This window comes from Paucibacter soli (assembly GCF_037482845.1).
GTDB classification, from domain to species: Bacteria; Pseudomonadota; Gammaproteobacteria; order Burkholderiales; family Burkholderiaceae_C; genus Paucibacter_B; species Paucibacter_B soli.
This window is the reverse complement of record NZ_JBBHJW010000011.1, coordinates 1-109152: the sequence shown is the minus strand read 5'-3', so window position 1 is coordinate 109152 and position 109152 is coordinate 1. Positions and strand designations below refer to the sequence as shown.

Annotated in this window: 108 protein-coding genes and 1 tRNA gene (1 of these 109 only partly in view); 51 read left to right on the top strand and 58 right to left on the bottom strand. The window is 68.5% G+C overall.

Annotated elements, in window-relative coordinates; translation table 11 throughout:
- Both WG898_RS21290 and WG898_RS21285 read right to left on the bottom strand, forming a co-directional pair.
- A protein-coding gene (locus tag WG898_RS21290; protein WP_339604789.1) for a tyrosine phenol-lyase crosses the window boundary here: on the bottom strand, positions 1–365 show its 5' portion. 1042 nt of this gene lie to the left of the window's left edge; the window shows 365 of its 1407 coding nt (coding positions 1–365); it begins with the start codon at positions 363–365; the stop codon falls past the left edge of the window.
- Between the two features lie 198 nt (positions 366–563).
- The gene (locus WG898_RS21285; RefSeq protein ID WP_339604788.1) at positions 564–1520 is read right to left on the bottom strand and encodes a helix-turn-helix transcriptional regulator; all 957 of its coding nucleotides are present in this window, start codon (positions 1518–1520) and stop codon (positions 564–566) included.
- Positions 1521–1607: 87 nt separating this feature from the next.
- Between WG898_RS21285 and WG898_RS21280 the strand changes: the two genes are divergently transcribed.
- A complete protein-coding gene (locus WG898_RS21280) occupies positions 1608–2252 on the top strand; it encodes a LysE family translocator (protein ID WP_339604787.1) in 645 nt (214 codons plus the stop codon).
- On the opposite strand, the gene WG898_RS21275 is transcribed toward WG898_RS21280, so the two are convergent.
- Both WG898_RS21275 and WG898_RS21270 read right to left on the bottom strand, forming a co-directional pair.
- The gene (locus WG898_RS21275) at positions 2249–3103 is read right to left on the bottom strand and encodes a methylated-DNA--[protein]-cysteine S-methyltransferase (RefSeq protein ID WP_339604786.1); all 855 of its coding nucleotides are present in this window, start codon (positions 3101–3103) and stop codon (positions 2249–2251) included. The two genes, WG898_RS21280 and WG898_RS21275, sit on opposite strands and share 4 nt — an antisense overlap.
- 46 nt (positions 3104–3149) lie before the next feature.
- The gene (locus WG898_RS21270) at positions 3150–4070 is read right to left on the bottom strand and encodes a LysR substrate-binding domain-containing protein (RefSeq protein ID WP_339604785.1); all 921 of its coding nucleotides are present in this window, start codon (positions 4068–4070) and stop codon (positions 3150–3152) included.
- A gap of 110 nt (positions 4071–4180) precedes the next feature.
- Here WG898_RS21270 and panB point away from each other — a divergent pair, with 110 nt between their 5' ends.
- The 3 genes from panB (at position 4181) to WG898_RS21255 (ending at position 6593) form a co-directional block, all read left to right on the top strand.
- Positions 4181–4990, top strand: a complete 810-nt coding sequence (gene panB / locus WG898_RS21265; RefSeq protein WP_339604784.1) for a 3-methyl-2-oxobutanoate hydroxymethyltransferase — start codon at positions 4181–4183, stop codon at positions 4988–4990.
- A gap of 7 nt (positions 4991–4997) precedes the next feature.
- The gene (panC, locus tag WG898_RS21260) at positions 4998–5831 is read left to right on the top strand and encodes a pantoate--beta-alanine ligase (RefSeq protein ID WP_339604897.1); all 834 of its coding nucleotides are present in this window, start codon (positions 4998–5000) and stop codon (positions 5829–5831) included.
- Between the two features lie 84 nt (positions 5832–5915).
- Positions 5916–6593 carry a peptidylprolyl isomerase gene (locus WG898_RS21255; RefSeq protein WP_339604783.1) on the top strand — a complete coding sequence of 226 codons (678 nt, stop codon included), beginning with the start codon at positions 5916–5918 and terminating at the stop codon, positions 6591–6593.
- Between the two features lie 12 nt (positions 6594–6605).
- On the opposite strand, the gene WG898_RS21250 is transcribed toward WG898_RS21255, so the two are convergent.
- From WG898_RS21250 to WG898_RS21240, 3 genes are read right to left on the bottom strand one after another with little or no spacing between them, the layout of a single operon-like run.
- Complete coding sequence (locus WG898_RS21250; RefSeq protein ID WP_339604782.1) at positions 6606–7076, bottom strand: FKBP-type peptidyl-prolyl cis-trans isomerase; 471 nt, start codon at positions 7074–7076, stop codon at positions 6606–6608.
- A 51-nt stretch (positions 7077–7127) separates the two neighbouring features.
- Positions 7128–9179, bottom strand: a complete 2052-nt coding sequence (gene recG, locus WG898_RS21245) for an ATP-dependent DNA helicase RecG (protein WP_339604781.1) — start codon at positions 9177–9179, stop codon at positions 7128–7130.
- A 35-nt stretch (positions 9180–9214) separates the two neighbouring features.
- Positions 9215–9943: a substrate-binding periplasmic protein gene (locus tag WG898_RS21240; protein ID WP_339604780.1), complete on the bottom strand. Its 729-nt coding sequence runs from the start codon at positions 9941–9943 to the stop codon at positions 9215–9217.
- A gap of 168 nt (positions 9944–10111) precedes the next feature.
- On the opposite strand from WG898_RS21240, the gene WG898_RS21235 reads away from it, so the two are divergent.
- From WG898_RS21235 to sigJ, 7 genes are all read left to right on the top strand, one after another.
- Positions 10112–10870 (top strand): substrate-binding periplasmic protein, encoded by a 759-nt coding sequence (locus tag WG898_RS21235; RefSeq protein ID WP_339604779.1) that lies wholly within the window; start codon positions 10112–10114, stop codon positions 10868–10870.
- A gap of 59 nt (positions 10871–10929) precedes the next feature.
- Positions 10930–11976: a tRNA preQ1(34) S-adenosylmethionine ribosyltransferase-isomerase QueA gene (queA, locus tag WG898_RS21230; RefSeq protein WP_339604778.1), complete on the top strand. Its 1047-nt coding sequence runs from the start codon at positions 10930–10932 to the stop codon at positions 11974–11976.
- 69 nt (positions 11977–12045) lie between these two features.
- The gene (locus tag WG898_RS21225) at positions 12046–14325 is read left to right on the top strand and encodes a PKD domain-containing protein (RefSeq protein ID WP_339604777.1); all 2280 of its coding nucleotides are present in this window, start codon (positions 12046–12048) and stop codon (positions 14323–14325) included.
- Positions 14326–14398: 73 nt separating this feature from the next.
- Positions 14399–14803: a hypothetical protein gene (locus WG898_RS21220; RefSeq protein ID WP_339604776.1), complete on the top strand. Its 405-nt coding sequence runs from the start codon at positions 14399–14401 to the stop codon at positions 14801–14803.
- Positions 14793–15344, top strand: coding sequence for a hypothetical protein (locus WG898_RS21215; protein WP_339604775.1), 552 nt, complete (start codon positions 14793–14795; stop codon positions 15342–15344). The genes WG898_RS21220 and WG898_RS21215 overlap by 11 nt, the downstream gene beginning before the upstream one ends.
- Before the next feature lie 55 nt (positions 15345–15399).
- Complete coding sequence (locus tag WG898_RS21210; RefSeq protein ID WP_339604774.1) at positions 15400–15861, top strand: GyrI-like domain-containing protein; 462 nt, start codon at positions 15400–15402, stop codon at positions 15859–15861.
- Positions 15861–16808 carry an RNA polymerase sigma factor SigJ gene (gene sigJ, locus WG898_RS21205; protein WP_339604773.1) on the top strand — a complete coding sequence of 316 codons (948 nt, stop codon included), beginning with the start codon at positions 15861–15863 and terminating at the stop codon, positions 16806–16808. Before WG898_RS21210 ends, sigJ begins: the two co-directional genes overlap by 1 nt.
- Here sigJ and WG898_RS21200 read toward each other — a convergent pair.
- On the bottom strand, positions 16759–17352 hold the full coding sequence (locus WG898_RS21200) for an IMPACT family protein (RefSeq protein ID WP_339604772.1): 594 nt from the start codon (positions 17350–17352) through the stop codon (positions 16759–16761). The genes sigJ and WG898_RS21200 overlap by 50 nt on opposite strands.
- On the bottom strand, positions 17321–18085 hold the full coding sequence (locus WG898_RS21195; RefSeq protein WP_339604771.1) for a substrate-binding periplasmic protein: 765 nt from the start codon (positions 18083–18085) through the stop codon (positions 17321–17323). The genes WG898_RS21200 and WG898_RS21195 overlap by 32 nt, the downstream gene beginning before the upstream one ends.
- Positions 18086–18250: 165 nt before the next feature.
- On the opposite strand from WG898_RS21195, the gene tgt reads away from it, so the two are divergent.
- Entirely contained in the window at positions 18251–19378 is a 1128-nt protein-coding gene (gene tgt, locus WG898_RS21190) for a tRNA guanosine(34) transglycosylase Tgt (protein ID WP_339604770.1), read from the top strand.
- Positions 19379–19422: 44 nt separating this feature from the next.
- Positions 19423–19929 carry a hypothetical protein gene (locus WG898_RS21185; RefSeq protein WP_339604769.1) on the top strand — a complete coding sequence of 169 codons (507 nt, stop codon included), beginning with the start codon at positions 19423–19425 and terminating at the stop codon, positions 19927–19929.
- 3 nt (positions 19930–19932) lie between these two features.
- On the opposite strand, the gene WG898_RS21180 is transcribed toward WG898_RS21185, so the two are convergent.
- From WG898_RS21180 to WG898_RS21165, 4 genes are read right to left on the bottom strand one after another with little or no spacing between them, the layout of a single operon-like run.
- The gene (locus WG898_RS21180; RefSeq protein WP_339604768.1) at positions 19933–21831 is read right to left on the bottom strand and encodes an MFS transporter; all 1899 of its coding nucleotides are present in this window, start codon (positions 21829–21831) and stop codon (positions 19933–19935) included.
- Between the two features lie 13 nt (positions 21832–21844).
- Positions 21845–22621: a DUF2145 domain-containing protein gene (locus tag WG898_RS21175; protein WP_339604767.1), complete on the bottom strand. Its 777-nt coding sequence runs from the start codon at positions 22619–22621 to the stop codon at positions 21845–21847.
- Positions 22618–23028: a hypothetical protein gene (locus tag WG898_RS21170; protein WP_339604766.1), complete on the bottom strand. Its 411-nt coding sequence runs from the start codon at positions 23026–23028 to the stop codon at positions 22618–22620. The genes WG898_RS21175 and WG898_RS21170 overlap by 4 nt, the downstream gene beginning before the upstream one ends.
- Before the next feature lie 9 nt (positions 23029–23037).
- On the bottom strand, positions 23038–23505 hold the full coding sequence (locus tag WG898_RS21165) for a YiaA/YiaB family inner membrane protein (RefSeq protein WP_339604765.1): 468 nt from the start codon (positions 23503–23505) through the stop codon (positions 23038–23040).
- Between the two features lie 219 nt (positions 23506–23724).
- Here WG898_RS21165 and WG898_RS21160 point away from each other — a divergent pair, with 219 nt between their 5' ends.
- Positions 23725–24531, top strand: a complete 807-nt coding sequence (locus tag WG898_RS21160) for a helix-turn-helix domain-containing protein (protein WP_339604764.1) — start codon at positions 23725–23727, stop codon at positions 24529–24531.
- Here the strand turns inward: WG898_RS21160 and WG898_RS21155 are convergent.
- Genes WG898_RS21155 through WG898_RS21140 form a run of 4 tightly spaced genes read right to left on the bottom strand, consistent with a single transcriptional unit; the run spans position 24473 to position 28327 of the window.
- Positions 24473–25141 carry a CAAX prenyl protease-related protein gene (locus tag WG898_RS21155; protein ID WP_339604763.1) on the bottom strand — a complete coding sequence of 223 codons (669 nt, stop codon included), beginning with the start codon at positions 25139–25141 and terminating at the stop codon, positions 24473–24475. The two genes, WG898_RS21160 and WG898_RS21155, sit on opposite strands and share 59 nt — an antisense overlap.
- Before the next feature lie 23 nt (positions 25142–25164).
- Complete coding sequence (locus WG898_RS21150) at positions 25165–26322, bottom strand: CaiB/BaiF CoA transferase family protein (protein WP_339604762.1); 1158 nt, start codon at positions 26320–26322, stop codon at positions 25165–25167.
- 14 nt (positions 26323–26336) lie between these two features.
- Complete coding sequence (locus tag WG898_RS21145; RefSeq protein ID WP_339604761.1) at positions 26337–27191, bottom strand: 23S rRNA (adenine(2030)-N(6))-methyltransferase RlmJ; 855 nt, start codon at positions 27189–27191, stop codon at positions 26337–26339.
- Positions 27192–27208: 17 nt separating this feature from the next.
- On the bottom strand, positions 27209–28327 hold the full coding sequence (locus tag WG898_RS21140; protein ID WP_339604760.1) for a right-handed parallel beta-helix repeat-containing protein: 1119 nt from the start codon (positions 28325–28327) through the stop codon (positions 27209–27211).
- A 145-nt stretch (positions 28328–28472) separates the two neighbouring features.
- On the opposite strand from WG898_RS21140, the gene WG898_RS21135 reads away from it, so the two are divergent.
- The gene (locus tag WG898_RS21135) at positions 28473–29549 is read left to right on the top strand and encodes an alkene reductase (RefSeq protein ID WP_339604759.1); all 1077 of its coding nucleotides are present in this window, start codon (positions 28473–28475) and stop codon (positions 29547–29549) included.
- A 47-nt stretch (positions 29550–29596) separates the two neighbouring features.
- Positions 29597–30931 carry an aminopeptidase P N-terminal domain-containing protein gene (locus tag WG898_RS21130; protein ID WP_339604758.1) on the top strand — a complete coding sequence of 445 codons (1335 nt, stop codon included), beginning with the start codon at positions 29597–29599 and terminating at the stop codon, positions 30929–30931.
- On the opposite strand, the gene WG898_RS21125 is transcribed toward WG898_RS21130, so the two are convergent.
- From WG898_RS21125 to gstA, 6 genes are read right to left on the bottom strand one after another with little or no spacing between them, the layout of a single operon-like run.
- Positions 30928–31497, bottom strand: coding sequence for an MOSC domain-containing protein (locus WG898_RS21125; protein ID WP_339604757.1), 570 nt, complete (start codon positions 31495–31497; stop codon positions 30928–30930). The genes WG898_RS21130 and WG898_RS21125 overlap by 4 nt on opposite strands.
- Positions 31498–31555: 58 nt before the next feature.
- On the bottom strand, positions 31556–31954 hold the full coding sequence (locus tag WG898_RS21120; protein ID WP_339604756.1) for a nuclear transport factor 2 family protein: 399 nt from the start codon (positions 31952–31954) through the stop codon (positions 31556–31558).
- Positions 31951–32166: a tautomerase family protein gene (locus WG898_RS21115; RefSeq protein ID WP_339604755.1), complete on the bottom strand. Its 216-nt coding sequence runs from the start codon at positions 32164–32166 to the stop codon at positions 31951–31953. The genes WG898_RS21120 and WG898_RS21115 overlap by 4 nt, the downstream gene beginning before the upstream one ends.
- Positions 32167–32188: 22 nt before the next feature.
- Positions 32189–33262 carry an NAD(P)H-dependent flavin oxidoreductase gene (locus tag WG898_RS21110; protein ID WP_339604754.1) on the bottom strand — a complete coding sequence of 358 codons (1074 nt, stop codon included), beginning with the start codon at positions 33260–33262 and terminating at the stop codon, positions 32189–32191.
- A 16-nt stretch (positions 33263–33278) separates the two neighbouring features.
- Positions 33279–33929, bottom strand: a complete 651-nt coding sequence (locus WG898_RS21105; protein WP_339604753.1) for a DsbA family protein — start codon at positions 33927–33929, stop codon at positions 33279–33281.
- An 18-nt stretch (positions 33930–33947) separates the two neighbouring features.
- Entirely contained in the window at positions 33948–34556 is a 609-nt protein-coding gene (gene gstA, locus WG898_RS21100; RefSeq protein WP_339604752.1) for a glutathione transferase GstA, read from the bottom strand.
- Between the two features lie 110 nt (positions 34557–34666).
- Here gstA and WG898_RS21095 point away from each other — a divergent pair, with 110 nt between their 5' ends.
- On the top strand, positions 34667–35581 hold the full coding sequence (locus tag WG898_RS21095) for a LysR family transcriptional regulator (RefSeq protein ID WP_339604751.1): 915 nt from the start codon (positions 34667–34669) through the stop codon (positions 35579–35581).
- Between the two features lie 320 nt (positions 35582–35901).
- The gene (locus WG898_RS21090; protein ID WP_339604750.1) at positions 35902–37770 is read left to right on the top strand and encodes a phosphoenolpyruvate carboxykinase (GTP); all 1869 of its coding nucleotides are present in this window, start codon (positions 35902–35904) and stop codon (positions 37768–37770) included.
- A 171-nt stretch (positions 37771–37941) separates the two neighbouring features.
- Here WG898_RS21090 and WG898_RS21085 read toward each other — a convergent pair whose 3' ends face one another.
- The gene (locus WG898_RS21085; RefSeq protein ID WP_339604749.1) at positions 37942–38181 is read right to left on the bottom strand and encodes a hypothetical protein; all 240 of its coding nucleotides are present in this window, start codon (positions 38179–38181) and stop codon (positions 37942–37944) included.
- Between the two features lie 112 nt (positions 38182–38293).
- On the opposite strand from WG898_RS21085, the gene WG898_RS21080 reads away from it, so the two are divergent.
- The 4 genes from WG898_RS21080 (at position 38294) to WG898_RS21065 (ending at position 41319) form a co-directional block, all read left to right on the top strand.
- Positions 38294–39250, top strand: a complete 957-nt coding sequence (locus tag WG898_RS21080; RefSeq protein ID WP_339604748.1) for a LysR family transcriptional regulator — start codon at positions 38294–38296, stop codon at positions 39248–39250.
- Positions 39247–40020, top strand: a complete 774-nt coding sequence (locus WG898_RS21075; RefSeq protein WP_339604747.1) for a YecA/YgfB family protein — start codon at positions 39247–39249, stop codon at positions 40018–40020. The genes WG898_RS21080 and WG898_RS21075 overlap by 4 nt, the downstream gene beginning before the upstream one ends.
- A gap of 10 nt (positions 40021–40030) precedes the next feature.
- Positions 40031–40801 (top strand): metallophosphoesterase, encoded by a 771-nt coding sequence (locus WG898_RS21070; protein ID WP_339604746.1) that lies wholly within the window; start codon positions 40031–40033, stop codon positions 40799–40801.
- A gap of 95 nt (positions 40802–40896) precedes the next feature.
- Complete coding sequence (locus WG898_RS21065; protein WP_339604745.1) at positions 40897–41319, top strand: universal stress protein; 423 nt, start codon at positions 40897–40899, stop codon at positions 41317–41319.
- Positions 41320–41350: 31 nt separating this feature from the next.
- On the opposite strand, the gene WG898_RS21060 is transcribed toward WG898_RS21065, so the two are convergent.
- Positions 41351–41572: a hypothetical protein gene (locus WG898_RS21060; RefSeq protein WP_339604744.1), complete on the bottom strand. Its 222-nt coding sequence runs from the start codon at positions 41570–41572 to the stop codon at positions 41351–41353.
- Between the two features lie 264 nt (positions 41573–41836).
- Here WG898_RS21060 and WG898_RS21055 point away from each other — a divergent pair, with 264 nt between their 5' ends.
- Complete coding sequence (locus WG898_RS21055) at positions 41837–42040, top strand: hypothetical protein (RefSeq protein WP_339604743.1); 204 nt, start codon at positions 41837–41839, stop codon at positions 42038–42040.
- Here WG898_RS21055 and WG898_RS21050 read toward each other — a convergent pair.
- A complete protein-coding gene (locus WG898_RS21050; protein ID WP_339604742.1) occupies positions 41965–42948 on the bottom strand; it encodes a LysR family transcriptional regulator ArgP in 984 nt (327 codons plus the stop codon). The genes WG898_RS21055 and WG898_RS21050 overlap by 76 nt on opposite strands.
- Before the next feature lie 155 nt (positions 42949–43103).
- On the opposite strand from WG898_RS21050, the gene WG898_RS21045 reads away from it, so the two are divergent.
- Positions 43104–44417, top strand: a complete 1314-nt coding sequence (locus WG898_RS21045; RefSeq protein ID WP_339604741.1) for a D-amino acid dehydrogenase — start codon at positions 43104–43106, stop codon at positions 44415–44417.
- Between the two features lie 69 nt (positions 44418–44486).
- Positions 44487–45794, top strand: a complete 1308-nt coding sequence (locus WG898_RS21040; RefSeq protein WP_339604740.1) for an Hsp70 family protein — start codon at positions 44487–44489, stop codon at positions 45792–45794.
- Positions 45795–45797: 3 nt separating this feature from the next.
- Here WG898_RS21040 and WG898_RS21035 read toward each other — a convergent pair whose 3' ends face one another.
- The gene (locus tag WG898_RS21035) at positions 45798–46532 is read right to left on the bottom strand and encodes a YecA/YgfB family protein (RefSeq protein ID WP_339604739.1); all 735 of its coding nucleotides are present in this window, start codon (positions 46530–46532) and stop codon (positions 45798–45800) included.
- A gap of 176 nt (positions 46533–46708) precedes the next feature.
- On the bottom strand, positions 46709–47653 hold the full coding sequence (locus WG898_RS21030) for a LysR family transcriptional regulator (RefSeq protein ID WP_339604738.1): 945 nt from the start codon (positions 47651–47653) through the stop codon (positions 46709–46711).
- A gap of 101 nt (positions 47654–47754) precedes the next feature.
- On the opposite strand from WG898_RS21030, the gene WG898_RS21025 reads away from it, so the two are divergent.
- Together WG898_RS21025 and WG898_RS21020 are read left to right on the top strand one after the other, a co-directional pair.
- Positions 47755–49272 (top strand): CoA-acylating methylmalonate-semialdehyde dehydrogenase, encoded by a 1518-nt coding sequence (locus WG898_RS21025; RefSeq protein WP_339604737.1) that lies wholly within the window; start codon positions 47755–47757, stop codon positions 49270–49272.
- Between the two features lie 86 nt (positions 49273–49358).
- Entirely contained in the window at positions 49359–51011 is a 1653-nt protein-coding gene (locus tag WG898_RS21020; RefSeq protein ID WP_339604736.1) for a GGDEF domain-containing protein, read from the top strand.
- 8 nt (positions 51012–51019) lie between these two features.
- Here the strand turns inward: WG898_RS21020 and WG898_RS21015 are convergent, their stop codons facing one another.
- Positions 51020–52195, bottom strand: a complete 1176-nt coding sequence (locus WG898_RS21015) for a GGDEF domain-containing protein (protein ID WP_339604735.1) — start codon at positions 52193–52195, stop codon at positions 51020–51022.
- A complete protein-coding gene (locus WG898_RS21010) occupies positions 52192–53340 on the bottom strand; it encodes a GGDEF domain-containing protein (protein WP_339604734.1) in 1149 nt (382 codons plus the stop codon). Before WG898_RS21010 ends, WG898_RS21015 begins: the two co-directional genes overlap by 4 nt.
- Before the next feature lie 144 nt (positions 53341–53484).
- Between WG898_RS21010 and WG898_RS21005 the strand changes: the two genes are divergently transcribed.
- Positions 53485–53961 (top strand): arsenate-mycothiol transferase ArsC, encoded by a 477-nt coding sequence (locus WG898_RS21005; protein WP_339604733.1) that lies wholly within the window; start codon positions 53485–53487, stop codon positions 53959–53961.
- On the opposite strand, the gene WG898_RS21000 is transcribed toward WG898_RS21005, so the two are convergent.
- The gene (locus tag WG898_RS21000; RefSeq protein ID WP_339604732.1) at positions 53962–54876 is read right to left on the bottom strand and encodes a septal ring lytic transglycosylase RlpA family protein; all 915 of its coding nucleotides are present in this window, start codon (positions 54874–54876) and stop codon (positions 53962–53964) included.
- 98 nt (positions 54877–54974) lie between these two features.
- Between WG898_RS21000 and WG898_RS20995 the strand changes: the two genes are divergently transcribed.
- The 4 genes from WG898_RS20995 (at position 54975) to WG898_RS20980 (ending at position 58246) form a co-directional block, all read left to right on the top strand.
- Positions 54975–55673, top strand: coding sequence for a fumarylacetoacetate hydrolase family protein (locus WG898_RS20995; protein WP_339604731.1), 699 nt, complete (start codon positions 54975–54977; stop codon positions 55671–55673).
- A 13-nt stretch (positions 55674–55686) separates the two neighbouring features.
- Entirely contained in the window at positions 55687–56559 is an 873-nt protein-coding gene (gene nadC / locus WG898_RS20990) for a carboxylating nicotinate-nucleotide diphosphorylase (protein WP_339604730.1), read from the top strand.
- 104 nt (positions 56560–56663) lie between these two features.
- Positions 56664–57095: a type 2 periplasmic-binding domain-containing protein gene (locus tag WG898_RS20985; RefSeq protein WP_339604729.1), complete on the top strand. Its 432-nt coding sequence runs from the start codon at positions 56664–56666 to the stop codon at positions 57093–57095.
- A 14-nt stretch (positions 57096–57109) separates the two neighbouring features.
- Positions 57110–58246, top strand: a complete 1137-nt coding sequence (locus WG898_RS20980; protein WP_339604728.1) for a porin — start codon at positions 57110–57112, stop codon at positions 58244–58246.
- 16 nt (positions 58247–58262) lie between these two features.
- Here WG898_RS20980 and WG898_RS20975 read toward each other — a convergent pair whose 3' ends face one another.
- The gene (locus WG898_RS20975; protein ID WP_339604727.1) at positions 58263–59027 is read right to left on the bottom strand and encodes a ParA family protein; all 765 of its coding nucleotides are present in this window, start codon (positions 59025–59027) and stop codon (positions 58263–58265) included.
- A 160-nt stretch (positions 59028–59187) separates the two neighbouring features.
- Between WG898_RS20975 and WG898_RS20970 the strand changes: the two genes are divergently transcribed.
- The 3 genes from WG898_RS20970 (at position 59188) to WG898_RS20960 (ending at position 61997) form a co-directional block, all read left to right on the top strand.
- Positions 59188–60162, top strand: coding sequence for a substrate-binding domain-containing protein (locus tag WG898_RS20970; protein ID WP_339604726.1), 975 nt, complete (start codon positions 59188–59190; stop codon positions 60160–60162).
- 9 nt (positions 60163–60171) lie between these two features.
- Positions 60172–61779, top strand: coding sequence for an ATP-binding protein (locus tag WG898_RS20965; RefSeq protein ID WP_339604725.1), 1608 nt, complete (start codon positions 60172–60174; stop codon positions 61777–61779).
- A gap of 68 nt (positions 61780–61847) precedes the next feature.
- Positions 61848–61997, top strand: a complete 150-nt coding sequence (locus tag WG898_RS20960) for a hypothetical protein (RefSeq protein WP_339604724.1) — start codon at positions 61848–61850, stop codon at positions 61995–61997.
- Positions 61998–62000: 3 nt separating this feature from the next.
- On the opposite strand, the gene WG898_RS20955 is transcribed toward WG898_RS20960, so the two are convergent.
- Together WG898_RS20955 and WG898_RS20950 are read right to left on the bottom strand one after the other, a co-directional pair.
- Complete coding sequence (locus tag WG898_RS20955; protein ID WP_339604723.1) at positions 62001–64175, bottom strand: putative bifunctional diguanylate cyclase/phosphodiesterase; 2175 nt, start codon at positions 64173–64175, stop codon at positions 62001–62003.
- A complete protein-coding gene (locus WG898_RS20950) occupies positions 64156–65757 on the bottom strand; it encodes an ATP-binding protein (protein ID WP_339604722.1) in 1602 nt (533 codons plus the stop codon). Before WG898_RS20950 ends, WG898_RS20955 begins: the two co-directional genes overlap by 20 nt.
- A 127-nt stretch (positions 65758–65884) precedes the next feature.
- On the opposite strand from WG898_RS20950, the gene WG898_RS20945 reads away from it, so the two are divergent.
- The 3 genes from WG898_RS20945 to WG898_RS20935 all read left to right on the top strand — a co-directional run bounded on the left by WG898_RS20945 (position 65885) and on the right by WG898_RS20935 (position 71106).
- A complete protein-coding gene (locus WG898_RS20945; protein WP_339604721.1) occupies positions 65885–66529 on the top strand; it encodes a TetR/AcrR family transcriptional regulator in 645 nt (214 codons plus the stop codon).
- Positions 66530–66660: 131 nt separating this feature from the next.
- The gene (locus WG898_RS20940) at positions 66661–68229 is read left to right on the top strand and encodes a methyl-accepting chemotaxis protein (protein WP_339604720.1); all 1569 of its coding nucleotides are present in this window, start codon (positions 66661–66663) and stop codon (positions 68227–68229) included.
- Positions 68230–71106, top strand: a complete 2877-nt coding sequence (locus WG898_RS20935; protein WP_339604719.1) for an EAL domain-containing protein — start codon at positions 68230–68232, stop codon at positions 71104–71106.
- A 7-nt stretch (positions 71107–71113) separates the two neighbouring features.
- On the opposite strand, the gene mdeB is transcribed toward WG898_RS20935, so the two are convergent.
- Together mdeB and WG898_RS20925 are read right to left on the bottom strand one after the other, a co-directional pair.
- On the bottom strand, positions 71114–73801 hold the full coding sequence (gene mdeB, locus WG898_RS20930) for an alpha-ketoglutarate dehydrogenase (RefSeq protein WP_339604718.1): 2688 nt from the start codon (positions 73799–73801) through the stop codon (positions 71114–71116).
- Between the two features lie 27 nt (positions 73802–73828).
- Positions 73829–75055: a methionine gamma-lyase gene (locus WG898_RS20925; protein ID WP_339604717.1), complete on the bottom strand. Its 1227-nt coding sequence runs from the start codon at positions 75053–75055 to the stop codon at positions 73829–73831.
- A gap of 140 nt (positions 75056–75195) precedes the next feature.
- On the opposite strand from WG898_RS20925, the gene WG898_RS20920 reads away from it, so the two are divergent.
- On the top strand, positions 75196–75681 hold the full coding sequence (locus tag WG898_RS20920) for an Lrp/AsnC family transcriptional regulator (protein ID WP_339604716.1): 486 nt from the start codon (positions 75196–75198) through the stop codon (positions 75679–75681).
- Here WG898_RS20920 and WG898_RS20915 read toward each other — a convergent pair.
- The 4 genes from WG898_RS20915 to WG898_RS20900 are packed head-to-tail and all read right to left on the bottom strand — an operon-like array spanning position 75668 to position 81337.
- Positions 75668–76207, bottom strand: coding sequence for an OsmC family protein (locus WG898_RS20915; RefSeq protein ID WP_339604715.1), 540 nt, complete (start codon positions 76205–76207; stop codon positions 75668–75670). The two genes, WG898_RS20920 and WG898_RS20915, sit on opposite strands and share 14 nt — an antisense overlap.
- Before the next feature lie 43 nt (positions 76208–76250).
- Positions 76251–77588 carry a trans-sulfuration enzyme family protein gene (locus WG898_RS20910; protein WP_339604714.1) on the bottom strand — a complete coding sequence of 446 codons (1338 nt, stop codon included), beginning with the start codon at positions 77586–77588 and terminating at the stop codon, positions 76251–76253.
- A gap of 17 nt (positions 77589–77605) precedes the next feature.
- The gene (locus WG898_RS20905; RefSeq protein ID WP_339604713.1) at positions 77606–80155 is read right to left on the bottom strand and encodes a TonB-dependent receptor; all 2550 of its coding nucleotides are present in this window, start codon (positions 80153–80155) and stop codon (positions 77606–77608) included.
- A gap of 36 nt (positions 80156–80191) precedes the next feature.
- On the bottom strand, positions 80192–81337 hold the full coding sequence (locus WG898_RS20900) for a branched-chain amino acid ABC transporter substrate-binding protein (RefSeq protein WP_339604712.1): 1146 nt from the start codon (positions 81335–81337) through the stop codon (positions 80192–80194).
- 213 nt (positions 81338–81550) lie between these two features.
- On the opposite strand from WG898_RS20900, the gene WG898_RS20895 reads away from it, so the two are divergent.
- On the top strand, positions 81551–83122 hold the full coding sequence (locus tag WG898_RS20895) for a sigma 54-interacting transcriptional regulator (RefSeq protein WP_339604711.1): 1572 nt from the start codon (positions 81551–81553) through the stop codon (positions 83120–83122).
- Between the two features lie 7 nt (positions 83123–83129).
- Here WG898_RS20895 and WG898_RS20890 read toward each other — a convergent pair.
- The 3 genes from WG898_RS20890 to WG898_RS20880 form a co-directional block, all read right to left on the bottom strand.
- Positions 83130–83204, bottom strand: a tRNA-Arg gene (locus WG898_RS20890).
- Positions 83205–83230: 26 nt separating this feature from the next.
- Entirely contained in the window at positions 83231–84472 is a 1242-nt protein-coding gene (locus WG898_RS20885; RefSeq protein WP_339604710.1) for a DUF1501 domain-containing protein, read from the bottom strand.
- A gap of 26 nt (positions 84473–84498) precedes the next feature.
- A complete protein-coding gene (locus tag WG898_RS20880; protein WP_339604709.1) occupies positions 84499–85992 on the bottom strand; it encodes a DUF1800 domain-containing protein in 1494 nt (497 codons plus the stop codon).
- A gap of 163 nt (positions 85993–86155) precedes the next feature.
- Between WG898_RS20880 and WG898_RS20875 the strand changes: the two genes are divergently transcribed.
- Positions 86156–86692, top strand: coding sequence for a c-type cytochrome (locus WG898_RS20875; RefSeq protein WP_339604708.1), 537 nt, complete (start codon positions 86156–86158; stop codon positions 86690–86692).
- A gap of 55 nt (positions 86693–86747) precedes the next feature.
- Here WG898_RS20875 and WG898_RS20870 read toward each other — a convergent pair whose 3' ends face one another.
- Genes WG898_RS20870 through WG898_RS20850 form a run of 5 tightly spaced genes read right to left on the bottom strand, consistent with a single transcriptional unit; the run spans position 86748 to position 89948 of the window.
- Positions 86748–87275, bottom strand: a complete 528-nt coding sequence (locus WG898_RS20870; protein ID WP_339604707.1) for a DUF2946 family protein — start codon at positions 87273–87275, stop codon at positions 86748–86750.
- Positions 87276–87295: 20 nt separating this feature from the next.
- On the bottom strand, positions 87296–88342 hold the full coding sequence (locus WG898_RS20865; RefSeq protein WP_339604706.1) for a YheT family hydrolase: 1047 nt from the start codon (positions 88340–88342) through the stop codon (positions 87296–87298).
- A gap of 10 nt (positions 88343–88352) precedes the next feature.
- Positions 88353–88802 carry a YybH family protein gene (locus WG898_RS20860; protein ID WP_285234698.1) on the bottom strand — a complete coding sequence of 150 codons (450 nt, stop codon included), beginning with the start codon at positions 88800–88802 and terminating at the stop codon, positions 88353–88355.
- 7 nt (positions 88803–88809) lie between these two features.
- Positions 88810–89013 (bottom strand): zinc-finger domain-containing protein, encoded by a 204-nt coding sequence (locus WG898_RS20855; protein ID WP_339604705.1) that lies wholly within the window; start codon positions 89011–89013, stop codon positions 88810–88812.
- An 11-nt stretch (positions 89014–89024) separates the two neighbouring features.
- Positions 89025–89948, bottom strand: coding sequence for a branched-chain amino acid transaminase (locus WG898_RS20850; protein WP_339604704.1), 924 nt, complete (start codon positions 89946–89948; stop codon positions 89025–89027).
- A 208-nt stretch (positions 89949–90156) separates the two neighbouring features.
- On the opposite strand from WG898_RS20850, the gene WG898_RS20845 reads away from it, so the two are divergent.
- Positions 90157–90741, top strand: coding sequence for an FxDxF family PEP-CTERM protein (locus WG898_RS20845; protein WP_339604703.1), 585 nt, complete (start codon positions 90157–90159; stop codon positions 90739–90741).
- A 3-nt stretch (positions 90742–90744) separates the two neighbouring features.
- Here WG898_RS20845 and WG898_RS20840 read toward each other — a convergent pair whose 3' ends face one another.
- Positions 90745–91125 (bottom strand): hypothetical protein, encoded by a 381-nt coding sequence (locus tag WG898_RS20840; protein WP_339604702.1) that lies wholly within the window; start codon positions 91123–91125, stop codon positions 90745–90747.
- A gap of 94 nt (positions 91126–91219) precedes the next feature.
- Here WG898_RS20840 and WG898_RS20835 point away from each other — a divergent pair, with 94 nt between their 5' ends.
- Complete coding sequence (locus WG898_RS20835) at positions 91220–91996, top strand: substrate-binding periplasmic protein (protein WP_339604701.1); 777 nt, start codon at positions 91220–91222, stop codon at positions 91994–91996.
- Positions 91997–92004: 8 nt separating this feature from the next.
- Entirely contained in the window at positions 92005–93876 is a 1872-nt protein-coding gene (locus tag WG898_RS20830; protein WP_339604700.1) for a sensor domain-containing diguanylate cyclase, read from the top strand.
- Here the strand turns inward: WG898_RS20830 and radA are convergent.
- From radA to WG898_RS20815, 3 genes are read right to left on the bottom strand one after another with little or no spacing between them, the layout of a single operon-like run.
- The gene (radA, locus tag WG898_RS20825; RefSeq protein WP_339604699.1) at positions 93863–95233 is read right to left on the bottom strand and encodes a DNA repair protein RadA; all 1371 of its coding nucleotides are present in this window, start codon (positions 95231–95233) and stop codon (positions 93863–93865) included. The genes WG898_RS20830 and radA overlap by 14 nt on opposite strands.
- A 25-nt stretch (positions 95234–95258) precedes the next feature.
- A complete protein-coding gene (locus tag WG898_RS20820; protein ID WP_339604698.1) occupies positions 95259–95840 on the bottom strand; it encodes a TMEM175 family protein in 582 nt (193 codons plus the stop codon).
- 15 nt (positions 95841–95855) lie between these two features.
- The gene (locus WG898_RS20815) at positions 95856–96203 is read right to left on the bottom strand and encodes a hypothetical protein (protein WP_339604697.1); all 348 of its coding nucleotides are present in this window, start codon (positions 96201–96203) and stop codon (positions 95856–95858) included.
- A gap of 143 nt (positions 96204–96346) precedes the next feature.
- Here WG898_RS20815 and WG898_RS20810 point away from each other — a divergent pair, with 143 nt between their 5' ends.
- The 3 genes from WG898_RS20810 (at position 96347) to WG898_RS20800 (ending at position 99400) form a co-directional block, all read left to right on the top strand.
- Positions 96347–96976 carry a LysE family transporter gene (locus WG898_RS20810; protein ID WP_339604696.1) on the top strand — a complete coding sequence of 210 codons (630 nt, stop codon included), beginning with the start codon at positions 96347–96349 and terminating at the stop codon, positions 96974–96976.
- 67 nt (positions 96977–97043) lie between these two features.
- Positions 97044–97928, top strand: coding sequence for a DMT family transporter (locus tag WG898_RS20805; protein ID WP_339604695.1), 885 nt, complete (start codon positions 97044–97046; stop codon positions 97926–97928).
- 158 nt (positions 97929–98086) lie between these two features.
- Positions 98087–99400 (top strand): TolB family protein, encoded by a 1314-nt coding sequence (locus tag WG898_RS20800; RefSeq protein ID WP_339604694.1) that lies wholly within the window; start codon positions 98087–98089, stop codon positions 99398–99400.
- A gap of 3 nt (positions 99401–99403) precedes the next feature.
- Here the strand turns inward: WG898_RS20800 and pepF are convergent, their stop codons facing one another.
- Both pepF and WG898_RS20790 read right to left on the bottom strand, forming a co-directional pair.
- Entirely contained in the window at positions 99404–101293 is a 1890-nt protein-coding gene (gene pepF / locus WG898_RS20795; protein WP_339604693.1) for an oligoendopeptidase F, read from the bottom strand.
- Between the two features lie 317 nt (positions 101294–101610).
- Positions 101611–102111, bottom strand: a complete 501-nt coding sequence (locus WG898_RS20790) for a DUF4902 domain-containing protein (protein ID WP_339604692.1) — start codon at positions 102109–102111, stop codon at positions 101611–101613.
- Between the two features lie 117 nt (positions 102112–102228).
- On the opposite strand from WG898_RS20790, the gene WG898_RS20785 reads away from it, so the two are divergent.
- Positions 102229–102945 carry a helix-turn-helix transcriptional regulator gene (locus WG898_RS20785; RefSeq protein ID WP_339604691.1) on the top strand — a complete coding sequence of 239 codons (717 nt, stop codon included), beginning with the start codon at positions 102229–102231 and terminating at the stop codon, positions 102943–102945.
- 197 nt (positions 102946–103142) lie between these two features.
- Here WG898_RS20785 and WG898_RS20780 read toward each other — a convergent pair whose 3' ends face one another.
- The 3 genes from WG898_RS20780 to alr all read right to left on the bottom strand — a co-directional run bounded on the left by WG898_RS20780 (position 103143) and on the right by alr (position 105154).
- Positions 103143–103478, bottom strand: coding sequence for a PspC domain-containing protein (locus WG898_RS20780; RefSeq protein WP_339604690.1), 336 nt, complete (start codon positions 103476–103478; stop codon positions 103143–103145).
- Between the two features lie 156 nt (positions 103479–103634).
- On the bottom strand, positions 103635–104039 hold the full coding sequence (gene arfB, locus WG898_RS20775; protein ID WP_339604689.1) for an alternative ribosome rescue aminoacyl-tRNA hydrolase ArfB: 405 nt from the start codon (positions 104037–104039) through the stop codon (positions 103635–103637).
- Entirely contained in the window at positions 104036–105154 is a 1119-nt protein-coding gene (alr, locus tag WG898_RS20770) for an alanine racemase (protein WP_339604688.1), read from the bottom strand. Before alr ends, arfB begins: the two co-directional genes overlap by 4 nt.
- 161 nt (positions 105155–105315) lie before the next feature.
- On the opposite strand from alr, the gene lplT reads away from it, so the two are divergent.
- Entirely contained in the window at positions 105316–106593 is a 1278-nt protein-coding gene (gene lplT, locus WG898_RS20765; protein ID WP_339604687.1) for a lysophospholipid transporter LplT, read from the top strand.
- A gap of 40 nt (positions 106594–106633) precedes the next feature.
- Here the strand turns inward: lplT and WG898_RS20760 are convergent, their stop codons facing one another.
- A complete protein-coding gene (locus WG898_RS20760) occupies positions 106634–107527 on the bottom strand; it encodes a hypothetical protein (RefSeq protein WP_339604686.1) in 894 nt (297 codons plus the stop codon).
- A gap of 246 nt (positions 107528–107773) precedes the next feature.
- Between WG898_RS20760 and WG898_RS20755 the strand changes: the two genes are divergently transcribed.
- Positions 107774–108634 (top strand): DMT family transporter, encoded by an 861-nt coding sequence (locus WG898_RS20755; protein ID WP_444718982.1) that lies wholly within the window; start codon positions 107774–107776, stop codon positions 108632–108634.
- 31 nt (positions 108635–108665) lie between these two features.
- The coding region (locus WG898_RS20750) for a glutathione peroxidase (protein WP_339604684.1) at positions 108666–109152 on the top strand (487 nt) is incomplete at its 3' end.

The window sequence follows — 109152 nt, the reverse complement described above, 5'->3', positions numbered from 1 at the left end:
TTGATCAGCAGGCGCGAGAGGATGTGCTCGGCGCCGCGCCCCTGGTGCGTGGGCACGGTGTGGCGGTAGCTATAGCACTCGCGCACCGTGGCTTCAAGGTGGTAGAAGTTGGCGCTGCCGGCGTAGGCCTCGTCGCCCAGCATCATGCCGGCCCATTGGCGATCGCTCATCGCGGAGACGCCGGAGTCGGTCAGCAGATCGATATAGACATCTTCCGAGCGCAGCAAAAAGGTGTTGTAGCCCGCCTCGACGATGGCGCGCTGGCGCTCCTCGAAGGTGGTGGTCTTGAGTAGCTCCACCATCTTGATCTTGAAGGGCTCGGCCCAGGAACGGCGGCCGGGGGTCTTGAGAGAGTCAGCAGACATAGTGCACATGCCTCCATATGAATGGCTCAAACGACTTGAACCCGGGTGGAAGCGTGGATGTGCCGATGAACACGCGCGCAGCCACCGAGGTGCTGCGGCGTTTCATCCCTTGCGCCGGGCATGCTTATCGCCCGATGCAAGTGGCCGTGCAAGCAATTTATGCGGCGCGCCGGGTCGCTGTATTGATGTGCCGCAAAATCAATCGGCGTCGCCCGCTTGGCTCAGCAAGGCGCGTGCATGGGCCGCGATGGCGCGCCGCAGCGCCGCCGGTTTGACGATGGTGAAGCCGAAGGGCAGTTGCGCAAGGTCGCGCGCCATTGAGGGTAGATCGTCGGCCTGGGCCGCCAGCCTGACGCCTTGCCTACACGGCTCCAGGGTGCCCATCTCGGCATAGACGGCGCGCCGGGCAGAGGCCATGTCCGTATGCAGGATCGCCGCCACCGTGTAACGGCGCGGCAAGGTGGCGATGGCGTGCGTCAGGTACTGCAGCACATCAAAATCGGCCGGCCTGCCGAAGCTCACCGGCAGGGCCTCGACGGCCTGCACCCGGTCCAGCCGGAAGGAGCGCACATCGTGGCGCAGATGGCAGTGGCCCACGGCATACCAGGCGCCGCCGCGGTAGGCCAGGCCGTAGACGTCGACCTCGCGCGTGCTGGCGGCCTGGTGCAGATCCAGATAGTCCAGGCGTACGCGCTGCTGGGCGCGCGCGGCGGCACTCAGCGCCAGCAGCTCGGGGCTGGCGGCGCGCTGTTTGGGCGCCCGGAGGTCCATTGCCACCACCTCGTCGAGACCCTCGATGCGCTTGCGCAGCGCCGACGGCATGACCCGCTCCAGCTTGGCCTGGCTGCTGCTGATGGCCGGCAGGATGCCGTGCAGGCCCAGCTCGCGCGCCGCACGCAAGCCCATCGTGAGCGCGAGCGCCTCGTCAGCGCTGAACATCATGGGCGGCAGCTTGTGGCCGGCCGCCAGCGCATAGCCGCCGTCGCGGCCACGCTCGGCCTGGATCGGCAGGCCCAATTCAGTCAACTGGGCGATGTAGCGGCGCACGGTGCGCCGGTCCACACCGAGCCGCTCGGCCAGCTCGCTGCCGGCCAGGCGCGCGCGCGACTGCAGCAGCTCCAGCAGGGCAAGCACGCGGCCGGTGGGTTTGGTCATCGGAGTTCCCCGTTCGATACAGGGCCGATTCTGTCCTATTTGCTTCCTAGACTGCGAACCTTGAAATCAAGCACAAGGGAGCCGGCCATGGATGCCAGCCACAGTCTCTGGATGTTCTTTCTGCTCACCCTGGGCATCATCGTGCTGCCCGGCATGGACATGGCCTATGTGGCCGGCCATGCCCTGCAATCGGGCTGGCGCGGCGGCCTGCTGGCGCTGGCCGGCATCGTGGCGGGCGGGCTGGTGCATGTGCTGCTCAACCTCAGCGGCCTCGCAGCCCTGCTGATGCTGCTACCCGGCGCCTTCCGGCTCATGCTGGTGGCGGGTTCGCTCTATCTGGGCTGGATAGGCTGGCAGATGCTGCGCGCCGCCTGGCAGCCGGCAGCGGCCGCCAGCGGGTCCGTGGCCGGCCCGGTGCGGCGCCAGGCACCGGCCCAGGTCTTCCTTAGTGGCATGGCCAACTGCCTGCTCAACCCCAAGGCTTACGCCTTCATGCTGGCGGTGTTTCCGGCCTTTCTGCGCAGCCCGGAGCGTGCACCGCTGATGCAGGCGCTGTGGCTCGCGCTGATCATTGCGGCCAACCAGATCGTCGTCTACGGCACGGTGCTGCTGGCCAGCAGCGGGGCACGGCAATGGAGCCGGCCCGGCGGCGGCGCACAGCGCTGGCTGGCGGGCGGGGTAGGGGGGCTGCTGCTGGGTATGGCCGCAGCTACCTTGCTGCAGCTGGGCTAACCGGCCCGCGCCAGTTCCAAGCCCAAGAGCGCGCGCTTGGTCTCCGGCCCCCAGCGGTACTCGCCGAAATCGGCATTCGCGCGTATCACCCGGTGGCAGGGGACCAGGTAGGCGATCGGGTTGGCGGCCACGCAGCTGGCCACCGCCCGCACCGCCTGCGGCGCACCGGCCAGCCGCGCCAGCTGCGTGTAGGACAAGACCTGGCCCTCGGGAATGCGCAGCAGCGCCTCCCAGACCTTGAGCCGCAGCGGCGTGCCGCTGAGCAGCAGGCCGATCGGCTGCTGCGGCTTGAGGCCGGCGAGGCGGCGCTGCACCTCGGTGGCCAGCGGCCGCAGGGCCGCGCCGGCCTCCTGCCAATGCGCCTCGGGCAGCAGGGCGCGTGCCTGGTCCAACTCGGCCCGGACCTCGCCCTTGCGCACAAAGGCCATGCGCAGCACGCCGCGCGCGGTGCTGGCCAGCCAGACCGGGCCCAGCAGCGAGTCCAGCAGCGTCCATTGCACCTCCAGGCCGCGCCCGCTTTGCTTGAACTCGCCCGGGGTCAGGCCCTCCAGGCTCAGAAACAGATCGTGCAGGCGCGAGGGCCCCGACAGCCCGGCGGCCAGCGCCGCCTCCAGCACCGATTCGGCCCGCAGCAGGCTCTGCTTGGCGCGCGCCAGCGCCAGCGCCTGGGCGAACTCCTTGGGCGTGACCCCGGCCAGGCTGACGAAGCTGCGCTGGAAGTGAAAAGGGCTGAGCCCGGCGGCATCGGCCAATTCCTGCAGCGACATCGCCTCGGGCGCGGCGGCCAGTTGCCGGATGGCCTGGCGCACGCGCTCGAAGCGGAGATCGGAGGGGGGGACGTCTTGCATCATGGCGACAGTCTGAAGGCACGCGGCGCCAGCGGCCACCCGCTTCTTGCTACGAAAGCCTGGTCACCCCATCCAGCTTGCAGGCATAGACGGCGTTGCGCAGCGCCGCGATCGCCTCGTAGCGCGTGAAGGTGCGGCGCCAGGCCAGCACCACGCGGCGCGTGGGCACCGGGTCATCGAAGGGCACAAAGCGCAGGTGCGGCGTGGGGTCACGCGGCACGCTTAAGCTCGGCAGCACCGTCACGCCCATGCCCGAGGCCACCATATGCTTGATGGTTTCCAGCGAGCTGCCCTCGAAGCTCTTGCGTATGCCTTCGGCGTCCGAGGAGAAGCGCGCGAACTCCGGGCAGACCTCCAGCACATGGTCGCGGAAGCAATGGCCGGTGCCCAGCAGCAGCATGGTCTCGTTCTTCAGCTCCTGGGTGCTGACGCTGCGGCGCTGCGCAAAGGGGTGGGGCGCGGGCACGGCCACCACAAAGGGCTCGTCATAGAGCGGCGCGATCGCCAGGCCGGTGTCGGGGAAGGGTTCGGCCAGGATGGCGCAGTCCAGCTCGCCGGTGCGCAGCATCTCCAGCAGCTTGACGGTGAAGTTCTCCTGCAGCATCAGGGGCATCTGCGGATATTGCTCGATGGTGTGCCTGACCAGCTCGGGCAGCAGATAGGGGCCGATGGTGTAGATGATGCCCAGGCGCAGCGCGCCGGCCAGCGGGTCCTTGCCGCGCTTGGCGATCTCCTTGATGGCGCTGGCCTGCTCGATCACCGATTGCGCCTGGCGCACGATGTCTTCGCCCAGCGGGGTCACCGAGACCTCGGCGGCGCCGCGCTCGAAGATCTTCACGTCCAGTTCTTCCTCAAGCTTCTTGATCGCCACCGACAGCGTGGGTTGCGAGACGAAGCAGGCCTCGGCGGCACGGCCGAAGTGACGTTCGCGCGCGACGGCGACGATATAGCGCAGCTCGGTGAGCGTCATGCGGGGCAAGCTCCTTGTAGAGCCGCGAGCCTACCGCTTCCCCCGCTCCGTGCAAACCCGTAGCACCCCGCTACACTGCGCTCGCTGCCCAGCTACAAGCACACACCACCATGAACACCGAGCGTAAACCGATGAGCCTCCAGCGCCTGCTGGACATGCATGCCAGCGGCGACAAGATCGCCATGCTGACCTGCTACGACGCCGCCTTCGCGACCCTGCTGGACGAGGCCGGCGTGGACGTGCTGCTGATCGGCGATTCGCTCGGCAATGTGCTGCAGGGCCAGAGCAGCACCGTGCCGGTGACGCTGGACGAGATGGTCTACCACACGCGCTGCGTGGCGCGCGGCCGCAAGAGCGCCTGGATCATCGGCGACCTGCCCTTCGACAGCTACCAGGCCAGCACCGCCGAGGCCTGGAAGAGCGCCGCCGCGCTGGTGAAGGCAGGCGCCCATATGGTGAAGCTGGAAGGCGGCGGCTGGACCGCACCGGTGGTGCGCTATCTGGTCGAGCGCGGCATTCCCGTCTGCGCCCATCTGGGCTTCACGCCGCAGACCGTCACCGCCCTGGGTGGCTACAAGGTGCAGGGGCGCGACGAAGCCTCGGCCGCGCTGCTTAAAAAACATGCACAGGAGCTGGCCGACGCCGGCGCGCAGATGCTGGTGATCGAGATGATCCCGGCCGCGCTGGCCGCCGAGCTGACGCAAAGCCTCAGCATCCCGGTGATAGGCATAGGCGCCGGCGTGAGCTGTTCGGGCCAGGTGCTGGTGCTGCACGATATGCTGGACGTGACGCCGGGCCGCCGCCCGCGCTTCGTCAAGAACTTCATGCAGGGCGCGTCGTCGGTGCAGGACGCGGTGCGCCGCTATGTCAGCGAGGTGAAGGCGCAGACCTTCCCGCAAGACGACCTTCATGGCTACTGACATGGCACTGCAAGTCATCCACACCATCGCCGCATTGCGCGCGGCCCTGGCCGGCCGCACCGGCACCGGTTTCGTGCCCACCATGGGCAATCTGCATGAGGGCCATCTCTCGCTGGTGCGCCAGGCGCGCGCCGCCGTCGGGCCAGAGGCGCCGGTGGTGGCGAGCATCTTCGTGAACCGGCTGCAGTTTGCGCCGCACGAGGATTTCGACCGCTACCCGCGCACACTGGCGCGCGATTGCGAGCTGCTCGAGGGCGCCGGCTGCGACATCGTGTTCGCCCCCGACGAGCGCGAGCTCTACCCCGAGCCGCAGGGCTACAAGCTGCATCCGCCGCCCGAGCTGGCCGACATTCTGGAAGGCCATTTCCGCCCCGGGTTCTTCGTCGGCGTGTGCACCGTGGTGGCCAAGCTCTTCAACATCGTGCAGCCCAGCGTGGCGGTATTCGGCAAGAAGGACTACCAGCAGCTGATGGTGCTGCGCCGCATGGTGCAGCAGCTGGCCATGCCCATCACCATCCTGGCCGGCGAGACCTCGCGCAGCGCCGAGGGCCTGGCGCTGTCCTCGCGCAACGGCTACCTGAGCGAGGCCGAGCGGGCCGAGGCCCTGCAGCTTTCGGCCACCCTGAAGGCGCTGATCGCGCGCTGGCGCTCCGGCGAGCGCGACCTGCCGGCGCTGGAGGCCGATGCCATGCAGGCCCTGCGCGCGCATGGCTGGCAGCCCGACTATGTGACGCTGCGCCGCCAGCACGACCTCGGCCCGGCCCAGGAGGGCCAAGCCCTGGTGGCCCTGGCGGCGGCCCGCATCGGCAACACGCGCCTGATCGACAACCTCGAAGTATGAAGAACCGCTGAAGTAACAGGACGTCAGCGCGTCAACGCCGCCATCCCAGGCGGCGTTGGATCTCCCAGCAATCCGGGAGCCGCGATGACGATACGTTCTGTTCTTTGTTCAAGCCTGCTGGCGCTCAGCCTGGTGGCCTGTGGTGGTGGCGGCAGCTATGACGATGGGCATGGCGGCACGCCCTACCCGACGCCCAACCCCAACCCCCAGCCGCCCACCAACAGCTGCAGCGCCACCGGCCTGGCCAAATCGGCCGAAAGCCAGTACAGCACCGTGTGCATGCTCACCAGCAGCGGCGAGATCGTGCTGGAGCTGTATACCAGCTATGCGCCGATCACGGTAGCGAACTTCCTGCGTTATGTGGCGGACGGCTTCTACACCAACACCCTGTTCCACCATGTCGACCGCGACTTCGTGATCCAGGGCGGTGCCTATGGGCCGGGCATGCGCTTCAAGCAGCCGACCTACGCTCCCATCGTCAGCGAGGCCAACAACGGCCTGGGCAATCTGCCCGGCACGATCGCGATGGCGCGCCGCAGCGATGCCAACAGCGCCACCAGTCAGTTCTTCATCAACGTCAAGGACAACCCGAGCCTGGACTACCAGAGTGCGGCCAAGCCCGGCTACACGGTGTTCGGCCGCGTCATCTCGGGCATGGCCACGGTGGAGGCCATCAACGCGGTGCCGGTCTACTTTTACAACGATGCCGACATCCAGCCACGCCAGGAGGTGCTGGTGTACTGGGTGCAGCGTTTGAAGTGAGACAGTTTCGCTTCAGTTGACGGCAAGAAGCTCGACGTCGAACACCAGTGCGGCGTTGGCGGGGATGGTCGGCAGGCGGCCAGCCGAGCCATAGGCCATCGAGCTGGGGATCAGCAGGGTGCGCTTGCCACCCACCTTCATGCCGACGAAGCCCTGATCCCAGCCGGTGATCACCTGGCCGGCGCCCAGCACGAAGCTGAAAGGCGTGCCGCGGTCCACCGAGCTGTCGAACTTGGTGCCCTTCTGGCTGGCGGCCTTCTCGTCATAGAGCCAGCCGGTGTAGTGCACCGTCAGGGTCTTGCCGGCGGCCGCAGTGGCGCCAGTGCCGACGACGGTGTCGGTGGTCTTCAGCACGGTCACGGCGGCCGAGCCCGAGGTGTCGGCGGGGCTGCTGCTGCCGCCGCCACCACCGCAGGCCGTCAGCAGGCCGGTGATCATCAAGGCCAGGGCGGAACGGCGCTGGAAGGACAAGGGCTTCATCATGAGCTGGATTTCGTGGGAAAAAGTTCCGCGGACTATAGCGAAGTCCGTGGCCTATGCCTTTAGAAACTCCGCCTTGCTGCCCAGCCAGCGTTCCACCTGGCGGCGTGCCGCGGCGGGGTATTTGTCCAGCAGCTCGGGGGCGAGCCGGCGTGCGGCCTGCAAGAGCGGTGCATCGTCCTGCAGATCGGCAAAGCGCAAGAGTTCGGCGCCGCTCTGGCGCGCGCCCATGAACTCGCCGGGGCCGCGGATGTCGAGGTCGCGGCGCGCGATCTCGAAGCCGTCGTTGGTCTCGGCCATGGCCTTGAGGCGCGACTTGCCGGTGTCCGAGAGCGGCCCGGTGTAGAGCAGCACGCAGACGCTGGCCACCGCGCCGCGGCCCACCCGCCCGCGCAGCTGGTGCAGCTGGCTCAGGCCGAAGCGCTCGGCATGCTCGATCACCATCAGGCTGGCATTGGGCACGTCCACGCCCACCTCGATCACCGTGGTGGCCACCAGCACGCTCATGCGGCCGCTGGAGAATTCGGCCATCACCGCGGCTTTTTCGGCCGGCGGCATGCGGCCGTGCAGCAGGCCCACGCTCCGGCCGGCCAGCGCCGCGCTCAGCTCGGCGTGCGTCTCGGTGGCATTCTTCAAATCGAGCGTCTCTGACTCCTCGATCAGCGGGCAGACCCAATAGACCTGGGCGCCGCGTTCCACCTCGTCAGCGATCTTGGCCACCACCTCCAGGCGCTTGCCGTCGGCAAACAGCTTGGTGACGATGGGGGTGCGGCCGGGCGGCAGTTCGTCGATCGTCGACACATCCAGATCGGCGAAATAGGTCATCGCCAGGGTGCGCGGGATGGGCGTGGCGCTCATCATCAGCAGATGCGGTTCGAGCGCCTGCGAGGCCAGCTTCTTGCGCAGCGCCAGGCGCTGCGCAACGCCGAAGCGGTGCTGCTCGTCGATGATGGCCAGGCCCAGCCTGGCGAACGAGACCTTGTCTTCGATCACCGCATGCGTGCCCACCACCAGCTGCGCCGTGCCGGCGGCCGCGGCGTCCAGCATCTTCTGGCGTGCCTTTCCCTTGATACTGCCGGTCAGCCAGGCCACCTGTATGCCCAGCGGTTCCAGCCAAGCTATCAGCTTGCGGAAATGCTGTTCGGCCAGGATTTCGGTGGGCGCCATCAGCGCGCATTGCCAGCCGGCGTCGATCGCCACCGCGGCGGCCAGCGCCGCCACCACGGTCTTGCCCGAGCCCACATCCCCCTGCAGCAGTCTATGGGTCGGCTGGGGTCGTGCCAGGTCTTGCGCGATCTCCTCACTGACGCGCTGCTGCGCGCCGGTGAGGGCAAAAGGCAGGGCGGCCAGCAGCTGCTCGTGCAGGCCGCCACGCCGGCCGCGCAGGGCCGGGGCACGCAGCAGCGCGCGCTCGCGCTGCGCCTGCAACTGGCTCAGCTGCTGAGCCAGCAGCTCCTCGAACTTGAGGCGTTGCCAGGCCGGGTGGCTGTGGTCTTCCAGCATGGACAGGCGCGCCCGGGGCGGCGGATGGTGCAGGAAGTCCAGCGCCTCACGCAAGCAGGGCAGTTGGCGCGGCACCGCATGCTCGGGCAGGATCTCGTCCAGCGGCGCACGCTGCAGGGCCGAGGCCACCGCGCGGCGCAGATAGGCTTGCGGCAGGGCGGCGCTGGTCGGGTAGACGGGAGTCAATGAGCTGGCCAGCGGCGTGTCCTCGTTCACCAGCTTGAAGCTGGGGTGCACCATCTCGCGGCCGAAGAAGCCGCCGCGCATCTCGCCGCGCACGCGCACCCTGGCGCCAGCGGTCAGGCTCTTCTGGTGCGAGGGGTAGAAGTGCAGAAAACGCAGCAGCAGCTGGGCGCTGCCATCGGTCATGCGCACCAATAACTGGCGACGTGAACGCACTTCGATATGGGATTCGACGATCTCGCCCTCGCACTGCACGGTCTCGCCGTCGCGCGCCTCGGCGATCGGCGTCAGGCGCGTCTCGTCCTCGTAGCGCAGCGGCAGGTGCAGGGCCAGGTCGATGTCGCGCAGCAGGCCCAGCTTCTCCATCGCCTTCTGGGGGGCTGACTTGGCTTTGACGGGAGCGGTGGGGGCCTCGGGCATGGGCGCGATTTTGCCGTTAGCCAGCGGTGCTGGCCTCAGCTGAAGTAGCGCAGCTTTAGCAAGTCGTAGCGCCCGTCGCGCCTGGTGGCGTCCAGCGCGGCCTGCAGGCGCCGCACGAGGGCCGGGTCGGTATCGGGCGGCAGACCGTACCAGTAGGACTTGCTGTTGTCGTAGTCCAGCACCGCCTGCAGGGTCGCATAGGGCAGCTTGAGCTGGCGCAGGTTCCAGGCCGCGGCCCAGTCCAGCAGCATCACGTATTCCATGCGCCCGGCCAGCAACTTGCGCACATTGGTGGCGTCGTCCAGCCCGACTTCCAGTTCTTCGCCAGGCTTGAAGCCCTCGGCCAGCAGTTGTTTGGCGGTGGCCGATTCACGCACCACGCCGATCTTGGCGCCGCGCAGCTGGTGCAGCTCGGGCAGGCTGAGGTCGGCGCGGCTGGCGAGCTTGTAGACCACGATGCGGCGCGGGCTGATGGGCCCCACCCACTTGAACAGCGCCTCGCGTTCGGGCGTGCGGGTGAGCGAGAACAGCACGCTGTTGGCGGTGGCCTCGGCCGTTTGCATGGCGCGCACCCAGGGCAGCACCTGAATCTCCAGCTTCAGCTGGGCCTGCAGCGCCACCATGCGCAGCAGCTCGACGGCAAAGCCCTGCGGGCCGGTTTCGTCCTGGTAATTCAGCGGCGGCAGGTTTTCGGTGAAGCCGCTGAGCATGGGCTCGGCGGCCTGTGCCCCATGCGGGCCAGCTGCCAGGCAGGCAAGCGCCAAGCCGTGCAATTGGCGGCGGTTCACCGGGGTGGCTCGGCAGCGATCACAAGGCGAGTCTAGCCAATTGTGCACGCGCTCCATAGGGCGCCGGGGCGCCGTGCCTGTATCTCGCGGGGTGCGGCGCGGATAGGCTATAAAGCTGTCACCACACCACCCCTTGCCGCCGCCATGCTCAAGCGTCGCCAACTGCTGGGTTTGCCGGCGCTGATGGGGCCAATCAGCGCACAGGCGGCAGCAGCCCAGCTACAGGCTTTTGCCCATGCCTTGCCGCCGCTGGCCTTCGAGCAGGATGGCCAGCTCACCGGCCTGGCGGTGGATCTGCTCAGGCGCATGGCCAGTACCTTGGGCATGCAGCTTGAGCTGCTGCTGCAGCCGCGCCTGCGTGCCGAGAAGTCCTTTCAGGATGCGCCCGAGTCGCTGCTGTTTCCGCTCGCCCGCCTGCCCGAGCGCGAAGGCCGCTTTCGCTGGGTGGGGCCGTATATGCCGCGCCGGGTCGCGCTGTTTCGCCTGCGCAGCCGCGGCGACATCCGCTACCGCGGCCTGCAGCAGCTCGATGGCATGCGCATCGGCGTGACCTCGGGCACCGCCACGCTGGAGCAGCTGTTGGCGGCTGGGCTCAAGCCCGGGCAGGACCTCGAGCTCGCGCCCAGCTACGACGCCAATGTGCGCAAGCTGCTGGCCGGCCGCATGGATCTGCTGGCCATCGGCGAGCTGAATCTGTTCTGGCAGCTGCGGCTGATGCAGGAGTCGCCCGAACGCGTCAAGGCGGTGGCCGTGCTGGACGAATCGGCGGACTACTGCTTTGGCCTGCACCCGGAAGCCGACCCGGCCTTGGCCGCCAAGCTGCAGCAGGCCTTCGACCAGCTCCAGCGCAACGGCACCGTCAGCGCGCTCAAGCGCAGCTACGGGCTGCCGGTGGACGACTGAGCTGGTCTGCGACAATCGCAGCCCCTCGCTTGGCACGGGTCCGTCCGGCCCTCAACACCATGTCCCGCACCTACTCCGTGAGCGATTTCGATTTCGCTCTGCCGCCCGAACTGATCGCCCAACACCCCGCGCCCGAGCGCAGCGCCTCGCGCTTGCTCGATGGCCGCACGGCCGGCGCGGTGGACCGGGTGTTCCGCGAACTGCCCGGCCTGCTGAACCCCGGCGACCTGCTGGTGTTCAACAACACCAAGGTCATCAAGGCGCGGCTGTTTGGTGCCAAGCAGACCGGCGGATCGGTCGAGGCCCTGATCGAGCGCGTGATTGCCGGCAGCTGCGAAGTGCACGCGCATCTGCGCGCCAGCAAGAGCCCCAAGCCAGGCACGGTCGTGCGCTTCAACAACAATGCCTTCGACGCCGAGGTACTGGGCCGCTGCGGGCCGGACGGCGGCATGTTCCACCTGCGTTTCCCCAGCGATCCCTTTGCCCTGCTGGAGCAGCATGGCCATGTGCCGCTGCCGCCCTATATCGAGCATGCCGACGAGGCCGACGATGTGCGGCGCTACCAGACCGTGTTTGCCAAGGAGCCCGGCGCGGTGGCCGCGCCCACCGCAGCGCTGCACTTCGACGAGGGCCTGCTGGCGGCGCTGGCCGAGCGCGGCATAGGCACGGCCCATGTGACCCTGCATGTGGGCGCCGGCACCTTCCAGCCGGTGCGCGTGGAGCGCCTGAGCGAGCACAAGATGCACAGCGAGTGGTTCGAGGTGCCGGTCGAGACGGTGGCGGCGATCGCCGCCACGCGCGCACGCGGCGGCAAGGTGGTGGCGGTGGGCACGACCACCTTGCGCGCGCTCGAGTCGGCCGCCCAGGGTGGCGCGCTGCTGGCCGGCGCGCGCGAGACCGCCATCTTCATCACCCCGGGCTTCGAGTTCCGCGTGGTCGATCGCCTCGTCACCAATTTCCATCTGCCCAAGAGCACCTTGATGATGCTGGTGAGTGCCTTTGCCGGTTACGAGCATGTCATGGGCCTCTACCGCCACGCGATCGCCCAGCGCTACCGCTTCTTCAGCTATGGCGACGCGATGCTGCTGGAGCGCGGCCCCTGGTGAAAGCACGCTGGCAGACCGCTGCACCAAGCTCCTAGACTGCCCTCCTTTTCGAGCGTGGGGACGATGGGAATGAGGGTGAAGACAGGGGCATTGGCCGGCCTGACCTTGCTGTTGGCGGCTTGCGGAGGAGGCGGTGGAGGTGGTGGCAGCGAGAGTAACGGCAAGCCCGCCCCGCCGGCCCCCGCACTGGCCATCCAGGCGCCGGCCCAGGTCGAGCGTGGCGAGGCCCTCAGCCTGAGCAGCAATGCGCCTGCCGGCCAGGGCCTGAGCTGGGATTTCGGCGATGGCAGCACCAGCAGCAGCGAGGCGCAGCCCCAGCATGCCTGGGCCCAGCCGGGCGACTATCTGCTGCGGCTCAAGAGCAGCGGTGGCAGCGAGGCGCAGTGGCGCGTCGCGGTGCTCAACACCCGCCATCTGCAGGATCTGGACTGCAATGGCGCCCAGCCGCGCCAGGGCTGGTGCCAGCTGCAGGCGCCGCTGACCCTGGACCTGCAGTTTGCCGATGCCCTGCAGGCCTGGCGCAGCGATAGCGCCGGCGGGCTGTGGTCCAGCGGCGATGCCGGCCGCAGCTGGCAGCGCGTGGCCGTGCCCAGGACGGCCGCGCTGATCTCTTTGGCCCTGGACGCGCCCAGCCAGACCCGCTGGGCGCTGGCGCGCGATGGCGAGCTGCTGCGTCAGAGTGGCGGCGGCGCCTGGAGTTCCATCGGCCGGATCGAGCTGGCCGGCATCACCGAACCGGTGCTGCGCAGCCTGGGCGGTAGCCGTCTGCTGGTGCAGCCGCGCCTGGGTGGCGAGCAGCCCTGGTACAGCGAGGATGGCGGCGCCCATTGGATCCAGCGCGAACGCAGCCCGCAGGCCCTGGGCGTGGATGGGCGCTGGTGGGCCACCGCCTATGGCGAGCTGCGCCGTTACGAGGCCGATGGCCAGGGTGGGCGCAGCGTCATGACCCTGGGCCCCGGCATGGCCTGGAGCCTGGCGCCGGGCATGAGCACGCCGCTGGCGCTGCGCATCACGGCCAAGGGCAGCGAGCTGCTGCGCAGCATGGACGGTGGCCTGGGCTGGATGCTGCAGCCGGTGCGCGGCCTGGACTCGCTGCAGGACGGTGGCGTCGCCGAGGCACCGCTGCTGCAGATGGTGGACGGCCAGCTGGGCTATCTGAACGCCAGCGGCCGGCTCTACCGCACCAGCGACGGCGGCCTGAGCTGGGAGCTGCTGTTCGGCACGCCCTTGCAGCCGGCCCGGCTGATGCACGCCGATGCACAGCGCGCCATCGCCATGAGCGAGGGCGGCTACTGGGTCTGGGCGCGCGGCGAGCGGGTGGGCCGCAGCCTGGCCGAGGGCCTGACCCGCGGCCTGGGCTGGAAGCAGTTCCGCGCCCTGCCGGGCGGCCAGCTGCTGGCGCAGGACTATGACCAGGTCTACTACCTGGGCAGCGACGGCCTGGCGCCCTGGCAGGTGCTGGCGGGCCGCTCGCGCGGCCAGGCCGAGCAGCGCCCGCGTGCCTTGGCCTTTGCCCATGCCGGCAAGGGCTTTGCCGTGGCCAGCGACGGTCGCATGCTGCGCAGCGCAGATGGCGGGCGCAGCTGGTCCGACGCCAACACATGGGGCCCGCCCTGGGGCGGCTGGGCGCCGCAGCGCCTGCAGCTGGACGAGCGCGGCCGCCTCTGGGTGCTCTCGCTCAGCGGCACGCTGGCGCACAACGACGATGTCTCGCTGCCATGGCGCCAGGTGCAGTTCGCGCCCCAGCTGCCCCTGCTGCGCGATTTCGAGATCCGGCCCGGCGGCTGGGCCTACGGGCTGAGCGAATCCGGCCTGGACCGGCCGCCACGCCTGCTCAGCAGCAGCAATGGCGGGCTGGACTGGCAGCTGCAGGCCACCCTGCCCGAGGGCGCTCAGCGCCTGCGCATGCGCGATGCGCAGCGCGGCCTGCTCATCATGGGCGACGGCAGCCTGCGGCGCAGCATCGACGGCGGGCGCAGCTGGACCCCGGTGAGCGTGCCCGGCGCGCCGCGCCTGCTGGCCCTGCAGTGGCTGGACGAGCAGGTGGTGCTGGCGGTGGGCCAGGGCGGCGCCATCGTGCGCAGCGCCGACGCCGGCCAGAGCTGGGCGGCCATGAGTTCGCCGCTGGGCGCCGATTTGCTGCTGCTGGCCGCGGGCGATGCGCGCCATGTCTGGGCCGCCGCCGCCGATGGCCGCCTGGCCTATAGCGAAGACGCCGGCCAGAGCTGGCAGTTGCAGCACAGCGGCCTGGGCGAGACGCCGCTGCAGCTGCTGGCGATCGACGCCAAGACGGTCTGGCTGCTGGGTGAGCAGGGCGGCCTGGTGGCCACCGGCAGCGCCGGACAGTAGTCTCTTTTTTCGGCCGCCCTGTCACAGGCCGGCACGTCATCTCGTCTTGTGGGTGTGTAGCACCCTGGAGACGATGATGATGATGAAGATGATGGGACTCTTGCGCTGGCCGCTCGCCCTGGGGCTGGCGGCCAACGGCCTGCTCATGCTGCTGGCGCCCGGCGCCTGGTATGCCGGCATGCCCGGCGTGTTCTATACCGGGCCGCTGAACGAGCACTTCGTGCGCGACATCGGCTGTGCCTACCTGGTGGCGGCGGCCGGCCTGCTCTGGCGCGCGCTGCAGCCGCAGCGCGGCGCCGCGGCGGCGCTCATGGGCGCCGGCTTTCTGCTGCTGCATGCCGGCGTGCATGTCTGGGAGCTGGCCACCGGCCGCTGCGGCTGGGGGCAGTTCTTGCGCGATGTGCCCGGCGTCCCGCTGGCCGCCCTGGCGGCGCAATGGCTGGGCTGGCCGGAACGGGAGCTGCGCCATGCTCGCTAAGCTGCTGCTGCGCCCCATCGTGCGCTGGCGCCTGGCGCGCTTCGAGCGCCGCTGGCGCTACGACATGGGCTATGCGCGCGAGCTGTTCGAGCTCAGCCCACAGGCCTTTCTCCAGTTCAGCAAGTTCTTCGGCCTGGCGGCCTTTGCGCAAGACCTGCCCCCGGCCCTGCTCTATGCGGCCAAGTTCGCCGCCACCCGGCACGAGGACTGCGGCCCCTGCAGCCAGCTGATGTTGGACATGGCGCTGGCGGCCGGCGTGCCGCGCGCCGATTTGCAGGCCCTGGTGGCCGAGGACGAGGGCGCGATGCCGGCCGAGCTGCGCCTGGGCTGGCGCTTTGCCCAGGCGGCGCTCGCGCATCAGCCGGAGCTGGCCGAGTTGCATGCCGAACTGCATGCCGAGGTCTTGCGCCTGCATGGGCCGCGCGCCCTGGCCAGCCTGGCGCTGGCGGTGGTGGTGGCGCGCAGCTTTCCGGCCATCAAGCAGGCGCTCGGGCAGGGGCGCAGTTGTATCAGCCGGCCGGAAGTCAGGGCTTGCGCATGACGGGGCTGCAGCGCGCGCCTACGATGCGATCCAGCCACAGCAAGGAATACCTCCGATGACTCTCAACACCGAACAGCTGCCCGGCTTCCGGGTCCAGGGCGCCAGCGTGCGCACGCGCAATGCCGACGAGATGAACCCGCTGACGGGCAAGATCCCCGGCCTGTGGGCCGCCTTCTTTGCCGGCCCGCTGGCGGCGCAGGCGCTCAGCCAGGGCGCTTGTGGCGTCTATCACGGCTATGAGAGCGACTACCGCGGCGCCTTCGATGTACTGGCCGGCGTCGCGCTGGCCGAGGGCGAGGCGCCCGCCGCGGGCATGACGGTGGTGGAGATTCCGGCGGGCCGCTACGCGGTGTTCGAATGCCGCGGCCCGATTCCGCAGGCGGTGATCGCGGGCTGGGGTCAGGTCTGGGCGGCCTTCGAGCAGCCCGGCGCGCCGCGCCGCAGCTACCGCGCCGACGTCGAGCAATACCTGGGCCCCGATCACGCGCGCATCCTGATCGGCCTGGAGCAGGCCTGATGGGCGTGGGCCTGGATCTGAGCCCGGCGGCACGCGCGCTGCGCTTCGACCGCGAGCATGCGCGCTCCTTGCGCGCGCTGGCCTACCGCATGCTGGGCTCGCGCGCCGAGGCCGAGGACATGGTGCAGGAAGCCTGGCTGCGCTGGGCCGAGGTCGATGAGGGTCAGGTCTTGCATGCCGGCGCTTTTCTCTCGCGCCTGCTCACCCATCTGTGCCTGGACCGGCTCAAGTCGGCCGCCGCGCGCCGCGAGCTCTATGTGGGCACCTGGCTGCCCGAGCCGCTGGTGGATGGCGAGGCCGAGGCCTGGTCGCCCGGGCCCGAGGCGCGCAGCGAATGGGCCCAGGATGTCTCGATGGCCTTCATGCTGACGCTGGAGCGGCTCACGCCGCTGGAGCGCGCCGCCTTCTTGCTGCACGATGTGTTCGAGCTGGACTTCGACGAGGTCGCCGCGCGCCTGCAGCGCAGCCCCGCCGCCTGCCGCCAGCTGGCCAGCCGCGCGCGCGGCCATGTGAAGGCCGGCTATGCGCGCGTGGAGGTGCAGCAGGAGGAGCGCCAGCGCCTGCTGGCCGCCTTTGCCGGCGCCCTCATGCAAGGCGATGTGGAGGCGCTGGCCCAGGTGCTGGCCGAGGATGCGGTGCTGCTCAGCGATGGCGGCGGCCGGGTGCATGCAATTCCCCATGCCCTGCGGGGCGCGGCACGCATTGCCAAGGCCCTGGTGGGTTTTGGCAAGGGCCTGGAGCTGAGCCAGTTCCAGGTGCGCGCCGCCGAGGTCAACGGCCTGCCGGGTTATCTGGTGTTCCAGGCCGATGGCACGCCGCTGCAGGCGGTGGCGCTGGCGCCGGCGGCCGAGCCTGGCAAGCTGGGCGCCGTCTATATCGTGCGCAACCCCGAAAAACTCAAGAGTCTGCGCGCAGCCAACCTATCCGACCCTGGCCCGCCTCATTGAGCCGCGCCACGAAGCCGGCAGCGTCGGGCTCCGGCAAGGCCAGCTGGAATTCCACCTGGGCGCCATGCTGCACCTCGACGAGCTGGGCCTGGGCCAGCTCGATCTCGCGGCGCAGCAGCCCCTCCAGCGCATAGGGCAGGGTGCAGCGCAGCCGGGCGAGGCGCACCAGCGGCACCTTCTCGGCCTTCAGGAGCGCCTGCGCCACCGCATCGGTATAGGCGCGCACCAGGCCGCCGGCGCCCAGTTTGCTGCCGCCCCAGTAGCGCACCACGGTGGCCAGCACGCCGTCCAGATCCTGATGGCGCAGCACCTCCAGCATGGGCCGCCCGGCGGTGCCGCCGGGTTCGCCATCGTCGTTGGCGGCCGACTGCCCGCCCGCCATCAGGGCCCAGCAGACGTGCACAGCACTGACGTGCTGTGCACGAAGTTCATTCACTCTGCGCAGGGCTTCAGCCCGCCCCGCGCAGGCCTCCACGCAGCCTATGAAACGGCTCTTCTTGATGATGACTTCGCTATGTACCGGGAGGGCGAGGCTGTAGGGCATGCTCGCGATTGTCGGTCCCCTTGAACTGGGATGACGGCGCCAGCCGGGTGTGGGCCAGCATCGCGTCGCCCACATGGCGGCGCAGCAGCTGGTCTATCGTGCCGTCCTGCAACATGCTGTGCAGCGCCGCGCGCAGCCTGTGCCGGTCGGCCTCGCTCACACGCGTGCGCGACACCACCAGGCATGCCAGCACATCGTCGCTTGGCGCCCAGTCCAGCAGCCGCATCTCGCGCATCCAAGTCTCGTCCTTGCTGCGCAGATTGATGGGCTCGGTGAACATCATGTCGGCGCGGCCGGCGCGCAGCATGCGCATGGCGTTGTCGTAGGAGCTGGCTTCGACCACGCGCCGCTGGGCACGCATCTCGTCCAGCCAGGCATCGAAGACGCGCCCATGCCGGTAGCCTTTCACCACCACCACGCGGCGCGGCGTCTCGTCCTTGAAGGTGTTGAGCGAGTCCATGCGTGCCGCCAGGTCCTTGTGGATCAGCACATGATTGCGCGTCCGCATATAGGGCGTGAGTTCGGCAAACTGCTCGCGCTCAGGCGTGGGAATCGCCGAGACGGTCAAATCCATCTGACCCGCGGCCATTTGAGCCCAGATGCGCGCGCGCGACTCCAGCACCATATCCAGCTTGCAGCCACTGCGCTGCGCCAGGGCCTCGATCAAGTCCTTGTCTATGCCCGCTGCCCGGCCCTGTGCATCGCGGTAGTACAGCACCCCCAGCTCGTACATGCCCACGGTGTACGGCCCGCAAGCAGGCTGGGCCAGCGCACAACTGGCGGCCAAACAAAGACAGCTGAGCAGGAAGTGGCGCATCGGTGCCCGCGGCGGATCAAAGGACATGGGCGGGGGTTGCGAGTGTAGGGCTGGGCCATGGCTGCGACAATCGGGGCCATCATGCTGAAGTTCGAACTCCTCAAGACCGAGGGCCGCGCACGCCGTGGCACGCTCACCCTCAACCATGGCGTCGTGCAGACGCCCATCTTCATGCCCGTGGGTACCTACGGCACGGTGAAGGGGGTGATGCCGCGCTCGTTGGAGGAGATGGGCGCGCAGATCATCCTGGGCAATACCTTCCACCTCTGGATGCGGCCGGGCCTGGACATCATGGCCCAGTTCGGCGGCCTGCATCGCTTCGAGAGCTGGAACAAACCCATCCTCACCGACAGCGGCGGCTTCCAGGTCTGGTCGCTTGGCGAGATGCGCAAGATCTCGGAAGAGGGCGTCAAGTTCGCCTCGCCGGTGAATGGCGACAAGCTCTTCCTCACGCCCGAGATCAGCATGCAGATCCAGACGGTGCTGAACTCCGACATCGTGATGCAGTTCGACGAGTGCACGCCCTACGAGACCAAGGGCCACATCACCACCGAGCTGGAAGCGCGCAAGTCCATGGAGATGAGCTTGCGCTGGGCCAAGCGCTGCCAGGACGAGTTCGCGCGCCTGGCCAACCCGAATGCCCTGTTCGGCATCGTGCAGGGTGGCATGTTCGAAACGCTGCGCGACGAATCCTTGGCGGGCCTGGCCGCGCTGGACCTGCCCGGCTACGCCATCGGCGGCCTGAGCGTGGGCGAGCCCAAGGAAGACATGCAGCGCGTGCTGGCGCATATCGGCCACCAGCTGCCTGCGCACAAGCCGCGTTATCTGATGGGCGTGGGCACGCCCGAGGATCTGGTGGAGGGGGTGAGCCAGGGCATCGACATGTTCGATTGCGTGATGCCCACCCGCAATGCGCGCAACGGCCATCTGTTCACCCGCTTTGGCGACCTGCGCTTGCGCAATGCGCGCTACAAGACCGACGAGCGGCCGGTGGACGAGAGCTGCAGCTGCTACACCTGCAGCACCTTCAGCCGCGCCTATCTGCACCACCTGGACCGCTGCGGCGAGATGCTGGGCCCCATGCTCACCAGCATCCACAACCTGCACTACTACCTCAACCTGATGAAAGAGGTGCGCGAAGCGCTTGACGCGGGGGGCTTCGAGGCGTACCGACAGCAGTTCGCGGCGGATCGGGCGCGCGGCGTGTAGGCGTGCCCTTTGGCATCTGAAGGCGCGCGGAACATGATGGCCGCATGCTGATCAAGTCCCTGCTCGCACCCCTGCGCTGGCTGGCACGGCTGCTGCTGGCGCTGATCATCCTGTTCGAGGAATGGGGTTGGGTGCCTTTGCAGCGCGCCATGGCCTGGCTGGGCCGCCTGCCGCTGCTGCGCCAACTGGAGGCCGGCATCCGGCGCCTGCCGCCCTATGCGGCGCTGGCCCTGCTGCTGGCGCCGACGCTGCTGCTGCTGCCGGTCAAGCTGCTGGCGCTGTGGCTGATCGCCCAGGGCCGCGCCCTGCTGGGCCTGGCGGTGATCCTTGTTGCCAAGCTGCTGGGCACGGCCGTGCTGGCGCGGCTCTTCATGCTGAGCCAGCCGGCGCTGATGCGCCTGCCCTGGTTTGCGCGCCTGTATGCGCGCTGGACGGTCTGGAAGCAAGGACTGCTGGCCTGGGTGCGCGGCAGTGCGCTGTGGCGCCAGGCGCGCACCTTGCGCCGGCTTCTGCAGCGGCGCTGGCGCCGCATGTTCTCGCAGCAGGCCTGAGGCTCAGCTGGCGAGCAAGGCCGCCACGCGGCTTCGCAGCGCCTCTGGGCTGACCTCGCTGGCCGCCAGCGGCGCCCCGGCCACCAGGCCGATGCGGCTGAACAGGCCGCGCCGGAAGGGCTTGACCATGGCCTCGCCACGTTCCACGCGTGAGAAGAAGGAGCCCCAGAGGTTTTGCAGTGCCAGCGGCACCACCGGCACATCCGGGTGGCCCTCGACGATCTTCATGACGCCGCCCTTGAAGGGCTGCAGCTCGCCGTCGCGGGTGATGCCGCCCTCGGGGAAGATGCCCAGCAACTCGCCATCGGCCAGCACCGCGCGCGCTTGCGCGAAGGCGGCCTCGTAGGTGGCGGGGTCGTCCTTCTGCGGCGCGATCGGGATGCACTTGGCCAGGCGGAACAGCCAGCCCAGCACCGGCATGGCGAAGATGCGGTGGTCCATGAGGAAGCGGATCGGGCGCGGGCTGGCGGCCATCAGGAGCACCGCGTCGATGAAGCTTACATGGTTGCAGACCAGCAGCGCCGCGCCGCTGCTGGGGATGTGCTCGTCGCCGCGCAGGCGGTAGCGGTACACCAGGCGCGAGAGCATGAAGGCGATGAAGCGCAAGAGGTACTCGGGCACCACCAGGAAGATGTAGGCCGCCACCACCGCATTGGCCAGGCCCACCGCCAGGAAGATCTCGGGGATGCTCAGGCCCGCACCCAGGAGCGCGCCGGCCAGCACCGAGCTGGCGATCATGAACAGGGCGTTGAGGATGTTGTTGGCGGCGATGATGCGGGCGCGGTGCGTGGGCTGTGCGCGCAGCTGTATCAGCGCGTACATGGGCACGCTGTAGAGGCCGGCGAACAGCGCCAGCAGGCACAGGTCGGCGAGCACGCGCCAATGCGCATGCAGTGCCAGGAATTCGCCCAGGCCGAGCTGCCCCTGCGCCACCGGCGGCAGCGCATGCGAGGCGAGGTAGAGGTCGATCGCGAACACGCTCATGCCGATCGCGCCCAGCGGCACCAGGCCGATCTCCACATGGCGCTTGGACAGCACCTCGCACAGCAGCGAGCCCACGCCTATGCCGATCGAGAACACCACCAGCAGCAGCGAGGCCACCTGCTCGTTGCCATGCAGCACCTCCTTGGCAAAGGCCGGGAAGTTGGCCAGGAACACTGCGCCAAAGAACCACATCCAGGAAATGCCCAGCAACGAGCGGAACACCGCCAGCTGCTGATGCGCCAGCTTGAGATTGCGCCAGGTCTCGGAGATCGGGTTCCAGTTGATCTGCAGCCCGGGGTCGGTGGCGGGGGTGAGCGGAATCGCCTGCGCCGTCAGCCGGCCCAGCAGGGCCACGCCCAGCGCGGCCATCGCCACATGGTTGGCGCCCACTTGCGGCGTGGCGATCAAGAGCCCGCCGGCCACATTGCCCAGCAGGATGGCTACGAAGGTGCCCATCTCCACCATGCCGTTGCCGCCGGTGAGCTCGCGCTCGTTCAGCTGCTGCGGCAGGTAGGCGAACTTCACCGGTCCGAACAGGGTCGAATGCAGGCCCATCAGGAATACGCAGGCCAGGAGCACTGGCACGTTGGCCTGCATAAAGCCCCAACCGGCCAGCGCCATGATGGCGATCTCGAGGTTCTTGACCCAGCGCATCAACAAGGTCTTGTCGAACTTGTCGGCCAGCTGGCCGCTGGTGGCCGAGAACAGCACAAAGGGCAGGATGAAGAGCGCCCCAATCGCCAGCCCGGCCTGCGCCGGCGGCAGCCAGGCGATCTGCAGCTGGTAGGTCACCATCACGGTGAAGGCGAACTTGAACAGGTTGTCGTTGCCGGCGCCCAGGAACTGGGTCCAGAAGAACGGCGCGAAGCGGCGCTGCGTGAGCAGGGCGAATTGGTTGGGGTGGCCTGTGGAACTCATGGGGGAGGGACTTTCACGGTGTCACCCGCTCAACGCTGCCGCCCAGGCCCGCACGGGGCAGCCAGGCAAACAGCGAATCGACGGTGACGGTTTCGATATGGCCGGCAAAGCGCTGTGCCGCAGGATGATCGTCGAAGGCGACATTGGCCATGCTCATGCGCGCACCCAGGCGGGTGGCGGTGGAGAGGCGCAAGTCGCTGGGCTGGTAGCCGCGCGCTCTGGCCCAGGCCTGCGCCTGGCCGCGGCTGCGCGCCTCGTCCGCCAGGGCCAGCGTTTCCAGCGCCCATTGATTGCTTTGCTGGTAGCGCTGGCCCCAGGCATAGGCCACCATGCTGTAGCGCGGCTCGTGCAGCAGGGTGGCACGGCCGTTGTCGCGCAGCAGGGGCAGCAGGCGCTGCTGCCACTCGGGGCTCAGCACCATATAGGCGGCCTCGTAGCGGTGCGGCCGGTCCAGGAAGAATTCGCCCAAGCCCTGTCGATACAGATCGCTGCGCGCCGTGCCGCAATGGTTGAGCTTGTGCAGCACGCGCCAGACCGGCGCCGCACCAGCGCTGTCGCGGTAAGCAAAACCCAGATGCGACCACTGCAGGCCGTATTTCGCCAGGTCCTGGCCGGCGCGCGCCAGCAGCACCACCTCGGCGCCGCTGGCATCGAGCGCGCGTGCGGTGGCAAGCGCCAGGCCCATGCCGCGCTCGATCTGCTCGGGCTTGAGCGGCCTGTCCTCGCAGGGCCGACCGGCGTGCGAAGTGCCAGCGGCCAGCAGAAGCAGCAGCATCGGCCAGCGCTTCATCGCGTCAGCTTCTCGTTGTAGAGCAGCGAGGCACCGATCTCGTTGGGAATGAAGGCAATCGCCTCACCCGCCGCCGAGAGCAGATAACCGCTGCTGATCACGGTCACGGCCAGCACCGTGCCCACCGAAAGGGCCGCGCCCGCCAGCGCCTGGCTGGCAAAGCGCACGCTGATGCGGGCGCCGTCCGAGGCACGCTGCAGCACCCAGACCGTGCCCGTGGCCGTGGCCTCCACTGCCACCACGCTGAGCACCACGCCGGTCGAGAGCAGCATCACCGGGGCCGCCACCGACACCGCCACCGGCAGCATCGCCGACAGGGCACTGGCCTCGGAGGCCGTGGACTGGGCCCGCGCCGGGCCCAGCAGGGCCAGGCAGAGCAGGGTGGCATGCAGCATGGCGTGTTTCATGGCGGCTCCTCAGCTTGTTGCTTCAGTGGGCTCGTGCAGGGCCTCGCGCCGACCTTGTTGGCGCGCTTCCTGCAGATCGGCCTCATGGGCGTCGCGCAGCATCTTGGCGAGGGTGAACACATTCGAGATCAGATAGAGCCAGCACACCAGCAGGTAGGCCTTCCAGACCGGCTGTATGTCCATGCGCCACAGGCCCCAGCCGGTGAGCGACATGGCCAGCACAAAGCCGCCCCAGACCACCAGCTGCCACATCGGCGTGTCCACCACGCGCTCCTGGTTGTCGCGCACAAACTTGGCGAGTGCAAAGGCGGTGGAGAGGCAGAACACATAACCCATCACCATGAAGGCCCGGTCCAGGTCGGTGCCGGGCAGCCAGGACAGGCCGATGGCGCACAGCGAGAGGCTGATGCCGAACGAGATCCAGACCTGATAACGCCAGGCATTGCTGTCACGGCGAACTTTGATTTGTGGGTGCATCTCGTATCCTCCTTGAGTTTGAATGGCGCGATCATCGGGCCATCTCGAGCGCCCGGCCTCGGTAATTGCTCTCGGTCGGGTTTGAATGAGCGAACCAGCCTGCCGGCGTGGATGAATGCACGCCTGCATGCTGCGCTTCGCACGGTGCGCCGTCTGCATCTTCCCGTTCAAGTGGCGCCTGGCGCGCCCGCCGGTAGCAAGATGCGCTACCGTGCGCGCATGAGCAGCAGCAGCACGTCCGCACTTGTCGACCTCATCAAAGCCGAACTCAAGCAGGCCGGCATCAGCTATGCCGCGCTGGCCGTCGAGCTGAAACTCTCGGAGTCCAGCGTCAAGCGCATGTTCGCCGCCGGCGGCGAGATGCCGCTGTCGCGCCTGGACGAGGTCTGCCGCGTGCTCAAGACCGACTTCGCCGAACTCGCCGGGCGCCTGGCGCAGCGCCGGCCGCAGCTGCTTGAACTCAGCCTGGCGCAGGAGCGTGCGGTGGTGGCCGATGCCAAGCTGCTGCTGGCGGCGATCTGCTGCCTCAGCCAGTGGAGCGCCGAGCAGGTATTGGCCAGCTATCGGCTCAGCGAGGCCGAGCTGACGCGCTGCCTGGCCCAGCTCGACCGCCTGGGCATCATCGAACTCAGGCCCTTGAATCGGTACAAGCTGCAGGTCGCCAAGACCTTTCGCTGGCGGCCCCATGGCCCGGTGATGAGCTTCTTTCGCGATCAGGTGGCGCCGGACTTCTTCTCAGGCGGCTTTGACGGCGAGGCCGAGCTGCTGACCCTGGTGCATGGCCAGCTCGGCCATGGCGCGGCGCGCGAGCTGCTACAGCGGCTGCAGCGCGTGGCCGATGACTTTGCGCGTCAGCATCTGCTCGACCAGAAGCTGCCCGAGGCCGAGAAGCGCCCCTACAGCCTGGTGCTGGGCATGCGCAGCTGGCTGTTCGAGCATTTCCGGCATCTGCAGCGCCAGCGCGCCATCACCAGAACTGCCATTGCCGCGTCTGCACCACCCAGATCCCCAGCGCCCCGTTCGTGACCGCATGCGCCAGCACCGCGCACCAGAGCTTGCCGGTGCGCACATAGAGCAGGGCATAGGCGATGCCGGCGATGACGGCCGCCAGCCACAAGGTGTGCGCCAGCATGAAGACGAAGGTGGAAAGGGCGATGGCCTTGAGCCCGACGCGCTGCGGCGCCACCGCCTCGAACTGCGGGCTTTCCAGCCAGCGCATCAGCCAACTGCGCCAGAACAGCTCTTCCATCACCGGCACCAGCAGGGCCGCGCCCAGCCAGCGCACCAGCACCAGGGGCCAGATCAGCGCGCCGCCGGCGTCCACGGGGAAAAAGGTGGCGGTGGGGCTGGTGAGCTGCATCCAGGGCGCGTCCAGCTCGATCCAGAGCGCAAACACCACCAGGCCGATGGCGGCACTGAAGCCGGCCTCGCGCGCCGTGGGCAGGTTCTGGCGGTAGAGCTCGCCGTATTCGCGCCAGTACCAGGCCAGCAGGCCGCCGACGATCAGCAGGTTGAGGCTGTAGATCCAGCGCGGGTCCAGGCCCGGCAGCTCCGGCAGCATGCCCCGCAGGCCCAAGAGGGCCATGAAAGCGGCGAAGGGCAGGATGCGGGCGAGGGCGGCGGGGCTGGGAGGCATTGGCCGGGGTGGGGAGTCTTTTCTTAGCTGCGCAAGGGGTCGCGCAGCTCCGCATTGTGCTCACCCAGGGCGGGTGCCAGGCTGCGTATCGACCCGGGGGTGTCGCTGAGCTTGGGGCAGATGCCGGGCACCTCCAGCGTCAGGCCGCTGGCGGTGCTGATGGTCTCGATCATCTGGCGGGCGCGGTAATGCGGGTCTTCGGCGATGTCGCGGGCCGTGTAGATGCGCCCCACCGGCACGCGCGCGGCCTGCAGCAAAGCCACCACCTCGGCCACCGGGCGCTGCACGGTCCAGGCGGTAATGGCGGCGTCCAGCTCGTCGACGCGCGCGGCGCGGCCGGCGTTGCCGGCCAGGGTCGGGTCTTGCCCCAGGTCGTCACGGCCTATCGCCGTCATCAGGCGCTTGAAGATCGAATCGCCGTTGCCGCCTATCACCACCTGGCCGTCGGCGCAGCGGTAGGCATTGCTGGGCGCGATGCCGGGCAGGGCCGAGCCGGCGGGCTCGCGCACCGCGCCAAAGGCGCTGTACTCGGGCAGCAGCGATTCCATGCAGTTGAACACCGCCTCGTAGAGCGCCACATCGATCTCCTGGCCGCGCCCGGTGTGTGCGCGCGCCTGCAGGGCCAGGAGCACGCCGATCACGCCGTGCAGGGCCGCCAGCGTGTCGCCCAGGCTCACGCCGGCGCGCACCGGCGGCCGGCCGGGCTCGCCCATCAGATGGCGCAGCCCGCCCATGGCCTCGGCCACCACGGCAAAGCCGGGCAGGTCGCGGTAGGGGCCGGTCTGGCCGTAGCCGCTGATGCGCAGCATGATCAGGCGCGGGTTGGCGGCGCTCAGCGTGGCGTAGTCCATGCCCCAGTCCTCCATCAGGCCGGGGCGGAAGTTCTCGATCAGCACATCGGCCTCGGCGGCCAGGCGGCGCGCGATGGCACGGTCGGCCTCCTGGCGCAGGTCCAGGGTGATGCTTTGCTTGTTGCGGCTCTGCACCTGCCACCAGACGCTCACTCCTTCATGCAGCAGGCGCCATTGGCGCAGCGGGTCGCCCGTGCCAGGGGGCTCGACCTTGATGACCTCGGCGCCGAAGTCGCCCAGGGTCTTGCCGGCAAAAGGGCCGGCGATGAGCTGCCCGAGTTCGAGGACTTTCAGGCCGGTGAGGGGGCCGTGGCGGAGTGCATCGTTCATGGGTCCTGGCTGACTCAGACGGCGCGCTGCTCCAAGACGAAGTTGGCGCCGTCGTACTGGCCCAGCTTCTCCACCAGATAGGGCAGGCAGGCCTGCAGATCGTCGTGCAGGGTGAAGGGCGGGTTGGCGATGAACATGCCGCTGCCCAGCATGCCGAAGCCGCGCTCGTCGGGCTGGTCCACCGTCAGGCGCACATGCAGCCAGCCCTTCTTGGCGGCGGCATCGGCCGAGGCCTTGAGGCGCTGCGCCAGCTGGGTCGATTCCAGCAGCGCGAGCTGCGGATACCAGATCATGAACACGCAGTCCGGGAAACGCTGCAGGCCCTCGCGCAGCGCGGCCAGCACCTTGGCGTAATCGGTCTTGATCTCGTAGGGCGGGTCCATCAGCACCACGCCGCGGCGCGAGGGCGGTGGCAGTTCGCCCTTGAGCGAGGCAAAGCCGTCCTTGTCGCTCACCTGGGTGTTGGGCCGGGTGGAGAGGTAGGTGTCGAGGATGCGGAAATCGGTGGGGTGCAGCTCGTAGCAGCGCAGCCGGTCCTGCTCGCGCATCAGCAGATTGGCGATCGCGGGCGAGCCGGGGTACTGGCGCAGCTGGCCGTCGGTGTTGAACTGGCGTACCAGCTCCACGTAGTTGGCCAGCGGCGCCGGCAGGTCCTTGGCGTCGTACAGGCGGGCGATGCCGGTGCTGTACTCGCCCTTCTTCTGGGCATAGCGGCCTTCGATGGAGTAGCCGCCGGCGCCGGCGTGGGTGTCCACCAGGGTGTAAGGCTTTTCCTTTTCGCCCATGTAGCGCAGCACCTGCGTGAGTACCAGGTGTTTGAGAACGTCGGCATGGTTGCCGGCGTGGAAGGCGTGTCGGTAAGCAAGCATGTGCGGACTGTAGCGCCTCAGCCCTGCTGAAGGGCGCCGGGATCGCGCGCCGGGCCGCTCAGGGCCTCGGTCCGGCAGGGGTGCAGGTATTGATGCGTGGGCCGCCAATCGGGCGGCAGCGGGCCCGCCGTGCCGCGCAGCGGCGATGCCGGCGGCAGGGCATAGCCCTGCAGGTCCGCGAGGCCCAGCCGCGGGTTCGGGCCCAGCTGCCAGCCCGCCTCGGCGGGCAGCTGGCCCGGGCCGGCGATGAGGTTGTTGTGCAGGCCCACCACCACCGCGCCGCGCGCGACCCGCAGCAGGGCGGTGTTGCCGGGGCGCCGGTTGACCAGGGTGTTGTGCACCAGGGTCAGTGCTTGCGCGGAGCCACGGTAGCCCTCGGCGCCGAAGGAGATCATCAGCGGGTTGTCGGTCGCCGGGCTCTGCTCGATCAGATTGCCCAGCACCAGGGCCTGGCCGCCGTTCGGAAACTCAAGCTCATAGCTGGCGCTGCCGCCCGCCTCGTCGCTGAGCCGGTTGTAGCGCACCAGGTTGCGTGCCGCGCGGCTCTTCAGCAGATGACCCAGCTCGCCATGGTGGAAGTAGCAGGCGCTGACGCTCAGGCTGGCGATGCTGCCGACGTAGAGCAGGTGGCTGAAGCGCCCCTCGCGATGGCCATGCGAGAACTCGCAAGCCTCCAGCGTGAGCCGAGCGGCGGGGTCGTTGTTGCTCAGCAGGCCGGTCTCGCAGCGCGTGAACAGGCAGTCGCGCACCGTCAGCGAGCCATGCTCGAAGCGGATACCTGCGCCGTTGGTGTCGGGCACGCGGGCGCCGATGAAGTCGAAGCCGCTGATCTGCACGCCCTCGCCGCTGACGACGAAGATGCCCTTGCCGCGCGCATGCGCGCCGTTGGCCAGCAGGCGCACCCGGCCACCCACGGCCACCAGTTGCAGGCCGTCGCGCTCCCAGGCGGCCACATCGCCCACATAGTCGCCGGCCTGCACCTCGATGCGATCGCCGTCGCGCGCCAGGCTGGCAGCCTCGGCCAGGCTGCGGATGCGCTCGGCAGGCCCGACGCGCAGCACGCGCGCGTTGGCGCGGGCGGGCAGCGCGGGCGGGCAGAGCGCCAGGGCGCTGAGCAGATGGCGGCGGGTCAGCATGGGCGTGCGCGCGAGTCTAGCGGCTGGCGGCAAAGTTTGCCGGCGCGCAAGCCAAGGCAATAAATCGTGGGCGGCTGTCACGCGCGTGGCGGCGCTGCGCGGCCAGATTGTTTAGGCTTGCGGTCATCTAGTTCAGGATCCCGCCATGCCCAGCTTGTTCGACCCCATCCAGATCGGCGACCTCGCCCTCGCCAACCGCATCGTCATGGCGCCGCTGACGCGCAGCCGTTCCAAGGGCCTGGTGCCCGGCGAGCTGGCGGTGGAGTATTACCGCCAGCGCGCCAGCGCCGGCCTGATCATCAGCGAGGGTACCCAGATCTGCCCCGAGGGCCAGGGCTATCTGGACACCCCCGGCATCCACACGCCCGCGCAAATCGCCGCCTGGCGCAAGGTCACCGATGCGGTGCATGGCGCGGGCGGCAAGATCGCCGCCCAGCTCTGGCATGTGGGCCGCATCTCGCATGTGGTGTTCCAGCCCGAGGGGCGCGCGCCGGTCTCGTCCACGGCGCGCCCGGCGCAGGGCAAGACCTTCACCGCCGAGGGCTTTGTGCCGATCTCGGCGCCGCGCGCGCTCGGTGCCGACGAGGTGCCCGCCATCATCGCGGCCTTTGTGCATGGCGCGCGCTGCGCCATGGAGGCGGGCTTCGATGCGGTGGAGGTGCATGGCGCGAACGGCTATCTGCTCGACCAGTTCATGCGCGACAGCATCAACGACCGCCAGGATGCCTACGGCGGCAGCATCGCCAACCGCGCACGCCTCACGGTGGAGGTGATGGCGGCGATCGCCCAGGCCATAGGCGCGGGGCGCAGCGGCCTGCGCCTGAGCCCGGTGACCCCGGTCAACGATGCCGGCCAGGACAGCGATCCGCAGGCCCTGTTCAACCATCTGGCCGAGCAGCTGGCGCCGCTCAAGCTGGCCTTCCTGCACATCATCGAGGGCCAGACCGGCGGCGCGCGCGACATTGCGCCCTTCGACTACCAGGCCATGCGCGCGCGCTTCGGCGGGCCCTGGATGGTCAACAACGGCTACAGCCGCGAGATGGCGCTGAAGGCCGTGGCCGAGGGCCGGGCCGACCTGGTGTCCTTTGGCCGCGACTTCATCTCCAACCCGGACCTGGTGCGCCGCCTGCGTCTGAACGCGCCGCTGCAGCCGCTGGACCGCGCCACGCTGTACGGTGGCGATGCACAGGGCTACACGGACTATCCCAGTCTCGCGGCCTGATCTGGTTTCAAGTATGCTTTAGATATATTTACATCGAAAGCCTGCTTGTGAACCAGCTTCAAGCCCTGGCGGCGCGGCGTGCGCGCGTGTTCGCCGCGATCGGCGATGCCGCGCTGCTGCTGCCCAACAGCCATCTGCCGCAACGTGAGGACGATGCCAGCCGCTACCACGGCTGGCGCTATGGCTACGAGGCCTGGCGGCCCGACAGCGACTTCTACTACCTCAGCGGCTTCGAGGAGCCCGAGTCGCTGCTGCTGCTGATCGGTGGCGCCAAGCCGCGCAGCATCCTGTTCTGCCGGCCGCGCGACGCGGCGCTGGAGCAATGGAATGGCCGCCGCCTCGGACCCGCCGCCGCGGCCGACGCCCTGGGCCTGGACGAGGCCTACCCGATCGCCGAGCTGGAGCAGCGCCTGCCCGAGCTGCTGAAGGGCCAGCGCAGCCTGCACTATCCCTTCGGCGTGGACGCGGGCCGCGATCAGCGCATCTTCGCCGCGCTCAACACCCCGCGCGGCGCGCGCGCGATCCGCCAGGGCAGCGTCTTTCCCATCGCCCTGCACGACCCGCGCGCGCTGCTGCACGAGATGCGCGTGATCAAGGACGAGGCCGAGATCGCCCTCATGCACGAGGCCGCGCAGATATCAGGTGCGGCGATGACGCGCGCGATGCGCTTTGCTCGGCCGGGCCAGTACGAGTACGAGGTGGAGGCCGAGCTATTGCATGAGTACCGGCGCCGCGGCGCGCGCGGGCCGGCCTACAACCCCATCGTGGCCGGCGGCGCCAACGCCTGCATCCTGCATTACGTCGAGAACAAGATGCGGCTCAACGATGGCGAGCTGCTGCTGATCGATGCCGGCTGCGACTTCCAGGGCTATAACGCCGACATTACGCGTACTCTGCCCATAGGGCGACGCTTCAACGGCCTGCAGCGCGAGCTCTACGAGGTCGTGCTGGGCGCGCTCGATGCGGGCATTGCCACGCTGCGCGTGGGCGAATCGCTGGAGCGCCTGCACCAGACCCATGTGCGCGGCGTCAGCCAGGGCCTGCTGGACCTGGGCCTGCTGCAGGGTAGCCTGGACGGCGTGCTGGAGAGCAAGGCTTATCTGCGCTTTCTAATGTGCGGCACCGGCCATTACCTGGGCCTGGACACGCACGATGCCGGCCGCTACCACCTGCCCGATGGCGCTTGGCGCCCGGCCCAGGCCGGCATGGTGCTGACGGCCGAGCCGGGCATCTACATCAGCCCGGCCGAGGACATCCCCGAGCGCTACTGGCACGTCGGCGTGCGCATCGAGGACGATGTGCTCGTCACCGCCGCGGGCCCGGAACTGCTGACGGGCCAGGTACCCAGGCGCATCGCCGATATCGAAGCCTTGCGCGATTAGCCCTTCATCCTGGCGCCGAACAGCTCGGGGATGGACAGCTCGCGCGGCCCCGGCAGCAGCTCGAAAGCCTCGCCGGCGGCCAGGGTGCCGGGCGTCTTCACCGCCAGGTAGAAGCCGCACCAGCGGCTTTGCGCCATCAGCTTGGCGGCCTTGTTGAAGCCCATCACCGCGTTGAACTTGAAGCAGGGAAAGCGCGGTTCGCTCACCAGCAGCTCGACGCCGCCGGCAAAGCGCAGGGTGTCGCCGACGAAGGCATCCTTCTCTAGCAGGCCGCCGAGGGTGAGGTTCTCGCCCAGCGAGCCGGGCGGCAATACCTGACCCCAGGCGGCCGCCTGGGCCTGGGCGCGCACCGTCTGCCAGAACTCGTAATGCTCGCTGGGGTAGGCATAGACGGCCTTGGAGAGGCCGCCATGCACGCTGGGGTCGGCCTGCTCGTCGCCCTCCAGGCCAAGGCTCGACACCGCCACGGCGCCTGGACGCGGCGCTTTGCGGATACCTGTCAGCACGTTGCGGCCCTCGATCTCCATGGGCGCGGCGTGGCCGGTGTTGAGGCTGATGAGTTTCATGCGGACGGCCTTGATCGCTGCTTGCTTGCTTGCTGACGCAAAGCCGACATTCTCGCTGCTAGCCGCTGGCGGATTGGGGCTCGAAGTGAAACACCTTGGCGATGATCTGCCAGCGCCCCTCGACATGAATCAGTGTCAGGAAGTCCACATAGTCTTTTTGAAAGAAGCTGCAGCTCAGCTTGACCATGGCCGTGGCGGGGCCCGCCACGTCGATGCACAGGATGGCCTCGCGCCGTGGCGCGCCGCTGCGCGCGGGCGGATCGCGCTGCTGCACGATGGGGAAGTACTCCTGCATGTTCAAGAGCAGCGGCGGCTGATGCTCGCCGGCCGCCGTGGCGTAAAGGGCCTGGGGATGAAAGACCTGGGCCAGGCGCTGGGTGTCGCAGTGGTAGAGGCCGTCAAGATAGAGCCGCAGCAGCGCGCGGATCTGCTCATCGTCGTCGCTGCGGCCGCTCATGCCCGGGCCTCCTTGCTGCGTGCGCGCCGCTGGCTCACGGTCTCGCCGGCAATGCCCCAGCTGTCGGTCTCGACCTCCTCGATCACGACAAAGGTGGTGGCCGGATCCTTGCCCAGCACCCGGACCAGGGTTTGCGTGGTTTGGGCGATCAGCGCCGCCTTCTGCTCGGCGCTGACGCCCTCGCGGGTGATGCGGATATGTACGTAGGGCATGGGGGCTCCTGCTTGTGTTTGCCTAACTGATTACTTCATTGCTTGAAGGTTCGCCGCCGCCCATCAGGGCGCGCACTATCGCCGCCGCCGGCCCGGCCCGCAGGCCCTCGCGCCGGCTGCCTGCCCAGAGCGGGCTGAAGTCGTCGCGGCCGTGGGCCTCGGCCCATTGGCGCAGCGGCGCCAGCGACGCGCCCGCCCAGGGGAAGGGTGGCGCGTCGGCGCACAGCGCGCCCAGCTCGCGGCTGAGGCGGTTGGGCAGGCCGCGTGCTACGCCACCGGTGAAGACGTTCGTTAGCACCGTGGGCTCGTCGGGCTTGCCGTCGCGCAGCCGCGCGCGGTGCAGCGGCGGGGTGCTGGCCTCGTCGCAGAGCAAAAAGGCCGTGCCCACCTGCACCGCAGTCGCGCCCTGGGCGAGCAGCTGTTGCACTCGCTGCGCCGTGGCGATGCCGCCCGCCGCGATCACCGGCACCGCCAGCCGCGCGAGCAGGGCGGGCAGGAGTTGGTCGAGCTCGCGCTGCTGCGCCAGCTCGGTGCCGGGCAGGAAATGTCCGCGGTGGCCGCCGGCCTCCAGGCCCTGGGCGATCACGCCATCGACGCCGCGCCGCTGCAGAAACAGCGCTTCCTGCAGTGTGGTGGCGCTGGACAGGATGCGGGCGCCGGTGGCGCGCACGCGCGCCAGCAGGGCGGGCACGGGCAGGCCGAAGTGAAAGCTGACGACGCTGGGCCGGTAGTGGCTCAGCAGCTCGGCGGCCTCGTCGTCAAAGGCGCGCCGACCCGCCTGTGCTGGCGGCGGTCCGGCCAGACCCAGCTCGGCATAGAAGGGCCGCAGGCGCCGCTGCCAACGCTCCAACAGCGCCGGAGCCGGCTGCACGGGCGCATGGGCGAAGAAGTTCAGCGCATAGGGGCGGCCCGAGGCCTGCAACCGCTGCAGGGCGTCTTCCAGGGCCGGCGCGTTCAGCAGGGCGGCGGGCAGCGAGCCCAGGGCACCGGCCGCACTCACTGCCAGCGCCAGGCCCTCGTCCTGGCAGCCGGCCATGGGGGCCTGGATCAGCGGCCAGCGAGTCTGCAGCAGGGGATGATGGATGGGATGGTTCATGGCGGGCGCGGCGGCTTCAGACGGGCGCCTGGCGCTGCAGGCCATGGCGAACCGCGGCGACGATTTCGTGCGCCCGCGCAAAGCCGTCCAGCAGCAGCGAGATCTGGCCATCGGGCCGCCGTGCCAGCAGCTTGGGGGCGCTGCTCAGGCCCCAGGCCCGGACCTGCTCGAAGTCCGCCCTCGTACTGGCGCGCAGCTCGGGCAGGCCCAGCACGGTGAGCGCTCTTGCGGCCTGCTCGGCGTGGCCATGCCGCTGCAGGCTGCGGGCCAGGACGCTGGCCAGCACGGCATCGTCCGTGGTGTCCAGGCCGTCCAGGTAGAAGGCCTGTTGCAGCTCAGTCAGCAGCCGCAGCGGATCCAGCCGCGGCGCCAGCTCCCGGCCCGCCACAAAGGCGCGTGAGATCGGCTCGGTGTCGTAGACAAAGCCTTGCCGCGCCAGCAGCGCCGAGCGATTGAAGGCCACGCCGGCCGCGGCCTCGACGCGCGCCCAATGGCCCAGGCGGAAGCGCTTGGCCGCCTCGTCCAGGACTTGCTGGCCGCCTGCCCAAAGGCCCGCCATGCGGATCTCGAGCGCGGCCTCGGGGAGGCGCGGCATGGCCTGCGCCATTTGGCCGGCGAAGCCATAGCACCATGAACACATGGGATCGGCAACCAGAATCAAGGTCATGACGGCCTGCTCCCGGGGTCAGCCCAACAGGCCTTCGACGCGCATCGCCTCGCGCACCGCCGGACGTGCCGCCACGCGGGCCTGGAAGGCGCGCAGCTGCGCCAGGTCCGAGATGTCGAGCTTGATCGGGGAGGTCCATGACAGCAGCACGAAGAGGTAGGCGTCGGCAATGCTGAACTGGCTGCCGCCCAGATAGGGTTGGCTGGCCAGCTGAGCGTCCAGAAAGGCCAGCTTGGTCTTCAGCAACTGCTTGAGGGTTTGCGTTGACGCCGCGTCCACATGGCCATGGAAGATGGGCGTGAAGGACTTGTGGATCTCCGAGGTCAGGTGGTTGCACCACTCCAGCACGCGGATGCGCGCCAGCGTACCCACCGGCGGCAGCAGCTCGCTGGCCTGCATCTGGTCGGCGATGTGCTGCATGACGATGGGGCCCTCGCTGATGCGATCGCCGGCGTCGGTCTCCAGCAGCGGCACCTGGCCCTTGGGCGTTAGGGCGTAGAAGTCGGAGCCGTCCTCCAGGCGATGTGTGGCGGTGTTGACGCGCACGAGCGAGAAGTCGGCCTTGGTTTCGCGCAGCACGATGTGCGAAGCCAGCGAGCAGGCACCGGGGGAATAGAAGAGACGCATGGAACAGAACCTCAAAGTGGTGTTAGGAGTCCTCATGCTATTGATGACGCCAGCTTGGATAAACGCGCCTACACTCAAATCACTGTTGGCCTCTGTGTAGACAATCAACCATGAACAGACCCTTCGAGGGCATGCTGCTCAGTGGCATCGAACTCTTCTGCCTGGTGGCCCAGCACCAGGGTTTCACTGCCGCGGCGCGCGCCAGCGGCCTGACCACGGCGGGCGTCAGCCGCTCGGTCAACCGGCTGGAGGCCCGCCTGGGTGTGCGCTTGCTGACGCGCACCACCCGAACCGTTAGGCTGACGCCCGAGGGCGAGCGCTACTACGAGCAATGTCGCGAGGCACTCCGGCAGCTGGTCGAGGCCGAGCGCGAGGTGACCGGGCAGCAGCTGCGGCCCAGCGGTCTGGTGCGCATCAGCCTGCCCACCTCCTACGGGCACTTTCGCGTGCTGCCCCTGCTGGACGAGTTCATGCGGCGTTATCCCGAGGTGGCGCTGGAAGTGCAGATGAGCAATCGCAACGTCAACTTCGCCGAGGAGGGGTTTGACCTGGCCATACGCGGGCGCGAGCCACCCGACTCCGGCCTGGTGGCGCGCAAGCTCGAAGACGCCGCGCTGCTGGTGGCGGCCGCGCCCTCGTACCTGCGCGCGCATGGCACGCCGCAGCGGCTCGAGGAACTGGACGGTCATGAGTGCATCCAATTCCTGCTTCCGCGCACCGGCGCCGCCGTGCCCTGGCTGTTCAAGAGGGGCAGCGCGCTGTTGGAGCGGCCCACCACGGGGCGCTTGCGCTGCGCCGAAGACATCCTGGCGCCCATCACGCTGGCGCGCGCCGGTGCCGGCCTGGTGCAGACCTACCGCTTCCTGGTGGCCGACTTGCTGCGCGACGGCAGCCTGCAGGAGGTGCTCGGCGACTGGGCCGGCGCCTCGCGTCCGTTTTCACTGCTCTACCCCGGCAAGCGGCACCTGCCGCTGCGCGTGCGGGTGCTGATCGACTTTTTGTTGGAGCGCCTGGGCAGGGGGTGACGGTGGCCGACAAGCGTGAACAATGTCGCCCCAACGTCAACTCCGCGCAGGGCACGCCGAATCTGCGCATGAAGTCATTCTCGAAATGCATAACCACGCCCGCTCGGGTGGTTACGGCATGGTTACATTGGGGTGACAATTCAGGCTTCGGGCCCTTTACCCAGAGGCCCGGCCTGCCTTCAGAGCAAGCTGCCCCATCTCAGGTAGTGCAATGAGCGGCATTGGGCCAGGCCCGGCCCGCGACGCCCGTCTTCCACGACGCCGGCAGCCGCCTTCCGAGCTTGGCCCAATTCTGCTTTTTATATTGAATGGGACTTGCCATGAACCAACCCGTGATGGAAGGGCTGCGCCTGAACGTGCCGGCCTATGTGAAGCACCAGCGCCTGATCGCCTGGGTGGCGGAGATCGCCGCGCTGACCCAGGCCCGCGATGTCTATTGGTGCGATGGCAGCCAGGAAGAGTACGAGCGCCTGTGTGCCAAACTGGTGGACGCCGGCACCTTCAAGAAGCTCGATCCCATCAAGCGCCCCAACAGCTTTCTGGCCTGCAGCGACCCCAGCGACGTGGCGCGCGTGGAAGACCGCACCTTCATCTGCTCGGCCAAGCAGGAAGACGCCGGCCCGACCAATAACTGGATGGCCCCGGCCGAGATGCGCACCCTGCTGCAGACTGGCGAGAACGCCCTGTTCAAGGGCGCGATGAAGGGCCGCACGCTGTACGTCGTGCCCTTCAGCATGGGTCCGATCGGCTCGCACATCGCGCATATCGGCGTGGAGCTGTCGGACAGCCCCTATGTGGCAGTGAACATGCGCATCATGACCCGCATGGGCCGTGCCGTGCTGGACGTGCTGGGCAGCGACGGCGCCTTCGTGCCCTGCGTGCACACCGTGGCCGCGCCGCTGGAAGCCGGCCAGGCCGACGTGAAGTGGCCCTGCAACAAGACCAAGTACATCGTCCATTACCCCGAGACGCAGGAGATTTGGTCCTACGGCTCCGGCTACGGCGGCAATGCGCTGCTGGGCAAGAAGTGCTTTGCGCTGCGCATCGCCTCGACGATGGGCCGCGATCAGGGCTGGCTGGCCGAGCACATGCTGATCCTGGGTCTGACCTCGCCCGAGGGCAAGAAGTACCACTTTGCCGCCGCCTTCCCTAGCGCCTGCGGCAAGACCAATTTCTCCATGCTGATCCCGCCCCAGACCTTCAAGGGCTGGAAGGTCACGACCGTGGGTGACGACATCGCCTGGATCAAGCCGCACAGCGATGGTCGCCTTTACGCCATCAACCCCGAGGCCGGCTATTTCGGCGTGGCGCCCGGCACCAACACGCTGACCAACTTCAACTGCATGGCCAGCCTGCACCGCGACGTGATCTTCACCAACGTCGCGCTCACCGATGATGGCGATGTTTGGTGGGAATCGATGACCGAGACCCCGCCCGAGCACCTGATAGACTGGCAGGGCAAGGACTGGACGCCAGCCATCGCCAAGGAAACCGGCGCCAAGGCCGCGCACCCGAACGCGCGCTTCACCGTCGCCGCCACCAACAACCCGGCGCTGGACCCGGACTGGAACAACCCGGCGGGCGTGCCCATCGACGGTTTCATCTTCGGTGGCCGCCGCTCCACCACCGTGCCCCTGGTGACCGAGGCGCGCGACTGGGTGGAAGGCGTCTATATGGCCGCCACCATGGGCTCCGAGACCACCGCCGCGGCCGCCGGCCAGCAGGGCGTGGTGCGCCGCGACCCCTTCGCCATGCTGCCCTTCATGGGCTACAACATGGCCGACTATTTCCAGCATTGGCTGGATCTGGGCAAGAAGCTGCAAGCCTCGGGCGCCACCCTGCCCAAGATCTACTGCGTCAACTGGTTCCGCAAGGGCTCCGACGGCAAGTTCGTCTGGCCCGGCTATGGCGAGAACATGCGCGTGCTGAAGTGGATGCTGGACCGCGTGACCGGTAGCCAGTCCGGCGAGGAGCATGCCTTCGGCGTGACCCCGCGCTATGAAGACCTGAACTGGGACGGCCTGGACTTCAGCAAGGAGCAGTTCGAGGTCGCCACCCGCATCGACAAGGCCGACTGGGCCGCCGAGCTGAAACTGCACGACGAGCTCTTCGCCCAGCTGGCCCACCACCTGCCGGCCGAGCTACCGGCCACCAAGGCAAGGATCGAGGCGCGTCTGGCGGCCGAGTAAGCCAAGTCGCGGCCCTTTCGGGGGCCGCACGCCGCAAGTAAAAAGCCCGCTTACCGAGCGGGCTTTTTGCTGTCCGGCTTCGTCCAGCGGAGTTCGCGGATCCGGCTCTGCCGGGCCGTCGAACTCGCCCCCTTGAGGGGGCTGGCGAAGCCAGTAGGGGGTGGTCCCTTTTTACTTCTTGCGGCAATGCGCGGCGCGCAGCTCGGCAGCGAAGGACGGCATGCTCTGCTCGTATTCCTGGGCCAGGGCCAGCAGTTCGCGCTCGGCGCGGGCATCGGCGGCGGCGGCCAGACGGGCCTTGACCGAAGCGATCAGGCTCAGCCACAGGCGGGCGCCGATGGCGGTGAACGAAGCACCGTGGCTCACAGTGCGGTAGGACGGCAGACCGAAAGTTTGGGTGGCGACGCTCATGGCGGTTCCTTGCGTGTTGCTGACTCTGTTGGAGTCGATGGCGAGAGTATCGGGTTAACCCTAGACATGAGGCAAATGAATTGTCTGAATTTGCTATATAAACAATGTGAATATGAGTTTCCGAAACCTGGACCTCAATTTGCTGCGCGTCTTTGATGCGGTGATGGCCGAACGCAACCTCACGCGTGCGGCCGAGCGCCTGGCGATGAGCCAGCCGGCGGTCAGCCATGCGCTCAAGCGCCTGCGCGAAGCGCTGGGTGAGGAGCTGTTCGTGCGCCAGGCCTTCGGCATGAAGCCTAGCTCGCGCGCCGAAGGCCTGTGGCCCGAGGTGCGCCATGCGCTCGAGCGCCTGCGCGCCGTGCTGGACCCGAGTGAATTCGACCCGCAGGCCGAGGACTACACCTTCCAGATCGCGATGGCCGACGCCACCGCCGCCCTGGTGCTGCCGCCGCTGGTGGCCGATCTGGAGGGCTCGGGTGCGCATGCCCGCATCCATGTGCTGCCGCTCACCACGCGCGACCCGCGCGGCCTGCTGGAGCAGGGCGAGGCCGATTTCGCGCTGGGCTATTTTCCTAACGCGGTGGCGGCGCTGCAGGCGCAAGGGCCGATGGCGGCGATACGCCAGCACCGCCTCTATGACAGCGAGTATGTCTGCGTGATGCGGCGCGGTCATCCGCTGGCCGGCGCGCCGCTTACCTTGGACGGCTATTGCGCCGCCCACCACCTGCTGGTGAGTTTCTCGGGCCGGCCGCATGGCTTCGTCGACGAGGCCCTGGCGGCGATGAACCGCAGCCGCCGCATCGTGCTGACGGTGAACCAGTTCTTCACCGCGGGCCGCATCGTGGCGCAGTCCGATCTGCTCACGGTGCTGCCGGCCTCTTTTGTGGAGGCGACCGGGTACAAGCAGGATCTGGTCGAGCAGCCCCTGCCGCTGGCTCTCTCGCCGGTGCATGTGGACATGCTCTGGCATCTGCGCAACGAGGACCGCAGCGCACAGCGCTGGTTGCGCGGACGGCTGATCGCCGCGGCGGCCCAAGCGTCGACAAACACGGCGACAATTGGGCGATGAGCAACAAGACCGCCGACCTGACCGATGCCGAGTTCGAGGAACTCGACGAATTGCTGGCCACCACGCCGGCCCCGCTGCAAGCCCTCGATGCCTCCATGCTCGACGGCTACCTCTGCGGCGTGCTGGTGCAACCCCGCCTGATCGAGATCGAGGAGTGGCTGCCCAATATCTTCGACTACGACGGCGGCCTGCTGCCCGAGAGCGTCGACGCCGCCTGGCTGGCACGCATCCGCGAACTGGTGGCGCGCCGCCATGCTGCGCTGAACCGCGCCATGGTCGAAGACGGCTGGTTCGACCCCGTCGTGCTGGACCTCGACGAGCAGGCCCCGGTGGACCCGGTGCCACCCGAGGGCGAGGAGGACGCCGAGCAGGCCCAGGCGCGCGCCACCTACGAGGCCATGGGCCCGATCTCGCGCACCCTGATGCCCTGGGTGGCCGGCTTCCAGCATGCCGCGCTGTGCTTCCCCGAGCTCAGCGAGATGGACGATGACGCGGTGATGGCCTCGCTGGCCCGCCTGTACCGCCATCTGCCGGCCGAAACGCCCGAGGAGAAGGAAATCGTCGCCACCCTGGACCGCGAGCATCCGCTCAAGGACCTGGACGATGCGATCGAGGAACTGGTGGTGACGGTGGCCGATCTCTGCGACCTCACCGAAGCGCATCGTTACAAGGTCGAAAGCATCCGCCGCGACAGCCCCAAGGTCGGGCGCAACGACCCCTGCCCCTGCGGTTCCGGCCGCAAGTACAAGCAGTGCCACGGCGCCAACTGACGGCCGGCTGATGCGCTTGCAATTGCTCTCGGATCTCCACCTGGAGACCGAGACCTTTGAACCGCTGCCCGCGCCCGGCGCCGAGGCCCTGGTGCTGGCCGGCGATGTGGACAGCGGCTGGCGCGGGCTCGAGGCCTTCAAGGGCTGGCCGGTGCCGGTGCTGTTCGTGCCCGGCAACCACGAGTACGACGGCCGGGATGTGGACGAGGCGCGGCGTGGCCTGCGTGCGCTCTCCGACCGCCTGGGCTTTCTGTGGCTGGACGAGACCGAGCTGCTGCTCAGCGATGCTCAGGGCCGGCGGCTGCGTTTTCTGGGCAGCACGCGCTGGAGCGACTTCGAGGTCTTCGGCGCCGCGCAGCGCGAGCGCACCATGCGCGCGGCGGGCTATTTCCAGCGCGTCATGGCGGCCACGCGCGCGGGTCAACCCTTCGACGCCGAGGCGGTGCGCGCCGAGGCCCTGCGCTGCAAGGCCTGGCTGCGCGAGAACTTGCAGCGGCCGCCAGCCGGCATCGCGGCGACCGTGGTGGTGACGCATTTTGCCCCCAGCCTGAAGAGCGCCGACCCGCGCTACGGCCGCCAACCCGGCACCGGCAGCTTCTGCAACAACGACGAAGACCTGCTGCCGCTGGCCGAGCTCTGGCTGCACGGCCATCTGCATTGCCGCTACGACTACCGTTTCGAGCATGGGTTGGGCAGTACCCGCGTGGTCTGCAATGCGCGCGGCCTGGCGCACAAGGGCGAATCGCAGGGCTGCGACGGCCTGTTCTGTGTGGACGTCTAACCACGCGGGCTTGAACCGCATCAAGGCGCTGGGACCGCGCTGTGCCAGACTGATGGCGATGGGCCTGCGTTTAGGCCCGCATGCAAGGAGAGGCCATGAAGATCCTGATCGCCGTTGACGGCAGCAGTTATTCCAAGCGCATGCTGGCCTATCTGGCCGCACACGACGAATGGCTGGGTGATGCCCATCGCTACACCGTCGTACATGCGGTGGCGGCGATTCCGCCGCGTGCCGCGGCGGTGCTCGACAAGGCCGTGCTCAAGGGCTATTACGAGGACGAGGCCGAGAAGGTGCTGAAGCCGATTCGCAGCTTCTTCGATAAGCAGCGCATCAAGGCCGAGTTCGTCACCAAGGTCGGCCCCGCGGCCGAGGCCATTGCCGCGCTGGCCAGCAAGGGCAAGTTCGAAATGGTGATGATGGGCTCACATGGCCACAGCAGCATCGGCAACCTGGTGCTGGGCTCGGTGGCGACCAAGGTGATGTCGCAATGCGAGGTGCCGGTGCTGCTGATTCGCTGAGCAGCGACCCGCGCCGCCGAGGAGCGCGGCGTCAGGAGCTGCGGCGTGAGAGCCAGGCCAGCGGCGATTCGGTCGCGGTCTTGGCGCGCTCGGACTCCAGCTCGTAGCTGGGCGCGCGGTAGTCCTGCAAGCCGGCATCGCCTTCCTCGAGCGTGGCTTCCATGCCGAAGGCGGTGCCCAGATCGGCGGGCTCGGGGGCGTGGTGGACGACCGGGGTGCGACGGAAAAAGCGCAGTGCTGGAGCGAATCGCATATCACACCTCGACAGGGCTGGATTCAGGAAGGCATGGCCCTAGTGTGCGCCGGACGCGGCCGCTACCAATCCCCAAATTGGGTGCTCATGTCCGCGTAGTTGGAAAAAACGCACGACAGGTAAATCTTTGTGAAAGTCGCTGCCGGCGAGGCCGACCTGCCGGCTGCTGCGAAGCGGGCATCACCCTCCAACGTAGGATGTCCTGCGGCCCTGGATCTGACTATGCTCGGCCTCCCAAGTTGATTTGCTCACGGCGCCGAGCCCATGAATCTGCCAGTTCTCAAATGCGTGGCTGCCACCGTCATCGCCTCGACGGTGGGCAGCGCGGCCTGGCTGGCCAGCCAGCTGCCCGGCATGGATGCCGCTGCTGGCCTGCAGCTGGCCGATGCCGCTCAGGCCGAGCGCCGCCTGGCCTTGCCACCGGGGCCGGCGGCATCAGAACCCTCGGCCGGCCCGAGCGCACGCTGAGCGCCGCTGGCCAGGGCCTGGCCGATCTGATCCAGCAAGGCCACCCGCAAGGGCGCGGACACCAGCTCCGAGCCTAGCTTCCATTGATGCCAGTAGAGCGTAACGTCCACGCTCAGCTCGGGCCGCAAGGCCATCAAATCACCGCTTCTGAGCAGGCTACGCACCTGCAGTTCGGGCACCACGCCGATGCCCCAGCCCATGCACACGGCGCGCACACGCGCCTCGCTGGAGGGCACATATCGCTCCTGCAGCCGAGGTGCTTTCACGCCAAAGGCCTTGCTGACCCATTGCACCTGGTCGTCGTCCTTGCGGTTGAAAACGAGGAAGGGCGCCTGCGCGAAATTGGCCGCACTCAGCCCTTGCGGCAGGCGCTCGCGCACAAAGGCCGGGCTGGCCACGGCGATATAGCGCATCACGCCCAACGGCCGCGCCAGGCAACCGCGCAGCGCCAGCTTGACGGTGCTGACGCAACCCAGCACCTCACCCTGGCGCAACCAGTCATGCGTGAAGTCCTGGTCGTCGACGATCAGTTCCAGGCCGAAGCCCTCTTGCAGCCCCGCCTGCACCAGCGGGTCCAGCGCCGGCAGCACCCAGGTGGCCAGGCTGTCGGCATTCACCGCGATGGCGATGCGCTCATGCGGCGCCACGCGCGTGCCCAGCTCGCGCGCCACATCGGTACGTAGGGCCTGCAGCTGGCGCGCAAAGCGCAGCAGCACCTTGCCCGGCTCGGTCAGGCGCAGCGGGCGCGAGCGCACTACCAGCAGCTGGCCCACCTGCGCTTCCAGGCTGCGCAGGCGCTGCGATACCGCACTCTGCGTGATGGCCAGACGCTGGGCGGCGCGCTCGAAGCTGCGCTCATCGGCCAGCGCGGCCAGGCAGTCGAGGCCGGCGGAGTCCAGGTCTTTCATAAGTGCCTCTAATGTAAGACTAGAAATATGAATGTGGCTTCTGATAAACACGGAGCTTGATGACAATCCGCCGTCCCCTGATCTTGGTCAACGCAGCGCTCCGGCACGGAGCCGCCGCGGCCGAAACAGGCCTGGGTTCGCTGTAGGAGTCCCCTATGAAAGTCGTCGTTCTGGGTGCCGGCATCATCGGCGTGAGCACCGCCTGGTATCTGCTGGAGCAAGGCCATGAGGTCACGGTGGTCGACCGTCAGGACGATGCCGCGATGGAGACCAGCTTCGCCAACGGCGCGCAGATCTCGGTGAGCTTTTGCGAACCCTGGGCGAATGCCGGCGCACCCTTCAAGGTGGCCAAATGGCTGCTGCGCGACGATTCGCCGCTGCTGTTCCGCCCGCGCCTGGAGCCGGCGCAATGGCGCTGGGGCCTGAGCTTTCTGAGCCAGTGCACCACGGCCGCCTTCGAGCGCAATGTCGAGCAGCTGGTGCAGCTGGGCCGCTACAGCCATGAATCACTGAAGAGCCTGGTGGCGCAGACCGGCATCGAGTACGAGCGCCTGGAGCGCGGCATCCTGCACTTCTTCTCCAGCCAGGCCGACTTCGATGCCGGTGCGGCCGGTGCCGAGGTGATGCGCCGCCACGGCGTCGACCGCCGGGTACTCGGGCGCGAGGAGGTGCTGAAGGTCGAGCCGGCGCTGCGCAGCTTCGGCAACAACATCTTCGGCGGCACCTTCACGCCCAGCGACGAGTCGGGCGATGCGCGCGTGTTCACGCAGAAGCTGGCCCAGCTCTGCCAGCAGCGCGGCGCCACCTTCCACTACGGCCACGATGTGCTGGCGCTGCAGCGCGAGGGCCAGGCCATCGCCGGCGTGCAGATCGCCGATTGCCGCAGTGGCAAGAAGCGCGTGCTCAAGGCCGACGCCTATGTGGCGGCCATGGCCTCCTACACCCCGGCCCTGCTCAAGCCCCTGGGCGAGTTCCTGAACATCTATCCGGCCAAGGGCTACTCGGCCACCCTCAAGCTGAAGAAGCCGGAAGCCGCCAGCGTGGTGAGCCTGCTGGACGACACCCGCAAGATCGCGATCTCGCGCCTGGGCGACAGCATCCGCATCGCCGGTACCGCCGAGCTGGTGGGCATGGACACCAGCCTGGACACGCCCACCTCGCGCACCCGTTGCGACGCCTTGGTGAAGCGTTACGAGGAGCTGTTCCCCGGCGTGGCGGATCTCGGCGAGCGCAATTACTGGACCGGCCTGCGCCCCAGCACGCCCACCAACATCCCCTACATCGGCCGCAGCCGCAAGGCTTCCAACCTGTGGATCAACGCCGGCCATGGCACGCTGGGCTGGACCCATGGCGCCGGCTCGGGCCATGCGCTGTCTGAGCTGATCTGCGGCCGCCGGCCCGAGATCGAGTTCAATTTCTACGGCGACGCGTTGCCGGCTCGTGGCCTGTACAGCATGGCCCCGGCCTGACCATGGCCTGAAGCGGGCGCGGGGCGCGATCGCTACAATCCGCGCCCCGCTCTCCATCCGCCCGCCGCCATGCCATCGCCCGCTTCCTTCTGTGCCATCGACTTTGGCACCTCCAATTCGGCGATCGCGATCCCGCGCAGCGAGGGCCCGGGCATGCGCCTGGTGGAGCTGGAGAGCGGCCACCTCACCATGCCCACGGCGGTGTTCTATTTCGTCGAGGGCAGGCATGATGCCGACGGCCCGCCGCGCGCCTTTGGCCGTGCCGCGGTGGCCGCCTATGTAGAGGGCACCGACGGCCGCCTGATGCGCTCGATGAAGAGCATCCTCGGCTCCGCGCTGATCGACCAGACCACCGATGTCGGTGGCGGACGCGGCGTCAAGTATTTCGACATGCTGGCCGGCTACCTCAAGCGCCTGCGCAACAGCGCGCTCGCGGCCGGCGCCCGCGCGCCGCTCAACAAGCTGGTGCTGGGTCGGCCGGTGTTCTTCGTGGACGGCGAACCTGCGCGCGATGCCGCCGCCCAGGCCTCGCTGGAGGCCGCCGCCCATGCGGTGGGCTTCGACGAGGTGCATTTCCAGTTCGAGCCGATCGCGGCCGCCTTCGACTACGAGAGCCAGGCCACGCACGAGCAGATCGTGCTGGTGGCCGACATCGGCGGCGGTACCTCGGACTTTTCGCTGGTGCGCGTGGGCCCGGATCGCATGCAGCGCCTGGACCGCCGCGACGACATCCTCGCCAACCATGGTGTGCATATCGCCGGCACCGATTTCGACCGCCATGTGGAGCTGGCCAGCATCCTGCGCGAGCTGGGCTACCGCTCGCTGGGGCCCGAGAAACCCGGCCAGGTGGCGCGCGAGGTGCCCAGCGGCGTCTATTTCGACCTGGCCACCTGGCATCTGATCAACACCGTCTACAGCCCGCTGCGCGTGGCCGAGTTGCGCAGCATGAAGAGCTTTTACGGCAACCCGCTGCATCACCAGCGCCTCATGACGGTGGTGGAAGACCGCCTGGGCCATGAGCTGGCGGCGCGCGCCGAAGATGCCAAGATCGCCGTGGCCGGCGGCGGCGATACCCAGATCGACCTGGGCCTGGTCGAGAACGGCCTCACCGTGCATCTGGGCGAGACCGAGGCCTTGCAGGCGCTGCGCGCCGACATCGAGCGCATTGCCCAGGCCGGCCGCGAAACCGTGGCGCAGGCGGGCCTGCGGCCGGAGGATGTGGATGCGCTCTACTTCACCGGCGGCTCTACCGGCCTGCGCGTGTTGGCCGAGCGCATTGCCGCCGACTACCCCAAGGCGCGCGAGGTGCGCGGCGACCGTTTTGCCTCGGTGGCCACAGGCCTGGGCCTGCACGCGGCGCGCTTGTTCACGCGCTGAAGATCAGAAGCGGTGCCGCTGCGGCGGCCCCTTGCGCGCCGGTGGCCGTTTGGCCTGGGGCTGTGCCGGCTGGGGCCTGGACACATCGGCCAGCAGCAGGGTCGCGCTCACCAGGCTCTCCACCGCCTCCTCCAGATCCGCGGGAGGCTCCAGGGTCTCGATCTCTTCGAGCAGCTCGTCGGCGTCTTCCAGATCGTCCGGGTCCAGGTGCATATAGATCGCTGCCAGCGGCTCCAGCAACTGGGCCGCATCCAGGCGCATCAGCTCGGGGAACAGCTCGGTGGCGAGCGCGAAGCCGGCCACCCAGGGGAACACCACTTCGGAAGGGTCGGCCTCGTCTTCCAGCTCGAACACCCAGGGGTCGAACCATTGGCGATCGACGATGGCCAGGTTGAGCTCGCGGTGGCGGCGGCGTATCAGCTCGAACAAGGCCTCGCCGTTGTAGCTGGGCGGCGGCTTGCGGCCCTCGCTGTCCAGTACATGGGGCGCCCAGTCGGACATCGCGACGGGCTTGGGCTGCAGCAGCACACCGATCAGATAGCCGTCCAGCATGCTCACGTCCAGCGGCTCCAGCGGCGCCGGCACCTTGTCGAGCAGGGTCTGCAGCTGCTCCAGCTCGGCGTCGCTGAGCGGCTCGGCGGGCTTGCGGGCTTGCGGCGCCGGCTTGCTGCTGGCGGCGGGCCGGGCCGGACGAGGCGCGGGGCTGGGCTTGCGTACGGGCGGCTTGGCAGCGTTCATGACCGCATTATCAAGCTTCGGCCATCCCACCTCGTGGGGATGGCGAAACCCGCGCTTCGGCCCTAGAGTTCGATCCAAGCAAGCCGCAAGGCGAGCAGCAGTCCCAACGACGTCCTTGATTCAAGGACTTTGCAACGCCCGAGCAGTTCGCTGCTTGGGCGTCCTTTTTTGTGCGCTCAGAAGCCCTTGCCCAGCGCGGCGCGCAGATGCTCGATGAGCAGCCGCACTGGGCGCGGCGTGGTGCTGCTCCAGGGGTGGATGGCGTAGATGCTGTCGCCGAAAAAGCCTGCCGGCCGCCATTGCGGCAGCAAGGGCTGCAGGGCGCCGCTGGCCAGGGCCGGTGCGGCGCTGAAGTCGGGCAAGAGGGCCACGCCCAGGCCGGCCAACGCAGCATCTCGGATGATTTCGCTGTTGCCGGCGCGTAATAGCCCTTGCACCGGGACCCGCACCCGCTCCGGCGCCCTGGCCGCGCCATGTTCGAAGTGCCAGACCGCCGGGCCCGAGCGCAGATAGGGCAGGCAGGCATGGGCCGCCAGCTCGGCCGGATGGGCGGGCGTGCCGGCGCGGGCCAGATAGGCGGGCGCCGCCACCAGCAGGGCGCGCGAGGCGCAGAGCTTGAAGGCCACATGGGTGTCGGGCGGCGTGCTGGTGTGGCGGATGGCCAGGTCGAAGCCCTCCTGCGCCAGCGCCGCCAGCCGGTCCGACAGATCCAGCTCGATGCGTATCTCCGGGTACTGGGCAAAGAAGCCCGGCAGGGCCGGCGCCACATGCTGGCGCCCCAGCGCCACCGGCGCGGTAACGCGCAGCAGGCCGCGCGGCTGGCCGGCGGCGTCGCGCGCCGCGCCGAGGCTGCGCGCAATATGGTTGAAGCTGGCCTCGGTGTCTTCCACCAGGCGCTGGCCGGCGTCCGAGAGCCGCACCGAGCGCGTGGTGCGCGCCACCAGGGTCACACCCACGGCGCGCTCCAGCTCGGCAATGCGCTGGCTCACCGCGGCCTTGGACAGGCCCAGGCGCTGCGCCGCCTTGGTGAAGCTGCCGGTATGGGCGATCACCGTGAGGGCGTGCAGCTGGCCCCACAGCAGATCTTCGCGCAGGGCGGGTTTCGGCAGGGCAGGGCTCATGATTGTTCGGATTATCAAACAATCAAGTCAGCAAAAGCGGATTGGCAGGGCAGGGGGCCAAGCCTAGACTGGCCAAATACGATTCCACCTGGAGACCTGCCATGAGCACCCCCGCCTACGCCGCCAGCGCCGACCTGACCCATTTCATCAACGGCCGCCCGCAGGCCGCCAGCTCGGGCCGCTCGCAGGCGGTCTACAACCCCACGACCGGCGCGGTGGCGCGCCAGCTGCAGCTGGCCAGCAGCGAGGATGTGCTGAGCGCGGTGGCCGCCGCCCAAGCCGCCTTCCCGGCCTGGGCCGACGCACCGCCGCTGCGCCGCGCCCGCGTGATGTTCAAGTTCCTGGAGCTGCTCAACCAGCACAAGGACCAGCTCGCCGCCATGATCACCGCCGAACATGGCAAGGTCTTCACCGACGCCCAGGGTGAGGTGGCGCGTGGCATCGACATCGTGGAATTCGCCTGCGGCGCGCCGCAACTGCTCAAGGGCGACTTCACCGAGCAGGTCTCGACCGGCATGGACAACTGGACGCTGCGCCAGCCGCTGGGTGTGGTGGCCGGCATCACGCCCTTCAACTTCCCCTTCATGGTGCCGATGTGGATGGCGCCGCTGGCCATCGTCACCGGCAATACCTTCATCCTCAAGCCCAGCGAGCGCGACCCCTCGCCCAGCCTCTTCATCGCCGAGCTGTTCAAGCAGGCCGGCCTGCCGGACGGCGTGTTCAATGTGCTGCAGGGCGACAAGCTGGCGGTGGATGGGCTGCTGAACCACCCCGACGTGAAGGCGATCAGCTTCGTCGGCTCGACGCCCATTGCCCAGTACATCTACGAAACCGGAGCCAAGAACGGCAAGCGCGTGCAGGCCCTGGGCGGCGCCAAGAACCATATGGTGGTGATGCCCGATGCCGACATCGAGCAGGCGGTGGACGCACTGATCGGCGCGGCCTACGGCTCGGCCGGCGAGCGCTGCATGGCGATCTCGGTGGCGGTGCTGGTGGGCGATGTGGCCGACCGGATCGTGCCCAAGCTGGCCGAACGTGCCCGCGCCCTGAAGATCAAGAACGGCATGGAGCTCGATGCCGAGATGGGCCCCATCGTCACCCGCGAGGCGCGCGATCGCATCGAGAACTACATCGGCATCGGCGTGGAAGAGGGCGCCAAGCTGGTGGTCGACGGGCGCGGCCACAAAGTGGCCGGCCTGGAGAACGGCTTCTTCACCGGCGGCACCCTGTTCGACGAGGTGAAGCCCAGCATGCGCATCTACAAGGAAGAAATCTTCGGCCCGGTGCTGGCCTGCGTGCGCGTGAGCGACTTTGCCCAGGCGGTGGAGCTGGTGAACGCGCATGAGTACGGCAACGGCGTGGCCTGCTTCACCAGCGATGGCAATGTCGCGCGCGAGTTCGCGCGCCGCATCCAGGTGGGCATGGTGGGCATCAATGTGCCCATCCCTGTGCCGATGGCCTGGCAGGGCTTTGGCGGCTGGAAAAAGAGCCTGTTCGGCGACATGCATGCCTATGGCGAGGAGGGCGTGCGCTTCTACACCAAGCAAAAGAGCATCATGCAGCGCTGGCCGGCCAGCATTGGCAAGGGCGCCGAGTTTGTGATGCCCACCAGCAAGTAAGGCTCGCTGGCACAAGCCGTGCGAATCTCGCACGGCGGGTGACTAAGCTCATGCCGCGCGGCTGGGATCGGCTACGCTCGCGGTCTGTGACCACCTGTAAGCCGCTGTCCAAACCCGCCGAGCTGTCCGCCGAGCAAATCGCGCATTGCCTGGAGCAGGCGCGCGCGGCTCAGCGCGATGCCCGGCTCGACGAGGGCCTGGCCCTGGCCGAGCAGGCCTGGGCCGCCAGCCAGCAACTGGGCTATCTGGCCGAGCAGGTGGAGGCCGGGCGCCTGCGCAGCTTTTTTCGCTTCCGCCGCGGCGACCTGCCCGGCATGCTGGCGGCCGGCCAGGAGGTCTTGATCCTGATGCGCCCGCTGGGCGCCCAGCCCGGTATCTGCGAGCTGCTGCGCTGGATGAGCCTGGCGGCCTCGGAGATCGGCGATTTCGAGACCGGCCTGGCCTGCGCCAACGAGGGCTGCGCGCTGGCGCAGGAGCTCGGCGAGCTGCGCATCCAGGCGGTGGCGCTGAACGCGCTGGGCGCCTGCTTCGAGCGCATGGGCGATCCCTGGCAGGCCGAGCGCCTGATGAACGAGGCCGCGGCCCTGGTGCGCGATCAGGCCACGCCCTACGAGCATGTGGTCACGCTCAACAATCTCAGCAGCGTCGCCCTCGGTGCCTACCACCTGATGCGCGACAGCGGCAACGACGCTGCCTGCCGCCAGGCGCTGGAGCGCGGCCTGCACTATGCCCGCGAGGTGCGCCCGCATGCGCGCGAGCATGGCGACCGGTTTGCGCTCGCGCTCACCGATGCCAATCTCGGCGAGGTGCTGATGCTGCTGGGCGCGCTGGACGAGGCGCGGAGCTTTCTGGATGCTGCGCTCGAGCAGGCGCAGAGCCTGGGCTATCAGAACCTGGCCTGGCGTACGCGCTGCGCACTCGCCGAGCTGATGCTGGCGCGCGGCGAGGTGCGCGAGGCCTGGCACATCGTGCATGCCCTGCAGTCCGACGCTGCGGGCACGCTGCCGGCCTTCATCGCGCTGCGCTTGCATCACAACGCCTTCCGCGCCGCGCGTGCGCTCGGCCGCAGCGACGATGCGCTGGCGCATCTGGAGTGCTACCAGCGCCTGGAACGCCAGCGCAGCGTGGCCCAGCTGATGGCGCAATCGCGCTTCTTCGTGACCAGGCTGGAGGCCGAGCAGGTGCGCGCCCAGGCCGAGCTCGCCAACAGCGCCGTCGATGCGCTCACCGCCAAGGCGGTGGAGCTGGAGGCCCATGTGCAGCGCGACCCGCTCACCGGCCTGGGCAACCGCCGTTGCCTCGAATCGCGCATGCCGGCCCTGATGGCCGAGGCCGAGGCGCGCGGCCGGCCGCTCACCCTGGCGCTGATAGACGCCGATCATTTCAAGAGCGTGAACGACCGCCATGGCCATGCGGTAGGCGACCAGGTGCTGCAGGTGCTGGCCCAGATGCTGCGCGACAACACGCGCAGCAGCGATATGCTGCTGCGCTATGGGGGCGAGGAATTCCTGGTGGTGTTTCCCGACACCGTGGCGGACCGCGCCTTCGAGGTCTGCGAGCGCCTGCGCGCCAACGTCGAGAACTATGGCTGGGACGAGCTGGCGCCGGGCCTGCAGGTCAGCCTCAGCATCGGCCTGGCGAGCGCGCCGCCCTATTCCACCGACATGCTGATCGCGCGTGCCGACGCGGCCATGTATCGCGCCAAGCACCTGGGCCGCAACCGCGTCGCGCTGGCCTGAAGCACAGCTCAGGCGCCGCTGGCCTGCACCAGATTGCGGCCCTGCGCCTTGGCCTGGTAGAGCGCGCGGTCGGCGCGCATCAGCACCTGTTCGGCACCGGCGTCCGCCAGGCTGGCCTCGGCCACGCCGAAGCTGGCCGTCAGGGGGCAGGTCTTGCCATCCCAGCTGAAGCCGCAACCCTCCAGGTTCACGCGCATGCGCTCGGCCACCAGCAGCGCGCCCGCCAGCCCGGTGTCGGGCAGCAGCGCGCAAAACTCCTCGCCGCCCAAGCGGCCGAGCCGGTCGACCGTGCGCACGCAAGGCCTGAGCGCCTGCACCAGGGCCTGCAGCGCGGCATCGCCGGCGGCATGGCCCAGGCTGTCGTTGAGCTGCTTGAAGCGGTCCATGTCCACCATCACCAGCGCATAAGGCGTGCCGCGCTGCAGGCGCGCATGCTCGCGTTCCATCACCTGGGCCAGCGCGCGGCGGTTCAGCGCATCGGTGAGCGGATCGCGCCGCGTCAGGCGCTGGATACGCAGGATCAGCCGCATCAGCACATAGAAGGCCATGGTGGCGTTGAGCACCAGGTTCAAGGCCAATGTGGACCAGAGCCAGGCAATATTGAAGCCGGAGGCGACCCGGATGTCGGGGGTTACGCCGGGCGCCAGCCAGGTCTCCAGCAGGCGCGCCAACAGCAGCAGCGTGACGACGAACAGTGGCGCTGCCAGCAGCCCGGCCAGGCCGGGTTTGACGCGCTGGCGCAGCAGCCGGTAGGCATCGCTGCCGGCGAGCAGGCACAGTGATGACAGACTGGCATACACCACCATGGCGTGCCTGGAGAGGTCGCCCTCATAGGGCATCGCCAACAGGGTCAATGAGGCAGCGCCGGCCAGCAGGCCGGGCAGCAGCACGCGCGGCCTTGCGTCGGCAATCAGTGGCACGGCCAGGCACAGCAGGGCGAAGGCGAGCTGGGCCAGCAGGTCCGATACCCAGAAGGCCAGCAGGTCCGGTGCCACGCCGCGCAGCGCGTGCAGCCCCAGGGAGGCGGCCAGCAAGAGGTTGGCAGCGGCCAGGCACAGCGAGGCCTTGGGCGTGACGCGCATGCCGGTGGCGAACAGCCACCACACCACCGCGGCAAAAAAGAACACCAGCACGATGGCCATCAGCAGCGTGTTGGGATCGGTGGCTGGCCAGACGATGTTCATGCCGGCGCCATGCAGACCTGGTTGCGGCCCTTGGCCTTGGCCCGGTAGAGCTGGGCATCGGCCTGCGCCAGCGCGCTGCCGCCGTTGGCGTCCTCGGGCAGCGCCGCGGCCAGGCCGAAGCTGGCCGTGAGGGCGTGGCTGCGGCCCTGCCAGACAAAGGGCTGATGCTGCAGGCGCAGGCGCAGGCGTTCGGCCACCATGGCCGCGTCGGCCAGCGTGGTGTCGGGCAGCAGCAGACAGAACTCCTCGCCGCCCATGCGGCCCAGCACATCCACCTCGCGGATGCCCGAGCGCAGCAGGCCCACCAGATGCACCAGGGCCGCGTCGCCGCCGGCATGGCCCAGGCTGTCGTTGACGCGCTTGAAATGGTCCACATCGACCATCAACAGCGTCATCGGATGGCCGCGCGCGACCGCCGCCTGCAGGGCCAGCAACTGCTGCTGCAGGGCGCGGCGGTTCAGCACGCCGGTCAGGCTGTCGGTGTTGGTGAGCAACTCGATGCGGGTGATGAGCCGGTACAGCACCAGCGCGATCAGGCCGATGCTGATGCTCAGGCACAGCAGCAGCCAGACGGTGGCCAGCAGCGCGCTCTGCGAGTGGCGCATCAACAGGGCCTCACCGCCCGGCAACAGGCCCAGGCCGGCGAGCGCGCGCAGCAGGTTCGCAAAGGCCAGGCCGGCAAACGGCGCCGCCATCAGGGCCGTGACGATGGTGCGAAAGCCCGACGCCGCCCCGGTCAGCACGTCGCGAAAACTCAGCAGCGCCAGCAGGCTTATGGCCACCGAGGTGGGCAGCAGACTGGCGCTGCCGATGCCCGCGAGCGCCTGCCCCAGCAGCAACAGCGCGCACAGAGCGGCGATCAGCAGGATGTCCTGGGCCGAGCGCTGCATGCGCAGCAACTGCCGCACCGCCAGGGCCAGCAAGGTGGTGGCGGCGAGCTTGAAGGCGTCGGCCCACCAGCCCGACCAGGGGCCCCAGCTCATCGGCAACAGCGCCGGCAGCAGGCTCAGATGGGCGGCTGCCATCAGCCAGGCGGCGCGCGGCGCGATGCGGAACAGCAGGGCCAGGGTCAGCCACACGATGGCGCCAAAGCAGTTGAAGACTGCGTTGACCATCAGCAGGGTGGTGGCGTCCAGGGCTTGCATGGCTTGTCCGGGCCATCATCGCAAAGTGCGGGCCGGGCGTACAGCGTCACACAGGCAAGCAATTCTGTACACAATAGATGTAGTGAATGTAACGTTGCGTAGAGTGAGCTACATTAAGCTTGAGTCCAAACTTCGGAGAGCCGCATGAAGCGCCTGACCATTTTTTTGACCGCCCTCGCCCTGGGCTTCGGTTGCCATGCCGACAACACCTTGCCGCCCGCTGATCATCGAGAGGTGGTGTTCGTCTGCGAGCATGGCTCGGCCAAGAGCGTGATTGCGGCGGCCTACTTCAACAAGCTGGCCGGCGAGCGCGGCCTGGCCTTGCGCGCGGTATCTCGCGGTATCCAGCCGGATGCAGAGCTGCAGCCGGCCACCCAGCAAGGCCTGCGCCGCGACGGCATGCCGGACCCCCAGTACCGCGCCGCGCCGCTGACCGAGGCCTTGGCCAGCCAGGCCTTGCGGGTAGTGACCATAGGCATAGAGTCCAAGCCGGACTACCTGAGCCGGGCGGCTAGGCTGGAATGGAACGACGTGCCGCCGGTGGGCAAGGACTACGAAGCGGCGCGCGCCGACATGGTGCGCAAGATCGAGACCCTGATTGGCGAGCTGGCGCCGCGCTGATCAGCGCCGCTCCACCACCACCGGCGTGAGTGTTGCCAGCGCCAGGCGCACGCGCTCGGCCGCCGCCCTCGCATCCTCGCGGCTGGCGTAGGGCCCGGCCTGCAGGCGATGCAGGCTGCTGTCCTTGAACACCGCCAGCAGCGGCGCCATCCAGTCCAGCTCCTTGAGCAGCCTCTGGCGGAACTGCTCGGCGCCGTCCAGGCGCGCGAACGCGCCCAGCTGCACCCAGAAGCCAGGGGCGGCAGCGCGCGCCGGGGTCAGGTCTTGCGCTGCGGCCAGCTGCGCCGTGGCCAATCGCTCGGGTGCTCCGCTGGCCTCGGCCGCCGCATAGACCGGCGCGTCGCCCTCCTTGCCGCGCTGCCAGGCGCCGGTACGGATGTCCTCGTAGGTGATGCGCTCCAGCTCCACCGGCGCGACGCCGCGCAGCAGGTCCAGCTTGAGCGCAGCGGTGTAGCTGAGGTCGATGATGCGACCCGGGTGGAAGGGCCCGCGGTCGTTGATACGCACGATCACCTCGCGGCCATTCGCCGGGTTGCGCACCCGCGCATAGCTGGGGATGGGCATGGTGGCATGTGCGCCCGTCATCGCGTACATGTTGTAGACCTCACCGCTGGAGGTGGGCCGGCCATGGAACTTCCTGCCATACCAGGAGGCCAGGCCGCGCTCCACCAGGGGCTTGTCTTCGGTGATCGGCTCGTAGCGCTGGCCCAGCACCTCGTAGGGCTTGTTGGGGCCGCCCTTGCGGATCGCCTCCAGCTGCGGCGCGGCGTCGGGCACGCGTTGCAGATCGGCGGGCGGGTTCGCCTCGGGGCCATCGCGGCCGGCCGGCCAGGCGCCCGGTGCTGGCGGACGGCTGGCGCAGGCCGCCAGCAGCAGCGGCAGCAGGATCAGCGTGTGGCGGGGCAGGTTCAGCATGGGCGCAACCCTAGCCGATCCAGCCAGGCTTGGCGAGTGCGCAGGCGTCGCCGTCTGCCTCTATGCTTGCGCCAAACCCTTGCCGGAGACCTGTAGACATGAGCGATTACATCTTCCCGCCCGCCCCCCAGCCCAGCGTGGCGGTGCATGGCAGCGCGGCCCGCTATGCGGTGGCGCGCATCTTCTGCGTGGGCCGCAACTACGCGGCCCATGCGCGCGAGATGGGCGGCAACCCGGATCGCGAGCCGCCCTTCTACTTCACCAAGCCGGCCAGTGCCCTGGTGGCGTCCGGGTCGAGCATCGCCTATCCGCCCGGCACCAGGAACTTCCACTACGAGATGGAGCTGGTGATCGCGATCGGCGCGCCGGTCTTCAAGGTCACGCCCGAGGTTGCCCGGGCCGCCGTGTGGGGCTATGCGGCGGGCCTGGACATGACGCGCCGTGACCTGCAGGCCGAGGCCAAGGCCGCCGGCCGCCCTTGGGACATTGCCAAGGGTTTCGAGCAGAGCGCGGTGATCACGCCGCTGACGCGCGCCAGCCAGCTGGGCGAGCTGAGGTCCGGCGCCATCACGCTGGCGGTGAACGGGGTGGAGAAGCAGCGCGGCGACCTCGCCGACATGATCTGGAGCGTGCCCGAGATCGTCGCCAACCTGTCGCAGTACTACCACCTCCAGCCCGGCGACCTGATCTACACCGGTACGCCCGAGGGGGTGGGGGCGGTCAAGCCCGGCGACGTGATCAGCGGCGCGATAGCGGGCCTGGATGCGCTCAGCCTGACAATAGCGGACCCCGAGTAAGCCCATATCGCCCATGTTTGACCACGACGAAACCCTGGCCGAGGCGCGCGAGCGCAATATCCGCGATGCCCTCTTCGAGGACATCGGCCGCTGCGACTGGACCGCCCAGCTGGTGCCGGCCGGGCGCCGCGTGAGTGCCCATGTGCGGGTGCGCGAGGATGCGGTGCTGTGCGGGCGCGACTGGTTCGAGGGCGTGTTCAAGGCGCTGGACGGCAGCAGCCGCATCGAGTGGCTGTACGAGGAAGGCGCACGCATGGGGGCCGACACCCTGGTGTGCCGCATCCAGGCCGATGGCCGCGCGCTCTTGAGCGCCGAGCGCCCGGCGCTCAACTTCCTGCAGCTGCTCTCCGCCACCGCCACGCTGACGCGCGCCCATGTGGATGCGATCGCCGGTGCCAGCCCCAATCCGGGCGGTTGCGCGGTGCTGGACACGCGCAAGACCATCCCCGGGCTGCGCCTGGCGCAGAAGTACGCGGTGCGCATGGGCGGCGGCGCCAACCAGCGCCTGGCGCTCTACCACGGCATCCTCATCAAGGAGAACCACATCGCCGCCGCCGGCGGCGTGGCCGCGGCCCTGCGCGCGGCGCAGGCGCTCAAGGCGGGCGTGGACATCCAGATCGAGGTCGAGAGCCTGAGCGAGCTGACGCAGGCGCTGGACGCCGGCGCGAGCAGCGTGCTGCTCGACAACTTCAGCGAGGCCATGATGATTGAGGCCGTCAAGCTCAACGCCGGCCGCGCCTTGCTGGAGGTGTCGGGCGGCGTGGCGCTGGAGCAGCTGCGCTGGATCGCCGCCACCGGTGTCGATCGCATCTCGATCGGCCGCCTCACCAAGGACGTGAAGGCGGTGGACTACTCGATGCGGGTGGAGGGGCCGCTCGCGTCCTGAAGGCTGCCCGGCTTGCGTCAAAGCAACAGCTTGGCGAGAAGTCGGCACAGCGCTTGCGAGTGGCGGCCTAAGATGGCTCATCTTGCCGATGGAGGCTCGCCGTGATGAGACATCCATACCTGTACGGCTGCGCATACGCGCTGGCGCTGCTACCTGGCGTATCTGCTTGGGCCGACGGCCTGGTGGTGATCGCGGCGGCCAACAGCAACGCCCCCAAACTCAACGCCGAGCAGGTTTCGGCCATCTTCATGGGCGCGGCCAAGTCCTTCCCGGGTGGCGAGAAGGCGGTGCCGATCGACCAGACGCCGGGCAGCCCGGCCTACGGGAACTTCTACAACAAGGTGGCCGGACGCAGCGAGGCCCAGGTGAAGGCCTATTGGTCCCGCATGGTGTTCACCGGCAAGGGCACGCCGCCGCAGGATGGCGGCGACGCCGCGGCGGTGAAGAAGCTGGTGGCGGGCAATCCGAACCTGGTGGGCTATGTCGATGCCAGTCTGGTCGATGGCAGCGTCAAGGTCTTGTCGGAAATCAAGTGAGACCGGGGCACAACATGAACAAGAGACAACACCTGACCCTGCTGATGTCCTGCATGCTGGCGCTGCCTACGCTGGCAACGGCACAGGACGACGGCCCCAAGTTCTCTTTCTCCGGCTTCGGCCAGCTGACGGTGGCCAAGGTGCTCAGTGGCACCGAGCGCCCCTATATGGAATGGAGCTGCCCCTGCGCAATCCAGAACTGGGAGTATGTGGGCGTGTACGAGAAGTCCAAGGGCTGGCAGGCCGACCAGGAGTCGTTGCTGGGCCTGCAGGGCAGCGTGCGCCTGAATGATCGCTTCTCGGCCACCGCGCAGCTGCTTTCGCGTGCTAACAACAAGAGTTACCGCCCAACGCTGGACTGGGCCTATGCCTCTTACGCGATCAGCGACGAGTGGACGCTGCAGGCCGGCCGCAAGCGCATCCCGCTCTACTACTACAGCGACTTCCTCTACATCGGCACCGCCTACCCCTGGGTGCGTCCGGCGCCGGATGTCTATGGTTGGCCCATCTATGCCTATGACGGCGCCAATCTAGCCTACAGCACGGCGGTGCTGGGCGGGCGCTGGACGGTGGATGCGAATGTCTGGGCCGGCGGCTTCAACTACAAGAACAACCCCTACGACACGCGCATCTACTACGCCGACCCCACCGACGAGAAGTGGCGCAATATCCTGGGCGGCTATGTCACGCTGAGCAATGGCGAGCTGAGCGGACGCCTGATGGTGATGCGCTTCAACAACGACCAACGCACGCACAAGGCCGACGGCACTACCAGCATCAATATGGACGGCTACCGGACCACCATCTGGGGCATCTCGGCCAACTACGACGGCCGCCATTTCATCGTGCGCAGCGAGCTCAACAAGTTCTCGCAGCAGGTCTCGGGCTTCACCTACAACTACTTCCTGCTGGGCGGCGGCTACAAGCTGGGCGACTGGACGGCGATGTTTACGATCTCGCGCTACCGCACCGCCGAGAACAATCTGGGCTTCGCGATCGAGGGGCGGCGCACGCGCAGCCTGGCGCTGCGCTACGACCTCAACAAGAACTGGGCGCTGAAGGCGCAGTACGACATCTCCAAGGACCAGTCGCAGTGGGACTTCCTTGGCGACCACAAGCTGCTCTCGTTCTCGGCCCAGACCTCGTTCTAAGAGACCCCAGACTCGCTCAGGCCAGCGCCGCGTAGAGCGCCTCGAATTCCTGCGTCAGCTTGTGGCGCGCGTCCAGGTGGATCATCGGGCGCGCCAGCTCGTGCGACTCCTTCATCTTCACGCTCGCGCTCAGATAGGGCTGCAGCACCGGCAGGCCCTCGGCGATGAGGGCCTGCACGCTGCGCTGGGGCAGGGCGGCGCGGGCCTGGAACTGGTTCACCACGATGCCTTCGACGATCAGATCGGCGTTGTGGTCGGCCTGGATCTCCTGCAGGTTCTCCAGCAACTCGTAGAGCGCGCGGCGCGAGAACTCGTCGCAGTCGAAGGGGATCAGGCAGGCCTGGGCGGCGATCAGGGCCGAGCGGGTGTAGAAGTTCAGCGCTGGCGGCGTATCGATCCAGATCTCGTCGTAGTCCTCGCCCAACTCCACCAGGGCGTCGCGCAGCTTGAAGATCTTGTAGCGGCTCTCCAGCTTGCCGTGCAACTCGTCGAGCAGGGCGCTGGCCGGCATCAGGTGCAGGTTTTCCCAGGGGGTGGCGACGATGTAATCGCTGGTGCGGGGCGCGCGCACACTGAACTTGAGCGTGGTCTCGAAGAACTCGGCGGCGCCGGGCTGTGCCGCGTCGGCGGCATCGCCCAGCAGATAGCGGCTGCTATTGGCCTGGCGGTCCAGGTCCACCACCAGGGTGCGCCGGCCCTGCTGGGCCGCGATCGCGGCCAGGTTGGCGGTGATGGTGGACTTGCCGACCCCACCTTTTTGATTGAACACCACGCGTCGCATACCGGGCTCCCTTGCTGCAATGCATCTATTGTGCATTGCAGCAATAGAGGCTTGCAGTAGTTTTCGCGCCTACGGTGGGCCGCGATAGCGCGCCAGCCAGGGTGCCGAATTGATAAGCTTGACGCGGCGCCCAATCCAGCCAGCGCCAGGAGCACCTCTCATGGACAAGCGCAGTTGCTTTGCCGCCGCGGCCCTCATGCTGGCCTTGGCCTGGCTACCGGGTCAGGCCAGCCAGGCGGCCGCACCGCGCATCGTCTACCTGACGGCCAAGCTGGATCTGCCCTTCTGGGCCACCATGGGGCGTGGCATCCGGTCCGTGGTGCAGGCGCAGGGCTATGCCTACGAGGAGCTGGACAGCCGGCTCGACCCCCAGCTCCAGCTGCATCATGCGCGTGAGCTCATTGCACAGGGCGTGGCCGGCATCATCATCTCGCCGACCGACAGCGCGTCAGCGCCGGCGGTGCTGAAACTGGCGCAGCAGGCCCATGTGCCGGTGGTGATTGCCGACATCGGTACCCAGGGTGGGGAGTACCTCAGTTATGTCAAGTCCGACAACTACCGTGGTGCCTACGATGTCGGCGCGACCCTGGCCGCGGCCATGAAGGAGCGTGGCTGGCAGGCCAGCCCCTATGCGCTGATCACCATCTCGCTGGCGCGCAAGAACGGCCAGGACCGTACCAACGGCTTTCGCGACGCCATGCGGGAGGCCGGCGTGGGGCAGGAGGCAGGCTTGCGGCAGATGCGCGACTACTCGGCTGCCGAGACGCGTGGTTATGTGACGGAGCTGCTGGCCGCCACGCCGCAGCTGCGCGCCCTCTTTATCCAGACCGATCAACCGGTGGACGGCGCGCTGCAGGCGCTCCAGGCCATGCGGCCGCCGCGCAAGCCTGGCGAGCTGCTGCTGGCGTCCTTTGACGCCATGCCCGAGGTGGAGGCCTTGCTGCGCAGCGGCACCCTGGTGGCGGTGGGCATGCAACAACCCTATCTGATGGGCGGCCGGGCGGCCGAGGCCTTGCTGATGGGGCTGCGCGGCGAGCGCCCGCCCAAGCAGATCCTGGTGCCCATCATGGTGGGCACGGGCAAGAATATCCACGAGCTGATGCCGCTGGTGAACAAGAACGTGTTCGGGCGCTAGGAGCACAGCATGCCCGTGCTCAAGCTCAGCCACCGCCTGGCGCTGGGCTATGGGGCAGTGATAGGCCTGCTCATCGCCACCAGCCTGCTTGGCCTGCTGCGCCTGCGCGAACTCAACGAGGTCACCGACCTGGCCCTGCACGAGCGCCATGCCAGCACGCGTGCGGTGAGCGTGGTCACCCAGGAGCTGGGCGGCATCGCGCGCATCATGCGCAACACCCTGCTGTTCAAGGAGGCCGCGCTGACGCAGCTGCAGGACATCGCACCCGCTAACGGTCGCATGGCAGGGGCGTTGGCGCAGTTGGCGCAGGTCGCTCGCGACCCCGAGTCGCGCGCGCTGCTGGAGGAGATCGCCAGCGTGCACTCGGCCTATATCGTCAACCAGGAAGACTTCATACGCCTGGTCGGCGAACAAAAGCTGGGCGAGGCGCGCAATCTGCTGGTGGTGGATCTGCATGGTTACCAGGAGAGTTATTTCACGCTGCTGGGGCGGCTCACCGAGGTGCAGGAGCGGCTCATGGCCGAGGCCAGCGCCGAGGTGCGGCGCTCCCACGCCGGTGCGCGCCGGCTCATGCTTGGCTTTGCGGCCGGCGCGGTGCTGTTGAGCGTCCTGGTGACCGGCCTGCTGAGCCGCTACATCTTGCGCAAGCTGGGCGGCGAGCCCGATTACGCGGCCTCGATCGCGCACCAGATCGCGATCGGCAACCTCTCGCCGGACATCCACATACGCGCCAAGGACCACCACAGCCTGCTGTTCGCCATGAGCGCGATGCGCGATGCCCTGATCGAGCGCGATGCGGCGCTGCGCGCCGTGAATCGTGAGCTGGCCAAGAATCTGGAGATACTCAAGCAGACCCAGGACGAGCTGGTGCGCAGCGAGAAGATCGCGGCGCTGGGTCATTTGGTGGCGGGGGTGGCGCATGAGCTCAACACGCCGATTGGCAACTGCATGCTGGCCGCCAGCACCATAGACGCGCAGTCCCAGCAGCTGCACGAGGCTGCGCGTGCGGGCTTGACCCGCCATGCCTTGAGCGACTACGTGGCGGCGGTGCAGGACGGCAGTCGCCTGCTGCTGCGCAATCTCGAACGTGCCGCCGAACTGGTCAGCAGCTTCAAGAAGCTGGCGGTGGACAAGGGCCAGGCGCAAGGGCGCCGCTTCCAGCTGGCCGACGTGGTGACACAGGCGCTGCTCGAATGCCAGCCCTGGCTCAAGCAGAGCGCGCTCACGGTGACGCAGCAAGTGCCCGCCGAGCTGGTGCTGAACAGCTACCCCGGTCCGCTGATCCAGGTGCTGGTCAATTTGCTCAGCAACGCCCTGGTGCATGGCTATGAGCCCGGTGCCCCCGGGCATGTGCTGATCAGCGCGCACCGTCTCGACGCCGCGCAGATCGAGTTGCGCGTGCAGGACGATGGCCGCGGCATTGCGGCCGAGCATCTCGGGCGCGTCTTCGACCCCTTCTTCACCACCAAGCTGGGCTCCGGCGGCTCGGGCCTGGGCCTGCATGTCAGCTACAACATCGTCACCGGCATACTGGCCGGCCACATCCATGTGGAAAGCACGCCGGGCGGTGGCTGTAGCGTGGTGATCAGGCTGCCGGTGCAGGCCTTGCCGGGCTGAACGGCCGCTGCCGGGCAAAGCGCGTACAGTGCAGACGCGCGGCATCGCCGCGTCCAGGAGACTTTCGCATGACGCTTTGCCCGATCGCCGTGCTTGCCGGTTGCCAGAAATGTCCGGCCTTCAAGGTCTGTCCGCTGAAGAGCGTGATCGGCGATCAACACAAGCCGAGCCCGCCGCCGGCCGCTGCCGCCGCCAAGAAGGCGAAGAAAAAGCGCTGAGCTTCAGGCCTGCGCCCTGAACTGCGTCGCCGGCTGGGCGCGGCCGAACAGCCAGCCCTGGCCCAACACGCAGCCGAGCTGCTGCAGCACCGCCAGCTGGCCCTCGGTCTCGATGCCCTCGGCCAGCACCTCGACGCCGAGGTCGCGCCCGAGCTCGACGATCAGCCCGGCAACGCGGCGCGCACGCGCATCGTGCTCGATGCCGCGCACCAGCGAGCGGTCCAGCTTGAGCTCGTGCACCGCGATCTCGGCCAGCCGACCCAGCGAGGACTGGCCGGTGCCGAAGTCGTCGATCGAGAGCTCGAAGCCGGCCTCGGTGAGCGCCGCCAGTGCCGGGCCCACCTGCTCGCTATGCACCGCGAAGGCGGTCTCGGTGATCTCCAGGCGCAGGCGCTCGCGCGCCACGCCATGGGCATCGCATTGCGCCGTGACCCAGGCGGCGAAGTCGGGCTCCTCGAGCTGGCGCAGGCTCAGGTTGACCGAGATGCGCAAGCGCGCATCGGGCCAGCTCGCCAGATGCGCCAGCGCCTTCTCGACCATGCGCTCGCCGATCTGCACGATCGCGCCGGTGTGCTCGGCCACGGCGATGAAACGGTCTGGCATCACGATGGCGCCCTCACGCGTGCGCCAGCGCACCAGCGCCTCGGCGCCCACGCTGTTCTGATCGGCCAGGCGCACCTGGGGTTGCAGATACATCTCGATGCGGTCCTCCGCCAGGGCGGCGTCGAGGTCGGCCAGCAGGGTCATGCGGCGATGCACCTGCTCGCGCACCGCGGCCGAGAAGCTGGCGCTGCGCACCTGGCGGCCAGGCGCCTGACGCGCCACCATCAGGCCGGCCTCGTCGATGGCCTGATCCACGCTCGTGCCGCCGCGCGACCAGCCCAGCGCCATCGGCAGCTGCAGTGCCATATCGCCGACATTGAGCGGCTGCGCCAGCGCCGCCAGCAGGCGCTGCACCAGCGCGTCGGTGACCGGGCCGGGCATGGCGAGTGCAAAGCGGTCGCCCTCCAGGCGCGCCACCTGGGCCTGCCCGCCCAGCACCTGCTGCAGACGCAGGGCCAGGTCCTGCAGCGCGCGCCGTGCCACCGCCTCGCCCAGCACGCCGCGGATCTCCTGCAGATCGCCCACCGCCACCTGGGCGAACTCCAGGCCGGTGGCGCTGCCCAGGCGGGCCTTCAGACCGGCCCGGTTGGCCAGGCCGGTCTCGCGATCGTGATGCGCGCGGTGCTGCAGCTCGATATAGGCCTTCACATCGTCATAGGCCAGCGAGAGATTGGCGGCGAACAACTCCAGCAGCCCGGTGGCCACCTCGTCCATCGGCGAGGACAGCGAGAACAGCACCAGCAGTGCGTCGCCATCCTGGGCATGGGCGCGCACCACGCCGTAGCCGCCATGGTGTGACACGTCGGCGCCATTGATGTGAGCGAGCGCGCCGCGCAGGGGCTCGGGCAGGGCCTCGGCCGGCAGGCCGACCAGGCGCGCGAACGCGCCGGCCCCGGCCACCACCTCGGCAATCGCACGCTCGCCCGACCCGGCGCCGAGCCGCAGTACCAGCACGCCATCGGGCTGGCCGTCGACGATGGTGCAGATCTGCGTCAGCACGCCGTCGGCGAAGGCCTGCAAGGAGCCGCGCTCGCTCATCAGCCGGCCCGAGGCGCGCACCACCTTCTCAAGCCCGCGCTGGTGCGACTCGATGCGACGCAGCTGGTGGAAGCCGCGTATCGCCACCGTCAGGCAGGTGAGCAGGCGCAGCTGGGTCAGCTCGGCCTTGGTCTTGTAGTCGTTGATGTCGTAGCGCCGTATCACCTCCAGCTCGGGTGCATAACCGGCCTGGCCGGTGCGCAGGATGATGCGCAGCGCCTGGCGCCCGGGCAGGGCGCGCACGCGCTCGACCAGGCGCAGGCCGGCATCGGGCGTCTCCATCACCACGTCCAGCAGCAGCACCGCAATCTCGGCGTCGGCCTGTATCAGCAGCTCGGCCTCGGCGGCGGTGCCGGCGGTCAGCAGGCTCAGCGGGCGGCCGTCGATGCGTTCGTCGCGCAGCGCGAACAGCGTGGCCTGCACGAGGTCGGGCTCGTCGTCGACCACCAGCACGCGCCAGCTGTGCGCGGGCGCGCCGGCGGCGCGCAGATCGTCCACGATGTCGAGCGCGTCGTCCTCAGGCGGTGTGACTGGCATGGTGTTCAGAAGCGCTGGTGGCGCCGGCCGGGGCGCTCAGCGGCAGGTGTAGCAGAAAACGGCAGCCCTGTCCCTCGGCGCTGTGCAGCACGATGCGCCCGCCCAGCAGGCCCACCACCAGGTTGCGAACGATCGCCAGCCCCAGGCCGCTGCCGCCCTGGCCCAGCCGGGTGGTGAAGAAGGGTTCGAAGGCGCGCGCCTGCACTTCGGCCGACATGCCCTGGCCCTGGTCTTCCACCATCAGGTCCAGCGTGCCCTCGCTGCGATCGGCCAGCGCGATGCGCACGCTGCCGCCGCGGCCGTCGTAGCCATGCAGCACCGCGTTGACCACCAGATTGCTCAGCACCTGACCGAGCGCGCCGGGATAGCTGTCCATGCGCAGGCCGGGCGGCAGCTCGTTGATCAGCTCGGTGCCATGGCGGCCGTAGGCGGGGCGCAGCGAGGCCAGCAGCTCGTCCACCGTCTCGCGCAGGTCGAACTGGCGCCGCTGCGCGCTGCTGCGGTCCACCGCCACCTGCTTGAAGCTGCGTATCAGCTCGGCGGCGCGCGCCAGATTGCGCGCCAGCAGCTGGTCGGCCTCGTTGATGCTGGCCAGCAGACCGTCTAGCATCGAGCGCTTCAGCGGCCCCTGGGCCAGCTCCTGCTGGAAGCGCTGCACCTTGTCGGCCAGGCCGCTGGAGACCGTCACCGCCACGCCGATCGGGGTGTTGAGCTCATGCGCCACGCCGGCCACCAGCGCGCCCAGCGAGGCCAGTTTCTCGGCTTCCACCAGCTCGGTCTGGGCCTCGCGCAGCTGCGCCCCCAGGGCCTGTTCATGTGCCAGCAGCTGCTGCCGCTCGGCCACCGAATTGCGCAGGCGGCGCAGCTGGTCGCCGACCTCCGCGAAGTCGCCGGAGAGCTGCTTGGCCTCGGCACTGAGCGTCAGATCGCCCTCGGAAAGCCTGGCGACGGCATCGGCCACCACCCCCAGCGGCCGCAGCACGCGGCTGAGCACCAGGCGGATCGCCAGCAGCATCAGGGCCAGGCCCAGCAGGGCCAGCAGCAAGCCCCAGGCCGAGGCCCAGCGGCCCCAGGCGCGCCCGCTGTTCAGCTCGCTGTCGGCGACGCGCACCTGCAGGTCCAGCAGGGCCGAGAGCGTGGTATTGAGCGGGCGCAGCTGCAGCATGTAGCGGTTCGCGGCATCCGGCGGTCGATCGGCCCCCAGCAGGGTCTGCAGCGCGCCCAGCTGTTGGCTGGCTGTATCGGCCAGGGCGCTCTCTTCCGGCGTCAGGTAGGTGGCCAGGTATTTGCGCCAGAGCGCGCTCTGTTCGCGCACCAGCTCGTTCAGCAGCTGCTGTTGCAGCGCGCCGTTGGCGCCGCCCAGGGTCACCGGCACGTCGACATTGAGTAGCTGGCTGATGCGCTGCAGGTCGCGCAGCGGCACCACGCGATCGGCGTAGACGGTGGCCAATTGCCGCGTCAGCAGCTGGCTGGTGAGCAGGCCCGAGGCCACCGCCAGCAGCAACAGCGCACCCAGCCACCAGAGCAGGCCCTGCAGGGTGCGCTGCACCGAGCGGTCGAGACTGCGTTGCAATACCACCATGCCCGGGCTTCCTGCGCTTGCGGAAGTCCGATTCTGAGGCCTGCCCCGCGCCGGCCGGCTTGGTGGGAACGAGTATGCTGCGCGCCCTTGAAAGTGCGAACATCGGCGGCCACGCCAAACCTCATCCATGCCCATCCAAGCCGCCCGCAAGTCCATCCGCCGCCGCCGCGGTGCGGAGCGCGAGGAGCTGCGCGCGCAGATCCTGCAGGCGGTGGGGCGCCTGCATCAGGAGGGCGGCTACGGTGCCGTGACGATGCGCGGCGTGGCCCAGGCGGTGGGCATCTCGGCGATGTCGCTGTACCGTTATTTCCCCAGCAAGTCGGCGCTGCTGGAGCAGGTCTGGGGCGAGGTGCTGGAGGCCTCGCTGCAGGAGGCGCACACGCGCAGCAAGGCCGCCGAGGCGCCGATCAAGCGCCTGCGCCTGCTGTACGCGGCCTATGTGCGCTTCTGGATGGAGCGGCCGCAGGATTTCAAGCTGGTGTTCGACCCCTGCAACGAAATTGCGCCCAGCTTTCTGGCCGCCGGTCCGGCCTCGGGCTTCCGGCGCGAAAGCGAGGCCCTGATCGATGCCTGCCTGGGGCCGGCAGCCTCGCCGGCGCAGCGCCAGCTCGCCCATGACCTGTGCCGCTTGAAGGTGATCGGCTATCTGTTCACCAATATCGGCCTGTCCACCAAGCCCAGGCTGGCGCCCGCGCAGCTGCTCGACGGCATGCTGGACGACCTCGAGCAGCAGCTGCAGCGCGCGCGCGCCGAGGCCGGCGCCAGCGCCTGAACCCACCGCTGATCCGCGCTGCGCACAGGGCCGCGCAGGGGCCGCACAAACCCTGAAGTGAACATGTAGCGTACGCGTTACTATAAATCCGCGATGCCGCAACAGCGGCGGGCGTTTGACGGCGAAAGGTTGTGCAGGTGAATCAGCTGAAGATATCGACCCGTCTCCACCTCCTGGTCGGCATGTTGCTGACCCTCATGCTGCTGCTGGGCGGCGCCGGGCTGGCGGGCCTGACGCGCGCCGACGAGGGGCTGCAGCGGGTCTACGAGCGCAGCGCCGAACCGATGGCCCTGGTGGCCGAGATCCAGGAGCGCCTGCTGCGCAACCGCCTGGCGCTGGCGGTGGCCCTGGTGACGCCCGACGACGCCAGCATCGCGCGCAGCGTGGCCGAGGTGGAAGGCAATATCCAGGCCATCAGCGCGCTGTGGGCACGCTATATGGCCAGGGCCCATGAGCCCGAGGAACGCGCGCTGGCCCAGCAGTTTGCCGAGCATCGCCAGCGCTTCGTCAGCGCAGGCCTGCTGCCGACGCTGGCGGCGCTGAAGGCGCGCGACATCGTCGGCGCTCAGCGCCTGGTGGTGGAGGCGGTGCGCCCGCACTACGTCGCGGTGGGCGCCGACATCCAGGCCCTCATGCAGCTGCTGCTGCGCGGCGCGCAGGCCGAGCATGCCCAGGCCCAAGCGCGCCACGCCGGCATTCGCAATCTCTCCATCGGCCTGGGCCTGGCCGGCCTGCTGCTGGCGCTGGGCCTTGGCCGCCTGCTGGTGCGCAGCATCGTCGGCTCGCTGGAGCAGGCCATCGCGGCCTCCGATGCGGTGGCGCGCGGCGACCTGACGGCGCAAGTGGATGTGCGCGGCGGCCATGAGGTCGCGCGCCTGCTGGCCTCGCTGGAGCGCATGCGCGCCAGCCTGGCCGAGCTGGTGGCGGGCGTGCGCCGAGATGCCGAGGGCGTGGCCAGCGCCAGCACCCAGATCGCGCAGGGCAATAGCGATCTGTCCAGCCGCACCGAGCAGCAGGCCTCGGCCCTGCAGCAGACCACCGCGTCGATGGAGCAGCTGGGCTCGACGGTGCAGCAGGCCTCCAGCCATGCGCGCCAGGCCGACCAGCTGGCGCGCGAAGCCAGCGAGGTGGCGGTGCGCGGCGGCCAGATGGTGGCCGAGGTGGTGCAGACCATGCAGGGCATCAACGAGAGTTCGCGCCGCATCGGCGAGATCATCGCGGTGATCGACGGCCTGGCCTTCCAGACCAATATCCTGGCGCTCAATGCCGCAGTGGAGGCGGCGCGCGCCGGCGAACAGGGGCGCGGCTTCGCAGTGGTGGCCGGCGAGGTGCGCAATCTGGCGCAGCGCAGCGCCCAGGCGGCGCGCGAGATCAAGCAGCTGATCCTCGCCAGTCTGGCGCGCGTCGACCAGGGCAGCGCGCTGGTGGGCCAGACCGGCGCGGCGGTGGCGGAGCTGGTGCAGGCGATCCACCAAGTCAGCGCCGTGGTGGGTGGCATCAGCGCCGCCAGCCTGGAGCAGAGCGCCGGCGTGGCGCAGATCGGTGCCGCGGTGGGCCAGATGGACCGTGCCACCCAGCACAACGCCGCGCTGGTGGAGCAGACCGCCGCCGCCGCCGCCAGCCTGAAGCAGCAGGCGCGCCAGTTGGTGCAGGCGGTGGCGGTGTTCCGGCTGGGCGACGCCCACGGGCGCGGCGACTGAATGTCGGGCAGCAGCGCCTGGCTGATCGCGGCGGCGCTGGCCACGGCGCTGGCGTTGGCCCTGCTGTTGGTGCAGCTGGCTTACCGGGCCGGCTGGCGGCGCGCGCCCGAGGGCCCCAGCTCGCGCCTACCGGGCCTGGAGTCCGGTGCCTCGGCACACCGACGCGTGCGCCTGGCCATCTATGTGGTGCTGCTGGCCGCGGCCGGCCATGCGGCCCTGCTGGCCTGGCAGGCCGATGCCGCGTTGCAGCGCCGCCAGGCCGAGACCGAGGCCTCCAATCTGGCCGGCATGCAGCGCATGCACAGCCAGCGCATCGGCCGCATCGCCTCGCTGCTGGGCCAGCAGCCGGGCGAGCAACTCGCCAGTCAGGCCGAGTTGCGCGCGGTGCTGGAGCGCGCCGATCGCGACGCGCGCCTGCTGCAGGACTTGCTGTACGCCGGCGCGTCGCGGCTGGGCCCGGCGCTGGCGCTGGATGCGGCCGTGCTGGCCGGCTGGGACGAGACGCGCGCCGCGCTCTACCGCCAGGCCGAGGCCCTGCTGCAGGCCACGCCGCAGCGCGGCAGCGCCCAGGTCGCGACGCTGCAGCAGGCGGTCGAGCCGGCGCTGCTGGCGGCCGAGCGCCTGGTGCTGGCACTGGCGCAGGCCACCGAGGCCAGGCAGCGCAGCGCGGTGACCCTGGCCAAGGTCTGGGCCGCCGCCACCGTCAGTCTGCTGCTCGCGCTGGCGGTGATGGTGGCCGAGCCCACGGCGCGCGCGCTGCGCTCGCAATACCTGAAGCTGGCGACGCAGGCGCGCGAGCTGGAGCGCCTGGCCCTGGTGGCCGAGCTCACCACCAATGCCGTCATGATCACCGATGGCCGCCTGCGCCTGGTGTGGGTCAACGAGGCCTTTGCGCGCCTCACCGGCTACGGCCTGGGCGAGGCACTGGGGCGCAGCATGGCCGGGCTGCTGCAGAGCCAGCCGCCCGAGCAGCCGGCGCTGGCGCGCCTGCAGACCGCCCTGCAGGCGGGGCGCGGCGCGCGCGCCCAGGTGCTGAACCGCCGCAAGGACGGGGGCGAGCTCTGGCTCGACATCGACATGCAGCCGCTGCGCGATGGCGCCGGCGCGACCGAGGGCTTTGTGGCCGTGGCCGCCGACGTCACCGAGCGCCGTCGTGCCCAGGCCGACCTGCGCATCGCCGCGATCGCCTTCGATTCGCTGGAGGCGATTGCGATCACCGACGCCGCGCAATGCATCCTGCGCGTCAACCCCGCCTTCACGCGCATCACCGGCTACAGCGCGGCCGAGGCGCATGGCCGCGTGGTCGGGCAATTGCTGCGCTCGGGCCGGCATGAGCCGGCCTTCTACGCGGCCATGTGGCGCCAGCTGAGCGCCGAGCGCCACTGGCAGGGCGAGGTCTGGAACCGCCGCAAGAACGGTCAGGTCTATCCGGAATGGCTCAGCATCACCGCGGTGACCGACGAGGATGGCGCGGTGGCCAACTATGTGGCGGTGTTCACCGACATCACGCAGAAGAAGCTGGCCGACGAGACCATCCACAACCTGGCCTTCTACGATGCCCTCACCGAGCTGCCGAACCGCCGCCTGATGCGCGACCGCCTCGGCCAGGTGCAGGCCTCCAGCGTGCGCCACCAGCGCCCGGCCGCGGTGCTGTTCATCGACCTCGACCATTTCAAGGAGCTCAACGACACGCGCGGCCACGATGTCGGCGACCGCCTGCTGGTGGAGGTGGCGCGCCGCCTGCAGGCGACGGTGCGCGTCAACGACACGGTGGCGCGCCAGGGCGGCGACGAGTTCGTGGTGATCCTGCCCGACCTGAGCGAGGCGCCCGAGCAGGCGGCGGTGGACGCCGAGGCCGTGGCCGAGAAGTTGCGCGCCGTGCTGACCCGGCCCTATGCGCTGGACGAGCATGAATGGCACAGCACCGCCAGCATAGGCATCAGCATGCTCAACGGCAACGAGATCTCGCTCGACGAGATCCTCAAGCGCGCCGACATCGCGATGTACGAGGCCAAGCGTTCGGGCCGCAATGCGATCCGCTTCTTCGACCCCGCCACCCATGCGGCGATGGCGGCGCGCATTGCGCTGGAGGCCGATCTGCGCCACGCGCTGCCGCAGGGCGAGTTCAGGCTGCATTACCAGCTGCAGGTCGACGAACGTCGGCGGCCGGTGGGCGCCGAGGTGCTGCTGCGCTGGCAGCATCCGCGCCGCGGCATGGTGGCGCCGGGCAGCTTCATTGCGCTGGCCGAGGACACCGACCTGATCGCGCCGATCGGCCATTGGGTGCTGCGCCAGGCCTGCCAGCAGCTGCGCCGCTGGGCCGATGCGCCGGCCACGCGCGCGCTGCAGCTGGCGGTGAATGTCAGCGCCCGCCAGTTCAGGCAGATCGACTTCGTCGAGCAGGTGCGCGGCGTGCTGGAGAGCAGCGGCGCCAATCCGCGCCTGCTCAAGCTGGAGCTGACCGAGAGCCTGGTGCTGGTCAATCTGGCCGACACCCTGGCCAAGATGCAGGCCATCAATGCGCTGGGGGTGCGCTTCGCGATCGACGACTTCGGCACCGGCCAGAGCTCGCTGGCCTATCTGACCCGCCTCAGCCTGGACCAGCTCAAGATTGACCAGACCTTTGTGGCCAGCATGCTGGGCTCGCACACCGACGCGGTGATCGTGCAGACCATCATCGGCATGGCCAAGAGCCTGGGCCTGGAGGTGATTGCCGAGGGCGTGGAGACCGAGGCCCAGCTGGCTTTTCTAGTGCGCCATGGCTGCCGCCGCTTCCAGGGCTATCTGCTGGGGCGGCCGGTGCCGATCGAGCAGCTGGAGCTGCAGCTGGCGGCCCAGGCGCAGTCCCAGCTGCCCTGGGTCGGACAGGCGCTGTAGCGCCGGCTCAACGGGCCCAGGGTGCGCCGCGCTCCGCAAGCGGGCCGTAGCTCTCCCGCGCCTCGGCCAGGCAGTGGGCGGCCAGCTCGCCCTGCTCGACCAGGGCCTGCAGCGCCGCCAGCAGCACCGAGTGGCGGTCCACCTCGAAGAAGCGGCGCAGCTGGGCGCGCGTGTCGCTGCGGCCGAAGCCGTCGGTGCCCAGGGTGGCGTAGGGCGCCTGGATGTACTCGGCCACCAGCTGGGGCCAGGCGCGCACATAGTCGCTGGCGGCGACCACCGGTGCATGGCCGGGCAGCAGGCGCTGCAACTGGCTCTCGCCGGTGCTCTCACCCAGGCGGCGCTGGCGCTGCAGCTCGCGCGCCTCGCGCGCCAGCTCGCTGAAGCTGGTGACGCTGAAGACCTCGCTGCTGATCTGCCAATCGTCGTGCAGCAGCTGGGCGGCCGCGATCACCTCGCGCAGGATGGCGCCCGAGCCCAGCAGGCGCATATGGGCGCGCGCGCGCTCGGGCCGCAGCTCGGCGAAGCGATACATGCCGCGCAGCACATCGGCATGTGCCTCGGCCGGCAGCGAGGGCTGGGCGTAGTTCTCGTTCATCACCGCGACGTAATGGAACTCGTCGTGCTGCTCCAGCATCATGCGGCGCGTGGCATGGTCGAGGATGACGGCCAGCTCGCCGGCGAAGGCCGGATCCCAGGCGCGGCAGTTGGGCACCATGCTGGCCATCACCAGGCTGGAGCCGTCCTGGTGCTGCAGGCCCTCGCCGCCCAGGGTGGTGCGGCCGGCGGTGGCGCCCAGCAGCAGGCCACGGGCGCGCTGGTCGGCGGCGGCCCAGATCAGGTCGCCGACGCGCTGGAAACCGAACATCGAGTAGTAGATGTAGACCGGCAGCATGGCCTGGCCATGCACCGAATAGGCGGTGGCGGCGGCGATCCAGGACGAGAGTGCCCCGGCCTCGGTGATGCCCTCCTCCAGCAGCTGGCCATCGCGCGCCTCGCGGTAGCTGAGCATGGAGCCGGCGTCCTCGGGTTCGTAGCGCTGGCCGTCGGGCGCGTAGATGCCGATCTGGCGGAACAGGCTGGCCATGCCGAAGGTGCGTGCCTCGTCGGCCACGATGGGCACCACGCGCGGGCCCAGTTCGCCGTCCTTGAGCCAGGCCGAGAGCATGCGCACCGCCGCCATGGTGGTGGACATCTCCTTGCCATCGGCCTGCAGCGCGAAGCCGCCTATGCGCGCCAGCTCGGGCACCGGCACCGGCTTGGCCACCTGCTTGCGCGCCGGCAAGGGCCCGCCCAGCTGGGCGCGGCGCTCGCGCAGATAGCGCATCTCGGCGCTGTCTTCGGCGGGCTTGTAGAAGCGCAGCTCGGTCACGTCCTGCTCCGAGAGCGGCAGCGCGAAGCGGTCGCGGAAGGCCAGCAGGGCCTCCAGGTCCAGCTTCTTGGCCTGGTGCGCGGTCATGCGCGATTCGCCGGCGCCGCCCATGCCATAGCCCTTCTTGGTCTTGGCCAGGATCACCGTGGGTCGGCCCTTATGGGCCTTGGCGGCGGCGAAGGCGGCGTAGAGCTTGCGGAAGTCGTGACCGCCGCGCTTGAGCGCGTCGATCTCGGCCGCGCTCATGTGCGAGACCAGCTGCTGCACCTCGGGGTGCTGGCGGAAGAAATGCTCGATGTTGTAGGCACCATCCTTGGCACCCAGGTTCTGGTACTGGCCGTCCACGGTGCCGGCCAGCGCGCGCAGCAGCACATGCTCGGTGTCGCGCGCAAACAGTGCGTCCCAGTCCGAGCCCCACAGCACCTTGATGACGTTCCAGCCCGCGCCGGTGAACAAGGCCTCCAGCTCCTGGATGATCTGGCCGTTGCCGCGCACCGGGCCGTCCAGGCGCTGCAGATTGCAGTTGACGATGAAGGTCAGATTGTCGAGCTGCTCGCGCGCCGCCAGGGTCAGGCCGGCGATCGATTCGGGCTCGTCCATCTCGCCGTCGCCGAACACGCCCCAGACATGGCGGCCATCGGTCTGCACCAGGCCGCGGTGCTGCAGATAGCGCATGAAACGGGCGTGGTAGATCGACGTGATCGGGCCCAGGCCCATCGAGCCGGTGGGGAACTGCCAGAAGTCCGGCATCAGCCAGGGGTGGGGGTAGGAGCAGAGGCCGCCGCCGTCCACCTCCTGGCGGTAATGCGCCAGCTGCTCTTCGCTCAGCCGACCCTCCAGGAAGGCGCGCGCGTAGACGCCGGGCGCGGAGTGCGGCTGGAAGAACACCAGATCGGCCTGCCTGCCATCGCCGTCGCCGCGGAAGAAGTGGTTGAAGCCGAGCTCGAAGATCTCGGCCGCCGAGGCATAACTGGCAATATGCCCGCCCAGCTCGCCATAGGCCTGGTTGGCCCGCACCACCATGGCCAGCGCATTCCAGCGCATGATGGCGGTGAGTCGCTCCTCGAGCTGCAGGTCGCCCGGGTAGGCGCCCTGGCTGTCAAGCGCAATCGTGTTGCGGTAGGCCGAGTAGGGATGGGCATGCGGGAAGAGGCCCAGGTGCTGGGCCTGTTGCTCCAGTTGCTCCAGCAGGAAGAGACCACGCTCCGAACCGCTCGCGGCAATCACGGCGCGCAGCGCCTCCAGCCATTCCTGGGTCTCCTGAGGGTCGGTGTCCGGGGCGCCGCGCATATGCGCCAGCTCATGCGCCGTGGGGCGTGGGTTCATGGGGTTCTCTCCTGCTATGGATGGCGTTCAGACGGTGCAGGTCTGCGCCGTCGCTTGAAGGGGGTTGGTGCTGCCCAGGCTGTCCAGGGCTTGTTGCACATCCGCGAGCAGGTCCTGCTCGTCTTCCAGCCCCGCCGAGATGCGCACCAGGCCTTCGGAAATACCGTGGGCGGCGCGCTCCTCGGGGGTGTAGGTGCTATGGGTCATGCTGGCCGGATGCTGGGCCAGCGATTCGGCATCGCCCAGGCTGACGGCGCGCGCCACCATCTGCAGCGCGTTCATGAAGCGCTTGCCGGCCGCGGCGCCGCCGCGCAGCTCGAAGGCCACCATGCCGCCAAACTTGCCTTTCATCTGGCGCTTGGCCAGCGCGTGGAAGGGATCGCTTTCCAGGCCGGGGAAATAGACCGACTCGACGGCGGGATGCGCGGCGAGCAGACGCGCCACGGCCATCGCATTGCTGCAATGGCGGTCCATGCGCAGCGCCAGGGTCTTGAGCCCGCGCAGCAGCAGGAAGGCGTCCTGCGGCGACATCACCGCGCCGGTCATGTCCTTCAGGCCCTGCAGGCGGATCTGCTGCGCCAGCTCGGCCGTGGCCGCCACCGCCATGCCGGCCGTCACGTCGCCATGGCCGCTGAAATACTTGGTGGCCGAATGCACGACGACGTCGGCGCCCAGCGCCAGCGGCTGCTGCAGATAGGGTGTGCAGTAGGTGTTGTCCACCACCACCAGGGCGCCGCGCGCCTTGGCCAGCTGCGCCACGGCGGCGATGTCCACCATGCGCATATTCGGGTTCGCCGGGGTCTCGAAATAGACCATGCGGGTGTTGTCGCTGAGCGCGGCGGCAACGGCCTCGAGGTCGCTCATGTCGACATGGCGCACCTGGACACCGAATTGGCCGATGCCGTGGTGCAGGAAGGCGAAGGTGCAGCCGTACAGGGTCTTGTCGACCAGGATTTCCTGGCCCGGGCGCAGCAGGGTCCAGAGCGTGGCAGTGATCGCGCCCATGCCCGAGGCAAAGGCGATCGCGCCGGCGCCGCCCTCCAGCGCGGCCACGCGCTGCTCCAGCAGTTGCAGCGTGGGGTTGGAGATGCGGGTGTAGAAATGGCCGGGCGCCTCGCCGGCAAAGCATTGGCCGCCGTACTCGGCCGTCGGGAAGGTGAAGGTCGAGGTCAGATAGATGGGCGGCACCAGGGCGCCCTGGTGCTCCTCGCTGCGATAGCCGTGGTGGATGGCGGTGGTGGCAAATCCGGGCATGTTGAACCTCGTCTGGAAGTGGTTTTGATGCGGAAATGCTATTTCTCGACGTCCGAAAAGTGCTTGCAATTCATGCTGGCTGCCACGCTTGGCGTGCACGATGTCTTGAGTTCAGATCGGTATCTTGGAAAATATTGCCCATGAGCTTTGAACTCGACCGGATCGACCGCCAGCTGCTCGCGGCCCTGCAACAAAACGCCCGCCTCACCGTGGCCGAGCTGGCCGAGCGCGTCTCGCTCTCGCCCTCGCCCTGCTGGCGCCGCGTCAAGGCGCTGGAGGAGGCCGGCCTGATCCAGGGCTATCAGGCCCGACTCTCGGCCACTCAGCTGGGCTACGGCGTGACCGCCTTTGTCTCGGTGATGATGGGCAGCCACACCCAGGAGGTGGCGCGCGCCTTCGAGGCCAGGCTGGAGGAGATCCCCGAGATCATTGCCTGCCACAACGTCTCGGGTCGCTACGACTTCCTGCTGGAAGTGGTGGCACCGGACCTGAACGCCTTCGGCGAATTCGCCCGCAACACCTTGCAGGCCTTGCCGGGCGTGAAGGAGTTCTATTCCAGCTTCTCGCTCAAGGCCGTGAAGGAGCAGCGCCAGCTGCCCATCCCCGAGCCGTTCAAGCCAGCATGAGTTCGCCGCTCAGCGGCACGCCCTTGGCCACCGACATGGCATTGGGGCTGTGCGCCACCGCTTCGCGACGCAGGGTCTCGAACTGCTCGGGCGTGCCATCGCCGCTGACGATGATGCGGTAGTCGATGCGCTTGAGCGGCACATGGGACGCCTCGGCCAGCCCCAGGAAGCCGGCCAGATCCAGCTCGCCGTGCAGCTCGACGCGCAGGCTTTCCAGCTGCACGCCCATGATGGAGGCGCCGACCGTGAAGCCCACCATGATGCAGGCGGCCACGCCGGCGAGCAGGAACTCCTGCGGCGAGGGGCCATGGTTGCCGCCGCCGATCTGGCGCGGCTCGTCGACGATCCAGCTGAAGTCGCGGCTCACCTGGTGGTGGCCGAACTTGAGCGGCAGGGTCTGCACCTGGCCGCGCGTGCCGTTCTGCCAGTCGATGCCCACGCCATAACGCAGCAGGCCTTGGGCGGGGTCTTGGCGCAGTTCCTCGGTCAACTCGGAGACGGCGGCGACGGGGATTCCATTACGCATAGTGTTTGCTTCTTGTCGATGCTCGGTTGGGGTGTGGATGGGCTCAGTCGGCGAAGGCGACCTTGATGGCCTGCTGCAAATCCGCGATCAGGTCGGCCGGGTCTTCGATACCCACCGAGAGCCGCACGCAGCCGGGCTGTATGCCCATGCGCTCGCGCTGCGCGCCGGTGAAGGCGGCATGCGAGGTGTTGAAGGGCAGGCTGACCAGGGTCTCGACCCCGCCCAGGCTGGTGGCCTTTTTGCCCAGGCGCAGCGCGTCGAGCAGGCGCACCGCATGGGCGTCGCTGCCGTCGAGCTCGAAGCAGATCATGCCCGTGGGGTTCTTCAGCAGGCGCTGGGCCAGCTGATGGTCGGGATGCGAGGGCAGGCCGGCGAAGTAGACGCGCCGTACATGTTTTGCCGACTCCAGCCAGCGCGCCACCGCCAGCGCGCCCTCGGCATGGGCGCGCATGCGGATCGCCAGGGTCTTGAGACCGCGCTCCAGCATGAAGCAGGCATGCGGATCCAGGCTGCCGCCATAGGCCAGGCGGCGCGGCCAGATCGAGTCCAGCAGCTTGCGCGAGCCGCAGGCCACGCCGGCGATCAGGTCCGAATGGCCGTTCAGGTACTTGGAGGCCGAATGCACCACCACGTCCACGCCCAGTGCCAGCGGCTGCATCGCGATCGGCGAGGTGAAGGTGGCGTCGATGACCACGCGCACGCCGTGGCGCTTGCCCATGGCGACCAGCGCGGGGATGTCGGCCACCTTCAGCAGCGGGTTGGTGAGCGACTCGAAGAACAGGATCTGGGTATTGGGCCGGATCGCCGCCTCGATGGCCGCCAGGTCGCGCGGATTGACGTAGCTGACGCTCATTCCCAGGCTGGGCAGCTCGCCCTGGAAGAAGGCGTAAGTGCCGCCGTAGAGCTCGTTGGAGGCGACGATATGGCCGCCCTTGTCGATCAGGCTCAGCACCGTGGCCGAGATCGCCGCCATGCCCGAGCTGAACACCAGGGCCGACTCGGCGCCCTCCAGCGCCGCCAGCTTCTGCTCCACCGCCCATTGGCTGGGGTTGCCGTAACGGGTGTAGATGAAGCGATCGCGCGCATAGCCTTCCTCGATGGCCTGGTACTGGTTGTCTTCCAGCAGAAAGGTCGAGGTCTGGTAGATCGGCGTGCCGACCGCGCCGGTGACGGGGTCGTCGCGCGTGCCGGCATGCACGGCCAGCGTGGCCGGGGCCAGGCCGCGCAGATCGGGGTGCTGCATGAAGGGGCCGGGCAGGCGCTGGCGCGAAAGCTCATCGGCCCAGCGCGGCGTGTTGTCCAGCGGCGAGGCGCTGGCGGGGTCGCCGCGCACCGCTTGAGGGTGAGGGGAAGGGTGGGGGGTCAGGTCTTGAGTTTTCATAAGGTACTGCTTGCTGCTCAACGGAATTGATAGCTGGCGCGCAGCCAGACCTGGCGGCCATGCGGGTCGTCCCAGGCGTTCACGCCGGTGCCGGCGAAGTTCAGCTCATAGGGCGGCTTGCGCCCGCCGAGGTTCTTCAGGCCCATGCTCAGGCGTAGGCCCTTCACCAGGCCGCTGTACTGCGCGCTCAGGTCCAGGGTGCTGAACGAGGGCACATAGAGGCTCTCGGCGCGGTTCTGGAAATAGGCCTTGAACTGCGAGCGGTGGTTCAGGTACAGGCCCGCACCCCAGTCGCCCAGCGTCCAGTAGACCGAGCTGACATTGCGCAGGCGCGGGTTGCCGTACTCGCCCGCCACCTCCATGGCATTGCCCTGGGCATCGCCGCGCTTGACGCGCGCCAGATAGGTGGAGACCGAGGAGAGGTCGAGCCGGCCCCAGTCGCCCAGGGCGATGCGGCCGGTCAGGTCGAAGTCGACGCCGCTGACCTTGGTCTCGCCGATGTTGTAGGGCGTGTAGATCCAGATCGGCACGCCCTCGGGGCCCTTGGCAATCACGCTGGCCGGCGCCTCGGGTGGGCCGGGGAAGAAGATCTGCTTGCTGCGCTTGACGTTCCAAAGATCGACGCCCACGGTCCAGTCCTTGGCGAGCTCCACGCCCAGGCCGAGGTTGAGGTTGCGCGACTTCTCGGGCTGCAGCTCGGGCGCATTGGCGATGCGCACCTTGATGTTGTTGCCGTCCTGGTCCTGGCTCCAGTACTCGTACTCGCCGAACATCTCGGGAATCGAGGGCGCACGGAAGCCGGTGCTGTAGGAGCCGCGCAGCATCAAGGCCTTGAGCGGCTGCCAGCGGAAGGCGGCCTTGGGGTTGGTGGTGGCGCCGAAGCCGTCGTAACGGTCGGCGCGCAGCGCCAGCTGCAGCTCCAGCGTCTTGCTGAGGGGCAGCGAGAGTTCGCCATAGACCGCGCTCTGGTCGCGTTCGCCGCTGATCGGGCGGCGTACCGCGCCGCCGACCACATCGCCGTTGACGGTGCGCAAGTCCGAGCCGTCGGCGAGCTTCTCGCGGCGCAGGTCCAGGCCCAGCGCCAGCATGGCGGCGCCGCCATCCATCGCGAACAGCTCGCGCGAGGCCTTGGCGTCGGCAAAGCTGAAACGGCTCACGCCATAGCGATTGGACTCGGCGCTGATGGCGGCCACGTCGCTGGGGCTCAGGGTGCCGAAGGCGTTCATGCTGGCGACGCGATCCCAGGCCGCGCCGATGTTCAGGTAGCCGCTGCCAATCATGTCGGTCTTGGTGCGGGCGCCGCCAAGGGCGAACTCCCAGTCCCAGCCCGCGGCCTCGCCCTTCAGGCCGGCAATGATGCGGCTGGAGTCGCTCGTGATGTCGCGGCGGCGCGGGCCCATTTCCCAGAACAGCCGGCGTAGATAGACCGGGCTGCCCTTGCTGTTGCCGAACTCGCCAGGTCCAAAATAGTTGCCGGCAAGTTGGTAAGTGGACGTGGGGATGTAGTCCATGCCCGACTTGCTGCGGCTGAAGGCGGCCTCGGCGAAGAAGGAGGTCTGGGGCGTGATGTCGACGCTCAGGCGGCCATAGGCGCTGTCGCGCTGAATGGCCGGCTGATAGCTGATGTCCTCGCTATAGCTGTGCTGGCAGGTGCCGGCGGCGTTGAGCTTGTCGCCGCCGATATTGCAATTGCCATTGGCCACATAGGCCTTGCCGTTCCAGACATTGCCGCTGTTGGCGTAGCTGGTGAGGGTGTTGAAGGCCGGCGTGGCCACGCCCCAGGCCTGGCTGGCATAGCCGATGTCGCTCGTCTGATAGCCGGCGCCCAGCGCCGCGTCGGTCTGGTTGCGGTAGGTCTCGGGGCGCGCCGATTGCAGCAGGCCATCGCGCTCGTAATGGTCGAACACGCCCAGCACATTGAAGCCCTGCTTGGCGATGTCGCCATAGCCGAGGGTGGCGGTGACGCTGCGGTGCGTCATGTCGCGGTAGGTCTGCGATTGGCCGGTGCCGACGCTGAGCTCGGCGCCCTGGTAGCTGCGCTTGAGGATGAAGTTGATGACGCCGCCGATGGCGTCGGTGCCGTAGATCGCCGAGGCACCTTCCTTCAGCACCTCAACGCGCTCGATGGCGGCAAAGGGCACCGAGCTCAGGTCGACGAAGGTGGACGAGTCGGTGAAGCCGTAATAGGCCACGCGGCGGCCGTTCAGCAGCACCAGGGTGGCGTTGGCGCCGAGGCCGCGCAGCGAGGCGCCATTGGCGCCGGGCACCAGCGAGTTGGTGTCTATCTCGCTGACCTTGCCGTCGCCGTTGTTGGTGATCTTGTCCAGCAGCTCGGCGGCCGAACCGATGCCGGCGCGCTCCATGTCCCTGGCCGAGATCACCTGGACGGCCTGCGGGCCCTCGGCGTTCAGGCGCTTGATATTGGAGCCGGTGACTTCCACCCGCTCCAGCTTGGCGGGTTCTTCATCGGCGGCCAGGGCCAGCAGGGGCAGGGCGCTGGCGATCAGGGCGGCCAGCAATTTCTTCTGGGCTTGCGGCGCCGGGCGGCGCGCGTAGCACTTGTGCATCGGAATCTCCTGGGGATAGAGGGGAGGCATCGGGGCTCAGCGCACCACGGCCAGCTGCTGGCGGGCACCGCCCTGGTAGGTGAAGAGCGTCAGGGCGCCGTTCTTGATGTCGCCCTTGGTGTCGAAACCGATCTGCCCGGTGACGCCGCGGTAGCCCTCGGTCTTGGCCATCACGGGCAGGTATTTGGCGGGTTCGGCCGAACCGGCCTTGACCATCGCCGCGGCCATCAGGTTCACCGCGTCGTAGACATAGGGCGCGTAGACCTGCACCTCGATGCGGTACTTGGCCTTGAAGCGCGCCTTGAAGTCCTCCAGCGCCGGCTTGGACTCGCCGTCCACGCCGCCGGCCTCGGCGCACACCACCTGGCTGTCGGCCATGGTGCCGGCGGCCAGCTTGGGCAGCTCGCCGGTGCAGATGCCATCGCCGCCGATCAGGCGCGCGCGCAGGTCCAGCTGCTTCATCTGGCGCAGCATCGGGCCCGCCACCGCGTCCATGCCGCCGAAGAACAGCACATCGGGGTTCTTGGCCTTCAGGGCGGTCAGGATGGCGCTGAAGTCGGTGGCCTTGTCGTTGGTGAACTCGCGCGCCACGATCTTGCCGCCCGCGGCCTTGACGCCCTTCTCGAATTCGTCGGCCACGCCCTGGCCATAGGCGCTACGGTCGTCCACCACCGCGATCACCTTGCCCTTCATGTCGTTCACCGCATAACGCCCCAAGGTGCCGCCCAGGTGCACGTCGTCGGCCACCACACGGAAGGCGGTCTTGTAGCCGTTGCGGGTGTACTTGGGGTTCGTTGCCGACGGGCTGATCTGCGGAATGCCGGCCTCGCTGTAGATGCGCGAGGCCGGGATCGAGGTGCCCGAGTTCATGTGGCCGATCACGCCGTTGACCTTGGAGTCGACCAGCTTCTGCGCCGCCGCGGTGGCCTGCTTGGGATCGGCCGCATCGTCTTCGGCCAGCAGCTCGAACCTGGCCTTCTTGCCGCCGATCGTCACGCCCTTGGCGTTGAGCTCTTCGATCGCCATGCGGGCGCCCAATTCGTTGTCCTTGCCCAGGTGGGCGATGCCGCCGCTGGTGGGGGCCACATGGCCGATGCGCACCACCAGGTCCTGGGCCTGGGTGCTGGTAGTGGCCAGGCTCAGGCCGGCGGCAATCAATGCGAGGGTCTTGGCTTGTTGCATGGATCTTTGTCTCTCGGTGGTTTTTGTGGATCGCGGCCGGGCTGTGGGAAGAGGTCGGTCGCGGCCGCATAGAGCGCAGAACTCGTGCCAGGGTTGAGGCTTCATACGGATCAAGCACTTAGCGCCGGATGCGGGCGTCATGCATCAAATTCAGAACAATGCGTGTACGGAAATGAATACGATCCAACATTCGTATCAAAAACCGTACGGACCATGCAGCTGCGCCTGATCACCGAAGACCGCCTGGGCATCACCTACGAGGTGCTGGCCCTGATCGCCAAGCGCGAGCTCGATCTCGCCACCATGGAGATGGGGCTGCACAACATCTACCTGAACGTGCCCGATCTGCGCCCGGCGGCGCGCGCCAGCATCGAGGCCGAGCTGCTGGCGGTGCCAGGCGTGCAGCGTGTCGAGCCCCTGCAGCTGATGCCCGGCGAGGCGCGCCGGCAGCAGCTGGACATCCTCCTGGCCTCGCTGGCCCAGCCGGTGTTCGTGCTGGACCGCGCCGGACAGATCGTGATGGTCAGCAAGGCGGCGCAGCGTGCGGCGCGCCAGCGCAGCCCCGAGTGGGTGGGCGTGCCCCTGGCGGCGCTGCTGCGCCAGCCCGAGCTCTGGCAGAGCCTGCTGGCCGCCGGCTGCGAGGTCAGCAGCATGGAGGTGCAGTTCGCCGGCAGGCCCTGGCTGCTCTATGCGAGCCCCTTGCTGGAGTCGGAGCGCGGCACGCTATCGGGCGCGGTGGTGACGCTGCGCGACGCGGCCTGGCTGGGCGAGCAGGCCGCGCATCTGCAGCGCACCCAGCCCGAGGGCGGATTGAAGGCCTTGATGGGCGACTCCGGCGTGATGCGCGAGCTGCGCGCGCGCACCGAGCGCATGGCGGCAGTGGATGCGCCCCTGCTGATCCTGGGCGAGACCGGCACGGGCAAGGAGCTGATCGCGCGCGCCTGCCATGAGCTGAGCCCGCGGGCCAGCGCGCCCTTCCTGGCGCTGAACGCCGCGGCCCTGCCCGAGAGTCTGGCCGAGAGCGAACTGTTTGGTTACGCGTCCGGCGCCTTCTCAGGCGCGCAGCGCGGCGGCAAGCCCGGCCTGCTGGAGATGGCGCATGGCGGCACCGTGTTCCTGGACGAGATCGGCGAGATGTCGCTGTATCTGCAGGCCAAGCTCTTGCGCTTTCTGAACGATGGCAGCTTCCGCCGCGTGGGTGGCGAACGCGAGCAGAAGGTCGACGTGCGCGTGATCTCGGCCACGCATCGCCCGCTCGACCAGATGGTGGCACGCGGCGAGTTCCGCGAGGATCTCTATTACCGGCTCAATGTGCTGAACCTGCAGGCGCCGCCGCTGCGCGCGCGCGGCGACGATGTGCTGCTGCTGGCCGAGCATTTCGTGGCCCGCTTCGCGCGCCAGGTCGGGCGTGAGGAGCCCGCACTCAGCCCTGGGGCGCGCGAGGCCTTGCAGCACGCCAACTGGCCGGGCAATGTGCGGCAGCTGCAGAACATGATTTTTCGCGCGGTCACGGTGAGCGACAAGGCGCTGATCGAAGCCGAGGATCTGGAGCTGGGTTCCGCCACGGCCAAGCTCGTGCCGCCCGCCGCGGCGCCGGCTGGATCGGATGGGGTGGCAAGCGCCGAGCCCGCGAACTGGGAGATGGCGCTGGCAGATTTCGAGCGCGGCCTGTTGGCCCGGCTCTATCCCGCCTATCCCAGCAGCCGCAAGCTGGCGGCGCGCCTGGGGCTGTCGCACAGCGTGGTGGCGGGGAAGCTGCGGCGCTACGGCATCGGCAGCAAGTGAGGGCGGTTGGTGCGACCGGCAAGAATCGAACTTGCGACTAAGCCTTCGGAGGGCCCAATGATATCCACTTCACCACGGTCGCGGTGCAGGGGCGCATTCTAGCCGGGATCAGGCACGCAGCAGCCTGAGCGCCTTGCCCTTGTGCGCCGGCAGCTGCGGGAACACCGCCGCCAGGCCGGCCTCGTCCAGGCCCAGATGCTGGCTGAGCAGGGGCTGCAGCACATGGCGGAAGTCGCTCACCACCGCCAGATCTCGGCCATCCGCCAGGGCGCGGTCTTCCAGGCCTGGCCATTCGCCGTGCACCTGTGCGCCGGCCACCGGGCCACCTAACAGCCAGACGGCGTTGCCGCGGCCATGGTCGGTGCCGCCGGTGCCGTTCTGGCGCACGGTGCGGCCGAACTCGCTCATCACCACGATGACGGTCTGCTTGAAGCTGTCGCCCAGGCCCAGCGCCAGCGCGTCCAGACCTTCGCCCAGTGCGCTCAGGCGATGCGCCAGTTGACCGGTGCTGGCGCCCTGATTGACATGGGTGTCCCAGCCGCCCACCGAGGTGAAGGCCAGCTGCGTGCGCGCGTCGGCGTGGATGAGCTGGCCCAGGCGGCGTGCGTCGGCAGCGAAGCTGCGCGCCGAGGGTGCGCCGGCGTCGGCGCTGCTGTCCATGCCGGGTGCCTGCTTGTGCATGCTGCGCTGCATCTCCTGCCGGCCTTCGGTGGCGCTGCGGTAGGCGGCGGCCAGCTTGTCGTCGGCCGCATAGAGTTGCGCCAGGCGCGACTGCAACTGGGGGCGGTCGATCGCCTTGGGGTCCATGGCCGCAGGACCCAGGCCCAGGCTGGCCACGCTGGCCGGGCCGGCGAAGATGCGCGCTGGCGTGCTGCACATGCAGACGCCCCGGGTGGCACTGCCCGGACCCGGCAAGGCGCCCAGCAGGCGGTTCATCCAGCCGTCCGGCGTGCCCTTGCGGCCCGGCGTGCCGCTCTCCATATAGTCCTGTGCATCGAAGTGCGAGCGCGTCGGATCCGGTGAGCCGCTGGCATGCACAAAGCCGAGCTGGCCGTTGCTCCAGTGCTTGTGCAGGGGCGCCAGCGCGGGATGCAGGCCGAACAGACGGTCCAGATGCAAGGCACCGCCCTCGGCGCCAGGGGCAGGGATGGCAAGGCCAGGCCGGTGGCGCGCATAGGCGGGATCGCCGTAGGGCACCACCACGTTCAGCCCATCCACCGCCCCGCGCAGCATCACGACCACCAGCTTGCGCTTGGCGATCTCAGGCTCGGCCCGGCCCGGGGCAGCCCAGGCCCATGCGCCGAAGGCGGCGGATTGCAGCAGCGTGCGGCGTTTCATCTGAGCTGTCATCTGGCGGTCTCCGGCGGTCTTCGTCTTCAGTAGCGCATGAAGTCGGGGCTGGCGAGCAGCAGCGCCACCTGGGCGGCCGCGCTTTCGCCTTGCAGCGCGCTGCGCGTGCGCATGCCGACGCTGCGCCCCAGGGTGTCGAGCAGGCGCTGCGGGTCGGGCCGCGGCCGTCCCTCGCTGAGCCGGCTGGCCAGCTGCACGCGCAGAGTCAGCGCCTCGGGGCTGGTCCAGGCGGCGGCGGTGTTCTTGTAGCCGTCCGGCGTCTGCGCGCCGTACAGCGGCATACCGGCCTGTGCCAACCAGGGCAGCAGCGCAAGGGGTTCGGCCAGCGGCAGTTCCAGGGCGCGCACGGCCGACAGCAGATAGCGATACGGCGACTTGAACTTGGCGCCCAGGGCCTCACGGCTCCAGAACTCCGGCGCTTCCAGCAGCTGGCGCATCAGGGCGCGCAGATCGCCCTGGGTCTGCAGGAAATGCGCGGCGAGCCGCTGCACCAGGGCGGGCGGGGGCTGGTCCGCCACAAAGGCCTGCGCGAGCTTGAAGGCGATATGCCGGGCGGTGGCAGGGTGCTGGGCGAGGTGGTCCAGGGCCAGTTCGCCCTCGGCCTGCCCGGTTGCGGCGATGCGCAGGCCCAGCCAATGCTTCTCGGCCCAGTCATGGCGGCGCGCCTCGAAGTGGAACAACAGCGTGTCGGCCTTGCCGCGCTGCAGCGGTGCCAGGGTCCAGCCCGTCAGGATGCGGGCGAGTTCGCGCACGTCCTGCTGGCTGTAGCCCCCGTCCACGCCGAGCGTGTGCAGCTCCATCAGTTCACGCGCGTAGTTCTCGTTCAGTCCGGTGGCGCGGCCGCCGCCACGCGCATGCACGCCTTCCGCCACGCTTTGCGCGTTGTCCAGATAGAGCAGCATGGCGGGGTGCTTGGCACAGGCGCCCAGCATGTCGCGGAAGCGGCCGAACACATGCGGGCGTATCACCTCGCGCTCGAAGGCGCCGACGTAGACGCTCACCGGCCCCTTGCCCGCAAACACATTGAAGTGGTTGAACCAGAAGTCCACCAGTACCTCGTACAGCGCCGCCGGGCTGGCGGCCGCGCGCAGCAGACGCTGGCTGGCAGCCTCGGTCAGCACCGGGCGAACCAGCTCGCGCCGCGCGTTCGCCGCCGCCTGCGCATCAGCCGCGTTGGCCGCCTTCGCCGCCTTGTTGGCCTGCTGGGCCGCGCGCCAGCGCTGGCCCAGCTGGGCCTGGCTTTCTCCCAGGGTGCCGAATGCGGCGAGCCGGGCCGCGAGCGACTCCGGCAGCACGGGCGGCGGGTCTTGCAGCTGGGTTTGCAGGAAGTCGGCCAACCAGGCCTCGGCGCCGCGCGCCTGCAGGGTAGCGGCATCCAGCGGACGCGCACCAAAGCTGAGCCGAGCCAGGGCGTGCTGGGCACGCTCCTCGGGGCTCAGGGGGGCGCTGCCTTCGGCGGCCCAGATGGGTTGCACGGCCAGGGCAGCCAGCGATTGCAGACAGTGGCGACGGTTGAGCATGCGCGGGGCCTCCATGGACGGGCAGCATGCCTGCGATGCTGGCCGCTGATTTGTCGCCCAGGTAAAGAAGCGTGCCGGTGGGCCGCAGATATAATCCCGCGGTTTTGCGCCTGCCCAAGGGGCAGGCCTTCCCTTTTCCATCGCCGACGCCAACGAGGATTTCATGAGCGGAACTCACGACCACGACGCCCCGCACGAAGGACCGATCAAGACGCCCAAGCAGCTGATCTGGGCCGTGTTCTTTGCCTTTGTGGTGCCCATCATCGTGATCGTGATGCTGGCCAACTACGTCAGCACCGATGTCAAGCCGGCCGCCGGCAGTGTCGGCCTGGAAGAGCAGGCCGTGGCCGCGCGCATCCAGCCGGTGGGCGCGATCGAGATCAAGGACGCCGCCAACCCCGGCGCGATGAAGACCGGCGAGCAGGTGTTCCAGGCCCAGTGCTCGGCCTGCCACGCCACCGGCGCCGCCGGCGCACCCAAGCTGGCCGATGCGGCCGCCTGGGGCCCGCGCGTGAAGAACGGTTTCGAAGCCCTCTTGAACTCGGCCCTCAAGGGCAAGGGCAATATGGGTGCCCAGGGCGGCGGCGATCACAGCGATTTCGAGATCGCACGTGCCGTGGTCTATATGGCCAACCAGGGGGGTGCCAAGTTCGACGAACCCAAGGCACCTGCCGCAGCCGCATCGGCCGCCGCGAACTGATCAGGCATCGCAAGATCAGCACAAACCGCCCGGGCGTCGAGCCCCGGCGGTTTTTTTATTGCGGCCGGGGTTGGCGCTGAAAGCCAAAGCGCGCCGGCAGCTCGGCGGCCAGGATGTCCTGGGGTGTCCACAGACCCTGCTCCACCGCGTCGGCCGCGGTCTCCATGTCCAGGCTATGCACCAGGCCGGCGCCGATGTCGCTGTCCAGGTAGAGCCGACCCAGCTCGTCCAGCCAGGCGCTGCGGAACTGGGCCGCGCGGCCGGTGTGGCTGTGGATCACCGGCGCGCCGCTGCCGGCCGTGAGGCGCCAGATCCAGGGCGTGGCCTCGAGTTCCAGGTAGACGCGCTGCGGCCCGTTCTGGAAGAACCAGGCGCCCTGTGCATCGGCCTCGTAGTTGCGTTCGATGAACTCGCGCAGCTTCTCGTGATTGACGCGGCTGCCCTTGACCTGCGGGAAGGGGCCGGCGGCCTGGATGCGCTCGTCGCGCATATACCAGTCGCCGCGCGCGTCCAGCGCCAGCCAGCCGTAGCAATGCGGGACATTGGGCCACTTCTTGAGGGCGGCCTTGACGATGGGATCCATGGGCCGAGTCTAGACCGTCGCTAGAGCGCCTGCGCCAGCCAGGCGCAGACCTGCTGCGGCATGCTCATCACATGGCCGGGTAGCTTGCCGGCGGCGAAGCCCACATGGCCGCCATGCTCGGGCTGCCACAGCGTCACATAGGGCCCGGTCTCATGCTCGCGCGGCAGGCAGGCGGCCGGCACAAAGGGGTCGTTGCGCGCGTTCAGCACCAGGGCCGGGATGCGGATGCGCGCCAGGTGCGGCTTGCTGGAGGCGCGCAGCCAATAGTCCTCGGTGTCGCGAAAGCCGTGCAGCGGCGCGGTGAAGACATTGTCGAACTCGTACAGGTCGCGCGCGCGCAGCAGGCGCTCGGCATCGAACAGGCCCGGGTGCTGCTTGAGCTTGCGCATGGCCTTGGGCACCATGGTGCGCAGAAACATGCGCGTGTAGACCTGGCGGCTGAAACCCTGGCCGATGGCGCGGCCCGAGGCTGCCAGGTCCAGCGGCGAGCAGATCGAGCAGACCGCGCGCGCGGTGGCTGCGGCGCTCTGGCCGTGCTCCTCGGCCCAGCGCAGCAGGGCATTGCCGCCCAGCGAGACGCCGGCGGCCAGCACCGGCCCGTCGTGCAGCTCCTTGAAGCGTGCCAGCATCCAGCCGACCTCTTCGAAGTCGCCCGAGTGGTAGGCGCGCGGCGCCAGGTTCAGCTCGCCCGAACAGCCGCGGAAATGCGGCATCGCAAAGGCCCAGCCACGCTGGCGCGCCACCGCGGCGAAGGCCTGCGAGTAATGGCTTTGCGAGCTGCCCTCCAGGCCGTGGAACAGCACCAGCAGCGGCGCCATGCTGCCGCGCCCGCCTATGCCTTCACCGAAGCGGCTTTCCTGGAACTCGGGCTGGCGCTTGGTGAACATGTCGTGCGACATCCACGCCGGCGTCTCCAGCCAATCCACGTCGATGAAATCGGCATCCGGCGTGGTCCAGCGCTCGCGCCGGAATTTCAGCGGCAGCCCCTGATGGCGGCGTGCAAACAGCGCCGGCCAGATCGTCTGGGCATGGCCGCCGGGCAGCCATGAGGGCGCTTGGTACTGCATGATGACGCGCTCAGTGTAGGGTAGCCGGCTCTTCAACCACCTCTTGTATGTCATGCGCGGTACCGGGGCTGGCATGGTGCACCACCATGCGCCAGCCCATGGCGGTTTTCAGGTAAACATTGGTTGAAATGACCCAGGCGCTTTGCTGCCCCTCGGCGCCCTGCACCAGCACGCGCTCGAGCACCTGGTGGATGGCGGTATCGCCGCTCACCATGCGGCGCACGCGCTCGGGATGCACGGCGATGGCGCCCTGCTGGAACACCGCCTCGAAGGCCGCGCGGATCGCGCCCAGGCCCACCACGCGCGGGCCGCCGGGATGCACGCAGGAGACCTCGTCCTCGTCGGCCCAGACTTCCATCAGGCGGTCCAGGTCGGCGCCCTGCAGGGCTTCGTAGAACTGCTGCTCGGTGTCCTCGGGCGAGGACAGCAGCGCGGCGGCCTGGGCTTTGGGACGGTGCATCACGGCCTCAGTGCGCGGCGTGCAACTGCTCGCCCGCCTTGAGCCTGTAGACCGTGCCGCAATACGGGCATTTGCCGCCACCCTCGTGGCTGACGTCAACGAACACGCGCGGATGCGTGCTCCACAGCGGCATGGCGGGGTTGGGGCAGGCCACCACGCCGCCGCCTTGCACGTCCTTGGCCAGCACTTCAACAATGCTTTTGTCAGTCATGTCTTGCTTTCTCAGACCAGGCTCAACCAGTGAGCGTATTTAGGGTTGCGGCCATTGACGATGTCAAAAAAGGCCGATTGGATCTTCTCGGTGATGGGGCCGCGCGAGCCGGTACCCAGTTCCACCCGATCCAGCTCGCGGATCGGCGTGACCTCGGCGGCGGTGCCGGTGAAGAAGGCCTCGTCGCTGATATAGACCTCGTCGCGCGTGATGCGCTTTTCCACCAGCTTCAGGCCCAGGTCCTGGCAGATGTGGAAGATGGTGTTGCGGGTGATGCCGTTGAGCGCGCCGGCCGAGAGGTCGGGGGTGTAGACCACGCCGCCCTTGATGACGAAGAGGTTCTCGCCCGCGCCCTCGGAGACGAAGCCCGAGGCATCCAGCAGCATGGCCTCGTCATAGCCGTCCTCGGTGGCCTCCATATTCGCCAGGATGGAGTTGGTGTAGTTGCTCACCGCCTTGGCCTGGGTCATGGTGATGTTGACATGGTGGCGGGTGTAGCTGCTGGTCTTGACGCGGATGCCGCGCCGCATGCCTTCCTCGCCCAGGTAGGCGCCCCATGCCCAGGCCGCCACCATCAGGTGGATCTTGTTGCCCTTGGGGCTGACGCCCAGCTTCTCGGAGCCTATCCAGGTCAGCGGGCGCAGATAGCAGCTTTCCAGCTGGTTCTCGCGCACCACCTGCTTCTGGGCCTCCTCCACCTCTCGAAGAGTGAACGGGATCTTCATGCGCAGGATCTTGGCGCTGTTGAAGAGGCGTTCGGTGTGCTCGCGCAGGCGGAAGATGGCCGTGCCCTTGTCGGTCTTGTAGGCGCGCACGCCCTCGAAGGCGCCGCAGCCGTAATGCAGGGTATGGCTCAGCACATGGATCTTGGCCTCGCGCCAGTCCACCAACTGGCCGTCCATCCAGATCTTGCCATCGCGGTCGTCGAGGGACATGGGGATTCCTTGGCTTGGGAAGACGAGTCCTCGATTCTATGCAAGCGCCAGCCTCAATAGGATTCCGTGACGCATCTCACATGGGTCGCGACGGCATGTCGCCGCGGTATGCACAGACCCCCGCGATTGCGGGAGTTCTGCCGCGACGACCCATGGGCCTGGCCCCTACATTCGCGTTAACCCTGAAACGACAGATAGACAGACCACCATGATCTTCCGCGCCCTCAGCACCCTGGCCCTCGCCGCTTCCGCACTTGCCGGCAATGCCTGGGCCAAGCCCGCTCCCGCAGCCGTGCAGCCGGCCGCCTGCGGCGCGACGTCGATGACCTTTGTCGATTGCGCCGGCTCCTTCTCCGGCAATCTGACGGGCGCGCTGAGCCAGTCGCAGATCGACGTCATCAACGCCAAGTTTGGCGACAACGGCTTTCACTACAGCTCGGCCAGCATGGTCTACAGCAAGTCCGACGCCATCGGCAACGGTGTGTTCGCCGATGATGGCAAGGACTTCAGCCTCAATTTCGACCAGGGCCTGGTGGCCAAGGGCTTGTTCGTGATCGGGCTCAAGCAGGCCAGCAGCTATAGCTTCTACCTGATCGACGGCGGCAGCCAGGGGCTCAGCAGCTTCAACATCGACGTCAAGGGCGTGGTCAACGGTGCCCAGCAGAGCGGCCTGTCGCATGCGGTCTACATCGGCAACGCGCTGGCGCCGGTGCCCGAGCCGCAGAGCTATGCGCTGATGCTGGCCGGCCTGTGCGCCGTGGGCTTCATCGCCAAGCGCCGCGCGCAGCGCTGATCATCAGGAATCCGCGGGGCGCTGCAGCCGCCAGGACTGCACCTGGCCCTGCTGCATCTGCACCTCCACGCTGACACCGCCAGCGTCGGTCCAGACATAGGTCTCGGCCCGGCCTTCGAACTTGCGGCCCAGGCTGCGCGTCAGCGGGATCAGCTCCATCAGCCGCATGCCGGGCCTGAGCCTGGCATTCAGCATCACCGCGCTGTCCACATGGCCTACCGGTGAGCTGTTGGCCATGCGCATCACCCGCATCAGCCGGGTGAATTGCATCAGCAGCCAGAACATCAGCGCGCTCAGCGCCAGGATCACGCCCTTCCAGCCATAGAGCAGGCCGCCCACGATCAGCGCTGCCAAGGCCAGCGCTCCGCCTATCCACTTGTTCATGGCGGGATGCTAATGGCTCGTCATCTGCTTGGCGTATTCTTTGGCTCTTCCCGGAGGGCTGGCAGCGATGAGCAGGCGCGGCTTCAAAATGCACATGGCGGGTTTGGCGGGCCTGTTGCTGAGCGCCGCCCTCTTGCTCGCCCATGCCGGCGAGGGCCCTGACTGTTCGCGCGCCCTGACCCTGGCCCTGCACGACCATGGCCTGCTCTATTCGGCCGAGACCTCGACCGGCATCGACAAGGACATCGCGGACGAGCTGGTGCGTCGCAGCGGCTGCCGCCTGCATGTGTCGCTGATGCCGCGCGCGCGCATCTGGCAGCTGATCGAATCGGGCGGCCTGGACTTCAGCCTCTCCGGCATCACCAGCCCCGAACGTGACAAGTTCGCCGCCTTCGCCTGGTATTTCAGCAACAAGTACTACCTGCTGGTGCGGCGCGATGCGCAGCTGCAGCGCGTCGAGGATTTCGAGCGCAACCCGGCCCTCAAGCTGGGCGTGATACGCGCCTTCCGCTACAGCGATAGCGCCAACCGGCTGGTGAGCCGCCTGACCGAACAGCAGCGCGTGATCCAGTCCTCCGGCCTCTCGGCCCTGTTCGCGGCGCTGGGCAGCGGCCAGATCCAGGCCATGATCATCGAGCCCTTCGATTACCCGACGCTGGACTCGGCGCGCATCCGCGAGTTCAGCCAGATCCTCGAGTTCGGCGACAAGCCGATGCCGCACGGCCTCATCATGTCGCGCGCCAGCCTCAGCGAGGCAGAGCAGGGCAAGTGGCGCGCCCTGGTGGAGAGCATGCTGCGCGACGGCACGGTGCAGCGCATCTTCGAGAAATACTTCAAGCCCGACCTGGCGCGCGCCATGGTCAGCTTCTGATGCCGGCCATGGCCTCCGGATCGCCAAACTTCCCGCGCTGGTTGAGCGGCCGCGCCCTGCCGCTGCTGGTGATGGCCGCCGGGCTGGCCCTGAGTCTGGGCCTGTGGCAGCACGAGCATGCCGAGGCACAGGCGGGTTTGCGGCTGGGTTTCGATGCCAGCCTGCACGAGGCCAGCCTGCGCGTGGAGCAGCGCATGGCCGCGCACGAGTTGCTGCTGCAAGGCGTGCAGGGCTTTCTGCACGCCCATGGCTCGCAGGATCGCCTGCACCTGTATGTGGATGCGCTGCCGCTGGGCGCCGATTTCGCCGGCCTGCAGGGCCTGGGCCTGGCCGAATGGCGCGCCGCGCCGGGGCGGGCACCGCTGACCCTGCTGGAGCCCGGCGTGCGCCGCAACCTGGCGGCCCTGGGCGTGGACCTGATGGCCGACGCGCTGATACGGCCGGCGCTGGAGTTGGCGCGCGATTCAGGCCGCATGGCGCTCAGCGATCGCTTTGATCTGCAAGGCATCAGGCTGGGCAAGCAGGTCGGCTTCCTGGCCCTGCTGCCGGTCTATGCGCCGAGACTCGCGCCCCAGAGCGTGGAGGAGCGTCGTGCCGCGCTGCGCGCCTGGGTGGTGGCGCCGGTGGCCATGTCCGAGCTGATGGCCAGCCTGTATGGCGAACTGGCGCCGGGGCTGCGGCTGGAGCTGTTCAGCGGCACCGAGCCGCGCGCCGCGCAGCGCCTGTTTGCCTCCGAGCGCCGGCCGGCCGGCGCGACGCTGATGCAGGGCCAGGAGTACCTGGTGCTGGGCGGCCAGACCTGGACCCTGCTGCTGCAGGCGGATGGCGCTTTTGCGCCAGCCCAAGGGCTGCAGGAAGCGCAGCAGCTGCTGGTGGCGGGTGTGCTGGTCTCCTTGCTGCTGAGCCTGCTGGCCTGGGCCCTGGGCAGCTCGCGCGAGCGCGCCCATGCGCTGGCACAGGACATGACGGCGGCCCTGCGCCGCAGCGAGCAGCGCTGGGCCTTTGCGCTGGAGGGCGCCGGCGACGGCATCTGGGATTGGGAGATACCCAGCCAGAAGCTCAGCACCTCGCAACGCTGGAAGTCCATCATGAAGCTGCCGCAGGCGTCGGGCGAACCGAATATGAACCAGCTACTGGCCTGCATTCACGGCGACGACCAGGTGCGCGTGCAGGCCGAGTTCCAGCATTGCCTGGACGGGCTGGTGCCGGCGGTGGCGCTGGAGTACCGCATCGCCGATGGCCAGGGCGGCTGGCGCTGGGTGCTGACGCGCGGCACCGTGGTGGAGCGCGATGCCCAGCAAGGCCCGCTGCGCATGCTTGGCACGCTCTCCGACATCCAGGCGCGCCGCGAGTCCGAGGAGCGCGTGCGCTTCATGGCCAGCCACGATCCGCTCACCGAACTGGCGAACCGCGCGCATTTCCAGGAGCGCATGGCCTATAGCCTCGCGAACGCGCGCCGCTATCACGAGACCCTGGGCCTGATCCTGCTGGACCTGGATCGCTTCAAACCCATCAACGACCAGTTCGGCCATGCGGTGGGCGACCAGTTGCTGCAGGCAGTCGCCAAGCGCCTGAAGAACGCGGTGCGCGAGACCGATACGGTGGGTCGCATCGGTGGCGACGAATTCGTGGTGCTGCTCACCGGCCCGGTGACGCGCGAATCCGCCCAGGTGGTGGCCGACAAGATCTTCAACCAGCTGGCCATGCCGATGGAGATCGCCGGCCTGCACCTGGAGCTGACCTGCTCGCTGGGCCTGGCGATCTATCCCGAGGACGGGCAGGACGAGCTCGGCCTCACCAAGGCCGCCGACGATGCCATGTACCGCAACAAGCGCGCCGGCCGCGCCTGGATGGGCAGCGGCGAGCTCAGAGGCCCCTGATGATGGCGATGGCCTCCTCGATGCGTTCCACGGCGTGCACGGTGAGCCCCTCGATGGCCTTCTTGGGCGCGTTCGCCCTGGGCACCACCGCCACGCTGAAGCCCAGCTTGGCGGCCTCCTTGAGGCGCTCCTGACCGCGCGGCGCCGGCCGCACCTCGCCCGCCAGCCCGACCTCGCCAAAGGCGATGAAGCCCTTGGGCAGGGGCTTGCCGCGCAAGGAACTCTGGATCGCCAGCATCACCGCCAGGTCGGCGGCGGGCTCGCTGATGCGCACCCCGCCCACCGCGTTGACGAACACGTCCTGGTCGTTGGTCATCACCCCGGCATGGCGGTGCAGCACCGCCAAGAGCATCGCCAGGCGGTCGCGCTCCAGGCCCACCGAGAGCCGCCGTGGGCTCGGGCCGCCGCCGTCCACCAGGGCCTGCAGCTCCACCAGCAGCGGGCGCGTGCCCTCCAGCGTCACCAGCACGCAGCTGCCCGGCACCGGCTCGCCATGGGTGGAGAGAAAGATCGCACTCGGGTTGGCCACGCCCTTGAGCCCTTTGTCGGTCATCGCGAACACGCCGATCTCGTTGACCGCGCCAAAGCGGTTCTTGATCGCGCGCACCAGGCGAAAGCTGCTGTGCGTGTCGCCCTCGAAATACAGCACCGTGTCGACGATGTGCTCCAGCACGCGCGGGCCGGCCAGTGCACCCTCCTTGGTCACATGGCCCACCAGCACCATCGCGGAGCCCCCGGCCTTGGCGGTGCGCGTCAACTGGGCTGCGCATTCGCGCACCTGGGCCACCGAGCCGGGCGCCGAGCTGAGCTGTTCGGAATACATGGTCTGGATCGAGTCGATCACCACAAAGCCCGGCTGCTCGCTCGCGATGGTGGCGAGGATCTTCTCCAGGCTGATCTCGGCCAGCACGCGCACCTGGGTACCTGCCAGGCCCAGCCGCCGTGCACGCATCGCTACCTGCGCGCCCGACTCCTCGCCGGTGACGTACAGGACCTTGAGCTGCTGCGAGAGCGCATCCACCGCCTGCAGCAGCAGGGTCGATTTGCCTATGCCCGGGTCTCCGCCTATCAGCACCACGCCGCCGGCCACGATGCCGCCGCCAAGCACGCGGTCCAGTTCCTCCTGCCCGGTGGGCGTGCGCTCGAAGTCGCTCGCCTCGATCTCGCTCAGCGTCGCTACCGGCTGGCTCTTGGCGAGCGACTGGTAACGGTTCTTGGCAGCGCCGGAGCCGCTGGGTTCGGCGACCGACTCGACCAGGGTGTTCCACTCGCCGCAATGCGGGCATTTGCCCAGCCATTTGGCATTCGTGCCGCCGCACTCGCTGCAGGTGTAGATCGATTTTTGTTCTTTGGCCATGGGCGGGATTGTGGCCCGCCTCGTCTCAATCGCTCGCCAGCATGCGTTCGATGCGCCGATCCGGCAGCAGCCACATCAGGGCCACGCCCACATAGATCAGCTGGGCCAGCCATTCGCCCACAAAGGCCAGCGGCAGCGCCAGCAGATAGAGCAGCAGCGAGAGCTTGCCCTTCAGATCGCCCCCCACCGCGCGGGCCAGCAGCGAGTTCTGTTCGCCTTCGGCGCGGATGAGCGCATGCTGCAGCAGCCAATAGGCCAGCGCCGCCATCAGCAGCACCACGCCGTAGAGGGCGGTGGGCAGGGGCTTGAAATGGTTTTCGCCCATCCAGCCGGTCACGAAGGGCAGCAGCGAGAGCCAGAACAGCAGATGCAGATTGGTCCACAGTGCCGCACCGCTGACGCGTTTGGCGGCATGCAGCATATGGTGGTGGTTGTTCCAGTAAATGCCCACATAGACAAAGCTCAGCACATAGCTCAGCAGCACCGGCAAGAGCGGCGCGAGCGCCTCCAGCGTGTCGCCATGCGGCACCTTGAGTTCCAGCACCATGATGGTCAGCACGATGGCCAGCACGCCATCGCTGAAGGCTTCGAGACGGTTTTTGTTCATGTGCCTGGATTTCTGTCAATAACGGTAGCAATGATCGGGCTGGGCGTTGCCGCCTATCGGTATGACATGGTAGGCGGCCAGCGTGGCGCCAGGGTAGGGGCCTTTCTGGCATTGCGCCACCGCCTCGTAGCTGGCCTCTATGCCTTGCTCCAAAATGCCTTGGCGGGGCGTGAACCGGAGCCGGTTTGCCACGCCGCCGGGGCGGGAATCGGCAGGCCGGGCCTGGCTTGGTGGTTGAACTGGCATGCGCAGATTCAGCGGCGCTTGCTCGGTCTGCGCCAGGGCAGGCAGGGCCAGAAGCAGGGGCGGCAGGGCCATCGAGGCCAGCTGGCGGCTGCGCAGCTTGAGCTTTGTGAAATGCAAATCGTATGAGGTCCAGATACGCATGCTTGCGCCAGCGGCTTAGAGCGTCTTGAGCCCATCTTAGGCGGAGCCACGGGGTGCCGATGGGCATGCCGGCCGCGCGCGTGCTACAACCCATCCCTGCAGTTTTGGAGTCGCGCGTCATGGAATTTTCAATCTGGCTGGCGTTCTTCGCCGCATCCTGGGCCATCAGCCTGTCGCCCGGCGCTGGCGCCATCGCCGCCATGAGTTCCGGGCTCAACCATGGCTTCAGGCTCGGCTACTTCACCACCTTCGGCCTGATCCTTGGCATCCTGACCCAGATCGTGCTGGTGGGCGCCGGCCTGGGGGCGCTGATCGCGGCCTCCAGCCTGGGCTTTGCCATCGTCAAATGGCTGGGCGTGGCCTATCTGGCCTATCTGGGCGTGCAGCAGTGGCGCGCCCCGGCCAAGCCGCTGGTGGCCGAGAGCGCCGATGGTGGCCTGGTGACGCGCCGCCAGCTGGTGTTGCGCGGCTGGGCCATCAATGCGGTGAATCCCAAGGGCACGGTGTTTCTGCTCGCCGTGGTACCGCAGTTCCTGGATCTGCATGCCAGCCTGGCACAGCAATACCTGGTGATTGGCGCCACCCTGTGCTTCACCGATCTGGTGGTGATGGCGGGCTACACCGTGCTGGCTGCGCGCGTGCTGTCGGCGCTGCGCTCGGAGCGGCATCTGAAGCTAATGAACCGGACCTTCGGTTCGCTCTTCATCGCCGCCGGCGCGCTGCTGGCTACCTTCAAGCGCGCGGCCTGAGCGCTCTCCCGCTTTTTCAGGGCCGCCCGGCAGCGTCCGGGCGGCTTTTGTTTTCCTGGCGCATCCGATGTCCAAAATCTCCGACCGCTGGCTGTTCTGGGGCCCCACGCTGATCTGGGCCAGCACCTGGCATGTGATCCTCTACCAACTCGCGAGCGGCGTGCCGGTGCTCAACTCGGTGGCCTGGCGCTTTGCCATCGCGGCCCTGCTACTGGCCGGCCTGGCGCTGGCGCGCGGCGAGGCGCTGCTGCGCATGCCGCGCTCGGCACATGCGCTCATGCTGGCCACCGGCATCGTGCAGTACAGCGGCAACTATGTCTCGGTCTACGAGGCCGAGCGCCACATCCCCAGCGGCCTGGTGGCGGTGCTGTTCTGCCTGATGGTGTTCATCAACGCCATCAGTGGGCGCTTCTTCTTCGGCCAGACCGTGACACGGCGCTTTCTGCTCTGCGCCAGCGGCGGAGTACTTGGCGTGGTGCTGATCTTCTGGCCCGAGATTGCCGCCACCGGGGCGCGCCCCACCGCGGCACTTGGCCTGGGCCTGGGCCTGCTGGCGGTGCTGGCCGCCTGCATCGGCAATGTGCTGACGCTCACGCTCACGCGCCGCGGCCTCGCCTTGGTGCCGGTGCTGGCCTGGAGCATGGGCTATGGCGCGCTGTTCCTGGTGGGCGCCTCGCTGGCCAGCGGCCAGGGCCTGCATTTCGACACCGGCCCGGCCTATCTGGCGAGCCTGGCCTATCTGGCCCTGGCCGGTTCGGTGACGGCCTTCGTGCTGTACTTCAAGCTGGCCCAGCGCCAGGGGCCGGCACGCGCGGCGCTTACCGGCGTCGTCATTCCGGTGATTGCGCTGCTGATCTCCGCCACCCTGGAGGCTTATGTGCCTTCCCTGCTGTCGGTGGCTGGCATGGCGCTGTGCCTGGGTAGCATCTACCTGGCGACACGGCCGAGTTGAACAGCGTCGGACGGCGTTCGGGCAGCGCCTGCCGGCTTTCGTCGCATGGCGCTACCGCGCGGCGCGTGGCCTGCCTAGCATGGCGGCATTCAGCGGCTTCGAAACCTATGCCAATGCTTGCGCGTCTTTTGTCCGCTCTGTTGATACTTGCCCTGCCGATGGCGCCGGCCACGGCGGCCGACCCGCTGCTCGTCGAGCGCATCGACCTGGGCGATAACGGCCCCGACACACAGGCCTACAACCTGCAGGAGCATGGCGCGCTGCGCGTGTTCGCGCGCTCGGCGGCCGGCTTCAGGCGCTCGCAGATCTTCTGGCAGCGCCGCGGCGCGGACGGCACCTGGCAGGCGCCCGAGCCCCTGCCGTTTGCCGATGCGCGCTGGCGCGATTCCGACCCCCATCTGGCGGGCGACGGCAAGACCCTGAGCTTCATCTCCGATCGCCCCGGCGCTGGCGAGCAGGCCGGCGGCCAGCTCGATCTGTTCGAGGCCCATCTGCTGGATGCCGCCGCGGGGCGCTGGAGCGCACCGCGCCGCCTGCCCGAGCCGCTGCAAAGCCCCGCCTATGAGCTGGGCCCCGAGCGCCATGGCGAACGCCTCTACTTCGCCTCCTACCGCGCCGGCGGGCCGGGCAAGTTGGCTGTCTACCAGGCCGACCAGGAGACCGAGCCACCGCAGGCCCTGCCGGCGCCCATCAACGAGGGCGAGGCCAACAGCGACTTCACGCTCAGCCCGGATGGCCGCCATGCGCTGTGGTGGAGCAGCCGCGCCGGCGCCGAGGGCGGCGGCGACCTCTACCTGGCCGAGCGCGTGGGCGAGCAGTTCGGCCCGGCGCTGCGCCTGCCCGCGCCCATCAACGGGCCGGGTTTCGAATTCACGCCCTCGGTGAGCGCGGACGGCCGCTGGCTGATGTTTGCGTCCACCCGCGAGGCGCCCGGTTCAGCCCAAGGGCTGGCGCATATGTACCGCGTCAGCTGGCCGGCGCTGCTGCGGGCCCTGGGCCCGCAGGCGCAGGCCTACAGCCAGGCCAGCCTGGCGGCGCGGGTGAGCGAGCTTTGGCAGGCCCTGGGCCATCAGGCGGGACAGGGCGCTGACGTGGCGCGCATGGCGGCGCTGCTGCATCCGCAGGCGCGCGTCTGGGGTCAGCAGCTGAATGCCGGCGCCAGCCGGCTGGATCTGCGCAGCTGGTCGGCCGAGGCCTTCCTGGCCACCCTGCGCGAGCCCGCACCGCGCGCCCTGCATGAATGCGAGATCCATCGCGAGCTGCGCCGCTATGCCGGCCAGGCCGAGGTCTACAGCGTGGTGGAAACGCGCCGCGATCCCGCGCGCGCCGAGGCCGAGTTCGTGGGCGTCAACAGCAGCCAGTGGCAGCTGGGCCCGCAGGGCTGGCAGCTGCTCTCGCTGCACTACGCGCTGGAGCTGCCGGGCGAGGCATTGCCCGCCCACGCGGGGCGCAGCGGGCAATGCCTGGACTAGGGCTTAGGGCTTTCCGCTCGCCAGCAGCGCCTCCAACTGGTCCATCGCGCGGTTCATGCGGCGCAGCAGCGCGCGGTAGGGCTCGGGCGAGGCCAGGTCCAGGCCGGCGGCGCGCGTCAGCGGGTAGGGGTCGGCCGAGCTGCCCGCCTTCAGCAGGGTGAAGTAGCGCTCGCGCAGCGCCAGGTCGCCCTTGGCCAAGCCTTCGGCGAAGAAGGCCGCGGCGCTCACGCAGGTGGCGTACTGGTAGACGTAGAAGTCGCGGTAGAAATGCGGGATGTAGGCCCACTCGACGCCGAACAGATCGTCGATCTTCACCACGCCCTGGTCGTGGCCGTGGTAGCGCTTCAGCAGGTTCAGGTAGATCTTGCTGAGGCCCTCGCCGGTGATGGGCTCGCCCTTCTCGGCGGCCTCGTGCGCGGCCAGCTCGAACTCGGCAAACATGGCCTGGCGGAAGAAGGTGGTGCGCAGGTTGTCGAGCTGCTGGCTCAATGCGAACACCTTCTCGTCGCGCGTCTTGGCGTTGGCCACCATGTAGTCGGCCAGCAGCAGCTCGTTGGCGGTGGAGGGGATCTCGGCGATGAAGGTGGCGTAGCCCGAGTTCTCGTAGGGCTGCGAGTTGGAATACACCGAATGCATCGCATGACCCCATTCATGCGCCAGCGTGGAGACGCTGTTGTAGTCCTGGTTGAAGCTCATCAGGAGATAGGGGTGCACGTCGTAGGCCGAGCCGTTCATATAGGCGCCCGAGCGCTTGCCGCGCTGCGGCACCGAGTGCATCCAGTGCTGCTTGAAGGCAGCCCCCAGCTGACCCACATAGTCGGCGCCCAGTGGCTGCAGGGCGGCCAGCGTGAGCGCCTCGGCCTCGGCCTGGCTGTAGCTGCCCGAGGGCTTGGCCAGGGGCACGTACATGTCCTGGTAGCCGGCCTGCTTCAGGTTCAACACCTTGCTGCGCAGCTTCAGATAGCGGTGCAGGGTGGGCAGGCCGGCATTCGCCTCCTGCACCAGGCTGCGGTAGACCGCCTCAGGGATGTCGTACTCGCCCTGGGCCAGGGCCACGCTGCTCGGGTACTTGCGGGCGCGCGCGGTGAACACCGTGCCCTTCAGATTGGCCGCGTAGGTGGCGCCTATGGTGCGCTCATAGGCCTTGAAGACCGGCCAGAAGGCCTCGAACACCTGCTTGCGGATCTTGGGGTCAGGGTCGCTCCGGTAGGCCACATAGGTTTCCTGATCCAGCACCAGTTGCTTGCCGCGGATGGTGATCTTGGGCCAGGGCAGGTCGGCGTTGGTGAGCAGGGAGTAGATCTGGCCGGGCTGCTGCATGGCCTCGGCGGCGCTGGCCAGCAGCGCCTCTTCCTTGGGGCTGAGCGTGTGCTCGGCCAGGCGCAGCATCGTCTTCAGGTTCTGGCCATGCTTGGCCAGGCCGGGCTCGGCGGCGATGAAGGCCTCCACTTTGGCGCGGCCGATCGCCGCCACCTCGGCGTTCACAAAGGAGATCGCCTCGCCGAACTGGTTGTCCAGCGAATCGGCCAGCTGGCGACGCGCCTGGTTCTCGGTGATCTGGGTGTTCTCGTCGGCCTTCATGCTGGCATAGGACGAGAGCCGGTTGATGCGTCGGCGCAGCGCCGAGATCTGGTCCAGACCGGTCAGCATGGCCCGGGCGCTGGTGCCCAGCGCGCCCTCTAGCGCCTTCAGCTTGGGCAGTTCGGCGGCCAGCGCCTGGCGCTCGGTCTCCCAGGCGGCGTCGCTGGGGTAGAGCTGGCCCAGGTCCCAGACCTGATTACTCGGCTTGCTGGCGGCGGGGCCGGCCGCGGTGGCGGTAGCGGCGGCGGCAGTGATTGGCAGCGACGCGCCCAGGGTAAGGGCGGCGGCCAGGGCGAGGGTGGAGAGGCGCATGGGTTGTGCTCCGAAGAGGGACCGATCAAATTTTTCTGTAAGCGCGCAAGGCTACCCGCGCGCGGGCCTGGTGCTGAAAGTTGGTGGGGCGTTTACGTGTATTCCCCTACGCGGGCGATCGGGCGGGGCGCCGGACTGGGCCGCCTACGTGCTGGACATGTGCCTGGACCAGGTGCGATTCATGTCGGCTCTGCTTGCCATAGGGCAGATGAAGGCACGCATAGCGGCTTGCCGGCGCTTCTACTTCCCCGCGCTGTGGCCCAAGGCGGAGGCCGATGCTGCCGGCACATAGGGGGCAAGCCCTGGGACTTCGGGCGTTAGCCTGCAATGACCGCCGCTGCCGAGGCGCGCCGTTCGACCGCAACCGCAGCCGCATGCGGGCCGCCGCCGATACTGCCGCTGCGCCCCAGCTTCAGCACCTCGGCCTGCCAGGGCAGGGCGTTGACGATGTTGTTCAGGTGCAGCAGCGCCTGGCCCTGGGGCAGGCGCAGGTCGTCGGTGCCGACCAGGCATGCATTCGAGCGTATCTGCATCGGGTCTGCCAATGCCACCACCTCGCGCCCCATGCGCAACCAGGCCCAGGCGATGCCCACGCGCTGCTGGCTGGCGCCCAGCTGCGCACCCCAGAGCGTGACGCCCGACACAAGCCTGTCGTTTGCCTCGCTCACCGATGATTTCAAATGCCGCAGGTGCGAGCACCACGCAGCGCGCGCGTCGCCTTCCAGCCGGAGTGCTCGCCACGCGTCAATAATATGGAAGACGCTTTCGGTTTCCCGGTCCCTTGACATCCTTGTTGTCGTTGTCGTCATCGTCATCATCGGTCGCCCCCCTGCGCATGTGTCATGGTGCTTGCAGTCTCGATGCGCAGGGCGCGCCCAACAACCTAGCAACCCTGCCAAGTCGGTCGCGTCTTTTTTGTTCATCACACTCAACGCATGCGCCTACAGGACTACTTTGATGTGAGCCAGTCGACGGACATCCAGGCGCTGGAAGCGAACCTGGTGGCCTTCGCGAATCACATGGATTTCGGTCTGGTATCGGCCGTGCTGATGCATGGCGACCTGCAGTCCCCGGACGTGCGCGTGCGCTCGGTGAGCAATACGCCGCAGGCGTTTATCGAGATATCCAAGAGCATCGACCAGGCGCGCGCAGATCCCGTCATGCAGCGCCTGATGGCGATGAGCGTTCCCTTCATCTACGACCAGCGCCTTTACGTTGAGAGCGGCACCGCCGATGTGTGGGAGACGCAGGCGCCCTATGGTTATTGCACGGGCATTGCGGTGGGGCTGCACTTGCCAAACAGTCAGCACTTTCTACTGGGGGTTGACCGGCCCAAACGCTTGCCTCGCAGCGAGGCACAGCTCACCCGCATGCTGGCCGACATTCAGTTGCTGGCGGTCCATGCACAGGACGCCGCCCAGCGTCTGCTTGGCCCGTCCGTGTTGGCAGCGGCTGAGATGCCCAGCCTGACGGCGCGCGAACTGGAATGCCTGAAATGGACCATGGAGGGCAAGAGCGCCTGGGCCGTGGGGCAGATCCTGGCCATCAGCTCGTCCGCGGTGAACTTCCATATCCAGAACGCGATGCGCAAGCTGGGGGTGAGCAGCAAGCATTCCGCGGTGCTGAAGTGCGTCAGCCTGGGAATCCTTTGAAGTCAGTCAAGTAGCCTGTGGTGAGCCGGCTTACAAGCTAGTGACCTTGATAGGTTACGAAGCGGCGGACTCTGCGGGACAGTTCATGCACCGCTTGAACTACCCTGAATGGAGCCCACCATGTCCTTCTTTGACCTGTTGCTCGAAGCCCTTGGCTTGCCGAAGACTGGCGGTTGACTGCCAGCTGGCCCGGGCCATCACTCCTCGGGCACAAAAATCCACAGCAGCAGATAGGCCAGCACGCCGGTTCCGGCGCAGACGGCCATCAGCACAAAGGCCAGGCGCCAGATCCAGGATTCCAGCCCGGTGAGGCGCCCGAGGCCGGCGCAGACGCCACCCAGCCAGCGGTCGCTGCGGCTGCGGCGAAACGAGTTCACGGCCGCGCCCGACACATAGCCGGGTGCATCGCCGCTGGCGCCGCCACCGCTACCGTCATCCAGCACGCGTGCCTTGGCCTTGGCGTATTCGGCATCGCTCAGCTGCCCGTTGCGGTGCAGCTCGGCCAGGCGTTCCAGCTCGTTGCTCATGGACATGATGATGAAGCTCCTCTCCAGTTTCCGGTTGCTTGTGCACAGGTGACAGCTTGCCACGCCTGCACCTGCACTTGCACCATATGGCGCTGATGCCGCGCAAGCCAGGCCGGCGCGACCAACTGCAGCCCCGCTCGCACAGGGGGTAGAAACCCGGGGTCATAGCGCCGGTTTGGCGCGCCCGGCCTTGACGCTGCTGCGCAGGCTCTTGCCCTCCAGGCGGCGTTGCTTGGAGCCCCAGGTGGGCTTGGTGGGGCGGCGCGCCTTGGGCGTGTGGGCCACGCTTTGCACCAGCTCGATCAGGCGCGCCACCGCCTCCTGGCGGTTCTGTTCCTGGCTGCGGCTGTCCTGGGCCTTGATGACGACCACGCCCTCGCCGCTGATGCGCTGATCGGAAAGCTTGAGCAGGCGCTCCTTGATGAGCGCCGGCAGGCTGGAGCGGGCGATGTCGAAGCGCAGGTGGACGGCGCTGCTGACCTTGTTGACGTTCTGGCCGCCGGGGCCGCTGGCGCGGATGAAGCTGAAATCAAGCTCCCAGTCGGCCGGCGTCCAGTCCAGTTTCATTCTTGGTGCTGCACGGTGACGGGCACGCGCCGGGTGATGGCGCACATCAGCTCGTAGCCTATGGTGCCGGCGGCGCGGGCCACCTCGTCGATGGACAGCAGGCTGCCCCTGGGGCCCTGGCCCCAGAGCGTCACCTCGCTGCCGAGGCCGGCGTGGGGCAGGCCGGTGAGGTCCACCGCCAGCATGTCCATCGAGACGCGGCCGACGGTGCGGCTGCGCTGCCCCTCCACCAGCACCGGCGTGCCGCTGCCGGCGTGGCGCGGGTAGCCGTCGGCATAGCCGCAGGCCACCGTGCCGATGCGCATCGGCGCCTCGGCCACGAAGCTGCTGCCGTAGCCCACCGAGTCGCCCGGCTGCAACTGCTGCACGCCGATCACCTTGGCGCGTAGCGTCATGGCGGGCCGGAGGTCCCAATGCGCGGCATCGTGTGCGGGGTAATCGGGCACGCCGCCGTAGCTCATGATGCCGGCGCGCACCCAGTCGGCGCGCACCTCGCCGAGCTGGTTGTAGCGCAGCGTTGCGGCACTGTTTGAAAGCGAGCGCTCACCTGGCAGGTCGGCGGTGGCGGCCTGGAAGGTGGCCACCTGGTGGGCGATGGCGTCCCGGCCGAAACGTTCCTTCGCATCGGCATCGGAGAAATGCGTCATCAGCGAAATCTCGTCCACCTGGGGCAGCGCGTTGAGACGGGTCCAGGCGGCGCGGAAGGCCTGGGGGCTGAAACCCAGGCGGTTCATGCCGCTGTTCATCTTCAGGAACACGCGGTGCGGCTCGTGCGTCTTGTGCATCGCCAGCCAGTCAATCTGCTGCTCGCCATGCACCACATGCCAGAGCTTGAGGCGCGAGCAGAGTTCCAGGTCGCGCGCCTCGAAGCAACCTTCCAGCAGCAGGATGGGGCCACGCCAGTCGAGTTCACGCAGGCGCCGCGCCTCGTCCAGGTCCAGGCAGGCAAAGCCGTCGGCGGCGCGCAGGCCTTCAAAGGCGGCCTCGACGCCATGGCCATAGGCGTTTGCCTTGACGACCGCCCAGACCCGGGCGTCGGGGGCGCAGGCGCGCGCGCGCGCCAGGTTGTGGGCGAGGGCGCTTACATGGATCAGGGCTTCAATCGGGCGTGGCATGGCGGGATTGTGGCATCGGCATCGGCCTGCCTAGCACAGACGCAGGACGGTGACGTCATGCCCCCCAAAGGTGTGCATGCTATAAACCCGCCGCAGTGCTGCCCGCTTGTGATTGACGCCGGGGGCCGGCTACCGATCTCCGCAGTTCCAAGCTTGGGTACATGAAAAAAGGTTTCTACACCATCATGTCGGCGCAGTTTTTCAGCTCGCTGGCTGATAACGCGTTGCTGGTGGGCGCCATTGAGTTACTCAAGTCCTCCGGCGCGCCGGCCTGGCAGGTGCCAGCCCTGGCGCCGATGTTTGCGCTCTTCTATGTGATCCTGGCGCCCCTGGTGGGCGCTTTTGCCGACGCCGCGCCCAAGGGCCGGGTGATGTTCTATTCAAACAGCATCAAGGTGCTGGGCTGTCTGATGATGCTGTTTGGCGGCCATCCGCTCCTGGCCTATGCCATCGTGGGCCTGGGCGCGGCGGCCTATTCGCCCGCCAAGTACGGCATCCTGACCGAGCTGCTGCCGCCCTCGCAGCTGGTGAAGGCGAATGGTTGGATCGAGGGCCTGACGGTGGGCTCCATCATCATGGGCGTGCTGCTGGGTGGCCAGTTGGTGGGGCCGCGCCTCTCGCACCTGCTGCTGGGCTTCGATTTCCCCTTTGTTGACACCGGCGTGGACACCGCGCCCGAGGCCGCCATTGCCTCCATGATCGTGCTCTACATCATCGCGGCGCTGTTCAATCTGCGCATCCCGCGTACCGAGGCGCCGTTGCAGCCCATGAGCGCCAACGCGCTGGAGCTGGTGCGCGACTTCAGCCAGTGCAATGCGCGGCTGTGGAGCGACAAGCTGGGCCAGATCTCGCTGGCCTCCACTACCCTGGTGTGGGGCGTGTCGGGCAATATGCGCGTGATCGTGTTCCCCTGGGCGGCCGCGGCGCTGGGCTACAGCACCACGCAGGCGTCGTCGCTGGCGGGCGTGGTGGTGATAGGCACGGCGGTGAGCGCGGTGGTGGCTTCGATGATGATGCGGCTGGACCGCGCCACCAACCTGATCCCGCTGGGCATCGCCATGGGCCTCCTGATGCTGGGCCTGAACTTCATCACCAATCTGTATCTGGCGATTCCCTTCCTGGTGCTGCTGGGCGCCACGGTGGGCTATCTGGTGGTGCCGATGAACGCGCTCTTGCAGCACCGCGGCCACAACCTGATGGGCGCGGGCCGCTCGATCGCGGTGCAGAACTTCAACGAGCAGGCCTGCATCCTGGGGCTGGGCGCCTTCTATACGGCGCTCACCAAGTTCGGCATGTCGGCCTTCGGCGCCATCACCATCTTCGGCCTGGTGGTGGCCGGCTGCATGTGGGCGATCCGCCGCTGGCACCAGAGCAACTGCATCAAGCACCGCGACGAGGTCGAGCGCCTGCTGGCGATCGCCCGCACCGATCAGCATTAGGCCCAAGGGGGCAGGTCTTGCCCCCCGGGCGCCCCGCGCCCTACTTCTGCTTCAGCAGCACCGCCTGGATATGCTCGCTCCAGGCGCGCGCGATCTTGAAGCAGCCGCTGTGGTTGAGGTGGATCTCGTTGTGCCAGTCGCCGCTCACGCCGGTGGCGTCGGGGGCGGCCAGGGCCAGCGGCACGGTGGTGGAATCGAACACATGCAGGCCGGGGAAGTTTTCCTTGTCGGCCGCCATGCTCTTGAGCAGCTGGGCCAGGTGCGAGACCATCAGCCGGGCCACCGCCAGCCAGTCGGCCGCCGGGATCGCATAGGCCTTGAGCGTCGGGTAGAGCCAGGGGCCCGAGGTCTCGCCGCCGGCCGGGCGTGGCTTGGGCACCGCATAGCAGTGCATGAAGACCGGGCGGCCGGCCGAGGGGCCCTGGTCGCGCAGCGTCAGCAGATGCCGGACGTTGGTGCGGAGATACTCGGCATAGGTGGCCCAGCCGGGCTCGGAGAAATAGCGCGCCACGCCCTGCGAGGGCGGGCCCCATTCGGTCTGGCGGCGCAGCAGGCGCAGGTGCAGGGCCACGTCTTGCCCGTCGGGCGTATGGGGGGGGGTCTGGGCCGCCTCGATCAGGTCGTTACCACCCACCGAGAGCAGGATGCCGCTCCAGGGCGACCGCGTGGCGTCGGTGAGCAGCCGCACGAAGTCGGGCGCCGCCTCCAGGTCCACCATATGCGCCAGCGCGTCGCTCTGGCCGGCGCAGTTCACCGCCACGGTAGGCTCGGCAAACATCAGTTCCTGCAGCAGATTGGCGTGCGCGTTCAGTTTCGCCGAGGCGTTGGAGAACCAGGAATCCCCTTGCGCCAGCAAACGCCAGCGGTACGCGCCGAGATCGGGCGCGGCGGCGGACAACAGATCCGCGGGGGTATGGCAGGCCAAGTGGTCCAAGAGCAGCTCTCCCTAGGTCGTGCGTGCAAGACGTCAAACAAGTACGGCAGGTGGATGAACAGGGCGGTCCAGCACGGCGCCCCGATTGGACTGCCACGCCCCATGGGAGCGCCATGCTATAAACCCTGGGCATTGTTGGCTGGCTCGTGCAGGATTAGCCAGTCCCTTTTGTGAGTTACCCGGCTGTTTTTTGCGGGTTGTTGCGGCGAGCCAACCGGGCCGGCGCCCTGATCTGTGTTTGCGCCGATGCCGTATCTTGGATTGATCTTCAACGCCCTGGTCTGGGGCCTGTCGTGGTGGCCGTTCCGGCAGTTCCAGGCAGCCGGCATGCACCCGCTGTGGACCACGGTGCTGCTGTACACGCTCAGCTGGCTGGTGATCTGCATTGCCAACCGCGACGCCTGGCGCGAGTTCCTCGCCAGCCCCGCGCTGTGGGTCGTGATGCTGGCCGCGGGCGCCACCAATACCTTTTTCAACTGGGGCGTGGCCACCGGCGATGTGGTGCGGGTGGTGCTGCTGTTCTATCTGATGCCGCTGTGGGCGGTGCTGCTGGCACGCCTGATCCTGGGCGAGCATCTCACCCGGCTGGCGCTCGTGCGCATGGCCCTGGCCCTGGGCGGCGCGGCCACCATGCTGGCGCCGGCCGAGGGCGGCATGCCCTGGCCGGCCAGCCTGGCCGACTGGCTGGGCCTGGTGGGCGGCATGAGCTTTGCGCTCAACAACGTGATGCTGCGCCGCGAGGCCGCGCGCGGCGCCCATGCGCGCGCCCTGGCCATGTTCAGCGGCGGCGTGCTGGTGGCGGGCGCCGCGGCCAGCCTGATGGTGAGCCAGGGCCTGGCGGCCTGGCCCAGCCTGCCCGGGCCGATCTGGCTGCTGCCGCTGGCCGGCATGGCGCTGCTGTTCTTTGGCTCCAACCTCTCGCTGCAGTACGGCGCGGCACGCCTGCCGGCCAACGTCACCGCCATCGTGATGCTGATCGAGGTGCCGGCGGCGGCCATCTCGGCCCTGCTCTGGGGTGGCGGATCGCTGGACGCCAAGACCACCATCGGTGGCCTGTGCATCGTGGCCGCGGCCCTGCTCTCAGCATTGGAAGGCCGCAAAAGCTAATATCTGCGCTCCTCAACCGGGAGCAAAACATATGGCCCAAAGCGTCTACGACTTCAGCGCCCTCTCCATCACCGGCCAGCGCGCCGATCTGGCGAGCCAGCGCGGCAAGGTATTGCTGATCGTCAACACCGCCAGCGCCTGCGGCTTCACGCCCCAGTTCAAGGGCCTGGAGCAGCTCTGGAAGGACTATGCCGGGCAGGGCCTGGTGGTGGTGGGCTTCCCCAGCAACGAGTTCGGCGCCCAGGACCCCGGCAGCAACGACGAGATCGCCTCCTTCTGCGAGCTCAACTACGGCGTGAGCTTCCCGATGATGGCCAAGGTCGAGGTGAACGGCGCCAAGGCGCATCCGCTGTGGCAATGGCTCAAGGGCGAAAAGCCCGGCATCCTCGGCACCGAGGGCATCAAGTGGAACTTCACCAAGTTCCTGGTCGGTCGCGACGGCCAGGTGCTCAAGCGCTATGCGCCCAACGACGAGCCAGAGAAGCTGCGCAGGGACATCGAGAAGGCCCTCAAGGCCA

Excerpts from the sequence above, each read along its gene's own strand:
- WG898_RS21285 (WP_339604788.1), bottom strand. The coding sequence starts at position 1,520 with ATGACCAAACCCACCGGCCGCGTGCTTGCCCTGCTGGAGCTGCTGCAG.
- WG898_RS21280 (WP_339604787.1), top strand. The coding sequence starts at position 1,608 with ATGGATGCCAGCCACAGTCTCTGGATGTTCTTTCTGCTCACCCTGGGC.
- WG898_RS21275 (WP_339604786.1), bottom strand. The coding sequence starts at position 3,103 with ATGATGCAAGACGTCCCCCCCTCCGATCTCCGCTTCGAGCGCGTGCGC.
- WG898_RS21270 (WP_339604785.1), bottom strand. The coding sequence starts at position 4,070 with ATGACGCTCACCGAGCTGCGCTATATCGTCGCCGTCGCGCGCGAACGT.
- panB (WP_339604784.1), top strand. The coding sequence starts at position 4,181 with ATGAACACCGAGCGTAAACCGATGAGCCTCCAGCGCCTGCTGGACATG.
- WG898_RS21255 (WP_339604783.1), top strand. The coding sequence starts at position 5,916 with ATGACGATACGTTCTGTTCTTTGTTCAAGCCTGCTGGCGCTCAGCCTG.
- WG898_RS21250 (WP_339604782.1), bottom strand. The coding sequence starts at position 7,076 with ATGATGAAGCCCTTGTCCTTCCAGCGCCGTTCCGCCCTGGCCTTGATG.
- recG (WP_339604781.1), bottom strand. The coding sequence starts at position 9,179 with ATGCCCGAGGCCCCCACCGCTCCCGTCAAAGCCAAGTCAGCCCCCCAG.
- WG898_RS21235 (WP_339604779.1), top strand. The coding sequence starts at position 10,112 with ATGCTCAAGCGTCGCCAACTGCTGGGTTTGCCGGCGCTGATGGGGCCA.
- queA (WP_339604778.1), top strand. The coding sequence starts at position 10,930 with ATGTCCCGCACCTACTCCGTGAGCGATTTCGATTTCGCTCTGCCGCCC.
- WG898_RS21225 (WP_339604777.1), top strand. The coding sequence starts at position 12,046 with ATGAGGGTGAAGACAGGGGCATTGGCCGGCCTGACCTTGCTGTTGGCG.
- WG898_RS21220 (WP_339604776.1), top strand. The coding sequence starts at position 14,399 with ATGATGATGATGAAGATGATGGGACTCTTGCGCTGGCCGCTCGCCCTG.
- WG898_RS21215 (WP_339604775.1), top strand. The coding sequence starts at position 14,793 with ATGCTCGCTAAGCTGCTGCTGCGCCCCATCGTGCGCTGGCGCCTGGCG.
- WG898_RS21210 (WP_339604774.1), top strand. The coding sequence starts at position 15,400 with ATGACTCTCAACACCGAACAGCTGCCCGGCTTCCGGGTCCAGGGCGCC.
- sigJ (WP_339604773.1), top strand. The coding sequence starts at position 15,861 with ATGGGCGTGGGCCTGGATCTGAGCCCGGCGGCACGCGCGCTGCGCTTC.
- WG898_RS21200 (WP_339604772.1), bottom strand. The coding sequence starts at position 17,352 with ATGCCCTACAGCCTCGCCCTCCCGGTACATAGCGAAGTCATCATCAAG.
- WG898_RS21195 (WP_339604771.1), bottom strand. The coding sequence starts at position 18,085 with ATGTACGAGCTGGGGGTGCTGTACTACCGCGATGCACAGGGCCGGGCA.
- tgt (WP_339604770.1), top strand. The coding sequence starts at position 18,251 with ATGCTGAAGTTCGAACTCCTCAAGACCGAGGGCCGCGCACGCCGTGGC.
- WG898_RS21185 (WP_339604769.1), top strand. The coding sequence starts at position 19,423 with ATGCTGATCAAGTCCCTGCTCGCACCCCTGCGCTGGCTGGCACGGCTG.
- WG898_RS21180 (WP_339604768.1), bottom strand. The coding sequence starts at position 21,831 with ATGAGTTCCACAGGCCACCCCAACCAATTCGCCCTGCTCACGCAGCGC.
- WG898_RS21175 (WP_339604767.1), bottom strand. The coding sequence starts at position 22,621 with ATGAAGCGCTGGCCGATGCTGCTGCTTCTGCTGGCCGCTGGCACTTCG.
- WG898_RS21170 (WP_339604766.1), bottom strand. The coding sequence starts at position 23,028 with ATGAAACACGCCATGCTGCATGCCACCCTGCTCTGCCTGGCCCTGCTG.
- WG898_RS21165 (WP_339604765.1), bottom strand. The coding sequence starts at position 23,505 with ATGCACCCACAAATCAAAGTTCGCCGTGACAGCAATGCCTGGCGTTAT.
- WG898_RS21160 (WP_339604764.1), top strand. The coding sequence starts at position 23,725 with ATGAGCAGCAGCAGCACGTCCGCACTTGTCGACCTCATCAAAGCCGAA.
- WG898_RS21155 (WP_339604763.1), bottom strand. The coding sequence starts at position 25,141 with ATGCCTCCCAGCCCCGCCGCCCTCGCCCGCATCCTGCCCTTCGCCGCT.
- WG898_RS21150 (WP_339604762.1), bottom strand. The coding sequence starts at position 26,322 with ATGAACGATGCACTCCGCCACGGCCCCCTCACCGGCCTGAAAGTCCTC.
- WG898_RS21145 (WP_339604761.1), bottom strand. The coding sequence starts at position 27,191 with ATGCTTGCTTACCGACACGCCTTCCACGCCGGCAACCATGCCGACGTT.
- WG898_RS21140 (WP_339604760.1), bottom strand. The coding sequence starts at position 28,327 with ATGCTGACCCGCCGCCATCTGCTCAGCGCCCTGGCGCTCTGCCCGCCC.
- WG898_RS21135 (WP_339604759.1), top strand. The coding sequence starts at position 28,473 with ATGCCCAGCTTGTTCGACCCCATCCAGATCGGCGACCTCGCCCTCGCC.
- WG898_RS21125 (WP_339604757.1), bottom strand. The coding sequence starts at position 31,497 with ATGAAACTCATCAGCCTCAACACCGGCCACGCCGCGCCCATGGAGATC.
- WG898_RS21120 (WP_339604756.1), bottom strand. The coding sequence starts at position 31,954 with ATGAGCGGCCGCAGCGACGACGATGAGCAGATCCGCGCGCTGCTGCGG.
- WG898_RS21115 (WP_339604755.1), bottom strand. The coding sequence starts at position 32,166 with ATGCCCTACGTACATATCCGCATCACCCGCGAGGGCGTCAGCGCCGAG.
- WG898_RS21110 (WP_339604754.1), bottom strand. The coding sequence starts at position 33,262 with ATGAACCATCCCATCCATCATCCCCTGCTGCAGACTCGCTGGCCGCTG.
- WG898_RS21105 (WP_339604753.1), bottom strand. The coding sequence starts at position 33,929 with ATGACCTTGATTCTGGTTGCCGATCCCATGTGTTCATGGTGCTATGGC.
- gstA (WP_339604752.1), bottom strand. The coding sequence starts at position 34,556 with ATGCGTCTCTTCTATTCCCCCGGTGCCTGCTCGCTGGCTTCGCACATC.
- WG898_RS21095 (WP_339604751.1), top strand. The coding sequence starts at position 34,667 with ATGAACAGACCCTTCGAGGGCATGCTGCTCAGTGGCATCGAACTCTTC.
- WG898_RS21090 (WP_339604750.1), top strand. The coding sequence starts at position 35,902 with ATGAACCAACCCGTGATGGAAGGGCTGCGCCTGAACGTGCCGGCCTAT.
- WG898_RS21085 (WP_339604749.1), bottom strand. The coding sequence starts at position 38,181 with ATGAGCGTCGCCACCCAAACTTTCGGTCTGCCGTCCTACCGCACTGTG.
- WG898_RS21080 (WP_339604748.1), top strand. The coding sequence starts at position 38,294 with ATGAGTTTCCGAAACCTGGACCTCAATTTGCTGCGCGTCTTTGATGCG.
- WG898_RS21075 (WP_339604747.1), top strand. The coding sequence starts at position 39,247 with ATGAGCAACAAGACCGCCGACCTGACCGATGCCGAGTTCGAGGAACTC.
- WG898_RS21070 (WP_339604746.1), top strand. The coding sequence starts at position 40,031 with ATGCGCTTGCAATTGCTCTCGGATCTCCACCTGGAGACCGAGACCTTT.
- WG898_RS21065 (WP_339604745.1), top strand. The coding sequence starts at position 40,897 with ATGAAGATCCTGATCGCCGTTGACGGCAGCAGTTATTCCAAGCGCATG.
- WG898_RS21060 (WP_339604744.1), bottom strand. The coding sequence starts at position 41,572 with ATGCGATTCGCTCCAGCACTGCGCTTTTTCCGTCGCACCCCGGTCGTC.
- WG898_RS21055 (WP_339604743.1), top strand. The coding sequence starts at position 41,837 with ATGAATCTGCCAGTTCTCAAATGCGTGGCTGCCACCGTCATCGCCTCG.
- WG898_RS21050 (WP_339604742.1), bottom strand. The coding sequence starts at position 42,948 with ATGAAAGACCTGGACTCCGCCGGCCTCGACTGCCTGGCCGCGCTGGCC.
- WG898_RS21045 (WP_339604741.1), top strand. The coding sequence starts at position 43,104 with ATGAAAGTCGTCGTTCTGGGTGCCGGCATCATCGGCGTGAGCACCGCC.
- WG898_RS21040 (WP_339604740.1), top strand. The coding sequence starts at position 44,487 with ATGCCATCGCCCGCTTCCTTCTGTGCCATCGACTTTGGCACCTCCAAT.
- WG898_RS21035 (WP_339604739.1), bottom strand. The coding sequence starts at position 46,532 with ATGAACGCTGCCAAGCCGCCCGTACGCAAGCCCAGCCCCGCGCCTCGT.
- WG898_RS21030 (WP_339604738.1), bottom strand. The coding sequence starts at position 47,653 with ATGAGCCCTGCCCTGCCGAAACCCGCCCTGCGCGAAGATCTGCTGTGG.
- WG898_RS21025 (WP_339604737.1), top strand. The coding sequence starts at position 47,755 with ATGAGCACCCCCGCCTACGCCGCCAGCGCCGACCTGACCCATTTCATC.
- WG898_RS21015 (WP_339604735.1), bottom strand. The coding sequence starts at position 52,195 with ATGAACATCGTCTGGCCAGCCACCGATCCCAACACGCTGCTGATGGCC.
- WG898_RS21010 (WP_339604734.1), bottom strand. The coding sequence starts at position 53,340 with ATGCAAGCCCTGGACGCCACCACCCTGCTGATGGTCAACGCAGTCTTC.
- WG898_RS21005 (WP_339604733.1), top strand. The coding sequence starts at position 53,485 with ATGAAGCGCCTGACCATTTTTTTGACCGCCCTCGCCCTGGGCTTCGGT.
- WG898_RS21000 (WP_339604732.1), bottom strand. The coding sequence starts at position 54,876 with ATGCTGAACCTGCCCCGCCACACGCTGATCCTGCTGCCGCTGCTGCTG.
- WG898_RS20995 (WP_339604731.1), top strand. The coding sequence starts at position 54,975 with ATGAGCGATTACATCTTCCCGCCCGCCCCCCAGCCCAGCGTGGCGGTG.
- nadC (WP_339604730.1), top strand. The coding sequence starts at position 55,687 with ATGTTTGACCACGACGAAACCCTGGCCGAGGCGCGCGAGCGCAATATC.
- WG898_RS20985 (WP_339604729.1), top strand. The coding sequence starts at position 56,664 with ATGAGACATCCATACCTGTACGGCTGCGCATACGCGCTGGCGCTGCTA.
- WG898_RS20980 (WP_339604728.1), top strand. The coding sequence starts at position 57,110 with ATGAACAAGAGACAACACCTGACCCTGCTGATGTCCTGCATGCTGGCG.
- WG898_RS20975 (WP_339604727.1), bottom strand. The coding sequence starts at position 59,027 with ATGCGACGCGTGGTGTTCAATCAAAAAGGTGGGGTCGGCAAGTCCACC.
- WG898_RS20970 (WP_339604726.1), top strand. The coding sequence starts at position 59,188 with ATGGACAAGCGCAGTTGCTTTGCCGCCGCGGCCCTCATGCTGGCCTTG.
- WG898_RS20965 (WP_339604725.1), top strand. The coding sequence starts at position 60,172 with ATGCCCGTGCTCAAGCTCAGCCACCGCCTGGCGCTGGGCTATGGGGCA.
- WG898_RS20960 (WP_339604724.1), top strand. The coding sequence starts at position 61,848 with ATGACGCTTTGCCCGATCGCCGTGCTTGCCGGTTGCCAGAAATGTCCG.
- WG898_RS20955 (WP_339604723.1), bottom strand. The coding sequence starts at position 64,175 with ATGCCAGTCACACCGCCTGAGGACGACGCGCTCGACATCGTGGACGAT.
- WG898_RS20950 (WP_339604722.1), bottom strand. The coding sequence starts at position 65,757 with ATGGTGGTATTGCAACGCAGTCTCGACCGCTCGGTGCAGCGCACCCTG.
- WG898_RS20945 (WP_339604721.1), top strand. The coding sequence starts at position 65,885 with ATGCCCATCCAAGCCGCCCGCAAGTCCATCCGCCGCCGCCGCGGTGCG.
- WG898_RS20935 (WP_339604719.1), top strand. The coding sequence starts at position 68,230 with ATGTCGGGCAGCAGCGCCTGGCTGATCGCGGCGGCGCTGGCCACGGCG.
- mdeB (WP_339604718.1), bottom strand. The coding sequence starts at position 73,801 with ATGAACCCACGCCCCACGGCGCATGAGCTGGCGCATATGCGCGGCGCC.
- WG898_RS20925 (WP_339604717.1), bottom strand. The coding sequence starts at position 75,055 with ATGCCCGGATTTGCCACCACCGCCATCCACCACGGCTATCGCAGCGAG.
- WG898_RS20920 (WP_339604716.1), top strand. The coding sequence starts at position 75,196 with ATGAGCTTTGAACTCGACCGGATCGACCGCCAGCTGCTCGCGGCCCTG.
- WG898_RS20915 (WP_339604715.1), bottom strand. The coding sequence starts at position 76,207 with ATGCGTAATGGAATCCCCGTCGCCGCCGTCTCCGAGTTGACCGAGGAA.
- WG898_RS20910 (WP_339604714.1), bottom strand. The coding sequence starts at position 77,588 with ATGAAAACTCAAGACCTGACCCCCCACCCTTCCCCTCACCCTCAAGCG.
- WG898_RS20905 (WP_339604713.1), bottom strand. The coding sequence starts at position 80,155 with ATGCACAAGTGCTACGCGCGCCGCCCGGCGCCGCAAGCCCAGAAGAAA.
- WG898_RS20900 (WP_339604712.1), bottom strand. The coding sequence starts at position 81,337 with ATGCAACAAGCCAAGACCCTCGCATTGATTGCCGCCGGCCTGAGCCTG.
- WG898_RS20895 (WP_339604711.1), top strand. The coding sequence starts at position 81,551 with ATGCAGCTGCGCCTGATCACCGAAGACCGCCTGGGCATCACCTACGAG.
- WG898_RS20885 (WP_339604710.1), bottom strand. The coding sequence starts at position 84,472 with ATGACAGCTCAGATGAAACGCCGCACGCTGCTGCAATCCGCCGCCTTC.
- WG898_RS20880 (WP_339604709.1), bottom strand. The coding sequence starts at position 85,992 with ATGCTCAACCGTCGCCACTGTCTGCAATCGCTGGCTGCCCTGGCCGTG.
- WG898_RS20875 (WP_339604708.1), top strand. The coding sequence starts at position 86,156 with ATGAGCGGAACTCACGACCACGACGCCCCGCACGAAGGACCGATCAAG.
- WG898_RS20870 (WP_339604707.1), bottom strand. The coding sequence starts at position 87,275 with ATGGATCCCATCGTCAAGGCCGCCCTCAAGAAGTGGCCCAATGTCCCG.
- WG898_RS20865 (WP_339604706.1), bottom strand. The coding sequence starts at position 88,342 with ATGCAGTACCAAGCGCCCTCATGGCTGCCCGGCGGCCATGCCCAGACG.
- WG898_RS20860 (WP_285234698.1), bottom strand. The coding sequence starts at position 88,802 with ATGCACCGTCCCAAAGCCCAGGCCGCCGCGCTGCTGTCCTCGCCCGAG.
- WG898_RS20855 (WP_339604705.1), bottom strand. The coding sequence starts at position 89,013 with ATGACTGACAAAAGCATTGTTGAAGTGCTGGCCAAGGACGTGCAAGGC.
- WG898_RS20850 (WP_339604704.1), bottom strand. The coding sequence starts at position 89,948 with ATGTCCCTCGACGACCGCGATGGCAAGATCTGGATGGACGGCCAGTTG.
- WG898_RS20845 (WP_339604703.1), top strand. The coding sequence starts at position 90,157 with ATGATCTTCCGCGCCCTCAGCACCCTGGCCCTCGCCGCTTCCGCACTT.
- WG898_RS20840 (WP_339604702.1), bottom strand. The coding sequence starts at position 91,125 with ATGAACAAGTGGATAGGCGGAGCGCTGGCCTTGGCAGCGCTGATCGTG.
- WG898_RS20835 (WP_339604701.1), top strand. The coding sequence starts at position 91,220 with ATGGCGGGTTTGGCGGGCCTGTTGCTGAGCGCCGCCCTCTTGCTCGCC.
- WG898_RS20830 (WP_339604700.1), top strand. The coding sequence starts at position 92,005 with ATGGCCTCCGGATCGCCAAACTTCCCGCGCTGGTTGAGCGGCCGCGCC.
- radA (WP_339604699.1), bottom strand. The coding sequence starts at position 95,233 with ATGGCCAAAGAACAAAAATCGATCTACACCTGCAGCGAGTGCGGCGGC.
- WG898_RS20820 (WP_339604698.1), bottom strand. The coding sequence starts at position 95,840 with ATGAACAAAAACCGTCTCGAAGCCTTCAGCGATGGCGTGCTGGCCATC.
- WG898_RS20810 (WP_339604696.1), top strand. The coding sequence starts at position 96,347 with ATGGAATTTTCAATCTGGCTGGCGTTCTTCGCCGCATCCTGGGCCATC.
- WG898_RS20805 (WP_339604695.1), top strand. The coding sequence starts at position 97,044 with ATGTCCAAAATCTCCGACCGCTGGCTGTTCTGGGGCCCCACGCTGATC.
- WG898_RS20800 (WP_339604694.1), top strand. The coding sequence starts at position 98,087 with ATGGCGCCGGCCACGGCGGCCGACCCGCTGCTCGTCGAGCGCATCGAC.
- pepF (WP_339604693.1), bottom strand. The coding sequence starts at position 101,293 with ATGCGCCTCTCCACCCTCGCCCTGGCCGCCGCCCTTACCCTGGGCGCG.
- WG898_RS20790 (WP_339604692.1), bottom strand. The coding sequence starts at position 102,111 with ATGATGACGATGACGACAACGACAACAAGGATGTCAAGGGACCGGGAA.
- WG898_RS20785 (WP_339604691.1), top strand. The coding sequence starts at position 102,229 with ATGCGCCTACAGGACTACTTTGATGTGAGCCAGTCGACGGACATCCAG.
- WG898_RS20780 (WP_339604690.1), bottom strand. The coding sequence starts at position 103,478 with ATGTCCATGAGCAACGAGCTGGAACGCCTGGCCGAGCTGCACCGCAAC.
- arfB (WP_339604689.1), bottom strand. The coding sequence starts at position 104,039 with ATGAAACTGGACTGGACGCCGGCCGACTGGGAGCTTGATTTCAGCTTC.
- alr (WP_339604688.1), bottom strand. The coding sequence starts at position 105,154 with ATGCCACGCCCGATTGAAGCCCTGATCCATGTAAGCGCCCTCGCCCAC.
- lplT (WP_339604687.1), top strand. The coding sequence starts at position 105,316 with ATGAAAAAAGGTTTCTACACCATCATGTCGGCGCAGTTTTTCAGCTCG.
- WG898_RS20755 (WP_444718982.1), top strand. The coding sequence starts at position 107,774 with ATGCCGTATCTTGGATTGATCTTCAACGCCCTGGTCTGGGGCCTGTCG.